This is a genomic window from Mycobacterium sp. GA-0227b (assembly GCF_001499855.1).
GTDB lineage: Bacteria > Actinomycetota > Actinomycetes > Mycobacteriales > Mycobacteriaceae > Mycobacterium.
The window spans coordinates 112,556-226,647 of record NZ_LQIK01000034.1 but is presented as its reverse complement, the minus strand read 5'-3'; the positions used below and the strand labels follow the sequence as shown (position 1 = coordinate 226,647).

109 protein-coding genes, 1 tRNA gene, 3 pseudogenes and 1 riboswitch (1 of these 114 cut by a window edge) are annotated in these 114,092 nt (G+C 68.0%); of the genes and pseudogenes, 70 read left to right on the top strand and 43 right to left on the bottom strand.

The features are described from left to right. The first annotated feature begins 108 nt into the window (after positions 1-108). From nth to marP, 4 genes are read left to right on the top strand one after another with little or no spacing between them, the layout of a single operon-like run. Positions 109-852, top strand: a complete 744-nt coding sequence (nth, locus tag AU185_RS24315) for an endonuclease III (protein WP_059101850.1) — start codon at positions 109-111, stop codon at positions 850-852. Positions 853-873: 21 nt separating this feature from the next. Then, positions 874-1,521, top strand: a complete 648-nt coding sequence (locus AU185_RS24310) for a TlpA family protein disulfide reductase (protein ID WP_059101723.1) — start codon at positions 874-876, stop codon at positions 1,519-1,521. Then, positions 1,518-2,300: an NUDIX hydrolase gene (locus AU185_RS24305; protein WP_059101722.1), complete on the top strand. Its 783-nt coding sequence runs from the start codon at positions 1,518-1,520 to the stop codon at positions 2,298-2,300. The genes AU185_RS24310 and AU185_RS24305 overlap by 4 nt, the downstream gene beginning before the upstream one ends. After that, complete coding sequence (gene marP, locus AU185_RS24300; protein WP_059101721.1) at positions 2,297-3,484, top strand: acid resistance serine protease MarP; 1,188 nt, start codon at positions 2,297-2,299, stop codon at positions 3,482-3,484. Before AU185_RS24305 ends, marP begins: the two co-directional genes overlap by 4 nt. Here marP and AU185_RS24295 read toward each other — a convergent pair. Both AU185_RS24295 and AU185_RS24290 read right to left on the bottom strand, forming a co-directional pair. Next, positions 3,481-4,458, bottom strand: a complete 978-nt coding sequence (locus AU185_RS24295) for an alpha/beta fold hydrolase (RefSeq protein ID WP_059101720.1) — start codon at positions 4,456-4,458, stop codon at positions 3,481-3,483. The genes marP and AU185_RS24295 overlap by 4 nt on opposite strands. Further along, a complete protein-coding gene (locus AU185_RS24290; RefSeq protein WP_059101719.1) occupies positions 4,459-4,968 on the bottom strand; it encodes a phage holin family protein in 510 nt (169 codons plus the stop codon). Between the two features lie 138 nt (positions 4,969-5,106). Between AU185_RS24290 and AU185_RS24285 the strand changes: the two genes are divergently transcribed. Further along, on the top strand, positions 5,107-5,820 hold the full coding sequence (locus AU185_RS24285; RefSeq protein ID WP_059101718.1) for a S1 family peptidase: 714 nt from the start codon (positions 5,107-5,109) through the stop codon (positions 5,818-5,820). Positions 5,821-5,828: 8 nt separating this feature from the next. Here the strand turns inward: AU185_RS24285 and acs are convergent, their stop codons facing one another. Further along, complete coding sequence (gene acs / locus AU185_RS24280; RefSeq protein WP_059101717.1) at positions 5,829-7,790, bottom strand: acetate--CoA ligase; 1,962 nt, start codon at positions 7,788-7,790, stop codon at positions 5,829-5,831. A gap of 123 nt (positions 7,791-7,913) precedes the next feature. Between acs and AU185_RS24275 the strand changes: the two genes are divergently transcribed. Continuing rightward, positions 7,914-8,669: a Fic family protein gene (locus AU185_RS24275; RefSeq protein ID WP_059101716.1), complete on the top strand. Its 756-nt coding sequence runs from the start codon at positions 7,914-7,916 to the stop codon at positions 8,667-8,669. Between the two features lie 438 nt (positions 8,670-9,107). On the opposite strand, the gene AU185_RS24270 is transcribed toward AU185_RS24275, so the two are convergent. After that, positions 9,108-9,965 carry an HAD-IB family hydrolase gene (locus AU185_RS24270; protein ID WP_059101715.1) on the bottom strand — a complete coding sequence of 286 codons (858 nt, stop codon included), beginning with the start codon at positions 9,963-9,965 and terminating at the stop codon, positions 9,108-9,110. A gap of 415 nt (positions 9,966-10,380) precedes the next feature. Here AU185_RS24270 and ssd point away from each other — a divergent pair, with 415 nt between their 5' ends. From ssd to AU185_RS24235, 7 genes and pseudogenes are all read left to right on the top strand, one after another. Then, positions 10,381-11,445 (top strand): septum site-determining protein Ssd, encoded by a 1,065-nt coding sequence (gene ssd, locus AU185_RS24265; protein WP_059101714.1) that lies wholly within the window; start codon positions 10,381-10,383, stop codon positions 11,443-11,445. Next, positions 11,442-12,608 (top strand): TadA family conjugal transfer-associated ATPase, encoded by a 1,167-nt coding sequence (locus AU185_RS24260; protein WP_059101713.1) that lies wholly within the window; start codon positions 11,442-11,444, stop codon positions 12,606-12,608. The genes ssd and AU185_RS24260 overlap by 4 nt, the downstream gene beginning before the upstream one ends. Then, positions 12,605-13,384, top strand: coding sequence for a type II secretion system F family protein (locus tag AU185_RS24255; protein WP_059101712.1), 780 nt, complete (start codon positions 12,605-12,607; stop codon positions 13,382-13,384). Before AU185_RS24260 ends, AU185_RS24255 begins: the two co-directional genes overlap by 4 nt. Next, on the top strand, positions 13,381-13,950 hold the full coding sequence (locus AU185_RS24250; protein ID WP_059101711.1) for a type II secretion system F family protein: 570 nt from the start codon (positions 13,381-13,383) through the stop codon (positions 13,948-13,950). Before AU185_RS24255 ends, AU185_RS24250 begins: the two co-directional genes overlap by 4 nt. A gap of 23 nt (positions 13,951-13,973) precedes the next feature. Next, positions 13,974-14,180 (top strand): DUF4244 domain-containing protein, encoded by a 207-nt coding sequence (locus tag AU185_RS24245; protein WP_059101710.1) that lies wholly within the window; start codon positions 13,974-13,976, stop codon positions 14,178-14,180. Positions 14,181-14,221: 41 nt separating this feature from the next. After that, entirely contained in the window at positions 14,222-14,503 is a 282-nt protein-coding gene (locus AU185_RS25740; RefSeq protein WP_353612192.1) for a TadE family type IV pilus minor pilin, read from the top strand. 10 nt (positions 14,504-14,513) lie between these two features. After that, positions 14,514-14,846, top strand: a pseudogene (locus AU185_RS24235) (Rv3654c family TadE-like protein); the annotation flags it as partial. On the opposite strand, the gene AU185_RS24230 reads toward AU185_RS24235, so the two are convergent. Both AU185_RS24230 and AU185_RS24225 read right to left on the bottom strand, forming a co-directional pair. Further along, positions 14,843-15,874, bottom strand: a complete 1,032-nt coding sequence (locus tag AU185_RS24230; RefSeq protein WP_059101709.1) for a PAS domain-containing protein — start codon at positions 15,872-15,874, stop codon at positions 14,843-14,845. The pseudogene AU185_RS24235 and the gene AU185_RS24230 sit on opposite strands and share 4 nt — an antisense overlap. A gap of 291 nt (positions 15,875-16,165) precedes the next feature. Next, positions 16,166-18,493: a DEAD/DEAH box helicase gene (locus tag AU185_RS24225; RefSeq protein WP_059101708.1), complete on the bottom strand. Its 2,328-nt coding sequence runs from the start codon at positions 18,491-18,493 to the stop codon at positions 16,166-16,168. A gap of 279 nt (positions 18,494-18,772) precedes the next feature. Between AU185_RS24225 and AU185_RS24220 the strand changes: the two genes are divergently transcribed. The 3 genes from AU185_RS24220 to topA all read left to right on the top strand — a co-directional run bounded on the left by AU185_RS24220 (position 18,773) and on the right by topA (position 22,635). Beyond that, positions 18,773-18,976, top strand: a complete 204-nt coding sequence (locus tag AU185_RS24220; protein WP_006243848.1) for a cold-shock protein — start codon at positions 18,773-18,775, stop codon at positions 18,974-18,976. Positions 18,977-19,107: 131 nt separating this feature from the next. Then, positions 19,108-19,698 (top strand): hypothetical protein, encoded by a 591-nt coding sequence (locus tag AU185_RS24215; RefSeq protein WP_059101707.1) that lies wholly within the window; start codon positions 19,108-19,110, stop codon positions 19,696-19,698. Positions 19,699-19,833: 135 nt separating this feature from the next. Then, positions 19,834-22,635 (top strand): type I DNA topoisomerase, encoded by a 2,802-nt coding sequence (gene topA / locus AU185_RS24210; RefSeq protein ID WP_059101847.1) that lies wholly within the window; start codon positions 19,834-19,836, stop codon positions 22,633-22,635. Positions 22,636-22,662: 27 nt separating this feature from the next. On the opposite strand, the gene AU185_RS24205 is transcribed toward topA, so the two are convergent. Then, positions 22,663-24,264 (bottom strand): adenylate/guanylate cyclase domain-containing protein, encoded by a 1,602-nt coding sequence (locus tag AU185_RS24205; RefSeq protein WP_156425656.1) that lies wholly within the window; start codon positions 24,262-24,264, stop codon positions 22,663-22,665. A gap of 88 nt (positions 24,265-24,352) precedes the next feature. Here AU185_RS24205 and AU185_RS24200 point away from each other — a divergent pair, with 88 nt between their 5' ends. Together AU185_RS24200 and AU185_RS24195 are read left to right on the top strand one after the other, a co-directional pair. Next, positions 24,353-25,561 (top strand): DNA polymerase III subunit delta', encoded by a 1,209-nt coding sequence (locus AU185_RS24200; RefSeq protein WP_059101705.1) that lies wholly within the window; start codon positions 24,353-24,355, stop codon positions 25,559-25,561. Positions 25,562-25,645: 84 nt separating this feature from the next. Then, positions 25,646-25,721 (top strand) — tRNA-Thr (locus tag AU185_RS24195). A gap of 54 nt (positions 25,722-25,775) precedes the next feature. Here AU185_RS24195 and AU185_RS24190 read toward each other — a convergent pair. From AU185_RS24190 to AU185_RS24160, 7 genes are all read right to left on the bottom strand, one after another. Next, complete coding sequence (locus AU185_RS24190) at positions 25,776-26,651, bottom strand: alpha/beta fold hydrolase (protein ID WP_231740435.1); 876 nt, start codon at positions 26,649-26,651, stop codon at positions 25,776-25,778. Positions 26,652-26,708: 57 nt separating this feature from the next. Next, positions 26,709-27,209, bottom strand: coding sequence for an EspA/EspE family type VII secretion system effector (locus AU185_RS24185; RefSeq protein WP_059101704.1), 501 nt, complete (start codon positions 27,207-27,209; stop codon positions 26,709-26,711). Between the two features lie 24 nt (positions 27,210-27,233). Further along, complete coding sequence (locus AU185_RS24180; RefSeq protein ID WP_082684060.1) at positions 27,234-29,024, bottom strand: hypothetical protein; 1,791 nt, start codon at positions 29,022-29,024, stop codon at positions 27,234-27,236. Further along, the gene (gene galE, locus AU185_RS24175) at positions 29,008-29,985 is read right to left on the bottom strand and encodes a UDP-glucose 4-epimerase GalE (protein WP_059101703.1); all 978 of its coding nucleotides are present in this window, start codon (positions 29,983-29,985) and stop codon (positions 29,008-29,010) included. The genes AU185_RS24180 and galE overlap by 17 nt, the downstream gene beginning before the upstream one ends. Positions 29,986-30,047: 62 nt before the next feature. Continuing rightward, positions 30,048-31,325 (bottom strand): polysaccharide biosynthesis protein, encoded by a 1,278-nt coding sequence (locus AU185_RS24170; RefSeq protein WP_059101702.1) that lies wholly within the window; start codon positions 31,323-31,325, stop codon positions 30,048-30,050. After that, entirely contained in the window at positions 31,322-32,677 is a 1,356-nt protein-coding gene (locus tag AU185_RS24165) for a M1 family metallopeptidase (protein ID WP_059101844.1), read from the bottom strand. Before AU185_RS24165 ends, AU185_RS24170 begins: the two co-directional genes overlap by 4 nt. Beyond that, positions 32,674-36,603: a Pls/PosA family non-ribosomal peptide synthetase gene (locus AU185_RS24160; protein ID WP_156425651.1), complete on the bottom strand. Its 3,930-nt coding sequence runs from the start codon at positions 36,601-36,603 to the stop codon at positions 32,674-32,676. The genes AU185_RS24165 and AU185_RS24160 overlap by 4 nt, the downstream gene beginning before the upstream one ends. 293 nt (positions 36,604-36,896) lie before the next feature. On the opposite strand from AU185_RS24160, the gene AU185_RS24155 reads away from it, so the two are divergent. Beyond that, positions 36,897-37,904 (top strand): TerC family protein, encoded by a 1,008-nt coding sequence (locus AU185_RS24155; RefSeq protein ID WP_059101700.1) that lies wholly within the window; start codon positions 36,897-36,899, stop codon positions 37,902-37,904. 4 nt (positions 37,905-37,908) lie between these two features. Here AU185_RS24155 and AU185_RS24150 read toward each other — a convergent pair whose 3' ends face one another. The 3 genes from AU185_RS24150 to AU185_RS24140 form a co-directional block, all read right to left on the bottom strand. Continuing rightward, positions 37,909-39,060 carry a serine hydrolase domain-containing protein gene (locus AU185_RS24150; RefSeq protein WP_059101699.1) on the bottom strand — a complete coding sequence of 384 codons (1,152 nt, stop codon included), beginning with the start codon at positions 39,058-39,060 and terminating at the stop codon, positions 37,909-37,911. 60 nt (positions 39,061-39,120) lie between these two features. Then, positions 39,121-39,645 (bottom strand): 2-oxo-4-hydroxy-4-carboxy-5-ureidoimidazoline decarboxylase, encoded by a 525-nt coding sequence (locus AU185_RS24145; protein WP_172800427.1) that lies wholly within the window; start codon positions 39,643-39,645, stop codon positions 39,121-39,123. A 120-nt stretch (positions 39,646-39,765) separates the two neighbouring features. After that, a complete protein-coding gene (locus AU185_RS24140; RefSeq protein WP_059101842.1) occupies positions 39,766-40,260 on the bottom strand; it encodes an inorganic diphosphatase in 495 nt (164 codons plus the stop codon). Positions 40,261-40,380: 120 nt separating this feature from the next. Between AU185_RS24140 and dacB the strand changes: the two genes are divergently transcribed. Genes dacB through AU185_RS24115 form a run of 6 tightly spaced genes read left to right on the top strand, consistent with a single transcriptional unit; the run spans position 40,381 to position 46,781 of the window. Further along, positions 40,381-41,760 carry a D-alanyl-D-alanine carboxypeptidase/D-alanyl-D-alanine endopeptidase gene (gene dacB / locus AU185_RS24135; RefSeq protein ID WP_059101698.1) on the top strand — a complete coding sequence of 460 codons (1,380 nt, stop codon included), beginning with the start codon at positions 40,381-40,383 and terminating at the stop codon, positions 41,758-41,760. Next, on the top strand, positions 41,757-42,818 hold the full coding sequence (locus AU185_RS24130) for an Rv3626c family coenzyme F420 biosynthesis-associated protein (RefSeq protein WP_231740434.1): 1,062 nt from the start codon (positions 41,757-41,759) through the stop codon (positions 42,816-42,818). Before dacB ends, AU185_RS24130 begins: the two co-directional genes overlap by 4 nt. Beyond that, complete coding sequence (tilS, locus tag AU185_RS24125) at positions 42,797-43,786, top strand: tRNA lysidine(34) synthetase TilS (protein ID WP_059101697.1); 990 nt, start codon at positions 42,797-42,799, stop codon at positions 43,784-43,786. The genes AU185_RS24130 and tilS overlap by 22 nt, the downstream gene beginning before the upstream one ends. Next, positions 43,773-44,363 carry a hypoxanthine phosphoribosyltransferase gene (hpt, locus tag AU185_RS24120; RefSeq protein ID WP_059101696.1) on the top strand — a complete coding sequence of 197 codons (591 nt, stop codon included), beginning with the start codon at positions 43,773-43,775 and terminating at the stop codon, positions 44,361-44,363. The genes tilS and hpt overlap by 14 nt, the downstream gene beginning before the upstream one ends. After that, the gene (locus tag AU185_RS25270) at positions 44,350-44,556 is read left to right on the top strand and encodes a hypothetical protein (protein WP_156425650.1); all 207 of its coding nucleotides are present in this window, start codon (positions 44,350-44,352) and stop codon (positions 44,554-44,556) included. The genes hpt and AU185_RS25270 overlap by 14 nt, the downstream gene beginning before the upstream one ends. A gap of 5 nt (positions 44,557-44,561) precedes the next feature. Beyond that, positions 44,562-46,781, top strand: coding sequence for a molybdopterin-dependent oxidoreductase (locus AU185_RS24115; RefSeq protein WP_059101695.1), 2,220 nt, complete (start codon positions 44,562-44,564; stop codon positions 46,779-46,781). Here the strand turns inward: AU185_RS24115 and AU185_RS24110 are convergent. The 3 genes from AU185_RS24110 to AU185_RS24100 are packed head-to-tail and all read right to left on the bottom strand — an operon-like array spanning position 46,778 to position 49,526. Then, positions 46,778-47,524 (bottom strand): SIMPL domain-containing protein, encoded by a 747-nt coding sequence (locus tag AU185_RS24110; RefSeq protein ID WP_059101694.1) that lies wholly within the window; start codon positions 47,522-47,524, stop codon positions 46,778-46,780. The two genes, AU185_RS24115 and AU185_RS24110, sit on opposite strands and share 4 nt — an antisense overlap. Positions 47,525-47,540: 16 nt before the next feature. Beyond that, a complete protein-coding gene (locus tag AU185_RS24105) occupies positions 47,541-48,560 on the bottom strand; it encodes a zinc-binding dehydrogenase (RefSeq protein WP_059101693.1) in 1,020 nt (339 codons plus the stop codon). Continuing rightward, positions 48,561-49,526 carry an alpha/beta fold hydrolase gene (locus AU185_RS24100; RefSeq protein WP_172800355.1) on the bottom strand — a complete coding sequence of 322 codons (966 nt, stop codon included), beginning with the start codon at positions 49,524-49,526 and terminating at the stop codon, positions 48,561-48,563. 188 nt (positions 49,527-49,714) lie between these two features. On the opposite strand from AU185_RS24100, the gene ftsH reads away from it, so the two are divergent. From ftsH to AU185_RS24045, 11 genes and pseudogenes are all read left to right on the top strand, one after another. After that, positions 49,715-52,033 carry an ATP-dependent zinc metalloprotease FtsH gene (gene ftsH / locus AU185_RS24095; protein WP_059101691.1) on the top strand — a complete coding sequence of 773 codons (2,319 nt, stop codon included), beginning with the start codon at positions 49,715-49,717 and terminating at the stop codon, positions 52,031-52,033. A gap of 28 nt (positions 52,034-52,061) precedes the next feature. Further along, positions 52,062-52,670 (top strand): GTP cyclohydrolase I FolE, encoded by a 609-nt coding sequence (gene folE, locus AU185_RS24090; RefSeq protein WP_059101690.1) that lies wholly within the window; start codon positions 52,062-52,064, stop codon positions 52,668-52,670. Continuing rightward, a pseudogene (folP, locus tag AU185_RS24085) lies at positions 52,667-53,507 on the top strand (dihydropteroate synthase); the annotation flags it as partial. The gene folE and the pseudogene folP, both read left to right, overlap by 4 nt. Next, complete coding sequence (gene folB, locus AU185_RS24080) at positions 53,499-53,861, top strand: dihydroneopterin aldolase (protein WP_502687794.1); 363 nt, start codon at positions 53,499-53,501, stop codon at positions 53,859-53,861. The pseudogene folP and the gene folB, both read left to right, overlap by 9 nt. Continuing rightward, on the top strand, positions 53,858-54,370 hold the full coding sequence (gene folK, locus AU185_RS24075) for a 2-amino-4-hydroxy-6-hydroxymethyldihydropteridine diphosphokinase (protein WP_059101687.1): 513 nt from the start codon (positions 53,858-53,860) through the stop codon (positions 54,368-54,370). Before folB ends, folK begins: the two co-directional genes overlap by 4 nt. Beyond that, positions 54,370-54,846 (top strand): DUF3180 domain-containing protein, encoded by a 477-nt coding sequence (locus AU185_RS24070; protein ID WP_059101686.1) that lies wholly within the window; start codon positions 54,370-54,372, stop codon positions 54,844-54,846. The genes folK and AU185_RS24070 overlap by 1 nt, the downstream gene beginning before the upstream one ends. 78 nt (positions 54,847-54,924) lie before the next feature. After that, the gene (locus tag AU185_RS24065; RefSeq protein WP_059101685.1) at positions 54,925-56,244 is read left to right on the top strand and encodes a DUF6779 domain-containing protein; all 1,320 of its coding nucleotides are present in this window, start codon (positions 54,925-54,927) and stop codon (positions 56,242-56,244) included. An 89-nt stretch (positions 56,245-56,333) separates the two neighbouring features. Beyond that, a complete protein-coding gene (locus AU185_RS24060; RefSeq protein WP_059101684.1) occupies positions 56,334-57,299 on the top strand; it encodes a Rossmann-like and DUF2520 domain-containing protein in 966 nt (321 codons plus the stop codon). Next, positions 57,296-58,228 carry a pantoate--beta-alanine ligase gene (panC, locus tag AU185_RS24055; protein WP_059101683.1) on the top strand — a complete coding sequence of 311 codons (933 nt, stop codon included), beginning with the start codon at positions 57,296-57,298 and terminating at the stop codon, positions 58,226-58,228. The genes AU185_RS24060 and panC overlap by 4 nt, the downstream gene beginning before the upstream one ends. After that, the gene (gene panD, locus AU185_RS24050) at positions 58,228-58,635 is read left to right on the top strand and encodes an aspartate 1-decarboxylase (RefSeq protein WP_059101682.1); all 408 of its coding nucleotides are present in this window, start codon (positions 58,228-58,230) and stop codon (positions 58,633-58,635) included. Before panC ends, panD begins: the two co-directional genes overlap by 1 nt. Positions 58,636-58,639: 4 nt before the next feature. Then, on the top strand, positions 58,640-59,455 hold the full coding sequence (locus AU185_RS24045) for a type III pantothenate kinase (protein WP_059101681.1): 816 nt from the start codon (positions 58,640-58,642) through the stop codon (positions 59,453-59,455). On the opposite strand, the gene AU185_RS24040 is transcribed toward AU185_RS24045, so the two are convergent. Further along, positions 59,452-60,684 carry an alanine racemase gene (locus AU185_RS24040; RefSeq protein ID WP_059101680.1) on the bottom strand — a complete coding sequence of 411 codons (1,233 nt, stop codon included), beginning with the start codon at positions 60,682-60,684 and terminating at the stop codon, positions 59,452-59,454. The two genes, AU185_RS24045 and AU185_RS24040, sit on opposite strands and share 4 nt — an antisense overlap. A gap of 23 nt (positions 60,685-60,707) precedes the next feature. On the opposite strand from AU185_RS24040, the gene lysS reads away from it, so the two are divergent. From lysS to AU185_RS24010, 6 genes are all read left to right on the top strand, one after another. Further along, a complete protein-coding gene (lysS, locus tag AU185_RS24035) occupies positions 60,708-62,240 on the top strand; it encodes a lysine--tRNA ligase (RefSeq protein ID WP_059101679.1) in 1,533 nt (510 codons plus the stop codon). A gap of 112 nt (positions 62,241-62,352) precedes the next feature. Beyond that, positions 62,353-62,694: a histone-like nucleoid-structuring protein Lsr2 gene (lsr2, locus tag AU185_RS24030; protein WP_059101678.1), complete on the top strand. Its 342-nt coding sequence runs from the start codon at positions 62,353-62,355 to the stop codon at positions 62,692-62,694. Positions 62,695-62,965: 271 nt separating this feature from the next. Next, the gene (clpC1, locus tag AU185_RS24025) at positions 62,966-65,509 is read left to right on the top strand and encodes an ATP-dependent protease ATP-binding subunit ClpC (protein WP_059101677.1); all 2,544 of its coding nucleotides are present in this window, start codon (positions 62,966-62,968) and stop codon (positions 65,507-65,509) included. Positions 65,510-65,831: 322 nt separating this feature from the next. Then, entirely contained in the window at positions 65,832-66,047 is a 216-nt protein-coding gene (locus tag AU185_RS24020; RefSeq protein WP_059101676.1) for a CbtB domain-containing protein, read from the top strand. Positions 66,048-66,068: 21 nt separating this feature from the next. Further along, positions 66,069-66,866 carry a CbtA family protein gene (locus AU185_RS24015; RefSeq protein WP_059101675.1) on the top strand — a complete coding sequence of 266 codons (798 nt, stop codon included), beginning with the start codon at positions 66,069-66,071 and terminating at the stop codon, positions 66,864-66,866. Continuing rightward, positions 66,863-67,414, top strand: a complete 552-nt coding sequence (locus AU185_RS24010) for a histidine phosphatase family protein (protein ID WP_059101674.1) — start codon at positions 66,863-66,865, stop codon at positions 67,412-67,414. Before AU185_RS24015 ends, AU185_RS24010 begins: the two co-directional genes overlap by 4 nt. Here the strand turns inward: AU185_RS24010 and AU185_RS24005 are convergent. Together AU185_RS24005 and mhuD are read right to left on the bottom strand one after the other, a co-directional pair. Then, positions 67,411-68,781, bottom strand: a complete 1,371-nt coding sequence (locus tag AU185_RS24005) for a serine hydrolase (protein WP_197413460.1) — start codon at positions 68,779-68,781, stop codon at positions 67,411-67,413. The two genes, AU185_RS24010 and AU185_RS24005, sit on opposite strands and share 4 nt — an antisense overlap. Then, positions 68,762-69,085 carry a mycobilin-forming heme oxygenase MhuD gene (gene mhuD / locus AU185_RS24000; protein WP_059101672.1) on the bottom strand — a complete coding sequence of 108 codons (324 nt, stop codon included), beginning with the start codon at positions 69,083-69,085 and terminating at the stop codon, positions 68,762-68,764. The genes AU185_RS24005 and mhuD overlap by 20 nt, the downstream gene beginning before the upstream one ends. Positions 69,086-69,140: 55 nt before the next feature. Here mhuD and AU185_RS23995 point away from each other — a divergent pair, with 55 nt between their 5' ends. After that, on the top strand, positions 69,141-69,935 hold the full coding sequence (locus tag AU185_RS23995) for an alpha/beta fold hydrolase (protein WP_059101840.1): 795 nt from the start codon (positions 69,141-69,143) through the stop codon (positions 69,933-69,935). Here the strand turns inward: AU185_RS23995 and AU185_RS23990 are convergent. After that, positions 69,909-70,163, bottom strand: coding sequence for a hypothetical protein (locus AU185_RS23990; RefSeq protein WP_059101671.1), 255 nt, complete (start codon positions 70,161-70,163; stop codon positions 69,909-69,911). The genes AU185_RS23995 and AU185_RS23990 overlap by 27 nt on opposite strands. A gap of 71 nt (positions 70,164-70,234) precedes the next feature. On the opposite strand from AU185_RS23990, the gene AU185_RS23985 reads away from it, so the two are divergent. Further along, positions 70,235-71,221, top strand: a complete 987-nt coding sequence (locus tag AU185_RS23985; protein WP_059157016.1) for a GlxA family transcriptional regulator — start codon at positions 70,235-70,237, stop codon at positions 71,219-71,221. Here AU185_RS23985 and AU185_RS23980 read toward each other — a convergent pair. Next, positions 71,158-72,093: an HhH-GPD family protein gene (locus AU185_RS23980; protein WP_059101669.1), complete on the bottom strand. Its 936-nt coding sequence runs from the start codon at positions 72,091-72,093 to the stop codon at positions 71,158-71,160. The genes AU185_RS23985 and AU185_RS23980 overlap by 64 nt on opposite strands. On the opposite strand from AU185_RS23980, the gene AU185_RS23975 reads away from it, so the two are divergent. Together AU185_RS23975 and AU185_RS23970 are read left to right on the top strand one after the other, a co-directional pair. Then, positions 72,092-72,712 (top strand): carbonic anhydrase, encoded by a 621-nt coding sequence (locus AU185_RS23975; RefSeq protein WP_059101668.1) that lies wholly within the window; start codon positions 72,092-72,094, stop codon positions 72,710-72,712. The genes AU185_RS23980 and AU185_RS23975 overlap by 2 nt on opposite strands. Before the next feature lie 59 nt (positions 72,713-72,771). Beyond that, positions 72,772-73,542 (top strand): hypothetical protein, encoded by a 771-nt coding sequence (locus AU185_RS23970; protein WP_059101667.1) that lies wholly within the window; start codon positions 72,772-72,774, stop codon positions 73,540-73,542. Positions 73,543-73,556: 14 nt separating this feature from the next. On the opposite strand, the gene disA is transcribed toward AU185_RS23970, so the two are convergent. The 3 genes from disA to AU185_RS23955 all read right to left on the bottom strand — a co-directional run bounded on the left by disA (position 73,557) and on the right by AU185_RS23955 (position 76,748). Beyond that, positions 73,557-74,675, bottom strand: a complete 1,119-nt coding sequence (gene disA, locus AU185_RS23965; RefSeq protein ID WP_059101666.1) for a DNA integrity scanning diadenylate cyclase DisA — start codon at positions 74,673-74,675, stop codon at positions 73,557-73,559. A gap of 30 nt (positions 74,676-74,705) precedes the next feature. Beyond that, a complete protein-coding gene (gene radA / locus AU185_RS23960; protein WP_059101665.1) occupies positions 74,706-76,106 on the bottom strand; it encodes a DNA repair protein RadA in 1,401 nt (466 codons plus the stop codon). 75 nt (positions 76,107-76,181) lie between these two features. Further along, positions 76,182-76,748 (bottom strand): copper chaperone PCu(A)C domain-containing protein, encoded by a 567-nt coding sequence (locus tag AU185_RS23955; protein ID WP_059101664.1) that lies wholly within the window; start codon positions 76,746-76,748, stop codon positions 76,182-76,184. A 340-nt stretch (positions 76,749-77,088) separates the two neighbouring features. Here AU185_RS23955 and carD point away from each other — a divergent pair, with 340 nt between their 5' ends. The 4 genes from carD to rlmB are packed head-to-tail and all read left to right on the top strand — an operon-like array spanning position 77,089 to position 80,474. Next, a complete protein-coding gene (carD, locus tag AU185_RS23950) occupies positions 77,089-77,577 on the top strand; it encodes an RNA polymerase-binding transcription factor CarD (protein WP_003888533.1) in 489 nt (162 codons plus the stop codon). 17 nt (positions 77,578-77,594) lie between these two features. Continuing rightward, on the top strand, positions 77,595-78,080 hold the full coding sequence (gene ispF, locus AU185_RS23945; protein WP_059101663.1) for a 2-C-methyl-D-erythritol 2,4-cyclodiphosphate synthase: 486 nt from the start codon (positions 77,595-77,597) through the stop codon (positions 78,078-78,080). 45 nt (positions 78,081-78,125) lie between these two features. After that, positions 78,126-79,526, top strand: coding sequence for a cysteine--tRNA ligase (cysS, locus tag AU185_RS23940; RefSeq protein ID WP_059101662.1), 1,401 nt, complete (start codon positions 78,126-78,128; stop codon positions 79,524-79,526). Then, positions 79,527-80,474 carry a 23S rRNA (guanosine(2251)-2'-O)-methyltransferase RlmB gene (gene rlmB, locus AU185_RS23935; protein WP_059101661.1) on the top strand — a complete coding sequence of 316 codons (948 nt, stop codon included), beginning with the start codon at positions 79,527-79,529 and terminating at the stop codon, positions 80,472-80,474. Between the two features lie 72 nt (positions 80,475-80,546). On the opposite strand, the gene AU185_RS23930 is transcribed toward rlmB, so the two are convergent. Together AU185_RS23930 and mrf are read right to left on the bottom strand one after the other, a co-directional pair. Beyond that, positions 80,547-81,467 (bottom strand): MBL fold metallo-hydrolase, encoded by a 921-nt coding sequence (locus AU185_RS23930; protein WP_059101660.1) that lies wholly within the window; start codon positions 81,465-81,467, stop codon positions 80,547-80,549. Positions 81,468-81,477: 10 nt separating this feature from the next. Then, positions 81,478-82,665, bottom strand: coding sequence for a ribosome hibernation factor-recruiting GTPase MRF (gene mrf / locus AU185_RS23925; protein WP_059101659.1), 1,188 nt, complete (start codon positions 82,663-82,665; stop codon positions 81,478-81,480). 62 nt (positions 82,666-82,727) lie between these two features. On the opposite strand from mrf, the gene rpmB reads away from it, so the two are divergent. From rpmB to AU185_RS23890, 7 genes are all read left to right on the top strand, one after another. Next, a complete protein-coding gene (gene rpmB / locus AU185_RS23920; protein WP_059101658.1) occupies positions 82,728-82,964 on the top strand; it encodes a 50S ribosomal protein L28 in 237 nt (78 codons plus the stop codon). After that, complete coding sequence (gene rpmG, locus AU185_RS23915) at positions 82,964-83,128, top strand: 50S ribosomal protein L33 (RefSeq protein ID WP_059101657.1); 165 nt, start codon at positions 82,964-82,966, stop codon at positions 83,126-83,128. Before rpmB ends, rpmG begins: the two co-directional genes overlap by 1 nt. Next, complete coding sequence (locus tag AU185_RS23910) at positions 83,128-83,406, top strand: WhiB family transcriptional regulator (protein ID WP_059101656.1); 279 nt, start codon at positions 83,128-83,130, stop codon at positions 83,404-83,406. The genes rpmG and AU185_RS23910 overlap by 1 nt, the downstream gene beginning before the upstream one ends. A 19-nt stretch (positions 83,407-83,425) precedes the next feature. After that, positions 83,426-83,549, top strand: a riboswitch (cobalamin riboswitch). Between the two features lie 89 nt (positions 83,550-83,638). After that, on the top strand, positions 83,639-84,619 hold the full coding sequence (locus AU185_RS23905) for an ABC transporter substrate-binding protein (protein WP_059101655.1): 981 nt from the start codon (positions 83,639-83,641) through the stop codon (positions 84,617-84,619). After that, positions 84,616-85,686 (top strand): FecCD family ABC transporter permease, encoded by a 1,071-nt coding sequence (locus AU185_RS23900; protein ID WP_059101654.1) that lies wholly within the window; start codon positions 84,616-84,618, stop codon positions 85,684-85,686. Before AU185_RS23905 ends, AU185_RS23900 begins: the two co-directional genes overlap by 4 nt. Beyond that, positions 85,683-86,465, top strand: a complete 783-nt coding sequence (locus tag AU185_RS23895) for an ABC transporter ATP-binding protein (protein WP_059101653.1) — start codon at positions 85,683-85,685, stop codon at positions 86,463-86,465. Before AU185_RS23900 ends, AU185_RS23895 begins: the two co-directional genes overlap by 4 nt. Further along, positions 86,462-87,121, top strand: a complete 660-nt coding sequence (locus AU185_RS23890; protein WP_059101652.1) for a (2Fe-2S)-binding protein — start codon at positions 86,462-86,464, stop codon at positions 87,119-87,121. The genes AU185_RS23895 and AU185_RS23890 overlap by 4 nt, the downstream gene beginning before the upstream one ends. Here AU185_RS23890 and AU185_RS23885 read toward each other — a convergent pair. From AU185_RS23885 to AU185_RS25405, 3 genes are all read right to left on the bottom strand, one after another. After that, positions 87,114-87,869: a LamB/YcsF family protein gene (locus AU185_RS23885; RefSeq protein WP_059101651.1), complete on the bottom strand. Its 756-nt coding sequence runs from the start codon at positions 87,867-87,869 to the stop codon at positions 87,114-87,116. The two genes, AU185_RS23890 and AU185_RS23885, sit on opposite strands and share 8 nt — an antisense overlap. Before the next feature lie 28 nt (positions 87,870-87,897). Continuing rightward, positions 87,898-88,569, bottom strand: coding sequence for a 5,6-dimethylbenzimidazole synthase (gene bluB, locus AU185_RS23880; protein ID WP_059101650.1), 672 nt, complete (start codon positions 88,567-88,569; stop codon positions 87,898-87,900). A gap of 605 nt (positions 88,570-89,174) precedes the next feature. After that, positions 89,175-89,885 (bottom strand): hypothetical protein, encoded by a 711-nt coding sequence (locus AU185_RS25405; protein WP_059157015.1) that lies wholly within the window; start codon positions 89,883-89,885, stop codon positions 89,175-89,177. 208 nt (positions 89,886-90,093) lie between these two features. Between AU185_RS25405 and AU185_RS23870 the strand changes: the two are divergent. From AU185_RS23870 to AU185_RS23850, 5 genes and pseudogenes are all read left to right on the top strand, one after another. Continuing rightward, a pseudogene (locus AU185_RS23870) lies at positions 90,094-90,861 on the top strand (class I SAM-dependent methyltransferase); the annotation flags it as partial. 10 nt (positions 90,862-90,871) lie between these two features. Then, positions 90,872-91,873, top strand: a complete 1,002-nt coding sequence (locus tag AU185_RS23865) for a metal ABC transporter solute-binding protein, Zn/Mn family (protein ID WP_059101648.1) — start codon at positions 90,872-90,874, stop codon at positions 91,871-91,873. Continuing rightward, the gene (locus tag AU185_RS23860) at positions 91,860-92,636 is read left to right on the top strand and encodes a metal ABC transporter ATP-binding protein (RefSeq protein WP_059101647.1); all 777 of its coding nucleotides are present in this window, start codon (positions 91,860-91,862) and stop codon (positions 92,634-92,636) included. The genes AU185_RS23865 and AU185_RS23860 overlap by 14 nt, the downstream gene beginning before the upstream one ends. Next, a complete protein-coding gene (locus AU185_RS23855) occupies positions 92,636-93,502 on the top strand; it encodes a metal ABC transporter permease (protein ID WP_059101646.1) in 867 nt (288 codons plus the stop codon). Before AU185_RS23860 ends, AU185_RS23855 begins: the two co-directional genes overlap by 1 nt. 32 nt (positions 93,503-93,534) lie before the next feature. Next, complete coding sequence (locus AU185_RS23850) at positions 93,535-94,635, top strand: Rv3575c family transcriptional regulator (protein WP_059101645.1); 1,101 nt, start codon at positions 93,535-93,537, stop codon at positions 94,633-94,635. Here the strand turns inward: AU185_RS23850 and AU185_RS23845 are convergent. Genes AU185_RS23845 through kstR form a run of 3 tightly spaced genes read right to left on the bottom strand, consistent with a single transcriptional unit; the run spans position 94,632 to position 96,932 of the window. Continuing rightward, entirely contained in the window at positions 94,632-95,570 is a 939-nt protein-coding gene (locus tag AU185_RS23845; protein ID WP_059101644.1) for a phosphotransferase, read from the bottom strand. The genes AU185_RS23850 and AU185_RS23845 overlap by 4 nt on opposite strands. Before the next feature lies 1 nt (position 95,571). Continuing rightward, positions 95,572-96,324 (bottom strand): trehalose-phosphatase, encoded by a 753-nt coding sequence (gene otsB, locus AU185_RS23840; RefSeq protein ID WP_059101643.1) that lies wholly within the window; start codon positions 96,322-96,324, stop codon positions 95,572-95,574. A 2-nt stretch (positions 96,325-96,326) separates the two neighbouring features. After that, a complete protein-coding gene (kstR, locus tag AU185_RS23835; RefSeq protein WP_172799375.1) occupies positions 96,327-96,932 on the bottom strand; it encodes a cholesterol catabolism transcriptional regulator KstR in 606 nt (201 codons plus the stop codon). A 274-nt stretch (positions 96,933-97,206) separates the two neighbouring features. Between kstR and AU185_RS23830 the strand changes: the two genes are divergently transcribed. Further along, on the top strand, positions 97,207-99,324 hold the full coding sequence (locus tag AU185_RS23830) for an acyl-CoA dehydrogenase family protein (RefSeq protein ID WP_059101641.1): 2,118 nt from the start codon (positions 97,207-97,209) through the stop codon (positions 99,322-99,324). A 27-nt stretch (positions 99,325-99,351) separates the two neighbouring features. Here the strand turns inward: AU185_RS23830 and AU185_RS23825 are convergent, their stop codons facing one another. After that, positions 99,352-99,891: a hypothetical protein gene (locus tag AU185_RS23825; RefSeq protein WP_059101640.1), complete on the bottom strand. Its 540-nt coding sequence runs from the start codon at positions 99,889-99,891 to the stop codon at positions 99,352-99,354. Between the two features lie 72 nt (positions 99,892-99,963). Further along, on the bottom strand, positions 99,964-101,022 hold the full coding sequence (locus AU185_RS23820) for a ferredoxin--NADP reductase (RefSeq protein ID WP_059101838.1): 1,059 nt from the start codon (positions 101,020-101,022) through the stop codon (positions 99,964-99,966). A gap of 204 nt (positions 101,023-101,226) precedes the next feature. Here AU185_RS23820 and hsaA point away from each other — a divergent pair, with 204 nt between their 5' ends. Genes hsaA through hsaB form a run of 4 tightly spaced genes read left to right on the top strand, consistent with a single transcriptional unit; the run spans position 101,227 to position 104,830 of the window. Continuing rightward, positions 101,227-102,411, top strand: coding sequence for a 3-hydroxy-9,10-secoandrosta-1,3,5(10)-triene-9,17-dione monooxygenase oxygenase subunit (hsaA, locus tag AU185_RS23815; protein ID WP_059101639.1), 1,185 nt, complete (start codon positions 101,227-101,229; stop codon positions 102,409-102,411). A gap of 13 nt (positions 102,412-102,424) precedes the next feature. After that, on the top strand, positions 102,425-103,330 hold the full coding sequence (gene hsaD / locus AU185_RS23810; RefSeq protein ID WP_059101638.1) for a 4,5:9,10-diseco-3-hydroxy-5,9,17-trioxoandrosta-1(10),2-diene-4-oate hydrolase: 906 nt from the start codon (positions 102,425-102,427) through the stop codon (positions 103,328-103,330). Continuing rightward, positions 103,327-104,229 carry an iron-dependent extradiol dioxygenase HsaC gene (hsaC, locus tag AU185_RS23805; RefSeq protein ID WP_059101637.1) on the top strand — a complete coding sequence of 301 codons (903 nt, stop codon included), beginning with the start codon at positions 103,327-103,329 and terminating at the stop codon, positions 104,227-104,229. The genes hsaD and hsaC overlap by 4 nt, the downstream gene beginning before the upstream one ends. A 34-nt stretch (positions 104,230-104,263) precedes the next feature. Continuing rightward, on the top strand, positions 104,264-104,830 hold the full coding sequence (gene hsaB / locus AU185_RS23800) for a 3-hydroxy-9,10-secoandrosta-1,3,5(10)-triene-9,17-dione monooxygenase reductase subunit (protein ID WP_059101636.1): 567 nt from the start codon (positions 104,264-104,266) through the stop codon (positions 104,828-104,830). A gap of 10 nt (positions 104,831-104,840) precedes the next feature. Here the strand turns inward: hsaB and AU185_RS23795 are convergent, their stop codons facing one another. Continuing rightward, positions 104,841-105,608, bottom strand: a complete 768-nt coding sequence (locus AU185_RS23795; RefSeq protein WP_059101635.1) for an alpha/beta fold hydrolase — start codon at positions 105,606-105,608, stop codon at positions 104,841-104,843. Between the two features lie 10 nt (positions 105,609-105,618). Continuing rightward, a complete protein-coding gene (locus tag AU185_RS23790; RefSeq protein WP_059101634.1) occupies positions 105,619-106,584 on the bottom strand; it encodes a LysR family transcriptional regulator in 966 nt (321 codons plus the stop codon). A gap of 71 nt (positions 106,585-106,655) precedes the next feature. On the opposite strand from AU185_RS23790, the gene AU185_RS23785 reads away from it, so the two are divergent. Genes AU185_RS23785 through AU185_RS23775 form a run of 3 tightly spaced genes read left to right on the top strand, consistent with a single transcriptional unit; the run spans position 106,656 to position 110,658 of the window. Continuing rightward, a complete protein-coding gene (locus tag AU185_RS23785; RefSeq protein ID WP_059101633.1) occupies positions 106,656-108,020 on the top strand; it encodes an MFS transporter in 1,365 nt (454 codons plus the stop codon). Further along, the gene (locus AU185_RS23780; protein WP_059101632.1) at positions 108,017-108,763 is read left to right on the top strand and encodes a 3-hydroxybutyrate dehydrogenase; all 747 of its coding nucleotides are present in this window, start codon (positions 108,017-108,019) and stop codon (positions 108,761-108,763) included. Before AU185_RS23785 ends, AU185_RS23780 begins: the two co-directional genes overlap by 4 nt. Beyond that, a complete protein-coding gene (locus AU185_RS23775; protein WP_059101631.1) occupies positions 108,760-110,658 on the top strand; it encodes an acetoacetate--CoA ligase in 1,899 nt (632 codons plus the stop codon). The genes AU185_RS23780 and AU185_RS23775 overlap by 4 nt, the downstream gene beginning before the upstream one ends. Here the strand turns inward: AU185_RS23775 and AU185_RS23770 are convergent. The 3 genes in view from AU185_RS23770 to AU185_RS23760 are tightly spaced (at most 45 nt apart) and all read right to left on the bottom strand, a layout consistent with a single transcriptional unit that may run on beyond the window. Then, complete coding sequence (locus tag AU185_RS23770) at positions 110,639-111,919, bottom strand: HNH endonuclease (protein WP_059101630.1); 1,281 nt, start codon at positions 111,917-111,919, stop codon at positions 110,639-110,641. The two genes, AU185_RS23775 and AU185_RS23770, sit on opposite strands and share 20 nt — an antisense overlap. Before the next feature lie 45 nt (positions 111,920-111,964). After that, entirely contained in the window at positions 111,965-113,131 is a 1,167-nt protein-coding gene (locus AU185_RS23765) for an MFS transporter (RefSeq protein WP_059101837.1), read from the bottom strand. 13 nt (positions 113,132-113,144) lie between these two features. Beyond that, a protein-coding gene (locus AU185_RS23760) for a pyridoxal phosphate-dependent aminotransferase (protein WP_172800356.1) crosses the window boundary here: on the bottom strand, positions 113,145-114,092 show its 3' portion. The gene runs 165 nt beyond the window's last position; the window shows 948 of its 1,113 coding nt (coding positions 166-1,113); its start codon lies off the right edge, out of view; it ends in the stop codon at positions 113,145-113,147.

Genomic DNA, 114,092 nt, shown 5'->3' with positions numbered 1-114,092 from the left:
CTCAGCGGGATCACGAAATGTCACCGGTCCGCAGTACCGGTGTCGGCGCGTCTCAGTACGCTGGCGTTCGTGACCGTGGGTGAGACGTCGGCAAAGAAGTCGGGCGCGATGAAGCGGGCCCGGAACCGGGACGGCGAAACGCGCATCGGTCTGGTTCGGCGCGCGCGTCGAATGAATCGCGCGCTGGCGCAGGCGTTTCCGCATGTGTACTGCGAGCTCGACTTCACCAACCCGCTCGAGCTGACCGTCGCGACGATCCTGTCGGCGCAGAGCACCGACAAACGGGTCAACCTGACCACCCCGGCGCTGTTCAAGAAATACCGCACCGCACTGGACTACGCGAAGGCCGATCGCACCGAGCTGGAGGAGATCATTCGGCCCACCGGGTTCTACCGCAACAAAACGAATTCACTCATCCGCCTCGGCCAGGAACTCGTCGAACGGTTCGACGGCCAGGTGCCCGCGACCATGGAGTCGTTGGTGACGCTGCCGGGCGTCGGACGCAAGACCGCCAATGTCATCCTCGGCAATGCGTTCGGCATCCCGGGCATCACCGTCGACACGCATTTCGGCCGGCTCGTCCGCCGGTGGCGGTGGACCACCGAGGAGGATCCGGTCAAGGTCGAACATGCCGTCGGTGAGCTCATCGAGCGCAGCGAGTGGACCGACCTCAGCCACCGGGTGATCTTCCACGGCCGCCGCGTCTGCCACGCGCGCAAGCCGGCGTGCGGTATCTGCGTTCTGGCCAATGACTGCCCCTCCTTCGGTATCGGACCGACCGACCCCCTGATCGCCGCGCCGCTGGTCAAGGGCCCCGAAACCGAACACCTGCTGGCCCTGGCCGGGCTGTAACCCACCGACCCTCGACCGACCGTGCGTACCTCGACTCGTTGGACCGTGGTGGTCCTCGTGGTGATGGTGGCGCTGGGATGGGCCCTGTGGGCGCAGTTGGATGACGACGCTCCGTCCTCCGAGTCGTCGTCGCAGACCAGCGCGCGGGATCGCCGCGACGCCGACACTGCCGAGGCGCTGGCCGGGCCGCGGGCGCGAGCCGATCTGCCCCCGTGTCCGGCGCCGGGCGTGGGGCCGGGACCGGCAGCCCTGCGCGGCATCACGTTGGAGTGCGCCGGCAACGGGGCGCCGGTCGACGTCGCCAAGGCGGTCGCCGGCCGCGTCGTCGTGCTCAATCTCTGGGCGTACTGGTGTGCGCCCTGCACCGAGGAACTGCCGGCGATGGCCGAATACCAACGCCGGATGGGTTCGGCGGTGACCGTGCTGACCGTGCACCAGGACGAGAACGAGACCGCGGCGCTGCTGCGACTGGCCGAGCTCGGCGTGCGGTTGCCCACGCTGCAGGACGGCAGGCGGCTGATCGCCGCCGCGTTGCGGGTGCCCAACGTCATGCCAGCAACCGTGGTGCTGCGCGCGGACGGTAGCGTTGCCGACGTCCTGCCGCGCTCGTTCACCAGTGCCGACGAGATCGCCGCAGCGGTGAACTCACAGATTGGAGCAGCGCGGTGAGTTGGGTCGACGAGGGCAGCGGGCTGACCCCCGACGCCGCCCCGCCGTGGCTCAAGCCGCTGTTGGACAACGCCGCCGACGTCAAGCAGGTCTACCGCCGTCGGGTGCCGCCCGAACTGCTCGCCATGGTCACCGCCGAGCGGAACCGGCTCGGAGCGCCGCCCGCCGGGCGCGAAGCGGCGGTGCTGGTGCTGTTCTCCGGCCCGGCCGACACGCCGACCGGCGGCTTGCCCGAGGACGCCGACCTGCTCGTCACCGTCCGCGCGGCGACACTGCGCCACCACGCCGGCCAGGCCGCCTTCCCCGGCGGTGCGTTCGAGGCCGGCGACCACAGCCCGGTGCAGACCGCACTGCGGGAAGCCAACGAGGAGACCGGCATCGACGTCGGGCGGTTGCACCCGTTGGCGACCATGGAGCGGCTGTTCATCCCGCCGTCGGGTTTTCACGTGGTGCCCGTACTGGCCTACTCGCCGGACCCGGGGCCGGTGGCCGTCGTCGACCGGGCCGAGACCGCGCACGTGGCCCGCGTCCCGGTGCGCGCATTCGTCAACCCCGAGAACCGGATCATGGTGTATCGCAGCGCCAACACCCGCCGGTACGCGGGTCCGGCGTTTCTGCTCAACGAGATGCTGGTGTGGGGGTTCACCGGTCAGGTGATCTCGGCGATGCTCGACGTAGCGGGCTGGGCCCAGCCGTGGAACACCGACGACGTGCGCGAACTCGAGGACGCAATGGCGCTCGTCGGCGGCGACGGCGGTTACGGTGATGGACAACCATGACATCGTCACAGTGGGTGGACTTCGCGGTCCTCGCTATCGCCTTCGTCGCGGGCATCTCGGGCTGGCGCTCGGGTGCGCTCGGGTCGATGCTGTCGTTCCTCGGTGTGGTGCTCGGCGCGGTCGCCGGTGTGCTGCTGGCCCCTCACCTGGTCGAGCACATCGACGGCCCGCGCACCAAGCTGTTCGTGACGCTGTTTTTGATCCTCGCGCTGGTGGTCATCGGGGAGATCGCCGGCGTCGTGCTGGGCCGTGCGGTGCGCAGCGCCATCCGCAACCGCACGCTGCGCGCGGTCGACTCGCTGGTCGGCGTGGCAATACAGATTGTCGCCGTGCTGGTGGCGGCGTGGATGCTGACGTATCCCCTGCAGACGTCCGACCAGCCCAACCTTGCGGCCGCGGTGCGTGGCTCGAAGGTGCTCAAAGAGGTCAACGACGCCGCGCCGGACTGGCTGCGCTCGGTGCCGACGCGTCTTTCGGCGCTGTTGGACACCTCGGGTCTGCCCGACGTGTTGCAACCGTTCGGGCGCACCCCGATCGTCGCCGTCGACGCACCCGACGCCGCGCTTGCCGCCGACCCGGTTGTGGCTGCGACACGGCCCAGCGTGGTCAAGATCCGCGGGGTGGCGCCCGGATGCCAGAAGGTGCTGGAAGGCACCGGATTCGTCGCCGCGACCAATCGGGTGATCTCGAACGCGCACGTGGTCGCCGGTTCGGAAAGCGTCACGGTCGAGGCCGACGGGCAGACCTACGACGCGTACGTCGTGTCGTACGACCCGCAGGCGGACATCTCGATCCTCGACGTGCCGGACCTGCCGGCGGCCCCGTTGCCGTTCGCCGACACCCCGGCCACCACGGGCACCGATGCGGTGGTGATGGGCTATCCCGGCGGCGGTAACTTCGTCGCCACGCCGGCGCGTGTCCGCGAGATCATCGAGTTGAGCGGCCCCGACATCTACCGCACCACCACGGTCGAGCGCGAGGTCTACACGATCAGGGGCAGTGTGCGGCAAGGAAACTCGGGCGGGCCGATGATCGACCGGGAAGGCCGCGTACTGGGCGTGGTGTTCGGGGCGGCGGTCGACGACGCCGACACCGGTTTCGTGCTGACCACCAACGAGGTGTCCCATCAACTCGCCAAGCTGAACAACAGCGAACGCGTGCCGACCGGCGCCTGCATCACCTAACCGTATACATGCCTGAGGAATCGGGACAGCTGCTCGGTGACCGGTTCGGGCGCCTCCTCATGAGCGAAATGCCCTGCGCCGGCGACGGATACGTAACGACCGTGCGGCGCGTAGCGCTGTGTGCGGTACACCGGATCGGCAAGCACGTACGGGTCGGCGGCTCCGCGCACATGCAGCACGGGCACGTTGATCGGGCGCTTCATCGACCGCATGAACCGACGCCCTTCGCCACGCAGCTGGCTGCGTACCGCCCAGCGCTGGTATTCCAGCGCCGAGTGCGCGGCCCCCGGAATCTGGATCGCCTGCCGCATGTGTGCGATGGTCTGCGAGAAGTCCTCGGAGCCAACCCATTTACTACTCGACCGGCTGCGGACGAGGCGCTCCAGCTCCTCGGCATTGTGCCGGGTGAGCGAACGCTCGGGCCACATCGGAACCTGGTAGCGCAGCATCGACGGCAGCAGCGCGCGGCCCTGGTCGCGGCGCTGAAGGGCGGAGGCCCGCAGCGCCACCGGATGCGGTGAGCTGACCACCGCGATGGCGCGCACCGCGCGGGGATGCAGCACTGCGGTGGCCCAGCACACCAGGCCGCCGTCGGCGTGCCCGACCAGCGTCGCGGTGCTGTGGCCCAGCGCGCGCACCAACCCGGCGGTGTCGCCGGCCAGCGTCCAGCCGTCGTAGCCTCGCGGTGGTTTGTCGCTGGCCCCGTAGCCGCGCAGGTCGACGGCGACCACGCGAGCACCGGTCAGGCACCGGAGCTGGTGACGCCAGGACCACCAGAATGAGCCGAATCCGTGCAGCAGAATCACCAGCGGTCGCTCGGTGGCCCGAGCCGCGGCGGCGGTATCAGACGTCGGCGACTGGTGTGCGGTGTCGGACTCCGCTTCGACCACATGGAAGCGAATTCCGTTGGCGTGCACCTCGAGATGACGCCACGGCCCGTCGATGCGGACGACCGACGGAGCGGGTGGGGGCACTTACCAGCCCGACGGATCGGCCGTCGACGCCGGTTTTCCGTCACCCGCCGCCAGCGCCTTGGCCTTGTCATGGCCCGGCGTCAGCGCTTCGGGGATTTCCTTGACCGATTCGATGGTCTTCTGCGGGCCGCGGATGCGTCGCACCTTGAGGTAGCCCAGCAGCGCGAACACGGCGGTGACCACCACCATCAGCCCGAACACGATCAGGTACGCCGCCCACTTCACCAGCCACAGATCGAGCAGTTCGCCGAGGAAGAAGAAGAAAAAGAACGTCGAGTAGAACAGCACGACCAGCGCCAGGACGAAGAAGACGCTGCCGGTGAGACCCTTTTTGACGTCGCGAGTGATCTCGGCCTTGGCCAACTCCACCTCGGCGCGCACCAGCGTGGAGACCTGCGCGGTCGCATCCTTGACGAGGTCACCGATGGACGGGTCGGCCTTCGGGGCGTGCGGGTCGACCAGCGGTATCGACGTCACGGTGGTCGGCGCGCCGTTCCTGCGATCGCTCACGAGGGTTCCTCCCGCACTCAGGTCTCGGTCGCGACTCATGTTGCCATGTGGCTTGCGCTGAAACGATGCCGGTCGGCGATAGACTGGCTGGATCCAAGGCAGGGCAGGTCGGGGCGCGTCGATAGGGGAAACGTTCACGTGAAGACCAGCGGCCTCCGCCTGAGCCTTCTCGCCGCGACCATCGCCGTCGCCGTCGCCGCCGCCCTGCTCTTGACGCCCGCCGTGGCACAGGCCCAGGAGCGGGTTCCGCTGGGCGGTGGCTCGGGCCTGGTGGTCAACGGCGAGACGCTGTGCACGCTCACCGCGATCGGCACTGACAACCGCGGCAAGCTCGTCGGCTTCACCTCGGCGCACTGCGGAGGGCCAGGGGCTCAAGTCAGCGCCGAGGGCGCGGAGGCGGCCGGTGTGCTCGGCACGATGGTGGCGGGTAACGATGCGCTCGACTACGCGGTGATCGAGTTCGACCCGCAGAAGGTGCGCCCGGTCAACAACGTCAACGGGTTTCAGATCGACGGACTGGGCCCGGATCCGGTCGTCGGCGATGTCGCCTGCAAGCTCGGCCGCACCACCGGCTACTCGTGCGGTGTCACCTGGGGTCCCGGCGGGCAACCCGGTACGTTCATCAACCAGGTCTGCGGTCAGCCGGGCGATTCGGGTGCACCGGTGACGGTCAACAATCGGCTGGTCGGCATGATCCACGGCGCCTTCTCCGAGGAACTTCCGACGTGCATCATCAAGTACATCCCGCTGCACACACCCGCGGTGAACATGTCGTTCAACACGCAGCTGGCCGACATCACGGCCAAGAACCGACCGGGAACGGGTTTCGTTCCGGTCGGCGCCGCCGGTTGATTCGACGTCTACTTGCTGGCCCGGATCGCCTCGAACACGCTGGGATCCACCAGGGTTGACGTATCGCCGAGTTCACGGCCCTCGGCGACGTCACGCAGCAACCGCCGCATGATCTTGCCGCTGCGGGTCTTCGGCAATTCCGGCACTACATGGATCTCCCTGGGCCGGGCGATCTTTCCGATCTCCTTGGCCACCTGCTCGAGCAGTTCGGCCGTCATCTCGTCGTCGCCGCGGTGTTGAGCGTGTGACTCGAGGATGACGAACGCGCAGATGCCCTGGCCGGTCGTCTCGTCGCTGGCGCCGACGACCGCGGCCTCGGCCACACCGGAGTGGCCCACCAACGCCGACTCCACCTCTGTGGTCGAGATGCGGTGGCCGGACACGTTCATCACGTCGTCGATGCGGCCGAGCAGCCAGATGGAGCCGTCCGCGTCGACACGCGCACCGTCACCGGCGAAATACCAGCCCTTCTCGGCGTACCGGGACCAGTAGGTCTCCTTGTAGCGTTCCGGGTCGCCCCAGATGCCGCGCAACATCGCGGGCCACGGCTGATCGAGCACCAGGTATCCGGTGACGTGCTCGGCCTCGTCCGCGCCGGGAACGAGTTCGTTGCCTTCCTCGTCGACGATCTTCGCCGAGATTCCCGGTAACGGCTGCATCGCCGACCCGGGCTTGGCTGCGGTGACACCGGGCAGTGGAGAGATCATGATGGCGCCGGTCTCGGTCTGCCACCACGTATCGACAACCGGAGTCCTGTTGCCGCCGAACGCATCCCGGTACCAGCGCCATGCCTCCGGGTTGATCGGCTCGCCGACCGAGCCGAGCAGCCGCAGGCTTGTCAGATCGTGGGCGTCGGGGATTTCGCGGCCCCACTTCATGAACATCCTGATCAGGGTGGGCGCAGTGTAATAAATTGTGACGCCGTACTTTTCGATGATCTCGAAATGCCGGTGCTCATTCGGTGAGTTCGGCGTGCCCTCGTAGACCACTTGGGTGCACCCGTTCGACAGCGGGCCGTAGACGATGTAGGTGTGTCCGGTGACCCAGCCGATATCCGCCGTGCACCAGTAGACATCGGTCTCCGGCTTGATGTCGAAGACGTTGTAATGGGTGTACGACGCCTGGGTGAGGAAGCCCCCGGAGGTGTGCACGATGCCCTTCGGCTTTCCGGTGGTGCCCGAGGTGTACAGCAGGAACAACGGATGCTCGGAGTCGAACGCCTCCGGCGTGTGCTCGGCTGACGCGTTCTCTACGGTTTCGTGCCACCACAGATCGCGACCGTCCGTCCACGGAATGTCAATTCCCGTGCGGCGCACCACCAGCACGTGCTCCACCGACTTCTGTCCTTCACACGCCTCGTCGGCCGAGTCCTTGAGCGACACCGCCTGCCCGCGCCGGTACTGCCCGTCGGTGGTGATCACCAGCTTCGCCTCGGCATCCTCGATGCGGGCCTTCAGCGCCGACGCCGAGAATCCGGCGAACACCACCGAATGGAGTACGCCCAGCCGGGCGCAGGCCAGCATCGCCACGATCGCCTCGGGCACCATCGGCATGTAGATGGCGGCGCGGTCGCCGGCCACCAGGCCGAGGTCGGTCAGCGCGTTGGCTGCTTTCGAGACCGCCGCCAGCAGATCGGAATAGGTGATCTCGCGGCTGTCGCCGGGCTCACCCTCCCAGCGGATCGCGACCCGGTCCCCGTTGCCGGCCTCGACGTGCCGGTCCACGCAGTTGTACGCGACGTTGAGCTTGCCGCCGACAAACCACTTGGCGACGGGAGCGTCCGACCAGTCCAGAACCTCAGTGAAAGGTGTTTCCCACGTGAGCCGGTTCGCTTGTTCGGCCCAGAACGCCAACCGGTCCTTCTCCGCCTGCCGGTACATCTCCTCGGTGGCGTTGGCCTGCTCGGCGAACTCGGGAGGAGGGGGATAGACGGACGGACCGTGGGCGTGCTGTGCGGTGGTGTCGGTCATATCTGTGAGGGTAGTCACCGCGTCGGCGGCGCACATATGCATGTCACAGACCGGCTTCGCCGGAGGTGCTTGCGGGTGAACGGCACGGCTCGTCGGGCCGCCGGTCGGCTAGCGTGTGCTGCCGTGACCGGTGGCTTCGCGAAAGACCCCTTGGCGCCGCTTGCCGATCTGCCCGGTGTGGCGGAGGCGGCCGACGAGGCGCGCGAAGCGCTGGGCCGAGCGCATCGGCATCGGACCAACCTGCGCGGCTGGCCGAAGAGCGCCGCCGAGGCCGCCCTGCGCGGGGCCCGGGCGTCTTCGGTGCTGGACGGCGGCGCTCTGCAACTGTCCGACGACGGCGCGGATCCGGTGTTGGCCGGCGCGTTGCGGGTCTCCGAAGCCGTGGAAGGTGGGGCAACGGCGTTGGTCGGGGTGTGGCAACGAGCCCCCCTGCAGGCGATCGCCAGGTTGCATGCGTTGGCGGCCGCGGACATCGCCGATGACGATCGGCTGGGCCGACCCCGCACGGACGCCGACGTCGGCACGCGGCTGGCGCTGTTGGCCGAGATCCTCACCGGAGGTACTCGGGTGTCGGCGCCCGTGCTGGCCGCCGTCGTGCACGGCGAACTCCTCACGCTCGCACCATTCGGCGTCGCTGACGGTGTGGTGGCCCGCGCGGCGTCGCGGTTGGTGACGATCACCACCGGACTCGATCCGCATGGCCTCGGCGTGCCGGAGGTGTACTGGATGCGCCAGTCGGGCGATTACGCCGCTGCGGCGCGGGGCTTTTCGTCGGGAACACCCGACGGTCTCACCGCGTGGATTCTGCTGAGCTGCCGCGCCCTGCACGCCGGCGCCCGTGAGGCGCTATCGATCGCGCAGGCCGCCGCGTCGTCCTGAGCCGTCGCTGCAACACCGACCATTCCGCGGGCCAGCAACGCGAAGCGGGCGACGTTCCGAACGTCGGTTCGGCGCGTCGCCCGCTAGCACGGACACCGGTTACCAAGCGTGCTCTCTTGGGTTGCGTGGGTGGCCTCGGCGTCTTGTCGATGCGCTTCGACTTCGGCCCCACCCAAAGGGCCACTCTAGTCGTCCGCTCTTCGCAAATACGCAGGCCCGCAACACTTTTGCCTATTCCGCGGCATGTGCTCCGCGTGGGTGCCGGGTTCCGTGCTGGGGAGCCTGAAGCGGGAGATCCGAGCCTTCTCTTCCGGCTCGGTCTTGGCCTCTCCAAGCTTCCGTGATTCCTTTGTACCCCGTGACGGCGGTCACATCAAGGGTCAAAATCTGCGGTAGTCCGGATCGTTACGCGCGCGTTGGCTAATTGCGAAACCTCAGCTAGAAAGCGAAGCGCCGCAACAGTGAGTAGGTCAGGGCGCCGGCCGCCAACGCGCTCACGCCGACCGCCGCAGTGGTTGCCATGGCGGCGCCGGACGGAGCCGGGATCCGGTCCCGCAGCGACACCGGGTTGGAGAAGTTCAGCACTGGCCAGCCGCGCGCGACTGCTTCTTTGCGCAACGCGCGATCTGGGTTAACCACGCTCGGGTGGCCGACGACCTCGAGCATCGGCAGATCGGTGATCGAGTCGGAATAGGCGTAGCAGTGCTCGAGCGCGTATCCCTCGCGCGCCGCCAGCTCCCGGATCGCCGCCACCTTGCCCTCGCCATAGCAGTAGAAGGCGATCTCGCCGGTGTACTTGCCGTCCTCGACGACCATCCGGGTGGCCATCGCGTGGGTGGCGCCCAACGCCCTGGCGATCGGTGCGACTATCTCCTCGCCGGAAGCCGAAACCATGACCACATCGCGACCGCACAACTTGTGGTCGGCGATCAACTCGGCCGCTTCGGCGAACACCAACGGGTTGACGATGTCGTGCAGTGTTTCGCCGACGATCGCCTTCACCTGCTCGACGTCCCAGCCCGCGCACATGTTGGTGACGTACGCGCGCATGCGATCCATCTGATCGTGGTCGGCGCCGGACATGAGGAACAGGAACTGGGCGTAGGTGGACTTCAGCACCGCCCGCCGATTCATTAGCCCTTGCTCGAAGAAGGGTTTGCTGAAAGCCAGTGTGCTGGATTTCGCGATCACCGTTTTGTCGAGATCGAAGAAGGCGGCGGTGCGGACAGGACTGCCCGCCGGGACGCGAGTTTGCCGAGTGTTCGAGCCCCCGGCCGCCGGCTCGGATACGGTCACAGCGCCAGCATAGGGGCCGCCGCGTGACAAATGGCCGGAGTGTGTACAAAGTGGCAGGTTATGACACCTGTCGGCGACCGGACAATTCTGTAAAGCGGGGTGTTTCCGCACGCAACCAGCACTTGCGCCGCCGACGACTGGCGTGTGTATAGTGAGCGTTACCCGGCTTATGTCGGGTGTGCATCAGCCCGACCCCCCGGGGCTGATACACGACGACCTCCGCCTCCTCCCCCCCTGGCGGGGGTCGTCCTTTTTCGGCGCCTATTCGCATTCCGGATACTTGTTGCCATTCCGAAGAGTTGCGGAACGTTGTTTTCGGTTGGTCGGTTTTCGCCGTTATCCCCATGATGGAGTTCATCCACAGATCGGGTTTCGGCGCTAGCTTCACCCGAACCGGCGGGCGCAGGCTCGACCCGTGGCTTCGTTAAGTGGATATCTCGCGTTGGTCGCCGACCCTGCGCTCCGCGACGACGTCGACCGGGTGTGCGCGGCAGCCGGGGTGCCGGTGGTCCACGCCATCGAGCCGTCCAGTCGCAAGGTCTGGACCGACGCGGTCGCGGTCGTGCTCGACGCGACGGGTGCCCAGCGATGTGCGGCACGCGCACTGCCGCGCCGCACCCGCGTCGTGCTGGTCGGACGCGCCGAACCGCGCTCCGCCGACTGGCAGGCGGCGATCGCCGTCGGCGCCCAGCGAGTGCTGACCCTGCCCGCACAGGACGGCGAGTTGATGGCCGAGTTGGCCGAGGCCGCCGACCGCGTGCACGACACCGGCGGCCGCGGCGCGGTGGTGGCAGTCATCGCCGGCCGGGGCGGCGCCGGGGCATCGGTCTTCGCGACGGCGCTGGCACGTGTCTCCCCCGATGCGCTCCTGCTCGACGCCGATCCGTGGGGCGGCGGCATCGATCTCGTGGTCGGTGGCGAAGCCGAAGCCGGCCTGCGCTGGCCCGATCTGGAGCTGCGGGGCGGTCGCCTCAGCTACGCGGCATTACGCGATGCGCTGCCCCGGGTGCAGGGCGTCAGCGTGTTGTCGGGCAGCCGAGATGGCGGCGAGGTCGATGCCGTACCGCTGGAAGCGGTGATCGATGCAGGCAGCCGTGGCGGCGCAACCGTGGTGTGTGACGTGCCGAGGCGATCAACCGCGGCTGCCGAAACCGCGCTGGCGGCAGCCGATCTCGTCGTCCTGGTGGTGTCGGCCGACGTGCGGTCATGCGCCGCGGCCGGCGTGGTCGCACGGTGGGTGTCGACGGTCAACCCGAATGCGGGCGTGGTGGTGCGCGGTCCGTCGCCGGGGGGATTGCGATCGGCAGAGGTCGCCGGGATCGTCGGTCTTCCACTGCTGGCGGCGATGCGTCCCCAACCCGGTTTGGCCGCCACGCTGGAGCGTGGTGGGCTGAGGATCCCGCAACGGTCGCCGCTGGCCTGCGCGGCCCGGAAAGTGCTCGCTGTGCTGCAGCAGCATCCGGGGGTCAGTGCCGCATGAGTGACTCGTTGATCGACCGGGTGCGCGAGCGGCTCGCCGCGGAGTCGGCGCCGTTACGGCCGACGGTGGTGGCCGCGGCGATCCGTGCGGAGTCCGGCGGGTTGCTCGGCGACAGTGAGGTGCTCAGCGGGCTGCGCCTGCTGGAGACCGAGTTGACCGGAGCAGGTGTGCTCGACCCGCTGCTGTGTGCCGAGGGCACCACGGACGTGCTCGTCACCGCGCCGGACGCGGTGTGGATCGACGACGGTAACGGGTTGCGACGCAGTCCGATCCGGTTTCCCGATGAGGACTCCGTACGCAGGCTTGCACAACGGCTCGCGCTGGCCGCGGGGCGGCGCCTCGACGAGGCGCAACCGTGGGTCGACGGCCAGTTGACCGGGCTGGGGACCGGCCAGTTCACGGTCCGTCTGCATGCGGTGCTGCCGCCGATCGCGCCCGCGGGCACGTGCTTGTCCCTACGGGTATTGCGGCCCGCCACCCAGGATCTGGCGTCGCTGACCGCCGCCGGCGCCATCGAACCGGCCGCCGCGTCGCTGCTCGACGACATCGTCCGAGCCCGGTTGGCGTTCCTGGTCTCCGGCGGAACCGGGGCGGGCAAGACGACACTGCTGGCCGCAGTCCTGGGCGCGGTTCCCGGGACCGAACGCATCGTCTGCGTCGAGGACGCGCCGGAAATCGCTCCGGCACATCCGCATCTGGTGAAGCTCGTCGCGCGCTGCGCCAACGTCGAAGGCGCGGGCGAGGTGACGATGCGCGACCTGGTCAGGCAGGCGTTGCGGATGCGGCCCGACCGCATCGTCGTCGGCGAGGTACGCGGCGCCGAGGTGGTCGATCTGCTCGCCGCGCTCAACACCGGCCACGACGGCGGTGCCGGCACCGTGCACGCCAACAGTCCGGGCGAGGTGCCCGCCCGCCTGGAGGCGCTGGCCGCGCTCGGCGGTCTCGACCGGGCCGCGCTGCACAGCCAGCTTGCAGCCGCGGTGCAGGTGGTGATCCACGTCGACCGTGACCGGGCGGGCAAGCGCCGGCTCAGTGAGGTCGCACTCCTGACGGCTGGGGTGGACGGTCAGGTCCGGGTGTCGACGGCGTGGCACCTCGAGCGCGGCTTCGGTTGCGGCGCCGAGCGATTGCGTGACCTCCTTCGGCAGCGGGGCGCGTTGTGAGCGGCGCAGCGCTGGCCCTTGCGCTGGCGCTTCTGGTCGCACCCGGCCCGCGTCGGCGGTCGATCCGCGCGTGCGGGGGAGGCGACCGCCGGTCGAGGCGGATCCCGGTCGCACCTTGGCTGGCGATCGGCCTGCTCGCATTGGTTGTCGTTGCCCCGTTCGGGGTTGTCGTGGCGGCAGCGATCGCCGCGCTCACCGGTGAAATCCGCAGGCGGCGCCGGCGCAGGCGGCGAGAACGCAAAGCGGAAGCGGCAGCACTGGAGGGTGCGCTGGACGTCCTGGTCGGCGAGTTGAGAATCGGTGCGCATCCGGTAGCCGCTTTCGAGGCAGCCGCATCCGAAGTCGACGGCGTCGTCGCGGCGTCGCTGCGAACGGTCGCGGCGAGGGCACGGATGGGCGCCGACGTCGCAGCCGGGCTACAAAGTGTGGCCGGCCGGTCAGCGCTGGCCGCACATTGGCAGCGACTCGCGACCTGTTGGCAACTGGCTCAGGCGCACGGCCTCGCGATCGCGGCACTGATGCACACCGCACACCGTGACATCGTTGCGCGGGAACGGTTCTCGGCCCAGGTCGACGCTGGGATGGCGGGTGCCCGCACCACCGCCACGGTGCTCGCGGCGCTGCCACTGCTCGGGGTGGGCCTCGGCGAACTGATCGGTGCCGAACCGCTGCGCTTCCTGTTCACGGGTGGCCAGTGGCTGCTCGTCGTCGGTGTGACGCTGACCTGTCTGGGCCTCGCCTGGTCGGACCGGATCACCGGCGGGGTGGTCAAATGACGCTTGCGGCACTGCTTCTCGCCGGCGCGTTGCTCGTCGGCGGCGTTGACAGGCGGGCGCGGGTTCGCGGCACTCCGGCCTCATCGCGGGGGATACCCGACGGAGGCGGGCCGGGCGATCCGCTGGCGTTCGCTTCGACGCTGGACGTGCTGGCCGCCTGCCTGCGTTCAGGGATGGCTGTGTCCAGTGCCGCGGCCGCTGCGGCACCGTCGGCGCCACGACATTTGGCGCGGTTGCTGCTGCGCGCGGCAGATCTGCTGGCCTTGGGCGCCGATCCGTCGACCGCATGGGCGACTCCGCCCGACGTGGACCGCCACGCTGACGCGCTGCTGCGGTTGGCGCGGCGCTCGGCGTCCTCCGGAACGGCGCTGGCGCAGGGTGTCACCGAGTTGGCGGGCCGCTCGCGCGACGACGCGGCGGATGCCGCCCGCGCGGCCGCCGAGCGGGCGTCGGTCTTGATCGCCGGCCCGCTGGGCGTGTGCTACCTGCCCGCGTTCGTGTGCCTGGGCATCGTGCCCGTCGTCGCCGGCCTGGCCGGTGACGTGCTGCAGTCCGGGATTTTGTGAAGGGTATCGAGTGGGGAGGGAAGATGAAGGTGCGCAATCGGATTCGTGCGTTGCAAACGAAACTGGCATTGCTGATGGTGGAGGACGACGGCATGTCGACCGTCGAGTACGCGATCGGCACGATCGCCGCCGCCGCGTTCGGCGCGATCCTGTACACGGTGGTCACCGGCGACTCGATCGTCAGCGCCCTGACCAACATCATCAGCCGCGCGCTCAACACCAACGTCTAGCCGGTGAGCGTGGCGGCGCCACGGTCGAGGCGGCGTTCGCGGTGGCCGCACTGGTTGCGGTGCTCATCATGTGTGCGGCCGGCCTGGCGGCGGTGTCAACGCACATCCGCTGTGTCGACGCCGCCCGCGAGGCGGCACGGCTCGCTGCCCGGGGCGATAACGGCGGCGATGTGGCACGGAATCTCGCGCCCGAAGGCGCCGCCGTGCTCATCCGCCGCGACGGCGACTTCGTCGTCGCCACCGTCACCGCGCGGTCCGCGATGCTGCCGGGGCTCGCCGTCGAAGCGAAAGCGGTGGCGGCCGTGGAACCGGCTTCACGCTGACGACGGCGCGGCAACCCTGATCGCGGCGGCGATGATCGCCGTGCTGCTGACGATCACCGTCGGCGCGGCATACCTCGGCGTGGCGGTGACAGCGCGGCACCGCGCTCAGGCGGCCGCCGACCTGGGTGCCCTGGCGGCTGCCCACCGAATCGCCACCGGTGTGGATGCGGCGTGTGCGTGGGCGGCCGCGGTCGCCACCGCGATGCAGGCCGACATGACTCGGTGTGACGTGGCCGGCCTGGATGTGGTTGTCGCCGTCGATGTTTCGGTCACATTGGGGCGCTTCGGAGTGGGCCCTGCGCACGCGGTCGCCCGCGCCGGACCAGGAGATCCGGCGGGCTAATGCTCGCCTACGTGCCGACCCGGTTGCGCGATTTCCGTGGTGCTGGGCCGACGCAGCGTTGCCAGGGCCGCGTACACATCCTCGTCCAGTTCGACCCGATTCACGGTCACATGCACCGGCGTCCATTCGCTGTCGCCGACCCCGGCCATCCGCAGCACACCGGTGGCGACGCCGGTGCTGAATTCGGTTGCCATGCGCTCCATCTCGGCATGATCGGCAGGGTGCACCGTATGCTCGCCCGCCAAGCTGATCCGCCAGTCGAAGAACGGCGCGGGCTCATCGAGCCACTTCAGCAAGGTCCAGTTCGTCGGGTCCACCAGCGCGCGGTGCACCCCAGGCTGGGCCAGCCCGTTGAGGATTCGCTGCGCGAGGTGGTCCTGCGGCGGCCCGGTCTCTTCATGCTCACTGCGCCAGTTCATAGCCCTGCACAGCAGCCGATCCGGGCCGTCGTCGCGTGGCTCCACGACCGTGCGCGTGACGAAGCCGACGGTGATCGGCTCACCGCGATAGTCGGTGACGTCCCATGTGCTGCAGAACGTGGTGCCCGGCTCGCGTTTGATCGCCATCGTCAGCACCTTGGCTTCGCTCGGGTTGAGCTCACGCATCGGCAGATCGTCGGCGAAGGTGCGGTTCTGCGTCGGCTCCCTGTGTGGATCCCATCCGCTGTTGAACAGCGATTCCTCGGTGTTGGTGGCGGTTCCGGTGTCGAGATCCCACAACAGCGGTCCAGGCACAGGCCGCTGCGGGGGTTCCATGTCTGGGGGTCCGATCCAGATGTGCACGCCGTGTATGCGGCCGTCGGTCATCTGCACTACCTCGGTGCGGATGACGCGATCGTTCTTGGGAGTGATGCTGCTCAGGCCCTGTCGCGCCCGCACAGTTTCGCCGATGGCGGTCTGCACGGCCATCAGGTGGGGGTTACGCCGCAGAAACGCACCGACCGGAATCAAATTCTGGGTTCGATGGCCCTGCGCCACCACGACGGGCTCGCTGCCCAGCGTCTCCACGAGCAGCCAGTCGTGGGTCATGGTGACACTTTACCGGCGGACCTGGGGGGCCCTCCGGGCTGACAGGTGCGGAATTCGTTGCGATTCGGCGGCCTCACGACTTCCGGGGCGTGTCATCGCCCGCCTCGGGAGTTGCAACCACCTCATCAACGAGGTAGCTTTCGTCTGCGCCCGGCTTCCGGGATTGGGAACGGATCGCGTCGTTCGGCCGTTCCCCGCATGGTTCGCGCTCGGTGGCCAGTTCACGGCCCCGGAGGGCGGACACCGTGGGGGGCGATCGTCGAGGGGTCGATCGCCCCTTCGCACGGTCCGTCAGGGCCAGTTGCCGGAAATCTCACGGAGCACGAGGCGCAGCACCCGCACCGCACCGTCCTTGTCCAGCGGGTCGTTTCCGTTGCCGCACTTGGGCGACTGCACACAGGAGGGGCATCCCGCAGGGCATTCGCACGCCTCGATCGCATCGGCCGTCGCCGCCCACCAGGTGGCAAGCCTACGGAATCCGCGGTCGGCGAAGCCCGCACCGCCGGGGTAGCCGTCGTAGACGAAGATCGTCGGCAATCCCCGCACCGGCCCGACCGCCGTCGACACTCCGCCGATGTCACCCCGATCGCAACTGGCGACCAGCGGCAGAAGCCCGATCGCCGCGTGTTCGGCGGCGTGAAGGGCGCCGGGCACCCGAAGTAGGTCGAGGCCGTTGTGCTGCAACGCCTCTGGAGTGATCGTGCACATCACCGCGGTGGTGTCCAGGGTGCGGGTGGGCATCTCGAGTTCGACGAAGTCGATCACCTCGCCCGTCAGGCGACGCCGCAGATAACCGATCACCCTATTGGTCACCGAAACCGGTACGAGCCCAACGGTCACCGGGCCGAACGCTTTTCGCTCACCTTCGCCGGTGACCGAGATGTCGGCCACTTCCCGGGCGGAGGTGGTGTAGCCCGGATCGTTGGCGTGCACGAACGCCACGCCGTCTTCGAAGTCGAGGGAGTCGACGACGTAGCTCTCGCCCTGGTGCAGATACACGGCGCCGGAGTGCACCGAGGCGGGCGCCTGACCCGCACCCGTGTTGCCGAGCATGCGGCCGGTACCCGCCTCCAGGATTGCGATCTGCCCGCCCGATCCGCCGCGGATGTCGACGGTCGGATGCGGATCCATGCCGGGGGTGGGGAAGTAACCGCTCGCCCGGCGGCGCAGCAGTCCGTCGTCGACGAGCGCCCCGGCGACCGCTTCGGCGTTCCACATCCGCACCTCGGCATCGGTCAGCGGGAGTTCGGTGGCCGCGCACAGCAGTTGCGGCCCAAGCACGTACGGGTTCGTCGGATCGATGACGACGCGTTCGATCGGCTTGTCCAGCAGTGCGGCCGGGTGGTGCACCAGGTAGGTGTCCAGCGGATCATCGCGGGCGATCAACACGATCAGCGCGCCCTGTCCCCGGCGGCCCGACCGGCCGGCCTGCTGCCAGAACGATGTCACGGTGCCCGGGAAGCCGGCGAGTACAACGGCGTCCAGACCGGCGATGTCCACGCCCAACTCCAGGGCGTTCGTCGTCGCCAGCCCCCGCAGTTCCCCGTCGGCCAGGGCGCGTTCGAGTGCGCGGCGGTCTTCGGCGAGGTAACCGGCGCGGTAGGACGCCACCCGGTCGGCGAGATCCGGCGCCCGCTCCTGCAGCCGGGTCCGCGCGCCGAGCGCCGTCAGTTCCGCGCCCCGGCGCGACCGCACGAACGTCAGCATCCGGGCGCCCTCGGCGATCAGGTCGGCCATCACGCCGGCGGCCTCGGCGCCCGCCGAACGCCTTACCGGGGCCCCGTTTTCGCCGATTACGTCGTCGAGCAGCGGGGGCTCCCACAGTGCCACGGTGCGAGCCCCCTGCGGCGACCCGTCCTCGGTCACTTCGACGACGGTCTGCCCGATCAGTTCGGACGCCGTTTCCGCGGGCGCGGCCGTCGTCGCGCTGGCGAAGATCACCGTCGGCATGCTGCCGGTGGCCGAGTACCGCGCGCACAACCGCAGCAGCCGTCGCAGTACCATCGCCACGTTCGAGCCGAAAATGCCGCGGTAGTAATGGCATTCGTCGATGACGAGGTAGCGCAGGTGGCGGAGGAACACCGCCCAGCGGGCATGGTTGCGCAGCAACGACAGGTGAATCATGTCAGGGTTGGAGAACAGCCAGCGCGACCGTTCGCGCGCGAAACGCCGAACGTCACCGGGACTGTCGCCGTCGTAGGCGCACGGCGCGACGTCGGGGAGCGGCACAGCCTCGGTGAGCGCCACCGCGGTCCGCAGTTGGTCGTGGCCGAGCGCCTTGGTCGGCGACAGGTACAGCACCCGGGCCCGCGGATCCGCTTTCAAGTCCGTCAATATGGGCAGCTGGTAGGCCAGCGACTTGCCCGATGCCGTGCCGGTGCACAGCACCACGTGGCGGCCGGCGTGAGCGAGCTCCGCCGCGGCGAGCTGATGTGACCACGGAGCCTCGATGCCCCGATCAACGAACGCCCGCACCACATCTGAGTCGGCCCAGCGCGGCCACTGCTGCGGTCGCCCCTGACGCGGCGGAATATCAGCGACGTGGCGCAGCGGATTCTGCCCGCCCTGCCCGGTGCCTTCGACCGCGCAAGCAAGCAGCTCGCGGCCGAAATCAGCCATCGATCGTCCTCCCTGAATGCTCCGCTGGAGTGAATTGTTCCCCACTTACCAGCGCCGAGACTGTACGCAGCAGTGACGAACGTGATTGACTTAGCGCGGTCGCAGCTTCTGTGTTCGTGTATCAGCACTCGCAGGAACGACGTTGCGATCGCGGTTCCTGCGAGGGTTGTAGGTCGGGTCGAGTTCCGAGCTTCCACGAAGGAGAGCGGTCGGAACGGGCCCGGTGTACCGAAACACGGTGGACCGCACCCGGTGAATAAGAGAAGGAAACAACAGGAAATGCCACAGGGAACTGTGAAGTGGTTCAACGCGGAGAAGGGCTTCGGCTTCATCGCCCCGGAGGACGGCTCCGCCGACGTTTTTGTCCACTACACGGAAATTCAGGGCAGCGGCTTCCGCACCCTGGAGGAGAACCAGAAGGTTGAGTTCGAGGTTGGCCAGAGCCCCAAGGGGCCGCAGGCCACGGGTGTTCGGGCCGTCTAGCGCGACCAACACGATCTGAGGGCAACACCCCGCGCGCATCCGAGACCGGTTGCCGCGGGGTGTTCGTCGTTTCGGCGCGCCAGGGGCCCGGCCGACACGGTAGATGTCGACGGCTGCCTTACTGTCGATTCGTGAGCCAGCTGTCGTTCTTCTCGGCGGAGTCGGTGCCCCCCGCGGTCGCCGACCTCACGGGGCTGCTCGCCGCCCCCGGCCAGGTGGTACTGGTCGGTGCGGGCGCACAGCAGGGTGCGCGGCTGTCGGTCGTCGTCGACCAGATGTGGCGTGCCGAGGCCATCGCAGAGATGATCGTCGAGGCGGGCCTGCAGCCGGAGATCTCCCGCACCGACGAGAACAATCCACTGGTGCGCACCACCGTCGACTCGCGGCTGGTCGCCATCGCGGCTGATTGGACCCGTGGAGCCGTCAAGACCGTGCCGCCCCAGTGGCTGCCCGGACCGCGTGAGCTTCGGGCCTGGACGTTGGCCGCGGGTACGCCGGAGGCGGACCGGTATCTGCTCGGACTGGACCCGCATGCGCCCGACACCCATGCGCCGCTCGCGTCGGCGATGATGCGGGTGGGGATTGCGCCGACGCTGATCGGCACGCGAGGCTCACGCCCGGCACTGCGGATCAGCGGTCGCCGACGGCTGTCGCGCCTGGTAGAGAACGTGGGGGAACCGCCCGGCAACGTGGAGGCGTTCCACCAATGGCCGCGTATTTGACGGCCGTGCAGAGGGGGGCCAGTTTGCGTCGGCTCGCGCGGGGTGCGAAATTGTCAGTTGCCGACGGGGTCGACGAGCCGCCGAGTGCGGAGTCCGGCGCCGTGGGCGACTGAAGAAGTGGAGCGTAAGCAAAAGGTGGCAGACGGGGACCGCGGCGGCAGTCGCAATGGTGGCGTCCGGCGGCTCGTCATAGTCGAGTCGCCGACCAAGGCGCGCAAAATAGCTGGTTACCTGGGCTCCAACTACATCGTCGAGTCCTCCCGGGGGCACATCCGCGACCTGCCCCGCAACGCCGCCGACGTGCCCGCGAAGTACAAGTCGGAACCGTGGGCCCGGCTCGGGGTGGACGTCGACCACAACTTCGAGCCGCTCTACATCATCAGCCCCGAAAAGAAGAGCACGGTCGCCGAGCTGAAAGACCTGCTCAAGAACGTCGACGAGCTGTATCTGGCGACCGACGGCGACCGCGAGGGCGAGGCCATCGCCTGGCATCTGCTCGAGACGCTCAAGCCGCGCATCCCGGTCAAGCGGATGGTGTTCCACGAGATCACCGAGCCCGCCATCCGGGCCGCCGCCCAGGATCCCCGCGACCTGGACAACGACCTGGTCGACGCGCAGGAGACTCGCCGCATCCTGGACCGGCTGTACGGCTACGAGGTCAGCCCGGTGCTGTGGAAGAAGGTCGCGCCGAAGTTGTCCGCGGGCCGGGTGCAGTCGGTGGCGACGCGGATCATCGTCCAGCGTGAACGCGAGCGGATGGCGTTCCGCAGCGCAGGCTACTGGGACGTCACCGCCGAACTCGACGCCAGCGTGTCCGACCCGCAGGCGTCCCCGCCCACCTTCACCGCGAAACTGAACACCGTCGACGGCCGACGGGTGGCCACCGGACGGGACTTCGACTCGTTGGGCCAGCTCCGCAAGCCCGACGAGGTGCTGGTGCTCGACGAGGCCGCCGCGAGTGCGCTGGCCACCGGCCTGCGCGGGGCACAGCTGGCCGTGAGCTCGGTCGAGCAGAAGCCCTACACCCGCAGGCCGTACGCCCCGTTCATGACGTCGACCCTGCAGCAGGAGGCGGGCCGCAAGCTGCGGTTCTCCTCGGAGCGCACGATGAGCATCGCGCAGCGGCTCTACGAGAACGGCTACATCACTTATATGCGCACCGACTCGACCACGCTGTCGGCGAGCGCAGTGGAAGCCGCGCGCAACCAGGCCCGCCAGCTCTACGGCGAGGAATACCTGCACCCGACCCCGCGGCAGTACACCCGCAAGGTGAAGAACGCGCAGGAGGCGCACGAGGCCATCCGGCCTGCCGGCGACGTGTTCTCCACCCCCGGCCAGCTGCACGGCCAGCTCGACACCGACGAGTTCCGGCTCTACGAGCTGATCTGGCAGCGCACGGTGGCCTCGCAGATGGCCGATGCGCGCGGCACCACGCTTTCGCTGCGGATCTCCGGAGTTGCGCGCGACGGTCAGCAGGTCGTGTTCAACGCCAGCGGTCGCACGATCACGTTCCCGGGGTTCCTGAAGGCATACGTCGAGAGCATCGACGAGCAGGCCGGCGGCGAGGCCGACGATGCCGAGAGCCGGCTGCCTTCGTTGCAGCAGGGCCAGCGCGTCGACGCCAAGGACCTCACCGCCGACGGGCACAACACGACGCCGCCCGCCCGCTACACCGAGGCCTCGCTGATCAAGGCGCTCGAGGACCTCGGCATCGGCCGGCCGTCGACATACTCGTCGATCATCAAGACCATCCAGGACCGTGGTTACGTCGTGAAGCGGGGCAGCGCGCTGGTGCCGTCGTGGGTGGCGTTCGCCGTCATCGGACTGCTCGAGCAGCACTTCAGCCGTCTCGTGGACTATGGGTTCACCGCGGCGATGGAAGACGAGCTCGACGAGATCGCCGCCGGTCACGAACGACGGACCAACTGGCTCAACAACTTCTACTTCGGCGGTGATCACGGAGTCGAGGACTCGATCGCCCGGTCGGGTGGGCTCAAGAAGCTCGTCGGAGTGAACCTCGAGGAGATCGATGCTCGAGAAGTCAACTCCATCAGGCTCTTTGACGATGAGCAGGGCCGTCCCATCTACGTGCGGGTGGGCAAGAACGGCGCGTACCTGGAGCGAATGGTCACCGGCGACGACGGTGAGCAGACTCCGCAGCGGGCCAACCTCAAGGACGAGCTCACTCCGGACGAGCTGACGTTGGAGCTCGCCGAAAAGCTGTTCGCCACACCGCAAGAGGGACGATCGCTGGGTGTCGACCCGCAGACCGGGCACGAGATCGTCGCCAAGGACGGCCGCTACGGTCCGTATGTCACCGAGGTGCTGCCCGAACCGCCGGACGACGGGGACGCCGGTGCACCTGCGAAGAAGGGCAAGAAGCCGACGGGACCCAAGCCGCGCACCGGGTCGCTGCTGCGCTCGATGGACTTGGAGACGGTCACGCTCGACGACGCGCTCCGGCTGTTGTCGTTGCCGCGGGTCGTCGGTGTTGACCCGAACACCGGTGAGGAGATCACCGCGCAGAACGGACGCTACGGTCCATACCTCAAGCGCGGCACCGACTCTCGGTCACTGACCACCGAAGAGCAGATGTTCGACATCACGCTCGAGGAAGCGCTGAAGATCTACGCGGAGCCGAAACGCCGTGGGCAGCGGGCGGCGGCCCCGCCGCTGCGTGAGTTGGGCAACGACCCGGCGACCGGCAAGCCGATGGTGATCAAGGACGGCCGGTTCGGCCCGTATGTCACCGACGGAGAGACCAACGCCAGCCTGCGCAAGGGCGACGACGTGCTGTCGATCACCGATGACCGCGCCGCAGAGCTGCTGGCCGACCGGCGGGCGCGGGGTCCGGTGAAGCGGACCAAGAAGGCCGGCGCCAAGAAGTCGCCGGCGAAGAAGAAGGCACCCGCGAAGAAAGCGGCCAAGAAAAGCTGACGCGCGAAGGGGCGCTTGCGCTCGAAATCAGCGCGATTCTTCGGTCACAATTTCACGTTCGGCGTTGGCCCCCTCGGGGCTGATCAGGTTCACCGGCCTGGCCAACTGCGTCGGCGCTGTGCGACCGCGCAAGTCGACGATCTCGCCGACGTCCCAACACAGCGCTTCGGCGTCGAGCGCCCCGCTGACCGCGATCGCCGAGGCCAGCACGTGACCTTCTTCCAGCTTCGCCAGTTCGGTGAGCCGCGCCGCCTCGTTGACCGGATCTCCGATCACGGTGTACTCGAAGCGTGCCTGGGCGCCGATGTGCCCGGCGATCGCCCGGCCTGCCGACACCCCGATGCCGAACTCGGTCTGGCCCAGCACCTCGATCAACTCGTCGTGCAGTTCCCGGGAGGCGGCGAGCGCCGCCCCGCACGCATCCGGGTGCTCGATCGGTGCGCCGAAGATGGCGAGCGCCGCGTCGCCCTGGAACTTGTTGACGAAGCCGCCGTGCCGGTTGACCGTGTCGACCACGACGCGGAAGAAGTCGTTGAGCAGGTTGACGACCTCGGAGGCGGGGATCGTCGCCGCCAACTGCGTCGAGCCGACCAGATCGACGAACAGCACCGCAACGTCGCGCTCCTGACCACCCAGTTCGGTCCCGCGTTCCAATGCGCGGCGGGCCACGTCCTCGCCGACGTAGCGACCGAACAGGTCGCGCAACCGCTGTCGTTCGGCCAGGTCGCGGACCATGTCGTTGAAGCCGGCCTGCAGCAGACCCAGCTCGCTGGCGTCGTAGATCTGCATGTGGGCGTTGTAGTTGCCCCGCTGCACCTCGCCCAGCGCCCAACGCAGTTGGCGCAGGGGGTCGGCGATCGACATGGCCACCAGGACGGTGCCGGCCAACCCGACCACCAGCGCGGAGATCGCAAGGATCAGGATCGGCGTGGTGAGGCGGTGTGCGGGCGCGGTGAGGATCTCGAACTTGCTGGCCACCAGCGCCAGCACGATCGCGATGATGGGCACGGCGGTGGACAGCACCCACGTCATCACCTGGCGCGCGATCACCCCCGGCGCCCGGAAGTTCTCCGGTACGCCACCGCGCAGGGCGGCCACGGCGACGGGCCGCAACACGCGCTCGGACTGCAGGTAACCGATGATCGCGGTCGCGGTGGCACCCAGTCCGGTGGCGACAGCCACGACTGGCGCCGACTTGCTGGCCACCGGCCAGCTCGCGACGATGAACACCACCGAGCCGAGGAACCAGTTCACGACGTTGATCACCGACCGGTAGAACGGCATCTTCAGTGCGCGGGTGCGCGCCACCTCGGTCTCGGCCGGATCCCGGTCGCCGAGCAGCATGTCGCGGCGCTGCCAGCGCATGACCGGGATGAGCAGCCGCAGGCTTACGTACGACGCGGCCGTGAACCCGACGAACAGGAAGCCGAGGAATACCGCCAGGTTGAAGGCGGGCAGATCCTGCAGTTGGATGCGGTCCTCCGGCGGCAGGCCGAACCTCAGGAAGCTCAGGACCAGCAGGGCGCCGATGATGTCGGCCTGCACCATGCCCAACGTGAACACCGGCCACGGGGTGCGCGCGGCCCAGCGGACGAATGCGCTGATTCGCCCGATCGGTCTCGCGTCCATGGCCACGCGTCAACCGTATCGGGCATCGGGGACGTCTACGGGTGGTGTGAGACGGACGTGTCGGTTCGCAGCATTACTGTTATCTGCGATGGGCGGTGTCTTCTCGCGTCTGGTGGGTCAGCAGGCCGTGGAGGCCGAGTTGGTGGCCGCGGCCCGCGCTGCGCGCGGTGAGGAGGCTCACACCGGCCTCGCCACCGGGACCATGACACACGCCTGGCTCATCACTGGCCCGCCGGGCTCGGGTCGCTCGGTGGCGGCGCTCTGTTTCGCGGCCGCGCTGCAGTGCACAGCCGAAGGTGCGCCGGGCTGTGGTGAATGCCGCGCGTGCACGACGACGATGGCCGGCACGCACGCCGATGTGCGTCGCATCATTCCCGAGGGACTGTCGATCGGCGTCGACGAGATGCGGGGCATCGTGCAGATCGCCTCGCGGCGGCCGGGCACCGGGCGGTGGCAGATCGTGTTGATCGAGGATGCCGATCGGCTCACGGAGGGCGCGGCGAACGCACTGCTCAAAGTGGTGGAGGAGCCTCCGCCGTCCACGGTGTTCCTACTGTGCGCGCCGTCGGTGGACCCGGAGGACATCGCGATCACCCTGCGATCGCGGTGCCGGCACGTGGCGTTGGTGACGCCGAGTGTGGACGCCATCGCGGACGTGCTCGTCGAAAGCGACGGGCTGCCGGAGGCCGACGCCCGATGGGCGGCGTCGGTCAGCGGCGGCCATGTCGGCAGGGCCAGGCGACTGGCCACCGACGAGGCGGCCCGCGAGCGCAGGAAACGCGCGCTGGGGCTGGCGCGGGACGCGGCGACTCCCTCGCGGGCTTACGCCGCGGCCGAGGAGTTGGTGAAGACGGCCGAGGACGAGGCGTTGGCGCTGACGGTGGACCGCAACGAGGCCGAGACGGAGGAGCTGCGCACCGCACTCGGCGCGGGCGGCACCGGCAAAGGCACGGCCGGCTCGCTGCGCGGAGCTGCGGGTGCGCTGAATGCCCTTGAGCGACGGCAGAAGTCGCGCAAGACGCGTGCGTCACGCGATTCGCTCGACCGGGCGCTGATCGATCTGGCGACGTACTTCCGCGACGCGCTGCTGGTGGCCTCCGGTGCGGGGGACGTGCAGCACCACCATCCCGACATGGGGGACGAGGTCGCCAAGATCGCCGCGCATGCATCGCCGGAGAAGCTGTTGCGTTGCATCGAGGCGGTGCTGGAGTGTCGCGAGGCGCTGGCGGTGAACGTCAAGCCGAAGTTCGCGGTCGACGCGATGGTCGCCACCGTCGGCCGCGCACTGCGTGACTGAGTTGGGTCCGCGACGGGCCCTGCCGTAGACTCGTGCCGCCGCTACGGCACTTCGCTCTTCGCGCAAGCGCTCGTCGGACGGCACGCCACCTTAGCTCAGTCGGCAGAGCGGCTCACTCGTAATGAGCAGGTCAGGAGTTCGATTCTCCTAGGTGGCTCCAGCTCTTTCGCGCCGAGCGCACGCTTGGTGTCCCGTCGCTCCGAATTTGCGTACCTCAACCGTGCGCTCGGTGAAGGAACTCGCGGACCAGTGGCACCACTTCGTCGAGGTGTGTTTCCAGCAGCCAGTGTCCGCCGCCCAGCAGGTGAAGCGGCGCATCAGGTAGGTCGCGGTGATAGGCCCGCGCCGATTCCTCGGGCATGTACCCGTCGTGCGGACCCCACACGATCAGCGTCGGAGGTCGGTGCTCGCGGAGATAGGCCTGCTCCTGGGCGAACCAGTCGAGCGTCGACGGTTGGTCTTCGAGCAGCCGGATGAGGTTGGCCAACCGGTCGGGGGTGTTCATCAGCGACCAGTGCAGCGTCCACAGGTCGGGGCTGATGCGGTCGGCGACCTCAGCGCGAAGTTCGCCGCGAAATTCGCTTTCGAAACCTGCGAGGGTGACATGCCGGGCGATCCGGCGACGCGACGCGGGCCCCGGGTTGTCCCAAAGCTTCTTGAGGAAGCCGTACTTGGGTCCGAAGGCGTCGGCGTAGATGTCGCCGTTCTGAATGATGAGTCCGGCGACGCGGCCGGGCTCGGCGAGGGCGAGACGGAAGCCGAACTGAGAGCCGTAGTCGTGCAGCCAGATGACGTAACGCTGGAGACCGAGGCTGTTGACGAAGGACTGCAGAAACGCCGCGTAGGCGTCGAAGGTGTAGCCGAAGTCATCCGGTGAAGGTGTTGCACTGTAACCGAATCCGGGCATGTCGGGTGCGACGAGGCGCCACTGGTCGCCGAGGGCGGCCATGAGATTGCGATACACGTAGGAAGACGCCGGGTAGCCGTGCGGCAGCACGACGACAGGCGCCTCTGACGGGCCCGCTTGTCGATAGAAGGTGTCGATACCGTCGACGGTGACGCGGTGGTGGGTGACCGGTGCGATACTCACCTTTCCAGCGTGGCACGGAACGCTCCCATTACCCGCTCGGCCATCGCGGAAGTGCGGTCACTCGTGGTTTCCGCCGAGCGCGTGATACTCCTGCTCCAGCATCCTGATGCGTGCGCCGATCGCGTGGGACTCGGCGTTGGTGCGGTGCATGATCTCCTGCAGTTGCGCAAGGCCCTTCTGCGCGATGACCACGCGCATCGGGTCGCCGTTCTCGCCCGCCGGGATGCTGTTGGCGGCGTCGACGACCCACCTGCGCAAGTCGTCGAGATCGCGGCGGCCGGCGCCCACCGACTGCGCGGAGTTGTCGCCTTCGGCTGCCAGTCGCCGGTCCAGGTCGGCTAGCCCACCGATGACGCGCCGGTGCCCGGTGTTGACCTCGTCGTACTCGGTGGCGGCGCGGCCGGTCCACCGGAAACCCGGTGCGGCCGACTCGAGGTCGGACTGCAGCGCGCGCAGCGCGCTGCTGTTGTCGTACTGCGCACCGGTCTGCGGGGCGCCCTCACCATAGGTCCGGCGCGCGTTCGACCAAGTCGTCAGGAACGCGTCGATTACGCTCATCGGTCAAGTATCTCAGCCCGCCGGCTACCTCGGCGCCACGAATCCGACCGGCCCAGAGGCGATGCACACCGACAACGCCGCGGTGTTCGCGCGTACTTCGATCGCGTCTCCGGCACCAGGGAGTCGGACGAACACCCGGTTCAGCCCGGGCCGGACCGGCACCTTGACCTCCTGGCCCTCCGACAGCGACATCATCATCGAGCCGTCGCTGTTGGCCAGGTAATTGATCTCTGCCGTCCAGTCGGCCGGCAGCAGCGGGCCGTCCAACGGCATCCGGACCGGGGCATCGGGTTGCACCAGGTATCCGCAACCCGGCGCGGGGCCCGGTGCGATGCTGCGCACCCACGTGACCTTGCCGTCGACCACGCGACCCGTATTGTCCAGCATGCGCAATTCCGGTGTGGCCGTGGCGAATTCAGGACGATGCGGGAGCAGCGCGAACATGTGGCTGGCGCGGTTCTCCGGGCCCACCACCCGTTGCAACACCATGGGGTCGACCTCCTGGTCGAGCATCGGCGCATCGGACGTCCGGGCGGCCTCGGCCAACCCCGCCACCGCATTCTGCAGATACGGTTGCGCCGGGTTGTCGCGCCAACTCGTCAGAAACGTCGCGGTCGAGTACAGGCTGCTCGCCACGAATGCTGCGGTCAGCGAACAGATCACGGCCGTGCGGGTGCGCGACGCGTCCAGCCATTCCGACCCCTCCCGGTTCGGCGCGCACAATCCGACCGCCGCCAGCAGCGCCAGCACGACGACGAGATCCGGCAGATACCGCAGCGTCTGCGCCAGCTCCAAAGCGGTGAACTGCGACGAGCGCATCAGGTAGATCGGGATCTGGCAGGCCACCGCGTAGCCCGCCGCCACCAGCCACACCGCGCCGATGCGCCGCTTGCGCAGCATCGTCACCGCAACCACCGCGGCCAGCGCCACCCATCCCAGCACCATCACAGTCAGCGGCGGTGTCGCCCACGGCGATGCCGGGGCCCAGCGCTGCCAATCCCACGGGCCGCCGACCAGGCCCGGCACGATTCCGTGCGTCACCGACCGTGCGAGCAGGTCCCACGTCATCGCCAGGTCCAGGCTCCAGCGCTTCTGGTCGACCACCACGAGGTAGACGGCGATCCATCCGGCCGTAATCAGCAGGGACGGCACCCACAGGCGGAGACCTCTGCGCCACACCGCTTTCACCGATGCGGTATCGGTCACATGCGCCAACAGCGCCGCCACCGCGAACGCGACGAACGGGATCACCGCCGCCTTCTCGAAAAACAACAATCCGCCGACGTACACCAACAAACCCGTCGCCGCGTAACGCCTTCTACCGGTGCGCACCAACAGGATCGCGTCGCCGCACACCCATGCCATCGCGGCCAGCATCGGCAGCGAGTTCAGCGCCGCGGCCCACCACGCGAATCCGGGCACCGCCAGCGGCGTGAACAGCGCGAAGGTCAACGGCAGCAACAACACCGGCCGCCAACCGAGGATCACGTGCAGGGCCCGCAGCAACGCCAACGAGGCCAGCAACTGCAGGATCAGCAGGCTGATCGCCGGGCCGACCCAGTTCAGCGGCGCCAACCGGGTGATGCCGCCCGCGACGAGGAACGCCGCGGGCATGACGTGGCCGTCGTGGTCGTCGAACAGATATGCCGGCGACAGCAGTGGTTGCGTGCCGGCGCGACCGATCAGGATCAGATCGTCCCAGTAGAAGTAGCCGCCGAACGCAAGTACCGCCCGGATCGCCAACTGCACGACGATCAGGACGACGGCGGTGCGAGCGACCCAGGTGCCCAGCCAAGCGTTACCGGGGATACGCATCCCCTGCTTGCCGGCGAGCGGTCCAGGCAGACCGCACCATTTCCTCCAGCGAGTGCCGCATCTGCCAGTCCAGGTCGCGCGCCGCCAGATCACCCGACGCGACGATGCGCGCTGGGTCACCGGGTCGGCGCGCGGCGATGATCGGCTCGAAATCGAAGCCGGTGACATCGCGGATCGTCGTCATGATCTCGCGAACCGAGGTGCCGCTGCCGCTGCCGAGGTTGTAGACGGGTTCGATCGGCTCGCCGGCGGCCAATCGTCTCGCCGCGGCGACATGCGCAAGCGCCAGATCCGACACGTGGATGTAGTCACGCACGCAGGTGCCGTCCGGCGTCGGGTAGTCGGCACCGTTGATCCGCGGAGTCTCTCCGCGACAGAGCATGTCGAACACGAGAGGAAACAGATTGTGCGGGCTGACGTCGAACAGATCCTCCGCCCCGGAGCCGACCACGTTGAAGTAACGCAGGCTCGTGTGCCGCAGCCCGCACGCACGGGCAGTGTCGCGAATGATCCACTCCCCCACGAGCTTACTGACGCCGTAGGGCGATTCGGGTGCTGTCGGCGTCTGCTCGGTGACGATGTCGACATCCGGTGTTCCGTAGGTGGCCGCGCTGGACGAGAACACAATTTTGTCGGTGCCGGCGGCTTCCATCGCCTGGAGCAGCGTGACCGTCGCCGAGACGTTCTGCTCGTAGGTGTGTAGCGGTTGTTGCACCGAGACACCTGCGTACTTGAAGCCCGCGATGTGTACGACGCCGGCCACGCGATGCTCGGCGAGGGTACGGGCGACAAGTTGACCATCGAGCAGGCTGCCGCGCACCAGAGGGACGTCCGACGGAACGAATCGCTCGAGGCCGGTTGAGAGGTCGTCGATCACCACCACAGGCATGTCGGCGGCCGAGAAAGCGCGCACGACATGCGAACCGATATATCCCGCGCCGCCGGTCACCAGCCAAGTCATTCGATCATCCTCACCCTCGGAACGGGGGCCAGCATACGGACGATCTCGATCCGCACCCTCGATCACCCTGTGCGCTTGCGTGACAGCGCGCGCAGGTGCACCGCGATACCGACCAGCGGCCCGCACATCAGCGCGAACACGGTGCGGGTCTGCAGGTCGAGCGGTAGCAGCAGCAACAGCGTCGAGGCAACCGTGGCCGACACCCAGCCCAGCGAGTACGCGCGGTGCAGCGACGCCGCCACCGCCGCCGCACCGGTCAGTGTGAGCAACGCAATCGCGGTCGCCCCGGCCGTCAGCCAGGCCAGCAGCGCGCCGTCGGCCCGGTACTCCGCGCCGAACCCGCTGCGCAGCAACCACGGCCCGACCATCCACGCGGCGAGCATGCCCAGCGAACCCACGCCGACGACGAGGACCGAAGGGGCCGCCAGCGCTCGCAACCGGTGCGCGCGCTGGTCGACGAAGTGGGCGATCAGGTTCCCCTGCATCGCCGTGAGCGGAACGAGCAGCGGCGCCCGGGTCAGCGTCACGGCGAGGATCACCACACCTCCGGCCGCGCCGAGCTCGCCCGAGGTCGCCTTGAGCAGCACGGGAAAGCCCATCACGAGGATCGCGCTGGCGCCCGCGGCGGCGATCGAGTGCATCGCGCCGCGCAGGAACGTCGCGGTGCGAACCGGGGTCAGCAGGCCGGCGGCGTGCCGGGTGGTGGGTGAGGCGATCAACATGAGCAGCCATGCCACCGCACCCGCCACGGTGGCCCACAGGTAGCCGACCAGCCCCCAGCCGATCAGAAACGTCGCGATGGCCACCAGCACCCGCAGCCCGGCGTCGGTCACCATCAGCGAGCCGTAGGCCGTCCATCGGTTCAACCCCGCCAGCATCCCGAGCAGCGTTGCGTGCAAACAGAACCCGGCCAGCCCGACGGCCAGCAACGCGATCGAGAGCCACCGTGATTCGACGAACACATGCTCCGACCACAGCGGTGAGCTCACCGCGATCGCCGCTGCCGACACGACGCCGACGACGGCGGCAACCCGCACCGGACGGGTGTGTGGCCCGTCGGCTGCCTCGAGATCACCGGCGGTGCGCACCTCCCGGGTGGCCTCCTGCAGCAGGCCGAACGCCGCGCCCGTGACGAGTCCGAACGCTCCCCAGAACACCCCGAACACCGAGAAGCCCGCTGGTTCGAGGTCGCGGGCTGCCAGATACAGCACCGCGTAACCGCACAGCGCGGACACGGCAGTCGCCGCACCGACCCGAGCGACGCTGCTGCGAGCGACCGGACCGGTCGGCGATGTGCCGCTTGCGCTGAGCGCATCGAACGGCGCGCCCGCATCGGTCACGACGGCTCCAGCGCGGGAAGGTCCGTCGAATACAACCAGCGGTCCCACAATGGTCGCAGTGACGTGTTCGTGTAATGCGATGCCAGGCCGGTGAAATCGTCGGTCACCACGGTGCTGTGCCGATAGCGCGCAGTCCAATCCTGCAGTAGGGCAAAGAAGTTGGTATCGCCGAGATGGTGCCGCAGTACGTGCAGCGTGAGCGCGCCGCGTTTGTACACCCGGTCGTCGAACATGTCCCGTGGACCGGGATCGGCGAGGACGAGGTCCTGCCGCGAGCTTGCGAGCCGCTGATGGTAGTGCCGCGCCCAGTCGCCGGCGCTGCGGCCGCCGGAGTTCTCCGACCACAGCCACTCGGCGTAGCAGGCGAAGCCCTCGTGCAGCCAGATGTGCCGCCACCGTTTCGCGGTCACCGAGTTGCCGAACCACTGATGGGCGAGTTCATGCGCGATGAGCCGCTCGGCGCCGCGGCTGCCGTCGCAGTGGTTGGCGCCGAAGATCGAAATACCTTGCGCCTCCAAGGGAATCTCGAGTTCGTCGTCGGTGACCACGACGGTGTAACCCCCGCTCAGCGGGTAGGGGCCGAACAACTTGACAAACAGCTTCATCATCTGCGGCTGTCGGGCGAAGTCGTGTTCGAAGTTGCCGCGCAACCGGTCCGGCAGCACTGCGTCGATCGGAATGCCGTTCTTGGCCATGCGATGCCGGTCGTACATCCCGATCTGCACCGTGACCAAATATGTCGACGTCGGCTCCGGCAGCTCGTAGGTCCACGTCGTCATCCCGGCCCGCGCACGCCGCGACACCAACTCGCCGTTGGCGATCGCGCGATACGGGCTCTCGGTGGTGATCTGGATGCGAAAGCTCGCCTTCGCGCTCGGGTGGTCGTCGCAGGGAAACCATGACTGTGCACCGTTCGGCTGGCCGGCGACCAGGGCGCCGTCGGTCAGTTCCTCGAACCCGACGTCACCCCACAGCGAACGGATTGGCCGCGGAACCCCGCCGTAGCGCACGACGATCGTCATCGCCGCGCCGGCCGGCAGCGTGCCACGCAATGTGATGTGCAGTTTGCCCGCCGAGGTGTGAAACCGTTGCGGGCGGGCGTCATTGACGGTCACCTTCGTCGCCGACAGCTTGTTGCTGAGGTCGAGGGTGAAGGTGCGCAACGCTGCAAGCGTCATCGCGGTGATCGTCGCCGTGCCTGCGAGCCGGTTGATCGCCACCTTGTACTCAAGATCGAGTTCATAGCGCGACACCCGGTAACCGAAGTTGCCGCTGGCCGGTACGTACGGGTCGATGACCGGCGCTCCGGCACCTCCGCTCCTCCCGTCCGCGGCCTTCTTGCTGCTCGTCACGCGGCCGTTGTTCTGGTCGAAGGTGCCGACGCGCCACGGCGCTTCTTGCGCGGCGCAAGCCACGGCGCGATGGGATTGCCCTGCCAGCGCGTCGACGGCGGCACCTCATCGCCACGCATCACGAGCGAAGCGGGGCCGACGGTCGCTCCCGCACCGATACGCGCCGCGGGCAGTGCGACACAATGCGTGCCGAGTGTCGAACCGCGTTCCAGCACAACGGTGTCCATCCGCATGATCCTGTCGTGGAACAGGTGGGTCTGCACCACGCAGCCGCGGTTGACCGTTGCGCCCGTCTCGAGGGTGACCAGGTCGGCCTCCGGCAGCCAGTACGTCTCACACCAGACGCCGCGACCGATCCGGGCACCCAGTGCGCGCAGCCACAGGTTCATCACCGGCGTGCCGCTGGCCGCGCGCGCGAACCACGGCGCGGCGACCGTTTCGACGAAGGTGTCGGAGACCTCGTTACGCCAGACGAACGGCGACCACAGCGGATGCTCGTCGGCCTCGATACGCCCGACCACAAGCCATTTCGCGATGACGGCGGTGATCCCGGCGACCGCGCCGGCCGCCAGGATCACCGCACCGCCGGCCAGCGCAGCCCACCCCCAACCGGCATGCACCGCCAGCCACTGTAAGGCGAGCAACACCGCGACACCGATGGCGAACGTCACGATCAGCGGGACTATGCGGCACGTCTCGACCAGCCCGCGCAGCAGCTTCAGCCGCGCCGTCGGCGCGAAGGTGCGCAGCGCGTCGGCCGCAGTCGGTTTGCGGCGCAACCTGACCGGCGGACTGCCTAGCCAGGACGACCCCGCCTTGGCCTTGCGCGGGGCCGCCGACAGCACGGCGACAAGCCCGTCGTCGGGCACTCTGCGGCCCGGTTGGGTGATGCCCGAGTTTCCGAGGAAAGCCCGCTTGCCGATTGTCGCCTTCGCGACGTGGATCCAGCCGCCGCCCAGTTCATAGGACGCCACCATGGTGTCGTCGGCCAGGAACGCACCGTCCTGCACAACGGTGAATTTCGGGGTGAGCAGCGCCGTCGAAATCTCTGTTCCCCGACCCACTTTGGCGCCGAGAAGTCGCAGCCACCACGGCGTGAGCAGGCTTGCATAAATCGGGAAGAGATAGGTGCGTGCGGCGTCCATCAGGCGCTCGGTGGCCCAGATCTGCCATCCGATGCGGCTGCGCACCGGGTGATAGCCCTCCCGTAATCCCAGCGACAGCAGTCGCACTCCGCCCACCGTGAGCACCGCGTAGGCCGCCACCGCGGCCAGCGTCGCCACCGGCGTCCACAGGACAGCGGGCGCGATCGCGTCGGTCACCGACGCGGTATCGCGGACGCCGTAACCCAGCACGGCCAACCCGACGGCGATCGCGAGGAGCGGCAGCCCGCCGAGCAAAAGGGACGTGACGCCATAGACCGCTACCCACAGCGGGGCCCGGCGCGGGCGGTGGTCCGGCCACGGGTGCCGCGCCTTGCCCGACTTCACCGCGGGCGAACCCTTCCAGTACTGACCGTTTTTCACCTTGCCGACGACACCGGAGCCGGGGGCCACATCGGCGTTCTTTCCGACGACGGCGCCAGGCAGCAGCGTCGTCCGCGCACCGACGGTCGCGTCGTTTCCGACGGTGATCGGCCCGACGTGGAATCGGTCGCCGTCGATCCAGTGGCCGGACAGATCGACCTCCGGCTCGATCGAGCTGCGGTGCCCGAGCTTGAGCATCCCGGTCACCGGCGGAGTCGAGTGCAGGTCCACGCCCTTGCCGACCTTGTTGCCCAGTGCGCGCGCGTAAAACACCAACCACGGTGCGCCCGCGAGGTTTTCGGCGCCGCTGGCTTCGGCGATCCGCTCGGCGAGCCACACCCGCAGGTGGACGGGGCCGCCGCGCCGGTAGGTGCCCGGCGCCAACCCGCTGAGCAGGAGTCGGGCGCACAGCGCCGCGATGCCCATCCGGCCGATCGGCGTGACGAACAAGACGAAGCCCACCCCGACCCACCACCAATTCAGCGGCGCGGTCCACGGCACGACTCCGGCCAGAACGTTGTTGGCCAACGCCAGCCACACCACCCACTGCAGACCGGTCAGCGTCGCCAGCGGGAGCGACAACGTCACCTGGGCCCCCTGCGTGAGACGCGACGTCGGCTTCACCTCGCGCGGACCCACCTGCGGTGGTGGTTCAAGGTCATCGAGAAAGCTCGCCAGCGATCCCAGCCGGGGATGGTCGTAGAGGTCGCCGACGGTCACCTGAGGATGGCGCCGGCGCAGCGCGGCGACCAGTTGCGCCGCCGACAGTGAGCCGCCGCCGAGCGCGAAGAAGTCCGCTTCGGGGCCGTCGACCGGGGCGCCCAGCACGTCGCGCCAGAGGCCGGCGAGCCAGCCCATCGTGCCTGTCAGGTCGGCGCCGTGGTCCTCGGCGTCGATTCTGGCAGGGTCGAGCGGCCACGGCAGGGCGTCGCGATCGACCTTGCCCGAGGTGCGGGTCGGCAGCTCGTCGACGAGCACGAGGCGCGGGACCAGCGCTGCCGGCAGTGTCTCGGCCAGCGCGATGCGCGCCTTGGTGAGGTCGAACGACGAGGCGTCGCTGGCAGGCGAAAGGGTGACGTAGCCGACCAGCAGCGGGGTGCCACTGGTCGTTCGACGCACCGCCGCTGCACCGCCGCTGACGCCGGGCAGGTTGACCAGCGCGGCGTCCACTTCGCCCAGTTCGATGCGCCGACCGCCGACCTTGACCTGGTCGTCGGCGCGACCGACGAAGTAGAGGCCGTCGCGTTCCAGCCGCACCAGGTCACCACTGCGGTAGGCCCGCGACCAACCCAGCAGTGGCATCGGCGCGTATTTCGCCGCGTCCTTCTCAGGGTCCAGGTAGCGCGCCAACCCCACCCCCGCGATCACGAGTTCGCCCACCTCGCCGTACGGCACCGGCTCACCGTTTCGATCGACCACGGCCAGGTCCCAGCCGGCCAGCGGCAGCCCGATGCTCACCGGGCCGTCACCGGTCAGGCGCGCGGCGCATGCCACGACGGTCGCCTCGGTCGGTCCGTAGGTGTTCCACACCTCGCGGCCCTCGACGGCGAGCCGGTCCGCCAGGTCGGGCGGGCAGGCTTCGCCGCCGAAGATCAGCAGGCGCACCGCCTCGAGCGCCTCCGCCGGCCACAGGGCGGCCAGGGTCGGCACCGTGGACACCACCGTGATGTCGCGCGCGACGAGCCACGGCCCCAGATCCATTCCGCTGCGCACCAGCGACCGCGGCGCGGGCACCAGGCAGGCTCCGTGGCGCCAGGCCAGCCACATCTCCTCGCACGACGCGTCGAATGCCACCGACAACCCGGCCAGCACGCGGTCGCCGGGTCCGATCGGATTGTCCTGCAAAAACATTCGTGCCTCGGCGTCGACGAACGCGGCGGCGCTGCGATGGGTGACCGCGACGCCTTTCGGGGTGCCGGTCGAGCCGGACGTGAAGATGATCCACGCGTCGTCGCGACCGAGTGGCGACACCGCGCGCCAGCCCCGGGACGAACCGGGCCCGCGGGAAAGCCCCGCTTCGGTGATGATGGCCACCACGTTGGCCTCGGTGAACACCAGTTCGGCCCGCTCCTGCGGATCGTCGGCGTCGACGGGCACATAGGCGGCGCCGGTGGCCAGGGTCGCCAGGATCGCGACGTACAGTGCGTAACTGCCCGATGGCATGCGGACGCCGATCCGGTCGCCGCGGCCGATGCCCCGCGCGGCCAGCCACCGCACGCTGTCCTCGATGTCGGTGATGAGTTCGGCGTAGGTGAGCTGCACCTCGCCGTCGTCGATCGCGGGCGCTTCGGGATAGCGGCCCGCGGTTTCGTAGAGGATGTCGATGAGCGTGCGGGGCGCCGGCGCCACCGGGGACAACAAATATTGAGGCGGTACTTCCGGCGCCGACTCCCCAGTCACGGCTACAAAGCTACTCAGCGACGGGGTGGTGTTGCCCGCGCCGCACGCGGGGCGTGATCACGATTACGACAACGCCGGGACGTGGCCCGTCGGCGACGTCGTCGACAGCAGGTTTGATTTCCCCCGGTTTCGGTCATTCGCAGGTACCTGGCAGAATCGGCTGCGGAGGGGAGTATTCCTTCGCCGCGGTGTCGTCATCACGTCGGCCGTCATCGGACGACCGGTGCTGCGGGCCGACACGAGCCGTCGTGGCGGTGGAAGAGACCTCCGGCGCTATGACGACCGGAGGATCAGTGAACGTTTCCCAACTCGAATGGATCATCACGCTCAGCGTGACGATCGGAATCCTGCTGTTCGACGTCATCGTGATCGGCAGGCGGCCGCATGAACCGTCGAGACGGGAGACCGGGATCGCGCTGACGTTCTACGTGGGGCTGGCGATCGCGTTCGGATTGTGGACCTGGTTCTTCCACGGCGGGCAGTACGGGCTCGAGTTCTTCGCCGGCTGGCTCACCGAATACAGCCTGTCGGTGGACAACCTGTTCGTGTTCCTGATCATCATGGCGAGCTTCAACGTGCCCAGGAAGTATCAACAGCAGGCGCTTCTGGTGGGCATCATTCTGGCGTTGATCTTCCGCGGCATCTTCATCGCGCTCGGCGCCGTCGCGATCAACCAGTTCTCGTGGGTGTTCTACATCTTCGCCGCGTTCCTGATCTACACCGCGATCAACCTCGCCCGCAACACCGATCACGAGGACGACGGCGACAACATCGTGGTGAGGTTCGCACGCAACCACCTCAGCATGACCGACAAGTGGGACGGCCTGAAGCTGTGGGTGAAGGACAACGGCAAGCGGCTGATGACGCCGATGTTTCTCGTCATCGTCGCGCTCGGCACCACTGACCTGATCTTCGCGCTCGACTCCATTCCGGCGATCTACGGCCTGACTCAGGAGCCGTACCTGGTCTTCACGGCGAACGTGTTCGCGCTGATGGGGTTGCGCCAGCTGTACTTCCTGCTGGGCGACCTGCTCAAGCGACTCGTCTTCTTGTCTCAGGGCCTCGCGTTCATCCTCGGGTTCATCGGGGTGAAGCTGCTGCTGCATGCGCTGCATGAGAACGAGGTGCCGTTCATCAACGGCGGCGAGCATGTTCCGGTGCCCGAGATCCCGACGCTGCTGTCACTGGGCGTGATCGTCGTGACGCTGCTCATCACCACCGCGGCGAGCCTCTACAAGACACGGGTGCACGACGTGAAGAACGGCGCGAGCGAGACCACGAAATCGATCGATTCGCGCTGAGCGGTCAGGCGAGCGCTTCGTAGACGAGGTTTGCGTAGCGGTTCGTGCGTTCGGTTCCCGTGGTGCCGGGCCCCATCCGGTTCATCACGTAAGTCAGTGTCGTTCGGCGGTCGACGTCCATCACCGCCATCGAGCCGCCCCAGCCGCCCCAGAAGCAGATGTTCCCTTCCGGGATCGCGGGAACGCTTGCCGGACAAGGCAGTCCGAAGCCGATGCCGAAACGCAGCGGGATCATCAACACCTGGTCCGGGCCGTTGGACTGTTCGTCGAAGATCAGGTCGATGGTCGCCGGTGCCAGCAGCTGCACACCGTTGGCCTTGCCGCCCAACGAGATCGGTGACAGCGCCCGCGCCAGTCCCCGGGCGTTCCCGTGGCCGTTCGCGCCGCCGATATCCGCCCGCCGCCACGCGACCGTCTCGGCGATGGAGGCGACGTCCTGGTCGGGCCGGATCGTGCCGAACGTCTTGATCATCGGATGGTCCTGCGGCAGAAGGTCGTACGGCAGGTCCAGAGGCGGCGGTGGGATCAGCTCGGCGATCCGGTGGTCGTCCTCCGGCGCCGTGCCGATCTGCACATCGGCGTCCAACGGCGTGGCGATCTCGTCGCGGACGAACTCCTTGAGCGTCTTGCCCGTGACGCGCCGGATCACCTCGCCGACGAGATGGCCGTAGTTGAGTGCGTGATAGCCCGACGCCGTCCCGGGCGGCCACCACAGGGCCTGACCCGCCAGGCGGCTGGTCGAACTGTCCCAGTCGTACATGTCCTCGAGCCCGAATGGCGCCTCCCAGCCCGACACCCCGGAGGTATGCGCCAAGAGATGTCGGACTTCGATGTCCTGCTTGCCGTTCGCCGCGAACTCGGGCCAGTAGTCGGCGACCCGGGCGTAGGGGTCGAGCTGGCCCCGGTCGATGACCATCAACGCCGCGAGCGCGGTGAGCGTCTTGCTGCAGGACCAGAAGTTGACGATCGTGTCGCGGCCCCATGGGGTCGTCTTGGCGCGGTCGGCGTGGCCGCCCCAGATGTCGACGACGGACTCGCCGTCGATATCGACCGCGATGGACGCACCGAGTTCCTCGCCCTTGGTGATCTCGTCGGCGAGGGCTTCGGCCACCTTGTCGAATCGGCTGTCCCAGTTGCCGTCGATGACGTTGTGCATCGGCTCATCATGCCCGCGGCGCGGGCGTCGAGTGGCCAGTTGGCGCACGCCCGACCAGGCTCACCACCAGTTGTCGTAGCCGCCCTCGGGACCCAGCATGCGCTCGAAGCGGGTGCGGTTGATGCGGGCCAACTCGTTGCGGACGATCTTGCGCTCGGTGTCGACGTCGTTGTGCATCCGGTCGGTCACCGTCGCGAGCACCTGTTCGGCGCCGTCGCCGTTGACGAACATCACGAAGCCGAAGCCGAAATGTTCGACATAGCGCCTCGAGGCCCGGGCCAGCCGCTCCATCATCTCGGGTTGGTCGCACCAGATCGCGCATTGTTCGGCAGCCGACTTCTCGCTGCCCGGTCGCCGCCCGACGTCTGGATACGCCTGCAGGATCGTGTCGACGGAGTGCTCCGACAGCCCGAACAACAATGCGTCCGCCTCGCGGAACATCGCGGCGTGATCGGGGTAGGGACGAGCGCGCGCCAGATCGGCGGCCAACGGCACGCTGTAGCAACATTCGTACACGGCGTGCACCGCCCTGCGCATCGGCATTGCGTTGAACACGTCGAGGCCTATCCCCTGATGCATCAACACAGAATCATGATCGAAGCCGTGGAGAACAGGCAGGTTACCTCGGGTTACAGCGAGGAAAATTCAGTAGATTTCAGTGGGTTTCAGTGGACTTGAGCGGGTTTCAGAAGCCCGGGGTCAGGCTCAGTGACTCGATTCCTTGAACCGCTGCACCGACGCCTGCACTTCCGCCTCGGCCTTCTCGCGCCCCACCCAATCGGCGGCCTTGACGTACTTACCTGGCTCGAGGTCCTTGTAGTGCACGAAGAAGTGCTTGATGGCCTCGAGTTCGTAGGAGGGGACGTCACCGAGATCCTGGATGTGCTCCCACCGCGGGTCGTCGGCCGGCACGCACAGGACCTTGTCGTCGCCGCCGGCCTCGTCGGTCATCTGGAACATCGCGACCGGACGAACCTCGACGACGCAGCCGGGAAACACCGATTCGGGCAGCAGCACCAGTGCGTCGAGCGGGTCGCCGTCCTCGCCGAGGGTGTCTTCGAAGAATCCGTAGTCGGTCGGATAGGCCATCGACGTATACAGGTAGCGGTCCAACTTCACCCGGCCGGTGTCGTGGTCCACTTCATACTTGTTGCGCGAACCCTTGGGAATCTCGATGACTACCTCATATTGGCTGTCGATCTGCACGTGCCCTGGCTCCTTGCCCTGTGCTCTGGTCTGGGTCGTCCTGTGAGAACGCGGGTCAACCTTAATGGAGCGATACGCTGCTGTACGGGGGCGGTCTAGTTGAGCAGGAGTGTCATGCGGCCCATTCGGTGGCGGCGATCCACGCATATGGCGGTCGGGGCGGCGGTGTTGGTGCTGATCGCCGTGGTCGTGGTGGTTGCCGCGCTGCTCACCGCGGGTCCGTCCACCGAAGCTGCCGCCGTCAAGCCGGCGCCTGCTGCCGCGACGGCGAACCCCGCTGTCGTGCCGGTTGCCGACTCGGCACCGAAGCCGGTACCGCACCGGTTGGCCGCCGTGCTCGCGCCCGCGCTGGCCGACCCGAACCTGGGCCACCTGACCGGCCGTGTCACCGACGCCATCAGCGGGACCACGCTGTGGGCGCAGGAAGCCGAGGTGCCGATGCAGCCGGCGTCGACCAACAAGATGCTGACCGCCGCCGCAGCGCTGCTGACGCTGGACCGCGACGCGCGGCTGACCACCCGCGTGTACAGCGGCGACACGCCCGGGGTGGTGGTGCTCAAGGGCGGTGGTGACCCGACCTTGTCGGCTGCGCCCGCCGGACAGGAGACCTGGTACCGCGACGCGGCGCGGATCAGCGACCTGGCCGAGCAGGTCTTGGGCAGCGGCATCGAGGTGACGGCCGTGCAGGTCGACACCAGCACCTACAGCGGCCCGACGATGGCGCCGGGGTGGGATCCGCTGGACATCGACGGCGGGGACATCGCGCCGATGGAGTCGGTGATGCTCGACTGCGGGCGCACCCAGCCGGTGAGCGTGGACTCCGCGCGATCGCGCACACCTGCGCTGGACGCCGGCCGGGCGCTGGCGGCCGCGCTGGAGATCGACCCGGCGAAGGTGAGCGTGCGGCCCGGAAGCGCAAGCGGCGGCAAGGAGATCGCCGCGGTGCAGTCGCCGCCGCTGATGCCACGGCTGCGCGAAATGATGAACGCCTCGGACAACGTGATGGCCGAGGCGATCGGCCGGGAGGTCGCCGCGGAGAGGAACCTGCCGCAGAGCTTCGACGGCGCCGTCCGTGCGACGCTCGGCGCTCTCGACGAAGCCGGGATCGACACCACCGGCGCGAGGCTGTTCGACTCCAGCGGACTGTCTGTCGATGACCGCCTCACCGCGGAAACGCTGGACGAGGTGGTCCAGGCGGCGGCCGGAAGCGACCATCCGTCGCTACGGCCGCTGGTCGACCTGCTGCCGATTGCCGGGGGCAGCGGAACACTGTCCAACCGTTATCTGGACACCGACATCGTCAAGCCCGCCGCCGGTTTCCTGCGCGCCAAGACGGGGTCGCTGACCGGCACCAACTCACTGGCAGGCATCGTCACCGACGCGAGCGGACGCGTCCTGACGTTTGCGCTGATCTCCAACAACGCCGGCCCCACCGGGCGCATCGCGCTCGACAACCTGGCCGCCACGCTGCGAACGTGCGGATGCAACGTATGACATCGACGACCAAGTCCTCACTCTCCGTCGGTCGCGCCGTCGACTGGAAGTTCGCGGCGACGGTCGGGGAGAAGCTGGCCCGCCCGGGTCCGGCGTCGAGCGAGTACACGCGGCGTCAGGTGATCGAGCAGTTGTCCGAGGCGGCGCGCTCCGCCGAACTGCCGGTGCGCGAGGTGACCGGTTTGAACGAGGGTGGCGAGATCCCCGAGGCCCGGATCGTGGACCGGCCGCAGTGGATCCGCGCCGCCACGCGGTCCATGCGGGTGATGACCGGCGGAACCGAGAATCCCAAGGGTTTCATCAGCGGCCGGATCACCGGCGCCCAGACCGGCGCGGTGCTCGCATTCATCTCGTCGGGCATCCTCGGCCAGTACGACCCGTTCGGCCCCGACGGCGGTGAACTACTGCTGGTCTATCCCAACGTGATCGCGGTGGAGCGGCAACTTCGCGTGCAGCCCTACGACTTCCGGCTGTGGGTGTGCCTGCATGAGGTCACCCACCGGGTGCAGTTCCGCGCCAATCCGTGGCTGGCGGACCACATGTCTCGGGCGCTGGCCGTACTCACCGAGGAAAACAGCGACGACATCGCCGAAATGGTCTCGCGGCTCGCGGAATTCGTGCGCAGTCGCCGTGGGAACGCCAACGGGGTTGCGCAGGATGCCAATTCGAACGGTGTGATCGGGCTGCTGCGTGCGGTGCAATCCGAGCCGCAGCGCGAGGCGCTCGACCAGCTTCTGGTGTTGGGCACGCTGCTCGAAGGTCACGCGGACCATGTGATGGATGCGGTCGGCCCCGCGGTGGTGCCGTCGGTGGCCACCATCCGCAGCCGGTTCGACGAGCGGCGGCAACGCAAACAGCCGCCACTGCAGCGGGTGGTGCGCGCATTGCTCGGGTTCGACGCCAAGCTCAGCCAGTACACCCGCGGCAAGGCATTCGTCGACCACGTGGTGTCCGCTGTCGGGATGGCCCGGTTCAACTCCGTGTGGTCCGGTCCCGAAACACTGCCTCTGCCAAAAGAAATCGACGAGCCACAACGATGGATCGACAGGGTGCTGTAACCGCGGTACGGGCGGCCGTCACCGCGTTCGCCCGTGACCACGGCGCCGGCGACGACCGCTGGTGCGTCGCACTGTCGGGTGGCGCGGATTCTCTCGCGTTGACCGCGGCCGCGGCCGATGTGAAACCGACCACCGCGTTGATCGTGGATCACCAGCTGCAGCCGAACTCAGCGGCCGTGGCGCAAACCGCACAGCAGCAGGCTCAGTCACTCGGATGTATTGCGACACAGGTGATCCGCGTCGACGTCAGCACTACAGGCGGACCGGAAGCGGCCGCGCGCACCGCCCGCTACCGGGTGCTCGACGCGGCGCGGGACGGGGCGCCGGTGCTGCTCGGACACACGCTGGACGACCAGGCCGAGACGGTTCTGCTGGGGTTGGGCCGCGGCTCGGGGGCGCGGTCCATCGCCGGTATGCGACCGTGCGACCCGCCGTGGTACCGGCCGCTGCTCGGCGTTCGGCGGGCGGTGACCCGGGCCGCGTGCGCCGAACTCGGACTGGATCCGTGGCAGGATCCGCACAACTCCGACCGTCGCTTCACCCGGGTCCGGCTGCGCAAGGAGGTGTTGCCACTGCTCGAAGACGTGCTCGGCGGCGGTGTCGCCGAGGCGCTCGCCCGCACCGCGAGCGCGTTGCGCGCCGATACCGACACGCTTGACGAACTCGCCGACCGCGCGCTGCTCGACATTCGCCGCGACGGTGCACTCGACACCGAAAAGCTGACCGTACTGCCGGAAGCCTTGCGCCTGCGGGTGATTCGACGCTGGCTGCTCGACGGCGGCGCCAGCGACCTGACCGACAAGCAGATTCGCGGCGTGGACGCGCTGGTGACGGCGTGGCGAGGCCAAGGTGGCGTGGCGGTCGGATCGTCCCTTCGTGAGCGACGACTGATCGCCGCTCGCCGTGACGGCATGTTGACCCTGCACACCGAGCCGGTACGAAACGTGGAAAACTGTGCCCGTGCCTGAGCAACCCGCCGAGCTGTACTCCGGCGACATCAAGTCGGTGCTGCTGTCGTCCGACGAGATCCAGGCAAAGATCGCCGAACTCGGCGCGCGCATCGGCGAGGAGTACCGCGACGCCGTCGAGGCAGGCGGCCAAGACCTGCTGCTGGTGACCGTGCTCAAGGGCGCGGTGTTCTTCGTCACCGACCTCGCGCGGGCGATTCCGCTGCCGACGCAGTTGGAGTTCATGGCGGTCAGCTCGTATGGCTCGTCCACGTCGTCGTCCGGCGTGGTGCGCATCCTCAAAGACCTCGACCGCGACATCAACGGCCGCGACGTGCTCATCGTCGAGGACATCGTGGATTCCGGCCTGACCCTGTCCTGGTTGTTGCGCAACCTCGCGACCCGCCACCCCCGCTCCCTGCGGGTGTGCGCGCTGCTGCGCAAACCCGACGCGGTGCGCGCCGACGTCGACATCGCACACGTCGGATTCGACATCCCCAACGAGTTCGTCGTCGGCTACGGCCTGGACTACGCCGAGCGCTACCGCGACCTCAACTACATCGGGACGTTGGACCCGAAGGTCTATGACCAGGATTGAGGCGACGATCCTCGCGCGTCACACCACTCAACGTTTTGCCGACAACGGGCGAGTAGCGGGCCGCAAAACGTTGATCGGTGTGCAAGCTGAGGTGATTACCGATCACGTAGCGGCGCAACCGGCAGGTCGCGGCGCAAGACGCGCCAACTATGCCTCAAGTAATGGCGCGAATCACCTGCTCGGCGCAGGATGAGGACCATGAGCGAAACAGCCCTTCGCATCTGCCCAATTTGTGAGGCGACCTGCGGCCTGACCCTGACCATCGACGACGGTCGCATCACGGGTGCCCGTGGCGACAAAGACGACGTGTTCAGCAAGGGCTTCATCTGCCCGAAAGGCGCCAGCTTCGCCGAACTCGACAACGACCCCGACCGGTTGGCCCGCCCGCTGATCCGGCGGGACGGCGTGCTGACCGAGGCGACGTGGGAGGAGGCGTACGCGGCGGTTGCCGAGGGGCTCGGCGGTGTCATCGCCGAACACGGCGGCGCGGCGGTCGGCGCGTACCTCGGCAACCCGAACGCCCACACCATCGCCGGCGGGCTGTACACGCCGCTCGTCGTGAAAGCGTTGGGCACCCGGCAGGTGTACTCGGCGAGCACACTCGACCAGATGCCCAAGCACGTCGCGCTGGGCTACATGTTCGGCAGCCCGGTCGCGTTCACCGTGCCCGACCTCGACCGCACCGACTACCTCGTGGTCATCGGCGCGAATCCCCTTGTCTCCAACGGCAGTCTGGCGACCGCTGCGGACTTCCCTGGCAAGCTGCGCGCGCTGCGGAAGCGCGGCGGACGCCTCGTCGTCATCGACCCCGCCCGCACCCGCACCGCCGAACTCGCCGACCGCCACCTCGCGCCCCGGCCGGGCACCGACGCGGCGCTGCTCGCCGGTGTCGTCAACGTGCTGTTCGACGAAGACCTCGTCGACCTGAAGGAACTCGCCGGGCATGTCGACGGCATCGATGAGGTCCGCGCGCTGACCGCTGACTTCTCCCCGGACACCGTGGCCGCCTACTGCGAAGTGCCCGCCGACGACATCCGCACCCTGGCCCGCGAGATCGCGGCCGCGCCGTCGGCGGCCGTCTACGGTCGAATCGGCACGTCCACAGTGGAATTCGGCACGCTGGGCAGTTGGCTGGTCGACGTCGTCAACATTCTCACCGGCAATCTGGACCGCCCCGGCGGTGCGATGTTCCCGCTCTCGCCGATCGCGCCCGCGCCACGCCCGCCGAAGCCGGGCCGCGGCTTCCTCACCGGCCGCTGGCACAGCCGGGTATCCGGCTATCCCGAAGCGCTGTCGGAGCTACCGGCCGCGGCGTTCGCCGAGGAGATCGACACCCCCGGCGACGGCCAGATCAAGGCCGTCATCACGATCGCGGGCAACCCGGTGCTGTCGGCGCCCGACGGGGACCGCCTCGCCAAGGCGCTCGACAGCGTCGAGTTCATGCTCAGCGTCGACCCGTATCTCAACGAGACCACTCGGCACGCCGACGTCATCCTGCCTCCGCCTCCGCCGTCGCGCAGCGCACATTTCGACATCGCGCTCAACAGCGCCGCGGTGCGGAACAACGCCCGCTATTCACCGCCTGCCCTTCCGCTGGCCGGCCGGCCGGACGAAGTCGAGATACTGTCGCGCATCGCCCTGATCCTGTACGGCCTCGGGCACGATGCGGATCCGATGCTGGTCGACGACCAGGTGATCGCCACGACGTTGGCCAAGGAGGTCGGCGACCCCCATTCGCCGGTCGCCGGGCGGTCCGTCGACGAACTGACGGCGATGCTGCCGCCCGCGCCGGGCTACGAACGGCGCCTCGACATGATGCTGCGACTCGGTGCTTACGGGGACGCGTTCGGCGCCAGACCCGACGGCCTCACGCTCGCCAAGCTCAAGGCGGCGCCGCACGGCATCGACCTCGGCCCGCTGCGGCCGCGGCTCGCCGAGGTGCTGCGGACACCAAGTGGCCGAATCGAACTCGCACCGCACCAGTTGACCGCTGATGTCCCGCGGCTGCGGAATGCGCTGGGACGGCGCGCCGACGGGTTCGTACTGATCGGGCGACGGCACCTGCGATCGAACAACAGCTGGATGCACAACCTGCACGCGTTGTCGGGCGGGTCGAACCGGTGCACGCTGCGCATCAATCCCGACGACGCGGCCGATCTCGGCCTGACCGACACGGCCGTCGTCAAGGGGCCCGGCGGCGAGCTCCTGGCCCCGGTGGAGATCACCCCCGAAATGCGCCGCGGCGTGGTGTCGCTGCCGCACGGATGGGGCCACGACCGCGGCGGCACCGGACAACGCGTCGCCGCGGACGAGCCCGGGGTGAATGTCAACCAGCTCAACGACGGCAACCATCTGGATCCGCTGTCGGGCACGACTGTGCTCAACGGCATACCGGTCGACATCGCGCCCGCGGGTTAGGTGAGCTCGTAGACCACCGTCACGTTGAAGCCGACGGCCTGCTGGCCGGGCTCGACCGGCACGGCGGCCATCTCCGCCGCCGGACCGCGCGGACCCGGATACGGCGTCGGAGGCGTCGACGACGGCGCCTCCGAGATCGAGATGACCTTGCCCAGATCCAGGTCGGCCAACAGCGCGTACTGTTCGGCCCGGCTCTTGGCGTCGTTGAACGCCCGGGCGCGCGCCTCGCGGACGAGCTGCGAATCGTCCTCGATTGCGAGGGTGACGTCGTTGATCCGCATCGCGTTGCCGCCCCTGCTTGCGATGATCCCGAACGCCTGCGACGCCGTGTTCAGCTCGCGGATCTTGATGTCGATGGTGTTCGACGCCCGATACCCGGTGATGTTGGTGGAGTCGCCGCCGGCGTACTGCGGCTGCACACTGACCTGAGAGGTGTTGATGTCCTTGCGGTCGATGCCCGAGTCGACCAATGCGTCGATGACGCCACGCTGCAGCTGGCTGGTCTGGTTCAAGGCGCCGGCAGCGTCGGGGGCGACGACCTCCATCGCCGCGTTGATCGTCAGCGTGTCGGGCGTGCCGAGCACCTCGCCGGTTCCGACGACCGTGACCTGACGCGGCGCGCTGTCGTCGTTGGTGAGGACCGGGCTGGACTTCGCGTCACAGCCCGCAAGGACGGCGATCAATCCCACCGCGGCGACGGCGAGGACTCGGATGGGCGTCTTCGCCCGCGCAGCGATTGGCATGACCGGCACCCTACCGTCAGGGCGTCACCATGATCTTGCAGTGCGTGTCGGGATGGGCCAACTCCTCGAACGCGGCGCCCACCCCGTCGAGACCGACCTCGCCGGTGATCAGCGGCGAGACATCGATGTGGCCGTCGGCGATGGCGCGCAACGCTTCCGCGAATTCGTTGTGGTCGTAGGCGTTGACGAACTGCACGTTGATCTCCTTCGCGATGCCGAACAGCGGCAGCACGGTGTCGGGCTGCATGCAGACACCGGCCACCACCAAGCGGCTGCCCAGCGGTGCGCGTCGCATCACGTCGTTGATGATGCCGGGCACGCCGACAGCCTCGAAGATCACCGCGGGCTTCGCGGTGTCGAACGGTGACCCGTCCGCCGGGTCCAGCGTCACGTGCGCGCCCATCGTCGCGGCGAGTTCCCGGCGTGTCGCCGAAAAGTCGGCGGCCGCAATGTGTTCGACGCCTTTGAGCCGTAACGCGGCGATGATCGCGATGCCGATCGGGCCGCAGCCGATGACGAGGGCGGCCTCATCGGGTGCGATGGCGGACTTGTTGACCGCGTGCAGCCCGACGGCCATCGGTTCGGTGAGGGCGCCGTGCCGCGGGTCGACACCGTCGGGCACGCGCAGCAGCAGCGGCGCCGACAGCAGCATCCGCTCGGCGTACCCGCCGAGCACCGTGTTGCTCGACAGGATCGGCTCGAAACCGTTCGGCGACAGCAACACCGGCAGCGATGTCACGACCGTTCCAGGTGCCGGCGCGTCGGTGCGCGGGCCGGCCTCGAGGATCTCGGCGCTGAACTCGTGGCCCATGTACACGTCGTCGTCGACGTCGACGGGCAGACCGCCTTGCACTGGCATTCCCGTGATCTCGCGGGTGAGCCGAACCATCTGGTCGCCGTGCTTCGCGAAGTGCAGATCCGAGCCACAGATCCCGCAGGCTTTGACCGCGACGAGGACCTGACCCTCCAGGGGAACCGGTTCGGGCACGTCGTCGCGGACCACCATCCGTCCGCCGCGCAGTACGGCAGCGCGCATTCACCACTCCAATCCGGCGAGGAAATCGAGCAGCACCGCGTTGACCGCGGCGGGCCGTTCTTGCGGCAGCCAGTGCCCGGCGCCGTCGATCATCACTTCGCGGTAGTCGCCGGTGACGATTTCGCGGGCGCGGTGTCGCGGCGTGTAGGCCAGGGTCGGATCGTCGGCGCCGCCGAGAAACAGCGAGGGAACCGCGATCGTGGCGGCGGGGGTGGCCGCGGTCAGTTCCCAGTTGAGATCGAAACAGCGGTACCAGTTCAACGGTGCGGTGAACCCGGTGCGGGTGAACTCCTCGACGTAGTAGTCGAATTCGTCCTGGCTGATCCAGTCGGGTAGGTCGCCGGGTTCCGGAATGCGCGCGAGAAAGCCGTGCGGACCCGGCTCGAGCATCCGCTGGTCGACGAGCCCGTCCTTGGCCGCGGTGGCCGAGCCGAACAACTTGCGCATGGTCATGGCGGGGTCGCGGTTCAACTCCGCGTCGGCCGGGCCGGGCTCCTGGTAGTAGAGGATGTAGAAGAACTTTTCGCCGAAAATGCGGCGGAACGCCTGCGTGGTGGGCACCCGCGAGCGCGGCACCGGCGGTGCGCAGATGCCGACCGCGCCGGCGAACCGGTCCGGGTGCAGCAGCGGTGCCGCCCACGCCACGACGCCGCCGAAGTCGTGGCCGACGATGACGGCCCGCTCCGCGCCGGCGTCGTCGAGCAGGCCGACCACGTCGGCGCACAGCTCGACGACGTTGTAGGCGTCGATGGCGCCGGGCCGCGACGACGCCCCGTAGCCGCGCTGATCGGGCGCCAGCACGTGATAACCGGCCTCGGCGAGCGCCGGCAGTTGATGGCGCCAGGAGTAGGCAAGTTCGGGGAAGCCGTGGGCCAGGACCACCAGCGGCGCGCCCGGCTCACCCGCTTCGAGCACCCGCAGCCGGACGCCATTGGTATCGACAAACCGCTCGGCCGGTGTGAGCACGCTCATATCTTCGACGCCGAAAGTACGGTTGTGAACACAAAACGCGGGTGAACTCGCGAACAAGCGTTCGCTCGGCGGAGAACCGTCGGGAACCTCGGATCGTTGGTCTAGCGGTAGCCTGAACTATTCCAGCTGCGCACATTGGACAGAACTAGCGGCCCTTGCGGCCGAACGACGACGGATAGTTGATGAACCGGAAAAATGTCATCCGCACGCTGACCGTGATCGCGGTCGTGCTGTTGCTGGGTTGGTCCTTCTACTACTTCAGCGACGACACCCGCGGCTACAAGCCCATCGACACGTCGGTGGCGGTCGCCCAGATCAATGGCGACAACGTCGAGTCGGCCCAGATCGACGACCGCGAACAACAGCTCCGGCTCGAGCTGAAGAACGAGGTCGAAGGCAGCGACAAGGTCATCACCAAGTACCCGACCGGCTACGGCGCGACGCTGTTCGAGGCGCTGCAGGACAAGAACGTCAAGACCAACACCGTGGTCAACCAGGGCAGCATGCTCGGTTCGCTGCTGATCTACCTGCTGCCGCTGTTGTTGCTGGTCGCGTTGTTTGTGATGTTCTCCCGGATGCAGACCGGCGGCCGGATGGGCTTCGGTTTCGGCAAGTCGCGGGCCAAGCAGTTGACCAAGGACATGCCCAAGACCACGTTCGCCGACGTGGCCGGTGTCGACGAGGCCGTCGAAGAGCTCTACGAGATCAAGGACTTCCTGCAGAATCCGTCGCGGTATCAGGCGCTGGGCGCCAAGATCCCGAAGGGCGTGCTGCTGTTCGGTCCGCCCGGCACCGGTAAGACGCTGCTGGCGCGGGCCGTCGCGGGCGAGGCCGGCGTGCCGTTCTTCACGATCTCCGGCTCCGACTTCGTCGAGATGTTCGTCGGCGTCGGTGCCTCGCGGGTGCGGGACTTGTTCGAGCAGGCCAAGCAGAACAGCCCGTGCATCATCTTCGTCGACGAGATCGACGCGGTCGGTCGCCAGCGCGGCGCCGGCCTGGGCGGCGGCCACGACGAACGCGAGCAGACGCTCAACCAGCTGCTCGTCGAGATGGACGGTTTCGGCGACCGCCAAGGCGTCATCCTGATCGCCGCCACCAACCGGCCCGACATCCTCGACCCGGCGCTGTTGCGCCCCGGCCGCTTCGACCGCCAGATCCCGGTCTCCAACCCCGATCTGGCCGGCCGCCGGGCGGTGCTGCGGGTGCACTCGCAGGGCAAACCGATCGCCGACGACGCCGACCTCGACGGGCTGGCCAAGCGCACGGTCGGCATGTCGGGCGCCGACCTGGCCAACGTCATCAACGAGGCTGCGCTGCTGACCGCCCGCGAGAACGGCACCGTCATCACCGGTCCCGCGCTCGAAGAGGCCGTCGACCGCGTCGTCGGCGGGCCGCGCCGCAAGAGCCGCATCATCAGCGAGCACGAGAAGAAGATCACCGCCTACCACGAGGGTGGTCACACCCTGGCGGCGTGGGCGATGCCCGACATCGACCCGATCTACAAGGTGACGATCCTCGCCCGCGGCCGCACCGGCGGACACGCCATGGCGGTGCCCGAGGACGACAAGGGTCTGATGACCCGCTCCGAGATGATCGCCCGGCTGGTGTTCGCGATGGGCGGACGAGCGGCCGAGGAACTGGTGTTCCGTGAGCCGACCACCGGCGCGGTTTCCGACATCGAGCAAGCCACCAAGATCGCCCGCGCGATGGTCACCGAGTACGGCATGAGCTCCAAGCTCGGCGCGGTGCGGTACGGCACCGAGCACGGCGACCCGTTCCTGGGCCGCACTATGGGCACCCAACCCGACTACAGCCACGAGGTCGCGCAGATCATCGACGACGAGATCCGCAAGCTCATCGAGGCCGCGCACACCGAGGCGTGGGAGATTCTCACCGAGTATCGCGACGTGCTCGACACCCTCGCCGGCGAACTGCTGGAGAAGGAGACGCTGCACCGGCGCGAGCTCGAAGCGATCTTCGGCGACGTGAAGAAGCGTCCGCGGTTGACCATGTTCGACGACTTCGGTGGCCGCGTGCCGTCCGACAAACCGCCGATCAAGACGCCCGGCGAGCTCGCCATCGAGCGCGGTGAGGAATGGCCGAAACCGGTGCCCGAGCCGGCGTTCAAGGCCGCGATCGCCGCGGCCACCAAGGCCGCCGAAGCCACCAAGCTCGCCGAGGGCGGCCAGAACGGAACCAACGGCAGCGGCAACGGATCCTCCGGTAATGCGCCGACGCAGCCGGACTACGGCGCTCCCGCCGGCTGGCACGCCCCGGGTTGGCCCCCGCAGCAGCAACAGCCGCAACAGCCGCCGGTCCAGCAGCCCCACGGTTACTGGTATCCGCCGCCGCAGGCGGGTTGGCACCACCCCAATGCCGCCGGCGCGCCGCCCTATCCGCAGTATCAGCCCTATCCGCAGCCCGGCCCGCCCGGCGCCCAACCGAACGCGCCCCAGCCCAACGAGGATCAGGGTCAGGACAACAGCCGGCGAAACGGCTGACAAGCAGGCAGGCTCACAGGAGGCTCCATTGGCGCAGTCGCAGCACAACTCTGTCACCTTCAGCCCCGCGAAGTTCGATCAGCCGCGTGCGGAGGCTGCGGTGCGCGAGCTTCTGCTCGCCGTCGGAGAGGACCCCGACCGGCATGGGCTGGAGTCGACGCCGACGCGGGTGGCGCGGGCGTACAAGGAGCTGTTCGCCGGGCTCTACATCGACCCGGACTCGGTGCTGGACACCACCTTTGACGAGCAGCACGACGAACTGGTGCTCGTCAAGCAGATCCCGATGTACTCGACTTGCGAACATCATCTGGTGTCATTCCACGGCGTCGCGCACGTGGGCTACATCCCGGGTGACGACGGCCGCGTCACCGGGTTGTCCAAGATCGCCCGGCTCGTCGATCTCTACGCCAAACGACCGCAGGTGCAGGAACGGCTCACCGGGCAGATCGCCGACGCGATGATGCGCAAACTGGATCCGCGCGGGGTGATCGTCGTGGTGGAGGCCGAGCACCTGTGCATGTCCATACGCGGCGTACGCAAGCCGGGCGCGGTGACGACCACGTCGGCGGTGCGTGGCCAGTTCAAGGTCGATGCGGCATCGAGGGCCGAGGCGCTGGACCTGATCCTGCGCAGATGAACCAGACCAAGGTGCGCGTCATGGGGGTCGTGAACGTCACCGACGACTCCTTCTCCGACGGAGGCTTGTTCCTCGACCGTGACCGCGCCGTCGAGCACGGCCTCGAGTTGGTCGCCCAGGGCGCGGCGATCGTCGATGTCGGCGGTGAGTCCACCCGTCCCGGCGCCGTCCGCATCGAGCCCGATGTCGAGAAGTCGCGGGTGACACCGGTCATCAGCGAACTCGCCGCACAAGGCGTCACCGTCAGCATCGACACCATGCACGCCGACGTCGCGCGGGCGGCGCTGGAGAACGGCGCGCAGATCGTCAACGACGTGTCCGGCGGCCGCGCCGACCCGAACATGGCTGCATTGCTCGCCGACGCGAAAGTGCCCTGGGTGCTGATGCATTGGCGCTCGGTCGGCGCGGACCGGCCTCACGAGGTTCCCGTCTACCGGGACGTGGTCGAAGAGGTTCGCACCGAACTGCTCGCCAGCGTGGACGCCGCGGTGGCCGCGGGCGTCGACCCGGCCAGGATCGTCATCGATCCGGGTCTGGGCTTCGCCAAGACCGGCGAACACAACTGGGCGCTGCTGCGCGCGCTGCCCGAGTTCGTCGCGACCGGCATCCCGGTGCTGGTCGGCGCGTCGCGCAAACGCTTTCTCGGCACGCTGCTGGCGGATCCCGATGGCCGACCGCGGTCGCCGGACGGCCGCGAGACCGCGACCGCGGTGATTTCGGCGCTCGCCGGTCTGCACGGCGCCTGGGGCGTGCGAGTACACGACGTGCGCGCCTCGGTGGATGCCATCAAGGTGCTGGAGGCGTGGCTGCATGGCTGACCGAATCGAGTTGCGCGGCTTACGGGTTCGCGGCCACCACGGCGTCTACGCGCACGAGCGCCGCGACGGCCAGGAGTTCGTCGTCGACATCACGGTCTGGCTGGATCTCGCCGCTGCAGCGGCCAGCGACGACCTGGCCGACACCCTGGACTACGGCGCGCTGGCGCAACGGGCGGCCGACATCGTGGGCGGCCCGCCGCGCGACCTGATCGAGGCGGTGGCCGGCGAGATCGCCGACGGCGTCATGACCGACGACCGCGTGCACGCCGTCGAGGTCGTCCTGCACAAGCCGGCGGCGCCGATCCCGCTGACGTTCGCCGACGTCGCGGTGGTGGCCCGTCGATCACGCCGCGGCCAGGGCGGTGTCCGTTGACCCGCGCAGTTCTCTCGATCGGGTCGAACCTCGGCGACCGGCTGGCCATGTTGCGCTCGGTCGTGGACGGGCTCGGCGACGCGGTGCGCGCAGCGTCGCCGGTGTACGAGACCGCCCCGTGGGGTGGTGTCGACCAGGACCCGTTCCTCAACGCGGTGGTGATCGCTGACGCCCCCGGACTCGACGGCCGCGGATGGTTACAGCGCGCGCACGAGCTCGAGCGGTCCGCCGACCGGGTGCGCACGCAACGTTGGGGGCCGCGCACCCTCGACGTCGACATCGTCACCTGCCACGCCGACGGCGCCGAGCTGGTCTCATGCGATGCGGAGCTGACGCTGCCGCACCCGCGGGCCCATCAGCGTGCCTTCGTGCTCGTGCCCTGGCTCGCGATCGAACCGGACGCCGTGTTGACCGTGGCGGGGCGGGCGCACCGGGTGGACGAGCTGCTCGCGGCGCTCGACGCGACCGAACGCGACGGCGTTCGCCGTACCGACCTGGTGCTGAGCTGATGGGGCCGACCCGCTGGCGGGACCTCGTCGTGGCGGCGGTGTGCACCGCCGTTGTGGGCTATTTGCTCGTACTCGCGTTGTACCGGTGGTTTCCGCCGATCACGCTGTGGACCGGCATATCGCTGCTGGTGGTCGCGATCGCCGAAGCGGGCTGGGCGTTCCATGTCCGCGCCAAGGTCCGCGACGGCGAGATCGGCGTCGGGTCCGGCCGGTTGGACCCCCTCGCGGTGGCGAGGTCGGTGGTGATCGCCAAGGCCTCGGCTTGGGTCGGGGCGCTGGTGCTGGGGTGGTGGTCGGCCGTGCTCATCTACCTGCTTCCGCGCCGCTCGACTTTGCGCGTTGCGGCCGACGACACCGCGGGCACCGCAGTGGCGGCGGGGTGCGCGCTGGCGCTGGTCGTTGCTGCGCTGTGGTTGCAGCATTGCTGCAAGTCTCCCGGGGAGCCGCCGGAGAAGCCCGACGGGGCAACGGAATAGCCGACTTCCGCGGGCGCGCGGTCGAATCGCCGCGAAGGTCGACACGCGGAGTGACCTGTGGCGGGTACAGTCGCCCCCATGACCGATCCGACCCGCAGCGCCCGGTCTCGGCGCGGCGGCCGCAGGCCGGGTTGGATGCTGTTGACCGCGTTGCTGGTGCTGGCGATCGCGGCGAGTTCCGCCTTGGTGTTCACCAACCGGGCGGAGCTGCTCAAGCTGGCCGTCATACTCGCGCTGTGGGCTGCGGTTGTCGCGGCGTTCGTATCGGTCATCTACCGACGGCAGAGCGATATCGACCAGGCCAAGGTGCGCGACCTCAAGCTGGTCTACGACCTGCAGTTGGACCGTGAGATCTCGGCGCGCCGCGAATACGAGCTGTCGCTGGAGTCGCAACTGCGCCGCGAACTCGCCTCCGAAGTGCGCGCCCAGGCCGCCGACGAGGTGGCGGGGCTGCGGGCGGAGCTGGCCGCGCTGCGGGCCAACCTGGAGATCCTGTTCGACGCCGATCTGTCCCACCGTCCCGCGATCGAGACCGAACGCACCACCGTCCGCGCCTACAGCGACTGGGCACGCGACTCGGAAACCACCGGGCGGGTGACGGCCGGCCCGTTCGAGCCGTACCGGCCGCACGTCGACGAGCGCACCGAGGAAAGCCCGATCATCGACGTGCCCGCCGAACCGCAACACGACTTCGGTTGGGCGTCGTCGTCGGAAACCGCTGGGGCGCACCGCAGATCATTCGACGACGAGCGGGTCCGCCGCCCGGCGGAGGAATCCTTCCCGTGGGTTGCTCCGACGCCACAGCCGCCGCAGCCGCCGCCGCAGCCCGAGCCCGTCCCGCAACCGCCGCCGCGACCGGAACCCGTCGCGCCGGCTGCGTCCGCGCCCCCTCCTCCGCCACCGGCACCGACCCCTACACCTGCACCGGAGCCGGCGCCGACACCGGAACCGCAGCCGGCGGCGGCGGCCGAGTGGCAGCCCGCGCCCGCCGACGGCCTGTGGCTTCCGCCGGGAAGCCCGGGCAGCAACTGGGTGTCGTCGAGCATCAACGGAGAGGCGGACGAATACGTCGGCAGGCGGCGCGCCCCCGAACCCGCGCAGGACGCGGCCGAGGGGACGGGCGTGCAGCCCGCCATGTCGACGCCGACGCCAGGACCGCGGCGCGGCAGGCATTCCGCCCCGCCGGACGCCGGAGATCCCGGCCGCCCAGCCGCCCCCACGCTGGCCGCCGAACCGGCGCAGCAGGCTTCCGAGCCCCCGTCGGCGCGGGCCGCCGAACGGTCGCGACACCGCGGCGCTGACGACACCGACACCGCCGGTCAGTCAGTCGCCGAACTGCTGGCCCGGCTGCAAGCGAGCCCGACGCCGGGTGGGCGTCGGCGCCGCCGCGAGGAGTGAGCTAACCTCGTATCGACCGTCCGGTACCCGCACCGCAGGACCGGAACGAACACACATCAACTCTCAGCGAGGTCGGCTTCGTGGTTCTCATGGGGACCCCACCTGGCGGATTCCGTCCGGCGCGGCTCACTGTCGGCATCATTTCCGCAGGTCGCGTCGGTTCGGCGCTGGGCGTAGCCCTCGAGCGCGCCGAGCATGTCGTGGTGGCGTGCAGCGCGATCTCGCGCGCGTCACGCGACCGCGCGCATCGCAGGTTGCCCGATACGGCGGTGCTCCCGGTCGACGAGGTCGCAAGGCGCGCCGAACTCCTGCTGATTGCGGTGCCCGACGCCGTGCTCGCGGACCTGGTGTCCGGTTTGGCCGCGACCGGGTCGGTACGGGCGGGCACGATCGTCGCGCACACCTCCGGCGCCAACGGCATAGGCGTGCTGGCACCGCTGGCCGAGCAGGGTTGCATCCCGCTGGCGATCCACCCGGCGATGACGTTCACCGGGACCGACGAGGACATCGAACGGCTGCCCGACACCTGCTTCGGCGTGACCGCCGCCGACGAAGTCGCCTATGCGATCGCCCAGTCGCTGGTGCTCGAGATCGGCGGCGAGCCGTTCCGGGTCCGTGAGGACGCGCGCGCGCTGTATCACGCCGCCCTCGCGCACGGCGGCAACCACGTGGTCACCGTGCTGCTCGACGCGGTCGAAGCGCTGCGGTCCGCGCTGCGGGGTCAGGAACTGTTGGGTCAGGAACTGGTCGGCGACGCGCCGGGTGGCATCGCGGAGCGGGTGATCGGTCCGCTGGCGCGCGCCTCTCTGGAGAACGCGCTGCACCGCGGGCAGGCGGCGCTGACCGGACCCGTGGCGCGCGGCGACGCGGCCGCGGTCGCGACACATCTGGAGGCGTTGACAGAGGTGGATCCCGAAATGGCGCAGGCTTATCGGGCGAATTCTCTGCGCACCGCCCAGCGTGCGCACGCCCCCGACGAGGTATTCGCTGTGCTCGCAGCGGAACCCAGCGTCGGCCGGGGCGCGTCCACGCGTCAGCTGGGGACGGGCCGATGATCGGAAGCAAACCTCAGTTCACCGCGGGCGAATTGAACGTCTATTCGAACCCGCGCGACGTCTCGGCCGTCACGAGGGCGTTGCGCAACACCGGTCGCCGGGTGGTGCTGGTGCCGACGATGGGCGCCCTGCACGAGGGTCATCTCACGCTGATCCGCGCCGCCAAGCGGGTTCAGGGCGCCGTCGTGGTGGTGTCGATCTTCGTCAACCCGCTGCAGTTCGGCGAGGGCGAAGACCTCGACGCGTATCCGCGAAGCCTCGACGACGACCTGGCCGCGCTGCGCGACGAGGGTGTCGAGATCGCGTTCACACCGACCGTCGCAGACATGTACCCGAACGGCACCCGCACCGCCGTCCATCCCGGCCCGCTCGGATCGGACCTCGAAGGGTCCTCTCGGCCCGAGCATTTCGCGGGAGTGCTGACAGTCGTGCTCAAACTCCTCAACATCGTCCATCCCGACCGCGCCTACTTCGGGGAGAAGGACTACCAGCAGTTGGCGCTGATCAGGCAGATGGTCGTCGACCTCGACGTCGACACGCAGATCGTCGGCGTGCCGATCGTGCGGGAGGCCGACGGCCTGGCGATGTCGTCGCGCAATCGCTATCTCAACGAGGAGGAGCGGGAACACGCCGGCGCGCTGTCCGCGGCGCTGTTGGCGGGGATGTACGCGGCGGGCGAAGGTGCCGCGGCCGCGTTGGACGCGGCACGCGCGGTACTCGATGAGGTGCCCACCATCGAGGTCGACTACCTGCAGGTGCGAGACCCGATGCTGGGCCCCGCGCCCGTCGTGGGGGCGGCCCGCATGCTGGTGGCCGGTCGGCTCGGCCGCACCAGGCTGCTGGACAACATCGCCATCGACATCGGCGTCCCGTCGGGATCGGGCCCGGATGTCGCCTTTGACGAACACGAACTCCCTTGGAGGAATTGATGTTACGAACAATGCTCAAATCGAAGATCCACCGTGCCACGGTCACGCAAGCCGACCTGCACTACGTCGGATCGGTGACCATCGACGCGGACCTGATGGACGCCGCCGACCTGCTCGAAGGTGAGCAGGTGACCATCGTCGACATCGACAACGGTGCGCGGCTGGTGACGTACGCGATCACCGGCGAACGCGGCAGCGGGGTGATCGGGATCAACGGCGCGGCAGCGCATCTCGTGCATCCCGGCGACCTGGTGATCCTGATCGCCTACGGCACCATGGAGGACGCGGAGGCCCGTGCTTACCAACCTCGGATCGTGTTCGTCGACGCCGACAACAAGCAGATCGACCTGGGACACGACCCTGCGTTCGTACCGGCCGACGCGGCCGAACTGATGTCGCCACGGTAGTCGCGTGTTACTTGCGATCGACGTCCGCAACACCCACACCGTCGTGGGGTTGGTATCGGGCTCGGGAGATCATGCGAAAGTCGTTCAGCAGTGGCGGATCCGCACCGAATCCGAGGTGACCGCCGACGAACTCGCGCTGACCATCGACGGCCTAATCGGTGACGACTCCGAACATCTGACCGGGGCCGCCGGCCTGTCGACCGTCCCCTCGGTGATGCACGAGCTGCGCGAGATGTTGGGGCAGTACTGGCCGACGGTGCCACACGTGCTGATCGAGCCCGGGGTGCGCACCGGCATTCCGCTACTTGTGGACAACCCCAAAGAGGTCGGCGCCGACCGCATCGTGAATTGCCTTGCCGCATACCACAAGTACGGCACAGCTGCGATCGTGGTCGACTTCGGCTCGTCGATCTGCGTCGACGTCGTGTCGGCGAAAGGCGAATTCCTCGGCGGTGCGATAGCTCCTGGTGTCGAGGTGTCCTCCGACGCGGCGGCGGCCCGGTCGGCGGCACTGCGGCGCATCGAGCTGACCCGGCCACGATCGGTCATCGGCAAGAACACCGTCGAATGCATGCAGGCCGGTGCGGTGTTCGGGTTCGCGGGGCTGGTCGACGGGCTGGTGCAACGCATCCGCGACGACGTCGACGGCTTCTCGGGCACCGACGTTGCCGTGGTCGCGACCGGACACACCGCGCCGCTGGTGCTGCCGGACATGCGGACCGTTCAGCATTACGACGAGCACCTCACCCTCGACGGCCTGCGATTGGTATTCGAGCGCAACCGCGACAACCAACGCGGCCGCCTCAAACAAGCCCGCTAGAAGAACGTGCGGATCAGGTCGACGACGCGGTCCGCCTCGTCGAGCATCGGGATCATCGGCCACTTGTCGAACACCGTGCAGGGATGGGAGATCCCGAACTCCACCCAATCGCCGACATCGACGGAGTCGCCGCCCTCCAGACGAAGGTACGCGTGCTGATCGTTGAGCTTGGTGACGCTGCTGGCCGGCAACCGTCGCGGCACCGGCAGATCCTGGTCGAACGACACGTCTCGGCGGCCCATCGTCAACAGCGCCAAATCGGGTTGCGGGCGCGACATCACCTGCGCCCAGACGCTGAGCGCGGGCCGCAGCGCGTCGCGCAGCGGCGACGTCCGCCGGTACAGGCCGTCGTCGTGGGTGAGGTAGCAGCCGCTGCGCAGGATCACGCGCACCGACAGCCCGGCGGGCCAGCCGGTCAGGGCCTCGGCCACCGCATCGAAGTATGTGCTGCCGCCGGCGGTGGCGAGCACGACGTCGGTCTCGAAGAGCGGCGCCAACCGCAGCACCGCGGCGCGCACATCCGTCAGGTGCGACGTGACCGCGCCTATCGTCTCCAGCCCGTGGCCGAGGGCGGCCTCGTATCCGGCCACTCCGACGAGCCGCAACCGATCCGAGGCGGCGACCGCGTGGGCCACCGCGTCGACGGTGTCGCGGTCACGGCAACCGGTGCGCCCGCCCGGCATGCCGACCTCGACGCACACATCCACCGGGCGGACCGTGCCGGCGGCGGCCAACGCCGACGCCATCGACTCCACCCCTCGGACCGAGTCCACCCAGCACGTCACGTTGAAGGCCGGATCGGCATCGAGCTCGCCGCCGAGCCAGCGCAACCCGGCCTCGTCGACGAGCTCGTTGGCCAGGATCACGTCACGCACCCCGAACGCCCGGAACACCCGCACCTGGCTGACGGTGGCGGCGGTGACCGCGCAGGCTCCGGCCTCGAGCTGACGGGCCAGCAGCTGCGGCGCCATGTGCGTCTTGCCGTGCGGAGCCAACTGCACTCCGTGCGCGGCACACCACCGCGCCATGGTCGTGATGTTGTGTGCCACCGCCTCGGCCCGCAGGACGCAGACCGGGCCGATGGCGCCGTCGGCGAACAGATCGGGCCTGCGCCCACAGATTTCCTCGACCGTGCGGCCCCACCAGGCGGCGGGCAGCCCCTTGAACCGCCAGTCCAGCGGTTCGTCGGCCAGCGCGGCCACGGCCGCTGCGCTGATCGGGGCCGTCATGGGTTCATTTAAGCTGGCACGACGTGACCGAACCTGACTCGCCCCGCACCGCACCGGCAGCGGCATCCGAGGCCGACATTCCGGAGCAGTACCGGATCCGTCAGGCCAAGCGTGAGCGACTGCTCGTCGAGGGGCGGGACCCGTACCCGGTCGAGGTTGCGCGCACCCACACCCTGGCCGAGATCCGCCAGGCCTATCCCGACCTGGCCGCCGACACCGAGACCGGCCAGATCGTCGGGGTCGCCGGCCGCGTGATGTTCGCCCGGAACTCCGGCAAGCTCTGTTTTGCCACCCTTCAGGAGGGCGACGGCACCCAGCTGCAGGCGATGGTCAGCTTCAACAAGGTCGGACAGGAATCGCTGGACGCGTGGAAAGCCGACGTCGACCTCGGCGACATCGTGTTCGTCCACGGCGAAGTGATCAGCTCCCGGCGCGGCGAACTCTCCGTGCTGGCCGATTCCTGGCGAATTGTTTCGAAAGCCTTGCGGCCACTGCCGGTCGCGCACAAGGAGATGAGCGAAGAGTCGCGGGTGCGGCAACGCTACATCGACCTGATCGTGCGGCCCGAGGCCCGTGCCATTGCCCGTCAGCGAGTCGCAGTGGTGCGGGCGCTGCGGTCGGCGCTGGAACGGCGCGGTTTCCTCGAAGTCGAAACACCGATGCTGCAGACGCTCGCCGGCGGCGCAGCGGCCCGGCCTTTCGTGACGCACTCCAACGCGCTGGACGCGGACCTGTACCTTCGCATCGCGCCCGAACTGTTTCTCAAGCGGGCGATGGTCGGCGGATTCGAGCGCGTCTTCGAGCTGAATCGGGTGTTCCGAAACGAAGGCGCAGATTCCACACATTCACCGGAATTCGCGATGCTCGAGACATATCAGGCATACGGAACCTACGACGATTCCGCAGTCATGATCCGAGAGCTTATTCAAGAGGTTGCCGATGAGGCGATCGGAACGCGAAACGTGCCATTGCCTGATGGCACAGTCTACGATCTGGACGGCGAATGGCAGTCCATCGAAATGTATCCGTCGCTATCCGAAGCACTGGGCGAAGACATCACTCCCGAAACGGCGGCCGAACGGTTATGGAAGATCGCGGATCGGCTCGGTGTCGAGATTCCGCGTGATCGCGGTTACGGGCACGGGAAATTGGTCGAGGAGCTTTGGGAGCACACCGTCGGCAACACGCTGTGGGCACCGACCTTCGTCCGCGACTTTCCCGTCGAGACGACCCCCCTGACGCGCGAACACCGCAGCATTCCGGGCGTCACCGAGAAATGGGATCTCTACATCCGGCGCTTCGAGTTGGCCACCGGGTATTCCGAGCTGGTCGACCCGGTAATCCAACGGGAAAGGTTCGAAGCCCAGGCCAAGGCGGCGGCCGCCGGCGACGACGAGGCAATGGCTCTCGACGAAGATTTTCTCGCCGCCATGGAGTATGCAATGCCGCCATCCACGGGCACCGGAATGGGCATCGATAGGTTGTTGATGGCATTGACGGGACTGTCGATTCGGGAGACAGTTTTGTTTCCGATTGTTCGGCGTCACGGGAACTGAACACCGTCTATTCTGATTATGTTGAAGGGGGCACACACATATGGCACATTGGTGCCGGGGTTCGAGGACTTAACCGCGATCCGGTGATCGCGCAGAAGGGCGTGTGGGAAAAATGGCGAAGAAAGTTACCGTTACGTTGGTCGATGATTTCGACGGCGAAGGTGCGGCTGACGAGACGGTTGAATTCGGCCTCGACGGGGTGAGCTACGAGATCGACCTTTCTTCGAAGAATGCCGCGAAGTTGCGGAATGACCTGAAGCAGTGGGTCGAGGCCGGCCGGCGGGTGGGCGGCCGTCGACGCGGCCGTTCCGCAGGGTCGGGACGCGGGCGCGCGGCCATCGACCGTGAGCAGAGTGCGGCCATCCGGGAGTGGGCGCGGCGCAACGGCCACAATGTCTCGACCCGCGGCCGCATACCCGCCGACGTGATCGACGCCTTCCACGCGGCGACGTAGCCGGGGAGTCCGGGGAGTTCTCCAGCCCGTTCGCTAGCCGCGAACCTGCTGCGGCTCGATCGGGAAACGAATCCCCCCGTCGACGCGTTGCTACTCGGTAGCGTCGGGTATTCGACCCGATACGCATTGATGCCGTTGTCCGCGCAGAGCTGACCGGCGGGCGGGGCATCGGGGCGAGCCGCCCATTAGAGTGGACGGCAGGTGCGGTGCGTCGCTCGGAGCCTTCGAGGCGCATGGCACCGACCTATTGATGGAGAGCAGGTAACCACCGATGTTCGAGAGATTCACCGACCGTGCCCGCAGGGTCGTCGTCCTGGCTCAAGAAGAGGCCCGGATGCTCAACCACAACTACATCGGAACCGAGCACATCCTGTTGGGACTCATTCACGAGGGCGAAGGTGTAGCGGCCAAGTCACTGGAGTCGCTGGGCATCTCGCTCGAGGGCGTGCGCAGCCAGGTCGAGGAGATCATCGGCCAGGGCCAGCAGGCGCCGTCCGGCCACATTCCGTTCACCCCGCGCGCCAAGAAGGTGCTGGAGCTGAGCCTGCGCGAGGCGCTGCAGCTCGGCCACAACTACATCGGCACCGAGCACATCCTGCTCGGCCTGATCCGTGAGGGAGAGGGCGTCGCCGCCCAGGTGCTGGTCAAGCTCGGCGCCGAGCTGACGCGCGTGCGCCAGCAGGTCATCCAGCTGCTGAGCGGCTATCAGGGCAAGGAGACCGCGGAGGCCGGCACCGGCGGCCGCGGCGGTGAGGCCGGCAACCCGTCGACCTCGCTGGTGCTCGACCAGTTCGGGCGCAACCTGACCGCCGCCGCGATGGAGGGCAAGCTCGACCCGGTCATCGGCCGCGAGAAGGAAATCGAGCGGGTCATGCAGGTGCTGAGCCGCCGCACCAAGAACAACCCCGTGCTGATCGGCGAGCCCGGCGTCGGCAAGACCGCCGTCGTCGAAGGCCTGGCCCAGGCCATCGTGCACGGCGAGGTCCCCGAGACGCTGAAGGACAAGCAGCTCTACACGCTCGACCTCGGCTCGCTGGTCGCGGGCTCGAGGTATCGCGGTGATTTCGAGGAACGCCTGAAGAAGGTCCTCAAGGAGATCAACACCCGCGGCGACATCATCCTGTTCATCGACGAGCTGCACACGCTCGTGGGTGCGGGCGCCGCCGAGGGTGCGATCGACGCGGCCAGCATCCTCAAGCCGAAGCTGGCCCGCGGGGAGCTGCAGACCATCGGCGCCACCACGCTCGACGAGTACCGCAAGTACATCGAGAAGGACGCCGCCCTCGAGCGCCGGTTCCAGCCGGTTCAGGTCGGTGAGCCGACGGTCGAGCACACCATCGAGATCCTCAAAGGTCTGCGCGACCGGTACGAGGCGCACCACCGCGTCTCGATCACCGATTCGGCGATGGTCGCGGCCGCCACGCTGGCCGACCGCTACATCAACGACCGGTTCCTGCCGGACAAGGCGATCGACCTGATCGACGAGGCCGGCGCCCGGATGCGCATCCGCCGGATGACCGCGCCGCCAGACCTGCGCGAGTTCGACGAGAAGATCGCCGATGCGCGCCGGGAGAAGGAGTCCGCGATCGACGCGCAGGACTTCGAGAAGGCGGCGAGCCTGCGCGACAAGGAGAAGCAGCTGGTCGCCCAGCGCGCCGAGCGGGAGAAGCAGTGGCGCTCAGGTGATCTCGACGTCGTCGCCGAGGTCGACGACGAGCAGATCGCCGAGGTGTTGGGCAACTGGACCGGCATCCCCGTGTTCAAGCTGACCGAGGAGGAGACCACTCGGCTGCTGCGCATGGAGGAGGAGCTGCACAAGCGGATCATCGGCCAGGAGGACGCCGTCAAGGCGGTCTCGAAGGCGATCCGCCGCACCCGCGCCGGGCTGAAGGACCCCAAGCGCCCGTCCGGTTCGTTCATCTTCGCCGGCCCATCTGGTGTCGGTAAGACCGAGCTGTCCAAGGCGCTGGCCAACTTCCTGTTCGGCGACGACGACGCGCTCATCCAGATCGACATGGGCGAGTTCCACGACCGCTTCACCGCCTCGCGGCTGTTCGGTGCCCCTCCGGGCTACGTCGGCTACGAGGAGGGCGGCCAGCTCACCGAGAAGGTGCGCCGCAAGCCGTTCAGCGTCGTGCTGTTCGACGAGATCGAGAAGGCGCACCAGGAGATCTACAACAGCCTGTTGCAGGTCCTCGAGGACGGCCGCCTCACCGACGGCCAGGGCCGCACGGTCGACTTCAAGAACACCGTGCTGATCTTCACCTCGAACCTCGGCACGTCCGACATCAGCAAGGCGGTCGGACTGGGCTTCAGCCCGGGTGGCGGCGAGAACAACTACGAGCGCATGAAGCAGAAGGTCAACGACGAGCTGAAGAAGCATTTCCGCCCAGAGTTCCTGAACCGCATCGACGACATCATCGTCTTCCACCAGCTGACTCGCGACGAGATCATCCGCATGGTCGACCTGATGATCGGCCGGGTGTCCAACCAGCTCAAGGCCAAGGACATGACGCTGGAGCTGACGGACATGGCCAAGGCACTGCTCGCCAAGCGCGGCTTCGATCCGGTGCTCGGCGCGCGGCCGCTGCGGCGCACCATCCAGCGCGAGATCGAGGACCAGCTGTCGGAGAAGATCCTGTTCGACGAGATCGGCCCGGGCCAGCTCGTCACTGTCGATGTCGAGAACTGGGACGGCGAAGGCGCCGGCGAGGATGCGGTGTTCACGTTCAAGGGAACCAAGAAACCGGCTCCGGTGGCCGAGCCCGACCTTGCTCAGGCCGGTGCGGCCGGAGCGGCCAGCGCGGCCGAGTAATTCACGCTGGAAGCGGGCGGTCACCCTACCCGGGTGGCCGCCCGTTCTCATGGACCGCCGAAAGTACGGTCGGTGTACGCGAAACCCGTAAAACCGTACGCACAGCGTGCACTCGGCGAAGAAGCCTTTTCTGGTCCGGCGCTCACGGCCGGCGCAATCCGTTTAGGATGTGCGATGTAATCGGCGGGCGAAGGAATCTGGTGAGAATCCAGAACGGTCGCGCCACTGTGTCAAGTCAGACCCGACGTTCGCCGTCAGCTCGACCCGATGCACGGCTCGTCGTGCGGGAACTGGGACGCGAAATCCCGGAAAGGACACCGACATGACCTCTCCCGAGGCCCGTAAGAGCGTTGCGCCCGCGCTGGACTTCTCGGCGACCAAGGCGGTGATGTGGTTGACGTTCACCGCGTTCTTCGCGCTCTTGGTGCTCTACTTCGTCGGCATGGATCAGGGTGCGACGTCGGTGTTCGGCAACAGCACCGTCATCCACGAGTTCGTGCATGACGCCCGCCACCTGCTCGGCTTCCCCTGCCACTGAGCGCACGGCACACCGAAGACAATGGAAAAGCAGATCATCGGGCGCGGCCTGCTCGCCGGCGCCCTGGCCGGACTGTTCGCGTTCGTCTTCGCCCGCATCTTCGTCGAACCAGTCATCGAGCGGGCGATCGGTTACGAGGAGGGCGTCGGCGCCGCGCACGAAGCGATGGCAGGCCACGCGCACGGCGGCCACAGCCACGGTGACGGGGGCGGGTTCGACCGTGTCGTGCAGGCCAACATCGGCATGGGCTTGGGTGTGCTGGCCTTCAGTGTCGCGATCGCCGCGTTGTTCGCGGTGGTCTTCACGGTGGCCTACGGGCGCGTCGGCGACGTCTCGGCGCGGCTGCTGTCGGTGTACGTGGCCGGCGGAATGTTGTTGAGCCTCTACATCGTCCCTTCGCTGAAGTATCCGGCGAGCCCACCGGCGCTCAGCCTGGACGAGACGATCCGCCAGCGCACGCTGCTGTACCTGCTGATGGTGGTGTTGTCCGCGGCGCTGCTGGTCGGCGCGGTGTATCTGGGTAGGCGGTTGGCTGACCGGCTGGGCGCATGGAACGCGACGTTGGCCGCTGCGGGGTCCTACGTCGTTGCGGTCGCGGTGCTGATGCTGGTGCTGCCGGCCATCCACGAAACGCCCGGGCCGCTGCGCGACGATGCGGGCACCATCGTCTACGAGGGCTTCCCGGCCGACGTGCTCTACGAGTTCCGGCTGTTTTCTCTCGGCACACAGGTCGTCATCTACACGACGATCGCCCTGGCGTTCGGCGCGATGGCCGCGCGGCTGCTCGGCGAGAAGCGGCGGGAGAGCGTTCGTTTGTGAGCGAGGTCGTTCGGCTGACGCTCGTGTCGCATGCGTTGACGGACGCGATGTCGGCCGGACGATTCCCGACCGACGAGCCGTTGAGCCCGATCGGCCACCGGCAGGTCGACGCGTCCATCGACCTGGGTGTCGCAGATGCCGCGTTCTGCGGACCTGAGAAGCGCACCAGGCAGACCGCCGAACTGCTCGGTCTGCAGGCCGAGGTCGACAGTCGGCTGGCCGATCTCGACTGCGGGCGATGGCGCGGTGACGTCCTCGGTGGGGTGCGACCGGCCGATCTGGCGGTCTGGTTGACCGACCCGACGCGGGCACCGCACGGCGGCGAATCGGTCGTCGACCTGGTCGAGCGGGTGCGCGACTGGATGGAGTCGCTGACGACGGTCCGCAGCAGGATCGTCGTGGTGACGCACCCGGCGGTGATCCGGGCGGCCATTCTGGTGGCGCTCGATGCGCCCGCAAAGTCGTTCTGGCGCATCGACGTTGCGCCGGTCAGCCGCACGGTGATGCACTTTCGCGGGCACGCGTGGACGCTCCGGTCGAACCGCTAACCGCTCAGCGGCTCCAGGCGAAAGGCCTGGCGCACGATCGACAACAGCCAACCCGCGGCCGTCGGGCTGCGGTACCTGGGCCAGTTCAACTGGAAGCTGACGACCCACGGCTGGCCGGTGTGGTCGACGGCATACCAGCTGAACGTCAGGTCGCCCGGCAGGTTTCCGCCCTTGGCGCCGATGTAGTCCCACTTGGACCGGTCCAGATCGATGCCGGGAATCGCGGCGAGGATGTCCTTGACGGGTGCGGCCTCGCCGACAGCGGCCGCCTGCAGGGCGATGTGCACGCGGCAGATGTCGGCGGCGCTGCCGTACCACTCCGCGCCGAAGTTCGACGCCGGGGTGTGCGTGCGTTGTGGATCCGGTTCGTAGGGGCGCGAATTCGTCTGCTTCAGCAGTTGCGCACGAGCCTGCGGCTTGCCTTGTTCGACCGCCTGCTGCCACTGTTCGCGCAGGTCCGGTCGACCCCAACCGACCGAGAACATCTCGTGCATGGTCGGGAACGGCGTCATGCTGCCCGGGTCGTGATGGCCCGCCGCGACCAGCGCCCGCTCCACCGCACCGGGACCGAGGCGCGCGATCAGCAGATCGGTGGCCATATTGTCGCTCGCCGAAATCATCTGCTGCGCAGCAGTTCTCACCGACACTCGGGCGCCGGGCGGCAGTTCTTCGAGACCGGCCGATCCGACCGCCTTGGCTCGCTTCGTGATGGTCAACGTGTCGGTCCACGCGAGCGTGCCGGCCTTCACTGCGTCGGCAACCGCAAGCAGCACATAGAGTTTGAATATCGACGCCAACGGCAGCGACAGTTCGGTGTTGGTCCCGGCCACCACCTCGCACCGGTTCGCTTCCACCTTCGACACCTGATACGAATATCGCGCGCCCGACTTGGTCAGCTCGGCATCGACATCAGCCCATTCGTCGATGACCGGCGGCCGTAGCGACACGTCCAACCCGTCGACCATGCCGGCGCCGTTGGTGCTCAGGTCGATTTCCTGTGCGACGCCATAAGACGTCAGCACACCCACCTTGGCTTGGCCGGCGCCGATCTCCACGTCGGTGACGGTGAACGGCCGGTCCCACCAGATCCGGTCGAGCTTGAACGCGATGTCGTCGACCTTCTCGGGAACCGCCAGCGTGCGCACCCCCACCGGGCCGATCGGCCAGTCGGAGTTGAGCATGTCCAGGGTCTGCTTGGCCCGCAGACCCTGCGGCGTGTTGATCTCGATCGGCGTGCCGTATGCGGCGTCGGCCGGTGGGGTGTGGACCTTCGAGCAACCGGCGAGCGCGACGACGACGGAGACTGCGACCGTCAGCCCGAGCGCGCGGCGCGCGGTACGCCTGCCCCTAGTGAGTGGCACCCGCAACGTCGAGGACGACCTCGAACTCGAGCAGCGACGCACCGGTGGCGACCGGGTTGGCCTGCTGGCCTTTGTGCGCTTCGATGGCCGGGCCCGTGGCCCAGGCTTGGAAAGCTTCCTCGGACTCCCACTGCGTCACCACGAAGTAGCGGTTCTCGCCCTTGACGGGGCGCAGAAGCTGAAAGCCGAGGAAGCCGGGCTGGTTGTCGACGGCATGGGCGCGGTGTGCGAACCGCTTCTCCAGTTCGGGACCGGCGTCGGGCGGGACCTCGATTGCGTTGATCTTCACCACGGGGTTCTGGCTGGGCATGCGCTAAAGGCTACCGAATGCACTGCGCGCATCCCGAGGCACGATGATGTCTCCCATGCCGTCCCCAGCACGCGAGTGGGCCCACCTGACCCGTCGCGGTGGTAGGGGCCGCCCGCTGGTCCTCGTGCACGGCCTGATGGGGCGGGGCAGCACGTGGACTCGCCAGCTCCCGTGGCTGACTCAGCTGGGCGATGTCTATACCTACGACGCGCCGTGGCACCGGGGCCGTGACGTCGACGAGGCCGGCCCGATCAGCACCGAAAGGTTCGTCGAAGAACTCGGCGACGCGGTGGCGACAATCGGCAGGCCCAGCGTCCTGATCGGGCATTCGATGGGCGGCCTGCACTCCTGGTGCCTGGCCGCGACGCGACCCGACTTGGTGGAGGCGTTGGTCGTCGAGGACATGGCACCGGACTTCCGCGGCCGCACCACCGGGCCGTGGGAGCCGTGGCTGCACGCGCTGCCGATCGAATTCGACTCCGCGCAACGGGTTTACGACGAGTTCGGACCGGTGGCCGGCCAGTACTTTCTGGAGGCATTCGACCGCACAGCGACCGGCTGGCGGTTACACGGTGAGCCCAAGGTGTGGATCGAAATCGCCGCCGAGTGGGGCACCCGCGACTACTGGCGCGAGTGGGAAGCGGTGCGCGTACCGGCGCTGCTTCTCGAGGCGGGCAACTCCGTCACACCTGAAGGCCAGATGGCTCAGATGGCTGAGATGGCGCAGACCGGCCACCGGACGACGTATCTGCGTGTGCCCGGCGCAGGTCACCTCGTGCACGACGACGCACCGCAGGCCTACCGGCAGGCGGTCGAGTCGTTCCTATCGGCGCTTCCCGAGGGCGGCTGAGGAGGACCAGCCCGACGCGCGCTCGAACCGGGTGCGGATCGCGTCGAGATCATGCTCGATGCGCAGCAGGTCGCGGTCGTCCTCGAAGAGCCGGCCCGCCATCGGCGCCGCGACGCGGAACTGGTCAGGGTGCAGCCGCAGGACGCCCGAGCGGTGGGCGACCCAACCGAACGCCGCGGCCACCGCGAACGGGGATGCCAGAAGCAGGAGTGTCAGTGCAGTGGTCATGGCAGTAATCTTTCGCCGAGACATATCCAGCCACCAGTGGCAGGAATGACATATTGAGATAAAATGCTGCCATGGCGATAAAGAGCGTATCGACGCTGGTGCTCGACGGTCTAGCGATTTTCGAGTTCGGCGTGATCTGCGAGGTCTTCGGAATCGACCGCTCCGCCGACGGCGTGCCCAATTTCGACTTCAAGATCTGCGGACCCCAACCCGGCAGACCGGTCAGCACCTCCGTCGGGGCGACGATCACACCCGAACACGGCCTCGACGACCTCGTCGGCGCCGACCTCGTCGCGATCCCGGCGATCGGCGGATCGGAGTACCTGCCCGAGGCGCTGGCCGCCGTGGTGGCCGCCGCCGACGCCGGGTCGATCATCCTCACCGTGTGCTCGGGTGCGTTCGTCGCGGGTGCCGCGGGGCTGCTCGACGGCAGGCCCTGCACCACGCACTGGATGCACGCCGACGAACTCGCCCAGAAGTACCCCACCGCCAAAGTCGACCGCAACGTGTTGTTCGTCGACGACGGCAATCTGATCACCAGTGCGGGCACCGCGGCGGGAATCGACGCGTGCCTGCATCTGGTCCGACGCGAACTCGGCAGCGAGGTGACCAACAAGATCGCCCGCCGAATGGTGGTTCCGCCGCAACGCGACGGCGGTCAACGCCAGTACATCGACCAGCCGATCCCGGTGCGATGTTCGGAACGCTTTGCACCGCACCTCGATTGGATCCTGGGCAATCTGGACAAACCGCACACGGTCGCCACGTTGGCCGCCCGTGCGCACATGTCGGCGCGCACGTTCGCACGCCGATTCGTAGAAGAGACCGGTCGGACGCCGATGCAATGGGTCACCGATCAACGTGTCCTGTACGCGCGCACCCTGTTGGAGGAGACGGATCTCGATGTCGACCGGATCGCCGAACGCAGCGGCTTCGGCACCGCGACGCTGCTGCGCCACCACTTCCGCAGGATCATCGGAGTGACACCGTCGGACTACCGCCGCAGGTTCGCTTGTAACACAGAGGAATCCAACGGGGAATCGGCGGCCACCGCCTGAGCGCCTTCGCCGGCCAGCGCGAACCGGCCGTCGGCTGTCTGTTCGATGAGGCCGTCGACCAACAGCGAATCCAGTGCCCGGTCGCGTTGGGCGGTATCGGACAACCAAACCGCATCGAGCTGCCTGCGGGTGACCGGAGAGTCGTTGCCGCGCAATACATCCAACAGACGGCCGCGCACCTGCCGGTCGGTGCCCGCATAGCGCTGCGCGCGGCGCGCCGGCGCCGTCGACGGAGGGAAGCCGCGCGAACGCCACGCGCACACGTCCAGCGGGCACACCCCGCACCGCGGCGCCCGCGCGGTACACACCGTCGCGCCCAGCTCCATCAGTGCGATCGAAAACTTCGGCGCCAGTTCGTCGTCGGGAAGCAGAGCCTCCACGTCGGCGAGGTCACGCGGCGACGACGATGCCGGTGCGTCGGCCCGACCGTGCACCACCCTGGCGACGACGCGACGAACGTTGGTGTCGACGACCGGCACCCGTTGGTGGTAGGCGAAGCAGGCGATCGCGCGCGCCGTGTACGCGCCGACACCCGGCAGCGTCAACAGCGTCTCGACGTCGGACGGCACCACGTCGTCGTACTCGGCTGCGATCACCGTCGCGCACTCATGCAACCGCTTGGCGCGGCGCGGGTAGCCCAGCTTGCCCCACGCCCGCAACACGTCGGCGGCACCGGCCGCCGCGGTCGCCGACGGTGTGGGCCAACGCCGCACCCACGCAAGCCATATCGGCTCGACCCGGGCGACCGGCGTCTGTTGCAGCATGAACTCGCTGACCAGGATCTGCCACGGCGTGACCTCAGGTCTGCGCCAAGGTAGGTCGCGCTGCCCGCGGTCAAACCAATCGAGCAGCTGAGGCACAATGTCGGTCATGCCGAACACCAGCCCAGTGACCGCATGGAAAGCACTCAAAGAGGGTAACGAGCGCTTCGTCGCCGGTAAGCCCGTACATCCGAGCCAGAGCGTCGAACACCGCGCGAGCCTCGCCGCGGCGCAACACCCCACGGCGGTTGTGTTCGGGTGCGGGGACAGCCGGGTGGCGGCCGAACTCATCTTCGACCAGGGTCTGGGCGACATGTTCGTGGTCCGCACCGCCGGCCACGTCATCGACACCGCCGTGCTCGGTTCCATCGAGTTCGCGGTCTCGGTGCTCAACGTGCCGCTCATCGCTGTACTCGGTCACGACAGCTGCGGCGCCGTGAAAGCAACGATTTCCGCGCTCGACGACGGCGTGGTGCCCGGCGGCTATGTTCGTGACATCGTCGAGCGGGTCACGCCGTCGATCCTCGCGGGCCGGCGTGAGGGATTGACCAGGGTCGACGAGTTCGAGGCGCGACACGTGACGGAGACCGGAACGCAGTTGATGGCCCGTTCCACGGCCATCGCCGAACGGGTCGCGGCGGGTGACCTGGCGATCGTCGGGCTGACCTATCACCTGGCCGACGGTCGGGTGGCGCTGCGGAACCACTTGGGCGACATCGGCGAAGCCTAAGCGGCGACACGCCGGGTCACCTCGGGCGATAAGACGTGACCTGGCCTTACCTTGAACTTGTGCTGGATCTGGAACCGCATGGCCCGCTACCGACGCAGATTTACTGGCGTCGCAGGGCACTCGCGCTGGGCATAGCGGTACTCGTGATCGGCGTGATCGCGGCCATCGTGGTCGTGGTCGTGAAGAGCGCCGGGGGCACCGACAGCGAGAACGCGGAGAAGTCTGCGTCCACCGCGGCGGCCGCGCCAACCCCGCTGCCGGGGGAGAATCCCGAAGTCAAGACGCCGGTGATGCCGCCGGCGCAGGACGCGCCGCCCCCGACGGCGACGCCGACCGCGGCCGTGGTGCCGCCGCCGCTCCTCAACGAGGGCGACGATTGCCCTGATTCGACGCTCGCCGTCAAGGGCATCACCAACCAACCGCAGTACGTCGTGGGTGATCAGCCGAAGTTCACGATGGTCGTCACCAACATCGGGCTGGTCGGCTGCAAACGCGACGTCGGCGCCGCGGTGCTGGCGGCCTACGTGTACTCGCTGGACAACACCCGGCTCTGGTCCAACCTCGACTGTGCGCCGTCGAACGAAACGCTGGTCAAGGCATTTCAGCCCGGCGAGCAGGTGACGACGGAGGTCACCTGGACGGGCATGGGCTCCGCGCCGGGCTGCCCGCTGCCGCGGCAACCCATCGGACCAGGCACGTACAACCTGGTCGTGCAGTTGGGCAATCTGCGGTCGGCGACGGTGCCGTTCATCCTCGCCGCGCCCCAGTCGCCGGTGCACGGCAACGGTGCCGCGCCGCCGCCGGGACCCGCACCCGCACCCGCGGGCTGAGCCGCAGTAGACCTCTAGGCCAGCCGGTCGGCGATCGTCGACTCGGCCAACTGCGACAGGCCTTCCCGGATGTGGCGCGCCCACATCGAGCCGATGCCCTCGACCGACTGCAGATCGCCTGCGCTGGCCGCCAGCAGGCCCTGCAGCGAGCCGAACGACCGCACCAGCAGGTCGACGTGCGCGAACTGCAGGCGCGGAATCCCGGCCATCGCGCGGTAGCCGCGTGAGCTCATCGCCGAATCCTGCGCCTCGATCGTCGACGGATAGCCGAAAACCCTTGCCAGCGTGGTGAAGTCGAGCAGCTCGTTGTCGGAGAGGCCGTCGAGTTCCTCGAGCGTGGCGCTCACCTGCGCCGCCGACGGCGGGTCGGGATTCGCGTGGTAGTCGCGCACGATCAGCTCGCGGGCGGTGTCGTTGTCGCCCACCAGCTCCTCGAGTTGCAGCTTGAGCTGACGGCCGTCAGTGCCGAGTTCGACTACATACGAGTCGATTTCGAGGCTGATGCGACGAACCATCTCGAGCCGCTGCACCACGGTCATCACGTCGCGCAACGTCACGAAGTCTTCGATCTCGGCCGTCGAGAGCTGCCTGCTGACCTCGTCGAGGCGCGTCTTGTAACGCTCGAGGGTGTCGATGGTCTGGTTGGCGCGCGACAGGATGGTCGCCGAGTCGGGGATCACGTGACGTTCGCCGGCCACGTACACGGTCACGATGCTCATCGAATGGCTCACCGAGATCACCGGATAGCCGGTCTGGATCGCGGCGCGCTCGGCGGAGCGGTGCCGGGTCCCCGATTCCTCGGTGGGGATCGACGGATCGGGGACGAGTTGCACGTTGGCCCGCAGAATGCGGCTGCCGTCGCTGGAGAGCACCACGGCGCCGTCCATCTTGGACAGCTCGCGAAGCCGCGTCGGCGCATAGCGGACGTCGAGGGAGAACCCACCGTCGCAGATCGCCTCGACGCTGTCGTCGTAGCCGACCAGGATCAGCGCGCCGGTGCGCCCGCGCAGGATGCGCTCGAGACCGTCGCGCAGCGCGGTTCCGGGCGCCAGCCGGGCAATGGTCTCGCGCAGCGTCGGCCGGGCCAACGGCACTACGGTGCGGCCCGATCTGCCGCCCGCCTTCACGGCCATCGCCCCTCCCTAGGTTCGGCCGCCATTGCACTATCTTCGCTGATCTTTGCTGATTTCGCGTAAAACCCGCAACGCCGAACCGATGTCGTCGGCGGTGATCGCGCGCAGGCCCGCAGGAACGGACGTGACGCCCGGCGGTATCACCGCCGAGGTGAAGCCGAGCCGCGCCGCCTCGGCCAGTCGACGGTCCATGCACGTGACCCGGCGCAGGTCACCCGCCAGGCCGACCTCGCCGATCGCGACCGCCTCGGCCGGCATGGGCAGGTTCATCGTCGACGACGCGATGGCCACCGCGACCGCGAGATCCGTCGATGGATCGGTCAACCGCATCCCGCCCACAGTGGACAGGTAGATGTCGCGCGTGCCCACTGCCAGGCCCGCGTGCCTGTCGAGCACCGCGGTGATCATCGCAGCGCGTGACGCGTCGATACCGCTGACCGCCCGCCGCGGAGTCCCGTTCGCGGGTGGCCCGATCAGCGCCTGCACCTCACCGATCAAGGGACGCTTACCGTCGAGAGCGACCGTGATCGCGGTGCCCGCAACGGGTTTGGGGCGTTGGTCGCGGAACAGGGCCGAAGGGTCGGCGACCCCCTCTATTCCGTTGTCGTGCAACAGGAAGCAGCCCACCTCGTCGGCGGCGCCGAACCGGTTCTTGATACCGCGGACCATCCGCAGCGACGACGCGCGATCACCTTCGAAGTGCAGGACGACATCGACCAGGTGCTCCAGTGAGCGGGGCCCCGCGATCGCGCCGTCCTTGGTGACGTGACCGACGAGGATCATCGCGACGCCCCGGGATCGGGCGGCCTTGGCGTAGGACGTCAGCGCGGTGGTGACCGCCCGCACCTGGGTGACGCCGCCGGTGACACCGTCGGCCTCGGTGCTGGACATCGTCTGCACCGAGTCGACCACCACCAGGCTGGGCTGCACTTCGTCGATGTGCCCGAGCGCCGTCGCGAGGTCCGATTCGGCGGCCAGGTAGACCTCGTCGTGGGTGCATCCGGTGCGTTCGGCCCGCATCCGGATCTGGCCTGCGGACTCCTCACCCGAGAGGTACAGCGCGCGCCTACCGGCCGCGGCCCATCGGTGCGCGACCTCCAGCAGCAGCGTCGACTTGCCGACGCCGGGGTCGCCGGCCAGCAGCGTCACCGAGCCGGGAACCAGGCCGCCGCCGAGCACCCGGTCGAATTCGGTGACACCGGTGTGGAAGTGGCGGGTGCGGCCGGGATCGATGGAGGTGATCGGCACGGCCGGGGAGGAGGGTGCGACCGAACGTCGCGCGCCCGCTCCGGCCACGGCGGAGAGGACGGCTACCTCGTCGACCGTGCCCCAGGTGCCGCACTCCGGGCAGCGACCGACCCACTTGAGGGTGATGTGGTGGCATTCGGAGCAGCGGTACTGCGAACGAGCATTGACGCCACCTTTGGCCACGCTGTGACGGTAACCGGCGCCGCCGACAGAAACCGACAGAAACTCAGTGCTGAGCCGCCGTGTCGCCGACTTCGCTCAGTGCCCGCCGCCGTGACCGCCGGCCGTGTCGCCCGCTTCGGAAGCGTCCACACGCCGCGGCGCCTCGCCCGCCGAGATCGGCACCGGCACGGTGGTTTCGCCGGCCTTCTGGAACTTGAACGTGAAGTCGTACGTCAGCCCGTTGGTGATCGGCTTGGACAACGTCACCTTCGCCTCGGCGGCTTCGGCCGCCTCGACGCTCTCCAATGGGGTGATCTGTCCGTCGGGCGCGCCGACGGTGAGCGCGCCGCCGGCCGGCAGCGTGGTGTCACCGGTCAGTGTCACCTTGCCGATGTCGGAGGTGACCGAAACCAGCTTGTCCGCCGTGTCGGGCGAGGCGTTGGACGCCTGGAAGATCAGCTCCACCTCTTTGCCCGGCTGGACGTAATCGCTCACTTGCTCGGCCCGCAGGTGCACGTTGCGCAACGCGATCGCGCCGAGGTCGGCGCTGGTGCCGTTGACGGCCGGTTCCTGCAACGTCATCTGCGAAACCTGACCGGAACTGCAGCCAACGAGTGCGACGGCGGCAGCCAGCCCACAGGCGGCCAGTTTGAAGCGGTCCACTCTTGCCTCCTGCTCGACCGTCGGGCGACCGATGCGTCCGGCCGCGGGGATTCGACTATGCACAGTAGTAGGTGCTCGCAGCGGGCGGTAGCTGAGGGCCGAGTGGGCGGGGAAAACTCTCGCCACAGCCACCCGTCAAGATCGGTAACTGCGTGTTCAGGGCTCTGCGGCGGCTACCGCCGGGGCGCCGACGAGACACCGATCAGAGCCCGGAGCCATGCATGGATTCGCCGTCGTGTCAACCCCTGGCGTTCTCCTGAGGTGCCCCTGACCTGCACCGTTGGTGCACCCCCGACTCGGCCCCGTGCTAGCATTGATGTGTGAAAGGGGCTCGAAACTGATGATTTTCAAGGTCGGAGACACCGTTGTTTATCCCCACCACGGTGCTGCGTTGATCGAAGCGATCGAAACCCGGACCATAAAAGGTGAGCAGAAGGAATACCTCGTCTTGAAGGTCGCCCAAGGCGACCTCACGGTTCGAGTGCCCGCCGAGAACGCAGAGTATGTCGGGGTGCGCGACGTCGTCGGACAGGAGGGCCTGGACAAGGTTTTCCAGGTGCTCCGCGCCCCCCATACCGAGGAGCCGACCAACTGGTCGCGGCGGTACAAGGCCAATCTCGAGAAGTTGGCTTCAGGTGACGTGAACAAGGTCGCCGAAGTCGTCCGCGACTTGTGGCGACGCGATCAGGAGCGTGGCCTGTCTGCGGGGGAGAAGCGGATGCTGGCCAAGGCGCGGCAGATCCTGGTGGGCGAGCTCGCGCTTGCCGAGAACACCGACGACGAGAAGGCCGCGACCATTCTCGACGAGGCACTCGCCGCCGCCTCCTGAAGGCTGCGTACTCGCTGATGTCGGCGGCGGGCCTGCCCCGAGTCGGGCTCGGCACCGACGTGCACCCCATCCAGGTCGGGCGGCCGTGCTGGTTGTTGTGCCTGCTGTTCGATGACGCCGACGGCTGCGCCGGCCATTCCGATGGCGATGTGGCGGCGCACGCCCTGTGCGATGCGCTTCTGTCGGCAGCCGGCCTCGGCGATCTCGGCGAAGTCTTCGGCACCGGCCGTGCCGAGTGGCGGGACGCCAGCGGCGCGGACATGTTGCGTCACGTCCGTCAGCTGGTCGCCGGGCAGGGTTTTCACATAGTCAACGCGGCCGTACAGGTCATCGGCAATCGGCCCAAGGTCGGCCCGCGGCGTGGCGAGGCGCAGGAACTTCTGTCCGGATTGCTCGACGCCCCGGTGTCGGTGAGCGCGACCACCACCGACGGGCTTGGCCTGACCGGCCGCGGCGAGGGTCTCGCCGCGATCGCGACCGCGTTGGTGGTGAAGCCCGAATAGGCCGGTAAGCTGGCCGGTCGTGAGTGGAGCGAACGGTCGGGAAGGGTGACCGAACTGCGGCTGTACGACACCATGACCGGTGCTGTACGCGATTTCGTCCCGGTCCGCCCCGGCCACGCTTCCGTTTACCTGTGTGGGGCCACCGTGCAGGGGCTGCCACACATCGGACACGTTCGCAGCGGCGTCGCATTCGACGTGCTGCGGCGCTGGCTACTGGCCAGGGGCTACGACGTCGCGTTCATTCGCAACGTCACCGACATCGACGACAAGATCCTCAACAAGGCAGCCGATGCGGGCAGGCCGTGGTGGGAGTGGGCCGCCACCTATGAGCGCGCGTTCTCGGCCGCGTACGACGCGCTCGGCGTGCTGCCACCGTCCGCCGAACCGCGCGCCACCGGTCACATCACCCAGATGGTCGAGTTGATCGAGCGGTTGATCGAACGCGGGCACGCATACGCCAGCGGCGGTGACGTGTACTTCGACGTGCTCGGCATGCCGGGCTACGGGAAGCTGTCCGGCCACCGGATCGATGACGTGCATCAGGGTGAGGGCGTCGCGACCGGCAAGCGCGACGACCGCGACTTCACGTTGTGGAAGGGCGCCAAACCCGGTGAACCGTCCTGGCCGACGCCGTGGGGCCGCGGCAGGCCGGGCTGGCACACCGAATGCGTCGCGATGTGCGAGGCGTACCTCGGCGCCGAGTTCGACATTCACGCCGGCGGGATGGATCTGGTGTTCCCGCACCACGAGAACGAGATAGCCCAGGCCGAAGCCGCCGGCGACCCGTTCGCGCGGTACTGGTTGCACAACGGCTGGGTCACCGTGGGCGGCGAGAAGATGAGCAAGTCGCTGGGCAACGTGCTCGCGATTCCCGCTGTGCTGCAACGGGTCCGGGCCTCGGAACTGCGGTACTACCTGGGTAGCGCGCACTACCGGTCGATGCTCGAGTTCTCCGAGACGGCGCTGCAGGACGCGGCGAAGGCATACACGGGGATCGAGGACTTTCTGCACCGTGTGCGCAACCGCGTGGGTGCGGTGGTGCCCGGCGAATGGACGCCGAAATTCGCCGCGGCGCTCGACGACGACCTGGCGGTGCCGATCGCGCTGGCCGAGGTACACGCCGCCCGCGCCGAGGGCAATCGCGCCCTCGACGTCGGCGACCACGAGACCGCGTTGGGCCACGCGATGTCGATCCGCGCGATGATGGGCATTCTCGGCGCCGACCCACTCGACGAGCGCTGGGAATCCAAGGACGAGACGTCGGCCGCGTTGGCCGCGGTCGACGTGCTGGTGCAGGCGGAAGTGAAGCGCCGCGAGGACGCCCGGGCCCGGCGGGACTGGGCCGAGGCCGACGCGATCCGAGACCGCCTCAAGGAAGCGGGCATCGAGGTCACCGACACCGCCGACGGCCCGCAGTGGACGCTGCTCGACGGGTACACCAAGTAGATGGCGGGCAATTCTCGGCGCAGGGGGGCGGTCCGCAAGCCGGGCACCAAGAAGGGGCCGACGGTCGGGTCGGGCGGTGTGCGGCGACGGGGGCTCGAGGGTCGCGGCGCCACCCCGCCCGCGCATATGCGCCCGAATCATCCGGCCGCAAAGCGCGCGGCCAAGGCGGCAAAGTCGCAGGGGCGGCGGCAGGGCAAGAAGACCGACGACACCGAAATCGTGCTGGGCCGCAATCCGGTGCTGGAGTGCCTGCGGGCCGATGTGCCGGCCACGGCGCTGTATGTCGCGCTGGGCGCGGACGCCGACGAACGGCTCACCGAGGCCGTGCAGATCGCGGCCGATGCGGGCATCTCGATTCTCGAGGTGCCGCGCCACGATCTCGACCGGATCGCCACCAACGGCTTGCATCAGGGTGTGGCGCTTCAGGTTCCGCCCTACTCGTACGCGCACCCCGACGACTTGCTCGCGTCGGCGAGAACGGCCGGTTCGCCGGCCCTGCTGGTGGCTCTGGACAACATCTCGGATCCCCGCAACCTCGGCGCGATCGTGCGATCGGTGGCAGCATTCGGCGGCCACGGTGTATTGATCCCGCAACGCCGGTCGGCGTCGGTGACCGCGGTGGCGTGGCGCACCAGCGCAGGTGCCGCGGCGCGATTGCCGGTTGCCCGCGCGACGAATCTCACTCGCACACTGAAGAGTTGGGCCGACGCCGGCTTACAGGTTGTCGGGTTGGACGCCGGCGGGGACACCACCGTCGACGAACTCGACGGGTCGGGGCCGATCGTCGTGGTGGTCGGTTCCGAGGGCAAGGGGCTGTCGCGGCTGGTGCGGGAGACCTGTGACGCCGTGGTGTCCATCCCGATGGCGGGACCCACCGAGTCGTTGAACGCGTCGGTGGCCGCGGGCGTGGTACTCGCCGAGATCGCCCGTCAACGCCGTCCGGTCTGAGCGCGAGCAGTCGCAAAGTGCCCTATTCCGAGGGCATTTCGGAGCACTTGGCGTCTGCTCGCGGAAAACGGATCAGATCCACGGATCGGCGGGCTGCCAGAGCGTGGGCAGGTGCAGCGCGACGCCGTCCTCGTCGGCCAACCGCGACAACACCCGCATCGAAACATCAAGGTCGTCGGCGGCGTAGGGCAGTGCGCGCAGCGGTTCGTGCAGCGGACGGAAGAAGTCGTCCCAGTGGATGAGCACCACGCGGCGCGCGTGCACCGTCCGCACGGTCTCCTGCCAGTAGTCGACGAGATATCGCTCGTGTTGTAACCCGAGCTGACCGACACCGAGATACACCACGTCGGCGCGCAGCCCTGCCAGCGCGCCGGGGACGAACCCCGCGCTGCCGATCACCAGCAGGCGTCGGTCCGACGGACGGTGGTGAACCAGCGTGGACCACGCCTCGCCACATCGGTATGCCGACGCCTTGACCGGTGGGATGACCGGTCGGGCGATGACACCGGGGAACCGGTCGGGTGGACAGTGATCACCCTCGATGAGCGTGACGTCGTAGGCGCCGAGCCGGACGGCCTCCCCGGCGGTGACGACGACCAGGCGGTCCTCCGGCAGCCCGTGGCCGCGGCCCACCTGGGCAGCCGACTTTCCGCCCACGATGCTCGCACCGGTCCGTTCGGCGACCACCGCGCTGTCCATCGCGTGGTCGTAGTGAGTGTGAACCGGTAGGACGGCTTGCAACCGGTCGATGCGTAGGCGGGTCAGGCAGCCGTCGATGCGCGGTTCTGACGGCGCGAGCCGCCGCAGCGCAACTTCGCCGAGTCCGGGCCGCGAGAAGAACCCGTCGGTCAGCACGGCCGAATCGCCGTCGTCGATCAGCAGCGTCGTGACACCTGCCCAGGTCACTGTCAGCGGGGCGTCCGGCGCTGCGATTGGGACGTCGAAGTAGTTCGCATAGTCCGTCAGGTCCGGCCTGCCCAGCTTGAGGCGCATAGCGCCAACTCTAGGTGCGGTCCTCGCCGTCGAAGGACGTCGCGCCCATGTCACTCGCCAGTTCCGCGCCGGTATCGCAGGGATCCTCGTGCCAATCCCCGAACGGGTCTGGGTAGCTGGGCCATTCGCCGGGGCGCGACCATTCCTCGTCGGTCAGCAGCGCGGTGCGCAACGCATCGACGATCTCCTCCGGTTCCGCACCACACACCAGCACGGTGATCGACACGTGCCGGTCACCGAGGCGGTCGTCCCAGTCGGCCGCGGCTAGCGCCACGCGGTGCGGGTCGGCGTAGACCTGTTCCCCGGCACTCATCGCCGCCAGCCACCGACCCGCGTATTCGAACCGCATTCCGCCGCCGGCCGATTCCAGCCACATGACGTCGTCGAAGCGGTTGGCCAACCACAGCCTGCCCCGGGTGCGCACCACGCCGTCCAGCAGCACGTCGAGCGCGGCGTGCAGGCGCTCCGGATGAAACGGGCGCCGCGCAGAGAAGAGCAACAAGCCGACGTCGCCGTCGGCATCCAGGGACGGTTGGCCCGCGAGCAGTGGACCGTGAGGACTGTCGCTGCGCCCGCGCCTGCTCTCGGGCTCGAGATTGGCCAGCGCGACTTCAACCCGTCCAGCCCCGACGGTCAGGCGCGCTCGAGGGGCCAACCGCCGCAACACCTTCAGCGTCTGGGCGTGCGGTTCGCTGAGTACCAACGCGTCGGCGAACTCGGCCTGCGCCACCACCACCTGTGCCACTGTCCGGCCGTCGTCGAGGTAGTCCTCACCGACAGCCTGCTCCAGCCAGCCGCGGGCATCGACACACGTCACCACGGCGTGGATGCACACATCGCGCGCCGCCGGCCCGTCGACGTAGCCGGGGCCAACCCGCACACGGACATTCTCGATCGCCCAGCAGACCGGCTCCGGTTCCAGCCACGGCATCAGGTGCACCGCAATGCGATTCACGTCCGCACGCCGATGGAGCCGGCGCAGGAGGACGAGGAGGTCGTTGCGCACCGTGCATGCGACACAACCGCGGACCAACTCCAGCGGCCACTCTGACGTTTGCCCGCCGGTGGTCACGCTGCGCACCACCACCTGACCGTCGTAGGTGTGACGGACCACCACCGCGCCGGACGCGCCGGCCAACACCTCGGCGACACCGTCGGCATCGCCTTGACCGCAGATCAGCACCACTGGAGTGCGCACTCGACCTCCCCTGAGTTGAAAATGATTGTCATTAACGTTAGCGTACCCAGCCGAGGAGGAACATGTCCGCGCACTGTCAGGTCACCGGCCGAGCACCCGGCTTCGGCAATTCCGTATCGCATTCGCACCGGCGGAACCCGCGTCGCTGGAACCCGAACATCCAGACCAAGCGGTACTACCTCCGGTCCGAGGGCCGCCGAATCACACTGCGAGTCAGTGCCAAGGGAATCAAGGTCATCGACCGCGACGGCATCGAGGCCGTGGTCGTCCGGTTACGCAAGCAAGGGCAGAGAATCTGATGGCGCGCAACGATATCCGGCCCATCGTCAAACTGCGGTCGACGGCCGGTACCGGCTATACGTATGTCACGCGCAAGAATCGGCGCAACGACCCCGATCGCTTGGTGTTGCGCAAGTACGACCCGGTGGTCCGGCGCCACGTCGACTTTCGCGAGGAGCGCTGATGGCCACGGGAGCCGCCAACCGACTCTGGCAGTTGCGTGCGCGGTGCCGGGGATTGCCGACCGAGATCTTCTTCGCGTCAGATGCCGAGCGCGGTCAACGCCGGGTAATTCGCGAGGAACGAGCCAAGAAAGTCTGTCGCGGGTGTCCCGTGCAACGCGACTGCCTGCGGTACGCCCTGACCAATGTGGAGACCTGGGGCATCTGGGGCGCGACGACGCCGCGGGAGCGGCAGCGGCTCGCCGTATCTCGCCAGGTTGATCGGAAGAGCGCCGGCTGACCACTGTGTGGCAGGATCGATGCCGACAGGCGACCGTGACCCCGAGGAAGCCGGTGTGAATCCGGCGCGGTCCCGCCACTGTGATCGGCGCGGTCTTTCCGACGCGCCGGGAGCCAGATACTCCTCGCGGTCGCCTCCTCACCACAACTGGGGCGGATTTCCCCGGCGAGGACGGCCTCGGCATACCGAGCGCGCTTCCCGTCGCGTCCGCCCATGACGGGAGGTACGGAGAATGGCGGCGCGTCGATACCTTGCCACGGCGGCGATCTCGGCACTACTTGCCGCGGGATGCGGTACACCGGCACCACCATCGGACAACGCGGCCGGTGAAGCCTTGGCGGGATTTCCCGTCACCGTGACCAACTGCGGCATCACCACGACATATGAGCGTCCGCCGCGGCGGGCTGTCGCCCTGAATCAGCACGCGATCGAGACGATGTTGGCGCTGGGGCTGAAGGAATCCATGGTCGGGACCGCGTTCCTGGACGACCAGATCCTGCCGGAGTACAAGGATGCCTATGACTCGATTCCGGTGATCGCCGACGAGTACCCGTCGTTCGAGACGCTGCTTGCCGCCGAGCCCGACTTCGTCTACGGAGGGTGGGCAAGCGCATTCGACGACAAGGAAGGGCGCGGACGAGAGCGACTGATCGAGGTGGGCATCGACACCCATCTCAACACCGAGAACTGCACCTCCGGGCCGATGACGGCGTCCGCGGTGGACGATGAGATCCGAACGCTGGGAGAGATATTCGGTGTCAGAGAGCGAGCCGAACAGGAGATCGAACGTCAACGCCGCACCCTGCAGGACAGTCGTGATCAAATCCACGGTGTCGCGCCGATTGATGTCGCGGTCTATGACAGCGGCGAGACGACGGTGTTCACTTCCGGCGGGAAAGGTATCGGCAACCAGATTATCGAGTCGGCGGGCGGGCGGAACCTGTTCGCCGACGTGCCGAAGGTGTGGGCCGACGTGTCGTTCGAACAGTTCGCCGAGCGGGCGCCTGACGTCATCCTGATCTACGACTATGGCGACCAGTCGGTCGAGCAGAAGAAGAGGTTTCTGCTGGAGAACCCGGTGCTACAGCGAGTGCCGGCGATTCGTGACCAGCGCTTCGCGGTGCTGCCGCTGTCGTCGATCACCGCCGGTGTCCGTGTCGGGCGCGCGGTGAAATCACTTGCCGAACAGCTACACCCGGGCCGAATCGGATGACGGCGGCCATCCTGGACCGACCGGCCTCGGCGGCACCGCCGGTTCGCGGACGGCTTCCATACAGTGTCGCGCTCACGCTGCTCGTGGTGTTGCTGTTGGTGTGCATGACCGCAGGGGTCACCATCGGGTCGGTGGCGATTCCTCCGGGGCAGGTGTGGCAAATCCTGCTGCACGAACTCAATCCGGTGTTCTTGGACGCGACATGGCCGCCGACACGTGCCTCGATCGTGCTCGATGCGCGGTTGCCCAGGGTCGTGCTGGCGGCGGTGGTTGGCGCCGGCTTGGCGACATGCGGGATGGCGTTGCAGGCGGTGGTGCGCAATCCACTGGCCGACCCGATGCTGCTGGGTGTCTCGTCGGGCGCGTCGGTGGGTGCGGTCTCGGTGCTGGTGGCCGGCGTCGGAGTCGGCCTGTTGGCGCTGCCGCTGGCCGCGTTCGCGGGAGCGCTGGCCGCGCTGGTCGCCGTCTACTTCCTGGCCCGGACGGGCGGTCGGATGACGACGATGCGGTTGATACTCGCCGGGGTCGCGGTAGCCGAGGTGCTCTCGGCCGCTTCGAGTTTGCTGATCGTCACGTCCGATGACCCGCACAAGGCCCAGTCCGCGGTGCGTTGGATGCTCGGCGGTCTGGGTGGGGCGACCTGGGCGATGGTGTGGATACCGGCGATTGTTGTGGCAATCGGTGTGACGGCGCTGTTGGCGGTGACCCGGTCGCTGAACCTGTTGTACGGCGGTGAAGAGGCCGCGACAGCGCTGGGTTTGGACGTACACCGGTTCCGCGCAGCGATGTTCGTCGTGGTCGCGTTGATGGTGGGCGCGATGGTCGCTGTCAGCGGTGCGATCGGCTTCGTCGGTTTGATCATGCCGCACATCGTGCGCATGCTTGTCGGCGCCGACCACCGTCGCGCGTTGCCCGCGGCCGCGCTGCTCGGCGCCTCGTTTCTCATCGTGTGCGACATCACCGCGCGCACGGTCGCCGCGCCGGAGGAGTTGCCGGTCGGAATTCTCACCGCGCTCGTCGGTGGCCCGTACTTCCTCTGGTTGATGCGACGCAAGGCACCGGCATGACCGGCCGGATTCACATCGATGACGTCACTGTGACGGTCGGACGTAAAGCGTTGATCAGCAACGTTTCCCTGCATGTCGGCGCCGGCGAGATGGTGGGCGTCGTCGGGCCGAACGGTGCAGGCAAGACCACGCTGCTGCGCACGCTGTACCGTGCCCAGCGACCGAGGTCGGGCCGCGTGTTGATCGACGGCGAAGACGTCTGGCGGATGCCTGCCAAGCGAGCGGCACGACGGTTGGCGGCGGTACTTCAGGACACGGCTGGCGATTTCGAGCTCACCGTGTTCGACGTCGTCGCCATGGGGCGGACGCCGTACAAGCGCGCGTTCGAAGGCGACAACTTCGACGACCGTCGGATCATCGCTGAGGCGCTTGACGCCGTCGACGTATCGGCGTTGGCCCACGAGCCGTTCGACCGACTCTCGGGCGGACAGAAGCAACGTGTGTTGATCGCGCGGGCGCTCGCACAACGCACCGACACGATCGTGCTGGACGAGCCGACCAACCATCTCGATCTGCGTCACCAGCATGATGCGCTGCACCTGCTCCGGACGACGGGCGCCACCGTCATTGCCGCGCTGCACGACCTGAATCTCGCTGCGGCATACTGCGACCGGATCTGCGCCCTGGATCATGGCAGTGTCGTTGCGACCGGTACCCCGGCCGAGGTCCTGACGGTCGAAATGCTGGCGGATGTCTACGGCGTCGATACCCGGGTCGACATCGATGAGGACACCAACCTGTTGCGGGTCAACGTGACTCCGAAGGTGCAGGCCCGGTGAGGATCAGCACGGAACTCTCCGAGGTCGCACGATACGGCGGATTCTTCGCGATCGCCGTTGGGGGCGATGATCGAGGCTGGCGTCCAGTCGAAGAGTGTTATGCCGACGGCTACGCGGACCTGATCGATGCGACGTGCCGGAGGTACCGCACGACCGACCGTCGTGTCAGCGCGTCGCTTGTCCAGATGAGTCACGCGTCGAGGTTGTGGTCGCCCGTCCTCGCGTGCGCCGTCGCGCACGGCGTGGTGCCGGACCTCATCGGCTTACAGCGCGCCAATGACAGCGCGGCGCTGAGAATTTCTGTGCCCGAAGGCTCGCGGGCTGACGCGCAGTTGGCGAACGCGCTCTACCGCATCGTCGTCGAAGGGCACTTGGAGCGGCTCGCCGACGGACTGCGTGTCAAGGTCGCGCCCCCGCTGCTCTACGGCAACATCGCGTCCGCGTTGGTCGCCGCGACCCGCGCGTTGTATTCCCTCCGGCCGCAGCTCCGCGGCGACGCCACCCGCCTGGCTCGGTCGTTGTTGGAGACGGGACGCCTCGCGGGATCCGGAACGGTCAAACACAACTTGGCTTTTCGCCGCCGCAGCTGCTGCCTTTACTACCGCATCGGTGACGGGTCGAAATGTTCGGACTGTGCGCTACGACGACTCAGTTGAAGGGGCCGATCTCGACGCCCTCGGCCAGCAGCCGTTCCCGCACTGCCGTCGCGATCTGCACGGCACCCGGCGAATCACCGTGCACACAAATCGATTTGACCGCGATCGGAATCGTCGACCCGTCGACCGCGGCGACCCTGCCCGCGCTCACCATCGAGGCGACCCGGTCGGCGATCTCCGCAGTGTCATGCAGGACCGCGTTACGCTCGCGCCGCGACACCAGTTGACCGTCCGGGCGATAGGACCGGTCGGCGAAGGCCTCGGGCACTGTCTGCAGCCCGAGTTGTTCGGCTTCGCGGAAGAACGCCGAACCCGCGAGCCCGAGAACCGGCAGGGTCGCGTCGACGGCATGCACCGCCGCGGCGACCGCGTGCGCCTGGTCCCGGTTGGAGACGATCGCGTTGTACAGCGCCCCATGGGGTTTGACGTAGCTGACGGTCGACCCGGCGACTTCGGCAAGCGCTCGCAGCGCTCCGATCTGGTAGATCACCTCGGCCGTCAACTCGTCGGGCGGCACGTCGATGAAGCGACGGCCGAACCCGGCGAGATCCCGATAGCTCACCTGCGCGCCGATGCGCACGCCGCGTTCGGCCGCGGCGCGGCACGTCCGCAGCAGCAGGGCGGGATCACCGGCATGGAAGCCGCACGCCACGTTGGCACTGGTGACGGTGTCGAGCATGGCCTCGTCATCGCCGAGGTGCCACACTCCGAAGCCCTCGCCGAGGTCGGCATTGAGGTCGATCCTCATTCAACAGAGCTTAGGCGTACGCCGTGGATCAGGTGAGTTCTGTACGGCGACGCGAATCGTGCCAGGAGTTCTCCGAAACGAATTCGGCGAGGGGCCGTGCAAGCGTCCACCTCTCGATCTCGAGGGTGGGGCGCTCAGGGAACTCCGGTACTGGCCCAAGGCAGATGACGGCGACGGGTTCGGCGTCATCGGGCATATTCAGCAGCGCGCCGAGATCGCGTGGTTCGAAAATCGAGACCCAGCCCATGCCAAGGCCTTCGGCTCGGGCGGCAAGCCACATGTTCTGCAACGCACACGACACCGACGCGAGATCCATTTGGGGAAGCGTGCGACGGCCGAACACGTGTGACGCCCTACCTTCGGCGAGCGCCACCACAAACAACTCGGCGCATTCGAGAATCCCCTCCACCTTGAGTGCCAGGAACTCGTCGCCGCGGTTCCCCAGCGCCTCCGCCGTGCGCAACCGCTCCTGGTCGACCAAGCGGTGAATCTCGCGCCGCAAGTCGGTGTCCGTGATCCGGACGAACCGCCACGGCTGCATGAGTCCGACGCTCGGCGCGGTGTGAGCGGCCTCTAGGAGCCTGGCAAGCATGTCCTCGGGCACCGTTGCACCCGTGACGAAGCGGCGCATATCGCGTCGCTCGGTGATCGCCCGGTAGACGGCCCGCCGCTCGGCGGGGGTGAAGGCATGCTCTGTCACGCGGTCAGCCTAGGCGGAGTCACCGCTACACCAGATAAGGGACGCAAGATGTTTCGACTCAGAGCGTTGCCGCCGCTTGGCCGGTGATCAGCATCCGGTCCGGCTGAGCAGCGCCCAGGAATCGGACTTCTCGCGGCCTCCTGCGGCCGAGACAAGTTGGAAACGCAGCCAGCTATTGAAAACGATGTTCATTATCGTTAACGTGACCGCCTATCTATTGGGGAACCAAGAAAGTTCGAGGTCGACACGTGCAGGCAAACATGCGGTGGGTATGGGTGGTTCCGTCGGTGGCGGTGTTGATTGCTGCCTACACAGACAGCGTCTCGCGTGCACGTACCACCGATCCATCCATCGCGGTTTGCTCTTTGCGAGCAGAATCCGCTGAGCAGCCGGCGGTAGACCTGGTCGGTCATGAGCGTCCCTTGAGCCCGTCGGATGTCAGCGACCACTCCGGCGTCTCGGGTTCCGACGACCGTGGGTCGAACGACCCGAAGGTGAGCATCGGCTCCGGTCGAAGCAGTGATTCGACGCCAGCCGCCCCTGCGCGCGGCGACCACGAGAAGCCCAAGGTGACTGTCGGCTCCGGTCGTGATGATGGCCAATCCTCAGGCGCCACTGCCCATGTTCGCGGCGACAGCACCAAACCCAAGGTGACTGTCGGCTCCGGGAGGGACGGTGACGCGGGGACCGATGTTGCCGCCGACCGAAACGGTGCACCGCGCAGAACCGAGAGCAACGACCCGCCGCTCGGTCATGATCACGATCACGAACATGATCACGGTGGCGGCGACGACGGTCACGACCACGACCATGGCGGTGGCGACGACGACGGCCACGACCATGGTGGTGGCGACGACGACGGCCACGATCATGATCACGATGGCGTCGATGACGGTCACGATCACAGCCATGGTGGTGGCGTCGATGACGGCCACGACCACAGCCACGGCGGTGGCGGCGGCGACGACGGTCACGGCCACAGCCACGGCGGCGGCGACAGAGACGGTCACGGCCACAGCCACGGCGGTGCCGGACAAGAGCACGAACACACTCACAGCGCAGGGCACGCGCATAGCCACATCGACGAAGAACACGATCACGCTCACGAGGCAGATGACCACGGCCACAGCCATTCCGGCGACGACGCCCATGGGCTGATTCACGACCACACTCACGAGCCCGGCCAGGACCACGACCACAATCACGAGCTCGGCCAGGACCACGACCACAATCACGAGCTCGGCCAGGACCACGTCCACGATCACGAAGGCCACGACCACGACCACGAGGGCCACGATCACGATCACGTCGGCCATCAGGGCAACCCCGAAGCGGCGGACGCCGATGCCGGTGCGCAGCCTTCGGTTGAGCCCGCCGCCTGGACATCACCCATCATGTGGACGGGGCTTGCGGCGCTCGTTGCCGCTTTGGCCCTGGCCGGCCGCTGGCTCCTCGGCACCCCGCGCGCCGTTGCGGACAGCTGGAATTTCCTACGCAGACGGCGGCGGTGACCGCATGGACGGAAAACCGGCTATCTCATCGCTGTTTCGCTATATCGAAGAGTTGCACGGCGATCGGGCTTGGGGCAGTTTTCTCGACGCTGGGACCGGAGTGAACTCACTCGAGTGGATCCTGACATTGCCCACCGAGCGCTGGACGGCCGTCACTGCCGCCCGCGGCATGGCAGACAAGACCCGTGACACCTTGGGATCGTCGGTACGTCCGCAGGATCGGTTGCTCGTGGGCAATTGGATCGATGACAGTCTGCTCACCGGAGAAACCTTCGACACCGTGCTGGTCGACTACCTCGTCGGCGCAATCGAGGGTTTCGCGCCCTACTGGCAGGACCGAGTGTTCGCACGGCTGCGGCCGCTAGCTGCCGATGGTGGCCGCGTCTACATCATCGGCTTGGAACCCTACGTCCAATTCGAACCCACCACCGAAAGCGGCAGAGTCATCTGGGAAATCGGTCGTGTGCGGGATGCCTGTCTATTGCTTGCCGGCGAGCGACCATACCGGGAGTTTCCGCTGGACTGGATGCAGCGGCGGCTCGGCACGGCCGGCTTTCGCATGCTCGAAGCGCGGCGGTTTCCTATCCGATATCGCGCCCGCTACATCCACAGTCAGCTCAACATGTGTCTCACGCGGCTCGAACGTTTTCCGTCGAAGGACCTCGCCTCGACTATGCGCGACTACGTCGAAGAACTCCGCGCCCGGGCGCTGGAACTCGACGAACGCGAAGACGGTTTGAGGCACGGCAACGATTACGTGATCGCCGCCGAACCCATGTAGGCGACGCACTATGAAAATGGTTATCATTGTCGCCATGATCACCGCCAAGACTGTCGCTGTTCGCGCACTTCTTGCGAGCCTCGTGCTGACTGCCCCGTTCGGGTTGGCGGCATGCGGCGGAGCTGGCGACTCCCGCCCTAACGCGGCGGACACCACCGGCGCCTGCCCGGGCACGCCAGTCGACGTCGTGGTCAGCGTCGACCAATGGGGCGACATAGTCTCCGAACTCGGCGGCGACTGCGCTCGCGTCACCACGGTGCTCGCCAGTTCGGCGGTCGACCCGCACGATTACGAACCCGCACCCTCCGATGCGGCGAAGTTCGAGGGTGCCCAACTCGTGGTTCTCAACGGCGGCCACTACGACGAGTGGGCGGCCAAGCTCGCCGCCAGCGCGGCGCCGGAAGCGCCGGTCGTCGACGCGCTGGCCGTCGGCGGCGCGGCCCACGAGCACGAGGGCGAGAGCCACGACCATGACCACGACGTGAACCCGCACGCCTGGTACAACCCGGCGACGGTGACTGCGGTCGCCGACGCGGTCAGCGCGCGGCTGCGCGAGCTGTCGGCCGGCGCCGCGGGCTACTTCGACGAGCGTCGCACCGCGTTCCGCGAGGCCCTCAAGCCGTACGATGAGCTCATCGACTCAATCAGGGCCGGTGCCTCCGGCAAGTCCTATGCGGCAACCGAGACCGTGTTCGACGACATGGGCGCGGCGCTCGGCTTGGTCAACCGCACCCCACGGGGTTATCAGGTCGCCTCGGCCAACGACTCCGAACCGTCGCCCGCGGATCTCGATGCCTTCCTGCAACTGCTGGCCGATCGCGGCGTCGACGTGCTGATCTACAACGTGCAAACGGAAGGCGCTGTCCCGCAACAGCTTCGAGCCGCCGCAGAACAGGCCGGCGTCCCGGTGGTCGACATCACCGAGACCGTGCCGCCGGATACCGACTCGTTCCAGAGCTGGCAGGTGAACCAGTTGACCGAACTCGGCGAGGCGCTCGGTGTCAGAACCTGATACCGGGGTGGCGTTGGCCTTCGACGACGTCAGCGCCGCGCGCGGCGGGCGACTGATCTGGTCGGAAGCGACGTTCGAGGTGCCTGCGGGCGGCATCGTCGCCGTCATCGGATCCAACGGGGCGGGCAAGACCACGCTGCTGCAGATCGTGCTCGGCCTGCTTCCGCCGGCGTCGGGACATGTCCGTGTCTTCGGCGAACCGGCCGGCGTGCTGAACAACGCCATCGGCTACGTCCCCCAGAACTACGCGTCGGCCTCCGGTGAGGCGATCCGGGCTCGCGACGCCGTGATGCTCGGCCTGACGGGGCACCGGTGGGGATTCGGCCGCCCGAGCCGCGACGACAACCATCGTGTCGACGAAGTGCTCGCCGCCGTCGACGCCACGGCGGTTGCGCACAAGCGGCTGTCCCAACTGTCGGGCGGGCAACGCCAGCGGGTCGCGTTGGCCGAGGCGCTCGTCTCGAAACCCCGGATGCTCATCCTCGACGAGCCGCTGGCCTCGCTGGACCTGCGCAGCCAACGCGAGATCGTCGCCGTCCTCTCGCGGGTCAACACGAAGTTCGGCGTCACCATCCTGGTCGTCGCGCACGATCTCAACCCGCTGCTGGGCGTGCTCACCAGTGCCATCTACCTGCTCGACGGGCATGCCCACTTCGACACTCTCGACGGTGTCGTCGACGAGACCCTGCTGAGCCACCTCTACGGCACCCGGGTTCAGGTGGTACACACCCCGCAGGGCGAGCTGTACACGCGGAAGACGTGATGAACACGACCATCGTCGCACTGGGCTATCAGGAGAACTGGTGGCACATCATCACGTCGGCGTTCATGCGCAATGCGCTGATCGGCGGCACGATCGTCGCACTGGCCGCCGGGCTCATCGGTTACTTCGTCGTCGTGCGCAACACCGCGTTCGCCGCCCACGCACTCGCCCACATCGGGCTGCCCGGCGCGACGGGCGCGGTCCTGGTCGGCGTCCCCGTCGCGGTGGGACTGGGCGTCTTCTGTATCGGCGGTGCCCTGGTCATCGGTGCGCTGGGACGACGGGCCGCCGACCGCGAGGTGGCGACCGGCACCGTGTTGGCCATGGCGACGGGCCTCGGGCTGTTCTTCAACTCGCTGGCGACCAGGAGTTCGAGCACCATGACCAACGTCCTGTTCGGCAACCTGCTGGCGATTTCCGACCAACAGATCGTGATGTTCGCGGCGCTGTTGGTGGTGCTGGCGCTGTGCGTCGCGATGATCTACCGGCCGCTGCTGTTCACCTCGGTAAACGCCCAGGTGGCCGACGCGAAAGGAGTGCCGGTGCGCGCCTTGTCGGTGGCGTTCATGGCGCTTCTCGGTCTGGCGGTGACGATGGCGGTGCAGGCGGTCGGCACGCTACTGCTGTTCGCGCTCGTGGTCACTCCCGCTGCCGCGGCGATCATGCTGACACCACGGCCGGGCAGGGCGATCGCGCTGTCCACCGGGTTCAGTCTCGCCTCGGTGTGGGCCGGGCTGGGACTGTCGGCGATGTTCAACGCGCCACCCAGCTTTGTGATCGTCACGGTTGCGTGCAGCGTCTGGGCAGTGGTGTGGGCCGCGCAGCGTGGCCTTCGACAAACTGCCGATCGCGTGCTGGTCACCTGAGCGGGAAGCTGCTTCGGCTACTCTCCGAGAGCATGCCCAGGAGTCCCACGCCCAGACGGCGGGCCACCCTGGCATCTCTGGCGGCGGAACTGAAGGTTTCGCGCACCACGATCTCCAACGCCTACAACCGGCCTGATCAACTGTCGGCGGATCTTCGTGAGCGGGTACTCGCCACGGCGAAGCGATTGGGCTACCCCGGTCCGGATCCGGTGGCGCGGTCCTTGCGCACCCGCAAGGCTGGTGCGGTCGGGCTGATGATCACCGAACCACTCAACTACTCGTTCAGCGACCCGGCCGCGCTCGACTTCGTCGCCGGCCTGGCCGAGTCCTGTGAAGCGGCCGGGCAGGGACTGCTGCTCGTGGCGATCGGCCCCAACCGCAGTGTCGGCGACGGCACGGCTGCGGTGCTGGCCGCCGGGGTGGACGGTTTCGTGGTGTACTCCGCGTCCGACGACGACCCGTATCTCGCCGTGGTCCAGCAGCGCCATCTTCCGATGGTGGTCGTCGACCAACCCAAGGACGTACCGGGCGCCACGCATGTGTGCATCGATGACCGTGCCGGGATGCGCCAGCTCGCCGAACACGTTCTGCAGCTTGGACATCGGGAGATCGGCCTGTTGACCATGCGGCTGGGCCGCGACCGGCCGCGCAGCGGGCCAGGTCCGACGGTTGCCGACCCGGACCGATTGCAGACACCGCACTTCCACGTACAGCGGGAGCGAATCGCAGGTGTGCGGGATGCGATGGCCGCGGCCAGACTCGACCCGGAATCGCTGACCGTGGTGGAAAGCTATGAGCACCTTCGGACTTCGGGCGGTGCGGCGGCGGAGGTCGCGCTCAACGCCAACCCGCGGCTGACCGCGCTGATGTGCACCGCCGATGTGCTGGCGCTCTCGGCGATGGACCATCTGCGGGCCCGGGGAATATATGTGCCGGGCCAGATGACTGTCACCGGCTTCGACGGAGTCCCCGAGGCGCTGCGGCGCGGCCTCGCGACCGTCGCGCAGCCGAGCCTCGAAAAGGGCCGTCGCGCAGGGCGTTTGCTGCACCACCCGCCTCGGAGCGGGCTACCCGTGGTCGAGGTGCTCGACACCGAGGTCATCCGCGGCCGCACCGCGGGTCCGCCCGCCTAGATTTCGGTCAGCGGCGCGGTGGCGCGCCATTGGTCGATCATCGGCGCGATGCCCTCGACAAGCATCGGCAGGGCCGGTGCCATCGCCAGCGCCGCGATCATCGCGAGCCGGCCGGCCGCCTCGGTGATTCGCAACACGCGGTCGTCGGTGCGGCGCAACCCCAGCGCGGCGGCGGCCGCGTCATACGCGGCAACGGCCTCCGGGCCGGTCAACGCCAGATCGGATTCGATCGCGCCCAACGTCACGAGTTCGAAGTCCGACCACAGTTCGCCGGCGGAAGTGGTGATCATGTTGTGGTACGGCGCATCACCGTGGATGGTCTGCACGTCGACACCGGGAAACGCCGCCTCGAAGGCCGCTCGTGACGTCAGTACCGGGGCGATGACGGCCCATTCCCGTTGGGCGCGTTCGAGATCAGCCGCAGAAACCAGCTCGGGCAGGAGTCGCACCTGCGCAAGCCCTTCGGGGATGTAGGAGTTGAACGGCGCCCAGAATTCCAGTTCTCCGTCGTAGTCGCGAAGCGCGGCGTGCAATCGCGCGGTCTGCTCCATCCGCCGGCCCATGTCCGGCTCTGCGTCTGGAATCTGCTCGACGAAGTGCCAGGACGTCATCGAAAAGCCGTTGCGCCGAACGGGTTCGCGCGGCACCAGCGGGCTGGGCGGCACGACGGGATGACCACGGTCGGCGAGCCATCCGGTCACCGCCAGTTCCGCGCGCTGTTGCCTGGTCTGCACGTGCGGGTCCTTGGTGTACGACGGCGGCAGCACCGTGGGCACCCGGACCACGACCGGAGCGGGCGACAAATGGACGATCACCGAGAACGCCTCGTAGAGCACCCGGGGTTCGTCCACACGCAGGCCGAGGTCGACACCGGCCGCGGCGGCTGCGGCAACCGCCCGTGCGGTCCGGGCGGCGATCTCGGCGTCGGTCAGCACGTCAACCCGACTGCGAACGACGCGCGTCGAGAAGGAACTTCAGCGCAGCGGCAACGTCTTCGGGCGAGTCCACCCGATAGGTCGCCAACGTCTCACCCGGCCCCACCTTCACGCCGACATCGTCACCGCCCAGTCGCCGGAACGCCTTCTCGTCGGTCACGTCATCGCCGAAAAACACCACAGTGGTGGCCTTTTCCTGCGATCGCAAGATGTCGACCGCCTGCCCCTTGTCGGTCTGGATCACCGCGAACTCCAGCACCGCCTTGCCCTCGGTCAGTTGCGCATCCCATGCCGTCGACGCCGCACGGGCCGCCGCTAGCGCCGCCTCGCCGTCGTCCGCGGAGGCGTTGCGGACGTGCAACGCAACGCTGGCGGGCTTGGTCTCGACGGTCACTCCCGGTCGGTCCGCCGCGATGGCGTCGAGTTCGGCGGTGATCCGGTCCAGCAGCCCGCGGTCGATGTCGTGTGTGAACCCGGACGCGAACTCGGCGCCGTGGCTGCCGACGAGATGCACCGCCGGCGGCAGCGCGGACAGCTCGCGCAGCACTTCGAGCGCGCGCCCGGAGATCAACGCGCTTGCCGTCTGCGGAATATCGGCCAGGGACGCCAGGGCATCGGCGGCGTCGGCGAGCGGTCGGGCGTCCGCCGGGTGGCTGACGATCGGTGCGAGGGTGCCGTCGAAATCAGAGCTGACGAGCAGCCGCGGTGTCGCTGCGGCCGCCGTGAGCGCACGCTGCAGATCCGCCGGGAGCACGCCTAGATCTTAGGGTGCTCCCCGTCGCCGATCAGCAGCCGCACAGCGAGATCCAGCCGCTTGCTGACGTCGGTCGCCGAGGCCCGCCGGGTCAGCCAGGCGAGCAGATTCGACAGCCAGACGTCGGAGATCACGCGGGCGATGTGGTACTGGTCCTCGGTCGGCTCACCGTCGCTCATGGCGCGGGCGAACATCGAGTCCATCAACTTGCCGACGTGGTCGACCTCACCGGCCGCCGAGGCATCGGCGAACACGAATGCGCGCGTCATCGCCTCGGTCAGCAGCGGATTGCGCTGCATCGCCCGGTTGAGCTTGCCCACCATGATGTTGAGCCGCTGATAGGGCGTGCCGCCGGTCAGCGCCGCGCGGTCGGTCTTGGCGTCGATCCGCTCGAACTCGCGCCCCAGCGCCGAAACCAGCAGATGGACCTTCGACGGGAAATACCGATAGAGGGTGCCGACCGCGACATCGGCGCGTTCGGCCACGGCACGCATCTGAACGGCTTCGTAGCCGCCTTTGGACGCGATGGCCAGCGTGGCGTCCAGGATGCGCTTGCGACGCTCACGCTGTGCTTCGGAGCCGAGCTCGGACTCGGACAGCACCGCCACGTTCATCACCTGGCGCGGTCGGGAATCCGACGCCGAACCCGAGCTGGCGGGCGCTGACTGCGAGGGGCCGGACATGCGGCGGGCAACTCCTTCGTCGTGCGTTCTCGTTTCGAAACGATACGCATGCCGATCCTCATTTTCTCACCTCGACACCCGCATTGGCACCGACGTGTCCTGCTGTAATGACGGTCGACTTGACGTTCGATCGCTGGCACTATTAGAACACGTTCTAGTGAGGAGCACCGCCTTCTCACCCAATCGCTAGGAGTGGACGGTGTCGCTCGCATCCCCGGGGACCATCGCCGACGAGCAGTCGGCCGTACGGGAGCTGGTCCGTGACTGGGCAGCAGCCTCCGGCGCCATCTCGGCTGCACGCGACGTCGAGCAGGGCCAGTCGGACGCCTGGCGGCAACCCTATGCGGGGATGGCCCAACTCGGCATCTTCGGTGTCGCGTTGCCCGAGGAGCACGGTGGCGCCGACGGCACGGTCGAGGACCTCTGCGCGATGGTCGACGAGGCGGCCGCCGCGTTGGTTCCCGGCCCCATCGCCACGACGGCGCTGGCCACGCTGGTGCTCCAGCAGTCAGACGTGTTGCAGGCACTCGCCGCCGGTGACCGGGTCGCCGGGGTGGCGCTCAGCGGGGATGTGCAGGTCACCGACGGTCGCGCCTCGGGCACCGCGGAGTACGTGCTCGGCGCCGACGCCGCGGGGGTGTTGCTGCTGCCCGCCGGTGACGGGTTCGTCCTGGTCGACGCCGGCGCCGACGGCGTCTCGGTCGAACCGCTGAAGGCGACCGACTTCTCGCGGCCGCTGGCGCGCGTCGTGCTCGACGCCGCGCCCGCCGAGGCGGTCAACGCACCGGCGCAACGGGTGATCGACATCGCGGCGACGGTGATGGCGGCGGAGGCCGCGGGCCTGGCCCGCTGGGCGTTGCAGACCGCGACGGACTACGCGAAGGTGCGCGAGCAGTTCGGCAAGCCGATCGGCAGTTTCCAGGCCATCAAGCACATGTGTGCCGAAATGCTGCTGCGCTCCGAGCAGGCCTCCGTGGCGGCCGCCGATGCGGCGCGGGCGGTGGCCGACGGCGACGAGCAGCAGTTGTCGATCGCTGCGGCGGTGGCAGCAGCCGTCGGCATCGACGCGGCCAAGGCCAACGCCAAGGACTGCATCCAGGTGCTGGGCGGCATCGGGATCACCTGGGAGCACGACGCGCACCTGTATCTGCGCCGCGCCTACGGCATCGGGCACTTCCTCGGCGGAGCGCAGCGTTGGCTGCGTCGGATCGCCGCGTTGACGCAGCAGGGGGTGCGTCGTGAACTACACATCGACCTGGCGTCGGTCGCGGACAGGCGGCCCGAAATCGTTTCGGCCGTAGCCGAAATCGCCGCGTTGCCCGTCGAGAAGCAGCAGGCCGCGCTGGCCGACGCGGGGTTGCAGGCACCGCACTGGCCCAAGCCGTACGGGCGCGGCGCCGGCCCCGCCGAGCAGCTGCTGATCGATCAGGAGTTGGCCAAGGCCGGGGTGTCGCGGCCGGACCTTGTGATCGGATGGTGGGCGGCTCCAACGATTCTCGAGCACGGCACCCAGGAGCAGATCGAGCGGTTCGTGCCGGCCACGCTGCGGGGCGAGCTGCAGTGGTGTCAGTTGTTCTCCGAGCCCGGCGCGGGATCCGATCTGGCGGCGTTGCGCACCAAGGCCGTCCGCGCCGACGGCGGTTGGAAGCTGACCGGACAGAAGGTGTGGACCTCGGCGGCGCACAAGGCGGCGTGGGGGGTATGCCTCGCGCGCACGGACCCGGATGCGCCCAAACACAAAGGCATCACGTACTTCCTGGTCGACATGAAGTCGGCGGGCATCGACATCCGCCCGCTGCGCGAGATCACCGGCGACAACCTGTTCAACGAGGTGTTCTTCGACGACGTGTTCGTCCCGGACGAGATGGTCGTCGGCCAGGTGAACGACGGGTGGCGGTTGGCCCGCACCACGCTCGCCAACGAGCGGGTCGCGATGGCCGCGGGCACCGCGCTCGGCAATCCCATGGAGGAACTGCTCGAGCAGATCGCCACGCTCGACTTCGACGTGGCCGGCCAGGATCAACTCGGCTCGTTGATCGTGGCGGCCCAGGTCGGCTCGCTGCTGGATCACAAGATCGCCGAACTCGCTGTCGGAGGCCAGGATCCGGGCCCGCAAGCCAGCGCGCGCAAGCTCATCGGGGTGCGTTACCGACAGGCGCTGGCCGAACTGCGGATGGAGTTGTCCGAAGGTGGCGGCGTGGTCGAGAACCCCACGGTGTTCGACTTCCTCAACACCCGCTGCCTGACCATCGCGGGCGGCACGGAGCAGATCCTGCTCACCCTCGCCGGCGAGCGGCTGCTGGGGCTACCCCGCTAGAAGTCATGTTGGCCGATCAGCAGTCTCCTAGCTGAACGCGGCCTGTGCGCAGGCGTCGGGCGAGGTGACGTTCACCCCGGCGTAGACCACCTGGATGTGTGAGCACACGATCAGTGGGACGTCGGTCCTCGGTTGGCCGGTGCGCCAGTCGACCGGCCAGACGTCTTCACCGAACCGATACTTCTCCGGCGGTCCGCCGCCGAAGTAGATCGTGGTGAACTCCACGTCGGTCAACGACTTGAACGAGCGCGTGTTCGGCGTCTTGAAGCTGAAGTTGATGTAGACGCTGCGGTCCATGGTGCGCAGCGTGGTGGTCTGACGGGCCCACAGATCGCCGGGGAATCCGATAACCCCTTCGGGCGCGCGCAGATTCGCCTGGGTGTTGACCAGGCACTTCGCCTCGGCCTTGATGCAGTTGGCCGTTGCCGCCATTTCGAGTGTCTGCGCTGCGTTGACGGGGATCGTGGCGACTTTTGTGTCGACCGCCGCGGATGCGGTCGGGGCGACGAGCGCAACCGCCAACCACATCGCCGATACCACGGCCAGAACGCCGGCGCACCGCTTCACTGGTTTCTGCCTTTCTGGAGCCGCTTGCCGGCGACTTCCATGTCGGTCGTGCGGCGAATGCTAGCCCGCGCGCTATTCGTCGTAGGTGACTTCGACCGAATCCGAGCGGGGCAGCGCCTGGCAGCCGAGTATCAGGCCCTCGTCGAGGTCGGACTGCTCGAGCACGTCGTTGACGTCCATCTCGACCTCGCCGCTTTTCTTCAGTACCGCGCAGGCGCCGCAGTGGCCCTCCCGGCAGGAGAACGGCGCATCGAGACCCTTGTCCAGCAGCACGTCGAGCAGCTTGGCGTTGCGCGGCCACCGCACCTCGTGCTTCTCGCCGTCGAGCGTGACGATCGCCGTGGCCGGGCCCTCGTCGCTGTCGTCCTCCTCGATGACCACGGCGGCGAACGGGTCGGAGTCCAGCGACTTGAACACCTCGATGTGCACGCGATCGGCCGGAATTCCGGCGCCCTTGACCGCCTCCTCCGCCGCGGCCATGAACGGGCCCGGCCCGCAGATGTACGCGTCGTGACCGGTGTACGGAGCGGTCAGGGCGGCCAGCGCGGCCGCGCTCGGCAGCCCCTGCACCGTTTCCAACCAGTGCACGACGACGAGCCGTTCGGGGTACTTCTCGCTCAGTTCACGCAACGCCGCGCCGAAGATCACCGAGTTCTCGTCGCGGTTGGCGTAGACCAGAACGACCTTGCCGGTGCCCTCGGCGAGCGCCGACTTGCAGATCGACATCATCGGCGTGATCCCCGACCCGGCGGCCAACAGCAGGAAGTCGGTGTCCAAAGTCTTGGGTACGAACGTGCCCGATGGCGCGAGCACGTGCACCTTCATGCCGGTGTGCGCGTGATCGCACAGCCAGTTCGACGCGTAGCCGTCGGCGGTGCGCTTGACGGTGACGGTCAGCCGGTCGTCGGTGAACGGCGAGCTGCACAGCGAGTAGCAGCGCGCCACCGATCCGGTGCGCTCGCTGGGCACGCGCAGCGTCAGGAACTGTCCGGGCGCGTACCGCAGCCGTTCAGCCGGAATCTCGGCACCGGCGGGCACGGTGAACACCAGCGAGCGCGCGTCGTCGGTCTCCTCGACGACGTCGGCAAGCTCCAGCTCGAGCACATGGCTGCCGAGCGGCTCGTCGGTCACTTTCGCGTCCACCTTTCACGTCCGGCGATCCCGCCGATTCAGCGCAATAACTAGAACAGGTTACAGAAATGCATGTGTGCAGGTCCAGCAGCCACAGGTATGCGCTACTCGACACGAATCGTAACGTGTTCTAATCTGACGGCTAAGCGATTCGCGCTTGCCGTGAGTGCTCATCGCAGTCCGTCCTATCCGGGAGGCACATCAGTGACGTCCATTGAACAGCGTGACGCGCAGTCGGTCCTAGCCGGGATCGACGATCTTCTGCCGCTGATCGCCAAACGCGCGCAAGCCACCGAGGACCTGCGCCGCCTTCCGGACGAGACGATCAACGAACTCACCGAGGTCGGCTTCTTCAAGCTGCTGCAGCCCGAGCAGTGGGGCGGCTTCCAGTGCGATCCGACGCTGTTCTACGAGGCGGTGCGCCGGCTCGCCAGCGCCTGTGGGTCCACCGGCTGGGTCGGTTCGATCATCGGTGTGCACAACTGGCACCTCGCGCTGTTCGACCAGCAGGCCCAGGAAGAGGTCTGGGGCGACGACCCGGCCGTGCGGATCTCGTCGTCGTATGCGCCGATGGGGGCGGGCACCGTCGTCGACGGCGGCTACATCGTCAACGGGTCCTGGAACTGGTCCTCGGGATGCGATCACGCCACGTGGACGTTCGTCGGCGGGCCGGTGATCAAGGACGGAAAGCCGGTCGACTTCGGCAGCTTTCTGATCCCGCGCACCGAGTACGAGATCGACGACGTGTGGCACGTGGTCGGGCTCAAGGGCACCGGCAGCAACACGCTCAAGGTCAAGGATGTGTTCGTGCCGCGGCACCGCTTCCTGTCCTACAAGGCGATGAACGACCGCACCGCGGGCGGGCTGCAGACCAACACCGCGCCGGTCTACAAGATGCCTTGGGGCACAGTGCATCCCACCACCATCTCGGCGCCCATCGTCGGCATGGCCTATGGCGCTTACGACGCCCACGTCGAGCACCAGGGCAAGCGGGTGCGCGCCGCGTTCGCCGGGGAGAAGGCCAAGGACGATCCGTTCGCCAAGATCCGGATCGCCGAGGCCGCCAGCGACATCGACGCCGCCTGGCGTCAGCTGATCGGCAACGTCGGCGACGAATACGCACTGCTGACGGCGGGTCAGGAGATACCGTTCGACCTGCGCGCCCGCGCCCGCCGCGACCAGGTCCGGGCGACCGGCCGCGCGATCGCCTCGATCGACCGGCTCTTCGAGGCGTCCGGTGCCACCGCGCTCAACAACGACGCTCCGGTGCAACGGTTCTGGCGCGACGCGCACGCGGGGCGGGTGCACGCGGCCAACGACCCCGAACGCGCCTACCTGATCTTCGGCAACAACGAGTTCGGGCTGCCGCCGCAGGACACGATGGTTTAACCGGGAAGGCCTGATGACCTCATACATCCAGGAGACCGAGCAGCAGGTCGAGGTCACCTTCGAATCGACGTCGCGGTACGCGCAGGTCCGAGACGACATGCGGCTGCACTACCACGAAGCAGGCGTCGGCCACTCGCAGACCGTGGTGCTGTTGCACGGCGGCGGGCCCGGTGCGTCGAGCTGGTCGAACTTCTCCAAGAACATCGCGGTGCTCGCCCGGCACTTCCACGTCATCGCCGTCGATCAGCCCGGCTACGGACACTCCGACAAGCACACCGAGCACGAGCAGTACAACCGCTACAGCGCCACCGCGTTGCTGAACCTGTTCGACCATCTCGGCATCGAACGTGCTGCGCTGGTGGGCAATTCGCTGGGCGGCGGGACCGCGGTGCGGTTCGCGCTGGACAACCCGAAGCGGGCCGGCCGACTGGTGCTGATGGGTCCCGGCGGGCTGTCGGTCAACCTGTTCTCCCCGGATCCCACCGAGGGCGTCAAACTGCTGGGCAGGTTCACCGGCGAGCCGACGCGCGAGAACCTGGAGAAGTTCCTGCGCATCATGGTCTTCGACCAGAGCCTGATCACGCCCGAGTTGATCGACGAGCGTTTCGCGATCGCCAGCCAGCCCGACTCGCTGGCCGCGGCGAAGGCGATGGGTAAGTCGTTCGCGGGCGCGGATTTCGAGCTGGGCATGATGTGGCGCGAGGTGTACAAGCTGCGTCAGCCGGTGCTGCTGATCTGGGGCCGCGAGGACCGCGTCAACCCTCTCGATGGCGCATTGGTCGCGCTCAAACAGATTCCCCGTGTGCAGCTGCACGTCTTCGGACAGTGCGGCCACTGGGCGCAGCTGGAGAAATTCGACGAGTTCAACAAGCTCACTGTTGATTTCTTGACCGACGCTTCTGCGAAAGGCTCGCGATGACCATCAAATCGCTTGGCTACCTTCGGATCGAGGCCACCGATGTCGCCGCGTGGCGGGAATACGGCCTCAAGGTGCTCGGCATGGTCGAGGGCTCCGGGCTGACAGAGGGTGCGCTCTATCTGCGGATGGACGAGTTCCCGGCCCGCTTGGTGATCGTCCCCGGCGAGCACGATCGGCTGCTTCAATCCGGTTGGGAGACCGCCAACGCCGCCCAGCTGCAGGACATCCGCAACCGGCTCGACGTCGAAGGCGTTCCCTACAAGGAGGCCTCGGCCGCCGAGCTCGCCGAACGTCGGGTCGACGAGATGATCCGATTCGACGACCCTTCGGGCAACACGCTCGAGGTGTTCCACGGTGTCGCGCTCGAGCACCGCCGCGTCGTCAGCCCCTACGGCCACAAGTTCGTCACCGAGGAGCAGGGTCTGGGGCACGTGGTGCTGACCACCCGCGACGACGCCGAGTCACTGCATTTCTACCGCGACGTGCTGGGCTTCTATCTGCGTGACTCGATGCGGTTGCCTCCGCAGCTCGTCGGCAGGCCGGCCGACGGTGCGCCCGCGTGGCTGCGCTTCTTCGGGGTCAACCCGCGGCACCACAGCTTGGCGTTCATGCCGGGTGAGACGCCGAGCGGCATCGTGCATCTGATGGTCGAGGTCGGCGAGGCCGACGACGTCGGGCTCTGCCTGGACCGCGCGCTGCGCCGCAAGGTGCCCATGTCGGCGACCCTGGGCCGCCACGTCAACGACAAGATGCTCTCGTTCTACATGAAGACGCCGGGCGGTTTCGACGTCGAATTCGGTTGCGAGGGACTGCAGGTCGATGACAGCGAGGACTGGGTCGCGCGGGAGAGCACCGCGGTGAGTCTCTGGGGCCACGACTTCAGCGTTGGTTTCAAGTGACGGTGATGAGCGCTCGCGCGAAGAACAATCGATAATGGCGGCCGAACCGATCGACCCTCGCGCGTTCCGCAATGTGCTGGGCCAGTTCTGCACCGGCATCACGGTGATCACCACAATGCACGACGGCGCGCCGGTCGGGTTCGCCTGCCAGTCATTCGCCGCGCTGTCGCTGGAACCGCCGCTGGTGCTGTTCTGTCCGACGAAGATGTCGCGGTCGTGGCAGGCGATCGAAGCCAGCGGGCACTTCTGCGTGAACGTGCTGCACGAGAACCAGAAGGACGTCTCGGCGCGCTTCGGCTCGAAGGAGCCCGACAAGTTCGCCGAAATCGATTGGCAGCCGTCGAGACTGGGCTCACCGGTCATCGAAGGCACGCTCGCGCACATCGACTGCTCGGTGCACTCGGTGCACGACGGCGGCGACCACTACGTCGTGTTCGGCGCCGTGCATTCGCTCTCGGACGTGCCGCACAAGAAGCCGCGGCCGCTGTTGTTCTACCGCGGGCAGTACACCGGTATCGAGCCGGACAAGAACACGCCCGCACACTGGCGCGACGACCTCGAAGCGTTCCTCACCGCCACGACCGACGACACCTGGCTGTAGTAGATCCGCATTACAACCGCTCGTCGATGAAGTCCACGACGGCTGCGGCGACCTCCCGGTGCACCGTCTCGTTGAGAATGTCGTGGCGTGCGCCCGCGAACTCCGCGAAATGCAGCGCGTCGATCTGCTCCGCGTACGCCCGCACCGCGCCGACCGGAGCGACGACGTCGTTCGAGCCGTGCACGGCCAGCGTCGGGACGGTGAGTTCCGGCAGGTCGGCGCCGAATCGGTCCCAGGCCCTGTCGAGTTCCCGGGTCAGTGCCGCACCGTCGGCGTCGGCGAACGTCAGCGGGTCGTTCTCCAGCAGGTCGAGGTAGAACGGATCGTCGGACAGCCACCCTGGGTTGAGGACGAGCGAGGTGTCGCTGTCGAGCATCGCGGGCGTCGGCACCAACGGAGCACCGGAGACGATGCCGGCTCGATAGCGGTCCGGCTGTTCGAGCAGCCGGAACAGCGTGACGATGGAGCCGAACGAATGCCCCTGCGCGAGCAACGGCAGCCCGGGCCGTGCGGTCTCGGCGACATCGGTCAGGGCATCGGCGAGACCTGAGCTGTCTTCGATGGACCCGAAGTCTCCGCGGGTGCCCGGGCTCAGACCATGGCCGAACTGGTCGACCGCCCACAGATCGATACCCGCGGCGTTGAGCGCGAAGCCGTAGCGGTGGTAGAGACCGGAGTGCTCGCCGAAGCCGTGCAGGAAGATCACCGCGGCGCGCGGATCGGCCGACGGCCAGTGGCGGTAGTAAGCGCGGCCCTTCGGATGGTCGATGAACGGCATGCTGACGACGTTAGCCTTTGCCGAGCAGCACATCGCGCTGCTCGTGCACGCGGTCGCGGATCGCCTCCACGACAGCGGCCACCTCGGGTCGGCGCAGCGCCTCTGCCCGGGTGACGAGCCAGTACGTCAGCCGGACGGCCACCTGGCCGGGCAGCACGCGGAGGAGATCGTCGTGCCGGTCGGCCATGAAACAGGGCAGCAACCCAATGCCGGCGGCCGCGCGGGTGGCTTCCACATGCACGAAAACGTTTGTGGAGGTGACTGATTCGCGCATGGCGGGCGCGAAGCTCGCCGCCACGTCGAGGTCGTCGACCTGCAGCATCGAGTCGATGAAGTAGACCAGCGGGAAACGCTCGAGGTCGGCGATGCTGGTCGGGGTTCCGTGCTCGGCCAGGTAGCCCCGGGCACCGTAGAGGCCCAGGCAGTAGTCGCCAAGCCTGATCGCCCTGGCCCGATGGACCTTGGGTTCGCCGACGACCACCTCCACGTCGAGACCGGACCTCTGCTGGGTGGCGGGTCGCGTTGTGGCGACGAGCTCGACGGCCACCTTTGGGTGCTGACGCTGGACGTGAGCGGCGGCCGGTGCCGCGATGTAGGCCGAGAAGCCGTCGGTTGCCGAGATCCGCACGACGCCTTCGAGTGCGCGGTCGCCGGCTGCGTCGACGGCCAGTGACCGCACGGCCGACTCGATGGCTTCGGCGGCGGCCAGCGCGTCGCGGCCCAGGTCGGTGAGTTCCCACCCACCCGCTCCGCGCGCCAACACCCGCCCGCCGACCGACTCCTCGAGTGCGGCGATGCGCCGAGAGATGGTGGTGTGGTTGAGGCCGAGCTCCTCCGCTGCGGCCTTGTAGCGGCCGGACCGGCCGACCGCCAGCAACACGAGCAGGTCGTCGGCGCTCGGCCGTCGACCCGACGGCTGGGTCATCGGAGGCGGCACAACTGCATTTTCGCAGATACCTCCTGCATTTTTCGCCATTGCTAGCCGCGGGTATCTGCGTGAATACTCACAGGCGTCTGTGCCTGCCATCACAGCCGAAGGAGTGCGCGATGGATGTCACCAATGTCGCGAACAGCGACGCGCCGGTCCCGAGGGGCCTCAAACGCGTCGTGGTCGCCTCGATGGCCGGCACGGTCGTCGAATGGTACGAGTTCTTCCTCTACGCGACTGCCGCCACATTGGTCTTCAACAAGGTGTTCTTCGCCGAAGGCACGAGCGAGGCCAGTGGACTCATCGCCGCCCTGCTGACCTACGCCGTCGGATTCGTCGCGCGCCCGCTGGGCGGGGTGGTCTTCGGACACTTCGGCGACAAGTACGGCCGCAAGAAGCTGCTCCAGTTCGCGATCCTTCTCGTCGGTGGCGTCACGTTTCTCATGGGCTGCCTGCCCACCTACGCACAGATCGGGGTATGGGCGCCGATCTTGCTCGTGGTGCTGCGGTTCCTTCAGGGCTTCGCGGTCGGCGGCGAATGGGGCGGAGCAGTTCTGCTTGTCGCCGAGCACAGTCCGAACGACAAGCGAGCGTTCTGGGCCAGTTGGCCGCAGGCGGCGGTGCCCGTCGGCAACATGCTCGCCACCGTCGTGCTGTTAGTGCTGACCGGTCTGCTGCCGGAGACGGCGTTCCTGTCCTGGGGATGGCGGGTGGCGTTCTGGTTGTCGGCGGTGGTGGTGCTGATCGGCTACTACATCCGCACCAAGGTCAGCGACGCGCCGATCTTCGTGGCCGCCCAGGAGGAGGTCGAACGCGTCAAGGCTGTGTCCTACGGCGTGTTCGAGGTGCTGAGGCGTTATCCCCGTGGCGTTTTCACCGCGATGGGGCTGCGGTTCGCGGAGAACATCATGTACTACCTGGTGGTCACGTTCTCGATCGTCTACCTCAAGACGCACGTCGGCGCCGACACCAGTGACATCCTGTGGTGGCTGCTCGTCGCGCACGCTGTGCACTTCGTGGTGATTCCCCAGGTGGGTCGGCTGTCCGACCGGTTTGGCAGGCGGCCGGTGTACATCGTCGGTGCAATCGCCGGGGGAACGTGGGGCTTCTTCGCGTTCCCGATGATGAACAGCGGCTCCTACCTGTTGATCATGGCCGCGGTCATCCTCGGACTGGTGATCCACGCGTTGATGTACTCGCCGCAGCCGGCGATCATGGCCGAGATGTTTCCGACCCGGATGCGGTATTCCGGTGTCTCCCTTGGCTATCAGGTAACCTCGATCGTCGCCGGGTCGCTGGCGCCGGCCATCGCCACGTGGCTGCTCGACAGGTACGATTCGGCGGTCCCGATCGCGCTCTACCTGGCCGCCGCCTCGGTGATCACCTTGATGGCCGCGCTGTTCACCCGCGAAACCAAGGGCCTCGATCTCGCGACGCTCGATGCGGCCGACCGTGAGCAACTCGCCAAGGCGGGCGTCGTATGAGCGAACTCGACGGCCGCACCGCGCTGGTGACCGGCGGTGCGAGTGGCATCGGGGCCGCATGTGCGCGAGCCTTGGCCGCGCAGGGGACGACGGTCACCGTCGCGGATCGCGACGATGTCGGCGCCAAGGCGATCGCCGAAGAGATCGGTGGAAAGCCATGGGTGGTCGATCTTTCCGACGTCTCCGCGCTCGCGGATCTTCGGCTGAAGACAGACATTCTGGTGAACAACGCCGGCGTGCAGCACGTCAGCCCGATCGCCGAGTTCCCGCCCGAGCGCTTCCGCTTCATTCTCCAACTCATGCTCGAGGCGCCGTTCCTTTTGATTCGTGCGGCGCTGCCGCACATGTACGAGCAGAACTTCGGGCGCATCATCAACATTTCGTCGATACATGGCCTGCGCGCCTCCGAGTTCAAGAGCGGGTACGTGACCGCGAAGCACGGGCTGGAGGGGCTGTCGAAGGTGACCGCGCTGGAGGGCGGCCCGCACGGCGTCACCAGCAACTGCGTCGACCCGGGTTATGTGCGAACTCCGCTGGTGACCAAGCAGATCGCCGATCAGGCCCGCACCCACGGGATAGACGAGGATAAGGTGGTCGCGGACATTCTGCTGAAGGAGAGCGCCATCAAGCGACTTGTCGAACCCGAAGAAGTTGCCTCGCTGGTCATCTGGCTCGCCTCACCGGATGCGGGGATGGTGACCGGGGCGTCGTACACGATGGACGGCGGCTGGAGCGCCCGATGACCACCACTGCGCAATGGACGCCCACGACGGCCGACATCGCCGGCGCGCGAGTCACCGACTTCGCGCAGTTCGTGCAGCGGCGTACCGGCCTCGACCTACCCGACTACCAGTCGCTGTGGCAATGGTCTATCGACGACCCGGACGCGTTCTGGGCTGCGCTGTGGGACTACTTCGGCCTCGGCGACCGGCCTGACACCGTGCTCGCCTCCGCCGAAATGCCCGGCGCACAGTGGTTTCCCGGAACTCACCTCAACTACGTGGATCAGGTGGTGCGCAACGCCCGCACCGACCGGCCCGCGATCCTCTATCTCGCCGAAGGCGGCGGGGTCACCGAGGTTTCCTGGACCGAGTTACTCGGTCGCACCGCAGCTTTCGCGCAGAGGTTGCGCTCGCTCGGGGTGGCGGCCGGCGACCGGGTGATCGGGTACCTGCCGAACATTCCCGAAGCCGTGATCGCATTCCTGGCCACCGCCAGCATCGGCGGCATCTGGAGCGCCTGCGGTCAGGACTACTCGGCCAAGGCCGCGCTCGACCGGCTCGGACAGCTCGAACCGACGGTGCTGGTGACCGCCGACGGTTACACCTATGGCGGCAAGTTCCACGACAAGAGCCGCGACATCGCCACGCTGCAGGATGGCCTGCCGACCCTGCGCGGCACCGTGATGGCCTCGGAAATGACGGGTTCGAACGGTGCTGAGTTGGCGTCGACGCCGGTCGACTTCGCTCACCCGCTGTGGATTCTGTTCTCGTCGGGCACCACCGGACTGCCCAAGGGCATGATGCACGGCCACGGGGGCGTCCTGCTCGAACACCTCAAAGCCATTGCGCTGCAGTCCGACATCGGACCCGACGACACCTTCTTCTGGTACACCAGTCCGAGTTGGATGATGTGGAACTTCCAAGTCGCCGGGCTTCTCGTCGGAGCGACCATCGTGTGCTACGACGGAAGCCCCAGCGCCCCGCGGCCCGATGCACTGTGGGACATCGCCGCTCGAGTGAGGGCCACGGTGCTGGGAACCAGCCCCGGATATGTGCTCGCCTGCGCAAAGGCCGGTGAGGTGCCGCGTAAGGAGCATGATCTGTCGGCGCTGCGCACGGTCGGCATCACCGGGTCCTCACTACCGCCGTCGACGTCACTGTGGTTGCGCGACAACGTCGGCGAGCAGGTACAGGTGTCATCGATCAGCGGTGGCACCGATGTGGTGTCGGCGTTCATCGGCGGGGTCCGCACCGTCCCGGTGTGGCCCGGTGAGCTGTCGGCGCCGTACCTCGGTTGTGCGCTGGACTCGTGGAACGAGTCGGGCAAGCCGGTGCGCAACGAGGTCGGTGAGTTGGTGATCACCAAGCCGCTGCCCTCCATGCCCGTCGGGTTCTGGAACGACCCCGACGGGTCGCGTTATCGCAGCGCGTATTTCGAGATGTTTCCCGGCGTGTGGCGCCACGGCGACTGGATCACGATCACTGACCACGGCAGCGTCATCGTGCACGGGCGGTCGGACTCCACCCTCAACCGGCACGGCATCCGGATGGGCAGCGCGGACATCTACCAGGCGGTCGAGCGGCTGCCCGAGGTCGCCGAAGCGCTGATCATCGGCATCGACCAGTCCGACGGCGGGTACTGGATGCCCCTGTTCGTGGTCCTGGCGGGCGATGCGGAACTTTCCGACGACCTGCGTGACCGCATCAAGAACACCATTCGGGAGGAAGTGTCGCCGCGGCACGTACCCGACGAGATCATCGCCGCGCCAGGCGTTCCGCATACCCGCACGGGCAAGAAGCTCGAAGTGCCGATCAAGAAACTGTTCCAGGGCGCGGACGCCGCGAAGGTCGTCGAGCGCAGCGCCGTCGACGATCCCGATCTGCTCGACTGGTACGTCACGCAGCGTCGAAGGTGATCAGGTCAACGCTGAGTCGGCCCTCGATCAGGCTCATGGTTCGCACAGGCGGACCGGGAAGCGGCGGTGCGGTCGATCGGTAGGTCGCACCGGTGGGTGTCGTGAACTCGGCGCGGTGTTCGCCGTCATGTTCACTTGTCGTCACCGACCAGCCGGTGGCTTCCTTGGCGTAGTTGCACGCCTCGCATTCGCCGAGGCCATTCAGCGCAGTCGTCGGCCCGGCCCTATGCCGGGGCACCGCATGGTCGCGATGGCGTATCGGCGCATTGCAGTAGGGCGTGCGGCACGTCTGATCGCGTATCCCGATGAACGCCGCCAACCCTTTTGGAAAGGCTCTGGCTTGGGATTCCATCGCCACTAGTTGGCCGCTGCGGGGATGCCGGTACAGCCGGCGAAGCATCGCCTTGGCTGTGGCGTCGCCGACCGCCTCGCCGGTGAGCGCTCTCGCGATCGCGCTCGGCAGTGGTCCGTAACCGTCGAGCCACGCGGGCGCATCGTCATCACCCATCAGCGTGGTGTCGGCCATCACGAGGTTCAAGTTGACATCCACCGGCTGCTCGGCGGGGCGTGCGGTCACCCGTTCCACCATTGTGTCGGCCATGATCTGGCCGCGCGACCGGTCGTCGAAAGTGGTGTCGGCGGCGCTTTTCAATGCCGCATAGACGCTCACGCCCTGCTTGACGGGTAGCAGCGCGGTCAACCACACCATCGAGTCGGGCGCCGGGCGAATGGTGACACACCGGTCCGCTTCGGCCTTGGCGCTGCGGTCGACCACCGCGCCCACGTCGAGCTCGCACGCGATCCTCTTAGCTTCGGCCGCGATCCGCTTGTCGCCCCATCCATCGAGACGCGAGAGGTCGCCGCACATTTGGGTGTCGAGCCGACGACGGTCCTCAACGCTCAAACACGCCGATTCACGCACGATCAGAGTGGCTCGCCATTCTGACAGCGCCCCACATTCCAACGCAGCGAGGGTGTGGGGCATCTCGTCAACCAGGGCACTGGCCAGTCCCAGGTGACGGCCGCCCTGCACCGGCGCATCTCGGCGCGCCAACGCGACCTCCGTCGCCAGCCCCCGACCACGTCGACTCGCAGGCACTCCCGCAGCCTCCTCGGCGGCGTAACGCTTCGCCTTCCACAATGCGGTCACGCGTGCCTGCGCGGCGGCGGCGGACGACTTCACCCGTTCGAGTCGCTCGACCGCGACCCGGAGCTCCTCCTCGGAAGCCTCCGGACCGATATCGAACAAACTTTCGAACATGATTCGGACTGTACACCCAGCTGCCGACAAGCGGGCGCTCACCGGTCACTGGTGAGTGGCGGTGCCCTTCGCACGCGCCACCGCCGCAGAAGTGAGTCCGGCCGCACTGACGAGAACGGCCAGGCCGGCGAACCCGAATGGCACCGTCGACGCCGCCGCGATCGACGCCACGACGAGCGGCCCCGCGGCGTCACCACTCTCTCGGCCGATCTCTGCCGCACCCATCGTCTGGCCCAGCCGCTCGCTGGGGGTCGTCTTCGCGAGCATCGTGAAGGCGAGCGGGGTGATGAGTCCGCAGCCGGTCCCGATGACAACGGCGGCGCACAGCAGTCCCGCGAGGCCGGGCAAGGCTGCGACGACCAAACCGGCTGCGGTCAAGAGCATTCCGATCGCAATGCCCGCGTTGAGGGTGATCCTGCCCGCGTCGTGCGCCCGCCCGGCCATCGGTTGCGCGACCGCTGTGGTGAGCGCGAGCACGGAGACGACGGCGCCCGTGACAACGGGACTCAGGCCGGCCTGGGTGCCGAGAACCGGTAGGAAGCCAACGCCGACCGACAGTGCGGCGGTGGCCGCCGCAAGCGCGAGCGACGGTGTGACAAAGGAGGACTCGGAAAACCTGCGCAGAGTATCGACCAGGGTCTGACGTCGCCGGGGCAGCGGCGTCACGGCCGGCACGGAACTCCCTGCCCACACGGCGACCACGGTTCCGAGGACGGCCATCACGGCGAACAGGCTCTGCAGCCCGCCCAGCGTGACGATCAGGCCACCGAGTAATGGCCCGAGCGTGTAGCCGATCGATTTGTATGAGCCGTACGTTCCGAATGCGCGCCCCTGGGCGTCGGGCGACGTCATCAGGGCGACCAGCGCCGACGCGGCGGGCGAGAATGCCGCTGCGCCGACACCCTGGCCGAACCGGCCTGCCCATAGCCACGCGGTGTTGTCAAAGACGGCGTAGGACGCCGACGCGACCACAAAGATCACCAACCCGGCGATCAGGACGGTGCGCGCGCCGATTCGGTCGGCGAGCGTTCCGAAAACCGGCTTCAGCACCACCTCCGCACCGTCGTAGACCGCGAGGAGCGCACCGAGCGTCAGCAGTGAGGCGGCTGTACCGGTCGTGGTCGTCCCGAGCGTGCCTGCGACGGCGTGGGCGCCGAAGGCAGTGGTGAAACCAGCCGCCAACAGCGGTGCCCGCTGCGCAGTGGTGCCCATGCGCGCGGGCACCTCAGCCCAGCCACGCGCCGATGCGGCGCAGCGCCTCGGTGACGTCGCTGGTCGGTCCCGCGAACGACAGCCGGACGAACGAACCGCCCCGTGCCGGATCGAAGTCGATTCCGGGTGCGATCGCAACACCGGTGTCATCCAACAGCTTTGAGCAGAACGACAGCGAGTCCGTGGTCAGGTGCGAGACGTCGGCATAGACGTAGAACGCGCCGTCGGTGGGGGCCAGTCGGTCGATGCCCATACCGCGCAGCCCGTCGAGCAGCAGTCGACGGTTGGCGGCGTACTGGTGCAGCAGCGCGTCGGCTTCGGCGATCGACTCCGGCGTGAATGCCGCGACCGCCGCCAGTTGCGGCAGCGTCGGCGGGCAAATCGTGAAGTTGCCCGTCAGACGGTCCACTGCACGCTGCAGTTCCTGCGGGACCAACAGCCAGCCCAGCCGCCACCCGGTCATCGCAAAGTACTTCGAAAAGCTGTTGGCGACAACGGCATTGCGCGACGTCTGCCATGCGCAACTGGTCGCCGGAGCGCCCTCGTAAACCAGCCCGTGGTAAACCTCGTCGCTGATCAGCCGCACTCCGGCCATATCGCACCAAGCGGCGATCGCCGCCAGTTCTTCCGGAGGGATGACCGTGCCGGTCGGATTTGCCGGGCTCGCCACGATGACACCCTGCACGGGCGGCTCGAGATTCTCGAGCATCTGCACGGTCGGCTGGAAGCGGGTCTCGGGGCCGCAGGGAATCTCGACGACTTCGCAGCCCAGCGCCGAGAGGATATTGCGATAGCAGGGGTAGCCGGGGCTGGCGATCGCGACCCGGTCGCCGACGTCGAAGCAAGCGAGGAAGGCCAACAGAAACCCACCCGACGAGCCCGTCGTGATCACGACATCGTTCGGGTCCACGGTCAGGCTGTACCGGTCGAGGTACCGGCCGGCGATCGCCGCACGCAGTTC

Excerpts from the sequence above, each read along its gene's own strand:
- nth (WP_059101850.1), top strand. The coding sequence starts at position 109 with ATGAAGCGGGCCCGGAACCGGGACGGCGAAACGCGCATCGGTCTGGTT.
- marP (WP_059101721.1), top strand. The coding sequence starts at position 2,297 with ATGACATCGTCACAGTGGGTGGACTTCGCGGTCCTCGCTATCGCCTTC.
- acs (WP_059101717.1), bottom strand. The coding sequence starts at position 7,790 with ATGACCGACACCACCGCACAGCACGCCCACGGTCCGTCCGTCTATCCC.
- AU185_RS24260 (WP_059101713.1), top strand. The coding sequence starts at position 11,442 with ATGAGTGACTCGTTGATCGACCGGGTGCGCGAGCGGCTCGCCGCGGAG.
- AU185_RS24250 (WP_059101711.1), top strand. The coding sequence starts at position 13,381 with ATGACGCTTGCGGCACTGCTTCTCGCCGGCGCGTTGCTCGTCGGCGGC.
- AU185_RS24245 (WP_059101710.1), top strand. The coding sequence starts at position 13,974 with ATGAAGGTGCGCAATCGGATTCGTGCGTTGCAAACGAAACTGGCATTG.
- AU185_RS24230 (WP_059101709.1), bottom strand. The coding sequence starts at position 15,874 with ATGACCCACGACTGGCTGCTCGTGGAGACGCTGGGCAGCGAGCCCGTC.
- AU185_RS24225 (WP_059101708.1), bottom strand. The coding sequence starts at position 18,493 with ATGGCTGATTTCGGCCGCGAGCTGCTTGCTTGCGCGGTCGAAGGCACC.
- AU185_RS24220 (WP_006243848.1), top strand. The coding sequence starts at position 18,773 with ATGCCACAGGGAACTGTGAAGTGGTTCAACGCGGAGAAGGGCTTCGGC.
- AU185_RS24205 (WP_156425656.1), bottom strand. The coding sequence starts at position 24,264 with ATGGACGCGAGACCGATCGGGCGAATCAGCGCATTCGTCCGCTGGGCC.
- AU185_RS24200 (WP_059101705.1), top strand. The coding sequence starts at position 24,353 with ATGGGCGGTGTCTTCTCGCGTCTGGTGGGTCAGCAGGCCGTGGAGGCC.
- AU185_RS24185 (WP_059101704.1), bottom strand. The coding sequence starts at position 27,209 with ATGAGCGTAATCGACGCGTTCCTGACGACTTGGTCGAACGCGCGCCGG.
- AU185_RS24180 (WP_082684060.1), bottom strand. The coding sequence starts at position 29,024 with ATGCGTATCCCCGGTAACGCTTGGCTGGGCACCTGGGTCGCTCGCACC.
- galE (WP_059101703.1), bottom strand. The coding sequence starts at position 29,985 with ATGACTTGGCTGGTGACCGGCGGCGCGGGATATATCGGTTCGCATGTC.
- AU185_RS24150 (WP_059101699.1), bottom strand. The coding sequence starts at position 39,060 with ATGCACAACGTCATCGACGGCAACTGGGACAGCCGATTCGACAAGGTG.
- dacB (WP_059101698.1), top strand. The coding sequence starts at position 40,381 with ATGCGGCCCATTCGGTGGCGGCGATCCACGCATATGGCGGTCGGGGCG.
- AU185_RS24130 (WP_231740434.1), top strand. The coding sequence starts at position 41,757 with ATGACATCGACGACCAAGTCCTCACTCTCCGTCGGTCGCGCCGTCGAC.
- tilS (WP_059101697.1), top strand. The coding sequence starts at position 42,797 with ATGGATCGACAGGGTGCTGTAACCGCGGTACGGGCGGCCGTCACCGCG.
- AU185_RS25270 (WP_156425650.1), top strand. The coding sequence starts at position 44,350 with ATGACCAGGATTGAGGCGACGATCCTCGCGCGTCACACCACTCAACGT.
- AU185_RS24115 (WP_059101695.1), top strand. The coding sequence starts at position 44,562 with ATGAGCGAAACAGCCCTTCGCATCTGCCCAATTTGTGAGGCGACCTGC.
- AU185_RS24110 (WP_059101694.1), bottom strand. The coding sequence starts at position 47,524 with ATGCCAATCGCTGCGCGGGCGAAGACGCCCATCCGAGTCCTCGCCGTC.
- AU185_RS24105 (WP_059101693.1), bottom strand. The coding sequence starts at position 48,560 with ATGCGCGCTGCCGTACTGCGCGGCGGACGGATGGTGGTCCGCGACGAC.
- ftsH (WP_059101691.1), top strand. The coding sequence starts at position 49,715 with ATGAACCGGAAAAATGTCATCCGCACGCTGACCGTGATCGCGGTCGTG.
- AU185_RS24070 (WP_059101686.1), top strand. The coding sequence starts at position 54,370 with ATGGGGCCGACCCGCTGGCGGGACCTCGTCGTGGCGGCGGTGTGCACC.
- AU185_RS24065 (WP_059101685.1), top strand. The coding sequence starts at position 54,925 with ATGACCGATCCGACCCGCAGCGCCCGGTCTCGGCGCGGCGGCCGCAGG.
- AU185_RS24060 (WP_059101684.1), top strand. The coding sequence starts at position 56,334 with ATGGGGACCCCACCTGGCGGATTCCGTCCGGCGCGGCTCACTGTCGGC.
- panC (WP_059101683.1), top strand. The coding sequence starts at position 57,296 with ATGATCGGAAGCAAACCTCAGTTCACCGCGGGCGAATTGAACGTCTAT.
- panD (WP_059101682.1), top strand. The coding sequence starts at position 58,228 with ATGTTACGAACAATGCTCAAATCGAAGATCCACCGTGCCACGGTCACG.
- AU185_RS24040 (WP_059101680.1), bottom strand. The coding sequence starts at position 60,684 with ATGACGGCCCCGATCAGCGCAGCGGCCGTGGCCGCGCTGGCCGACGAA.
- lsr2 (WP_059101678.1), top strand. The coding sequence starts at position 62,353 with ATGGCGAAGAAAGTTACCGTTACGTTGGTCGATGATTTCGACGGCGAA.
- clpC1 (WP_059101677.1), top strand. The coding sequence starts at position 62,966 with ATGTTCGAGAGATTCACCGACCGTGCCCGCAGGGTCGTCGTCCTGGCT.
- AU185_RS24020 (WP_059101676.1), top strand. The coding sequence starts at position 65,832 with ATGACCTCTCCCGAGGCCCGTAAGAGCGTTGCGCCCGCGCTGGACTTC.
- AU185_RS24015 (WP_059101675.1), top strand. The coding sequence starts at position 66,069 with ATGGAAAAGCAGATCATCGGGCGCGGCCTGCTCGCCGGCGCCCTGGCC.
- mhuD (WP_059101672.1), bottom strand. The coding sequence starts at position 69,085 with ATGCCCAGCCAGAACCCCGTGGTGAAGATCAACGCAATCGAGGTCCCG.
- AU185_RS23995 (WP_059101840.1), top strand. The coding sequence starts at position 69,141 with ATGCCGTCCCCAGCACGCGAGTGGGCCCACCTGACCCGTCGCGGTGGT.
- AU185_RS23990 (WP_059101671.1), bottom strand. The coding sequence starts at position 70,163 with ATGACCACTGCACTGACACTCCTGCTTCTGGCATCCCCGTTCGCGGTG.
- AU185_RS23985 (WP_059157016.1), top strand. The coding sequence starts at position 70,235 with ATGGCGATAAAGAGCGTATCGACGCTGGTGCTCGACGGTCTAGCGATT.
- AU185_RS23975 (WP_059101668.1), top strand. The coding sequence starts at position 72,092 with ATGCCGAACACCAGCCCAGTGACCGCATGGAAAGCACTCAAAGAGGGT.
- AU185_RS23980 (WP_059101669.1), bottom strand. The coding sequence starts at position 72,093 with ATGACCGACATTGTGCCTCAGCTGCTCGATTGGTTTGACCGCGGGCAG.
- disA (WP_059101666.1), bottom strand. The coding sequence starts at position 74,675 with ATGGCCGTGAAGGCGGGCGGCAGATCGGGCCGCACCGTAGTGCCGTTG.
- carD (WP_003888533.1), top strand. The coding sequence starts at position 77,089 with ATGATTTTCAAGGTCGGAGACACCGTTGTTTATCCCCACCACGGTGCT.
- ispF (WP_059101663.1), top strand. The coding sequence starts at position 77,595 with ATGTCGGCGGCGGGCCTGCCCCGAGTCGGGCTCGGCACCGACGTGCAC.
- rlmB (WP_059101661.1), top strand. The coding sequence starts at position 79,527 with ATGGCGGGCAATTCTCGGCGCAGGGGGGCGGTCCGCAAGCCGGGCACC.
- AU185_RS23930 (WP_059101660.1), bottom strand. The coding sequence starts at position 81,467 with ATGCGCCTCAAGCTGGGCAGGCCGGACCTGACGGACTATGCGAACTAC.
- rpmB (WP_059101658.1), top strand. The coding sequence starts at position 82,728 with ATGTCCGCGCACTGTCAGGTCACCGGCCGAGCACCCGGCTTCGGCAAT.
- rpmG (WP_059101657.1), top strand. The coding sequence starts at position 82,964 with ATGGCGCGCAACGATATCCGGCCCATCGTCAAACTGCGGTCGACGGCC.
- AU185_RS23910 (WP_059101656.1), top strand. The coding sequence starts at position 83,128 with ATGGCCACGGGAGCCGCCAACCGACTCTGGCAGTTGCGTGCGCGGTGC.
- AU185_RS23905 (WP_059101655.1), top strand. The coding sequence starts at position 83,639 with ATGGCGGCGCGTCGATACCTTGCCACGGCGGCGATCTCGGCACTACTT.
- AU185_RS23900 (WP_059101654.1), top strand. The coding sequence starts at position 84,616 with ATGACGGCGGCCATCCTGGACCGACCGGCCTCGGCGGCACCGCCGGTT.
- AU185_RS23895 (WP_059101653.1), top strand. The coding sequence starts at position 85,683 with ATGACCGGCCGGATTCACATCGATGACGTCACTGTGACGGTCGGACGT.
- AU185_RS23885 (WP_059101651.1), bottom strand. The coding sequence starts at position 87,869 with ATGAGGATCGACCTCAATGCCGACCTCGGCGAGGGCTTCGGAGTGTGG.
- AU185_RS25405 (WP_059157015.1), bottom strand. The coding sequence starts at position 89,885 with ATGGCCGACGTGATCGTGATCGTGGCCCTCGTGGTCGTGGTCGTGGCC.
- AU185_RS23865 (WP_059101648.1), top strand. The coding sequence starts at position 90,872 with ATGAAAATGGTTATCATTGTCGCCATGATCACCGCCAAGACTGTCGCT.
- AU185_RS23855 (WP_059101646.1), top strand. The coding sequence starts at position 92,636 with ATGAACACGACCATCGTCGCACTGGGCTATCAGGAGAACTGGTGGCAC.
- AU185_RS23850 (WP_059101645.1), top strand. The coding sequence starts at position 93,535 with ATGCCCAGGAGTCCCACGCCCAGACGGCGGGCCACCCTGGCATCTCTG.
- hsaD (WP_059101638.1), top strand. The coding sequence starts at position 102,425 with ATGACCTCATACATCCAGGAGACCGAGCAGCAGGTCGAGGTCACCTTC.
- hsaC (WP_059101637.1), top strand. The coding sequence starts at position 103,327 with ATGACCATCAAATCGCTTGGCTACCTTCGGATCGAGGCCACCGATGTC.
- hsaB (WP_059101636.1), top strand. The coding sequence starts at position 104,264 with ATGGCGGCCGAACCGATCGACCCTCGCGCGTTCCGCAATGTGCTGGGC.
- AU185_RS23795 (WP_059101635.1), bottom strand. The coding sequence starts at position 105,608 with ATGCCGTTCATCGACCATCCGAAGGGCCGCGCTTACTACCGCCACTGG.
- AU185_RS23790 (WP_059101634.1), bottom strand. The coding sequence starts at position 106,584 with ATGGCGAAAAATGCAGGAGGTATCTGCGAAAATGCAGTTGTGCCGCCT.
- AU185_RS23785 (WP_059101633.1), top strand. The coding sequence starts at position 106,656 with ATGGATGTCACCAATGTCGCGAACAGCGACGCGCCGGTCCCGAGGGGC.
- AU185_RS23780 (WP_059101632.1), top strand. The coding sequence starts at position 108,017 with ATGAGCGAACTCGACGGCCGCACCGCGCTGGTGACCGGCGGTGCGAGT.
- AU185_RS23775 (WP_059101631.1), top strand. The coding sequence starts at position 108,760 with ATGACCACCACTGCGCAATGGACGCCCACGACGGCCGACATCGCCGGC.
- AU185_RS23770 (WP_059101630.1), bottom strand. The coding sequence starts at position 111,919 with ATGTTCGAAAGTTTGTTCGATATCGGTCCGGAGGCTTCCGAGGAGGAG.
- AU185_RS23765 (WP_059101837.1), bottom strand. The coding sequence starts at position 113,131 with ATGGGCACCACTGCGCAGCGGGCACCGCTGTTGGCGGCTGGTTTCACC.